The 115,343-nt window shown below is 74.9% G+C and carries 108 protein-coding genes and 2 tRNA genes (2 of these 110 only partly in view); 37 read left to right on the top strand and 73 right to left on the bottom strand.

The features are described 5' to 3' along the window. On the top strand, positions 1-1,059 hold the 3' portion of the coding sequence (locus MTO91_RS05445) for a multidrug effflux MFS transporter (RefSeq protein ID WP_476653947.1). Its footprint begins 162 nt before the window's first position; only the last 1,059 of its 1,221 coding nucleotides appear in the window; the start codon falls outside the window, past its left edge; the stop codon is at positions 1,057-1,059. 164 nt (positions 1,060-1,223) lie between these two features. Here MTO91_RS05445 and MTO91_RS05440 read toward each other — a convergent pair whose 3' ends face one another. The 5 genes from MTO91_RS05440 to MTO91_RS05420 form a co-directional block, all read right to left on the bottom strand. Further along, positions 1,224-1,982, bottom strand: a complete 759-nt coding sequence (locus MTO91_RS05440) for a hypothetical protein (protein ID WP_476653946.1) — start codon at positions 1,980-1,982, stop codon at positions 1,224-1,226. Continuing rightward, positions 1,979-3,085, bottom strand: a complete 1,107-nt coding sequence (prfB, locus tag MTO91_RS05435) for a peptide chain release factor 2 (RefSeq protein ID WP_073578362.1) — start codon at positions 3,083-3,085, stop codon at positions 1,979-1,981. Before prfB ends, MTO91_RS05440 begins: the two co-directional genes overlap by 4 nt. Before the next feature lie 32 nt (positions 3,086-3,117). Then, positions 3,118-3,627: a helix-turn-helix transcriptional regulator gene (locus MTO91_RS05430; RefSeq protein WP_020621783.1), complete on the bottom strand. Its 510-nt coding sequence runs from the start codon at positions 3,625-3,627 to the stop codon at positions 3,118-3,120. 101 nt (positions 3,628-3,728) lie between these two features. Continuing rightward, positions 3,729-4,757 (bottom strand): acyl-CoA dehydrogenase family protein, encoded by a 1,029-nt coding sequence (locus MTO91_RS05425; protein ID WP_251785604.1) that lies wholly within the window; start codon positions 4,755-4,757, stop codon positions 3,729-3,731. A 13-nt stretch (positions 4,758-4,770) separates the two neighbouring features. Next, the gene (locus tag MTO91_RS05420) at positions 4,771-5,943 is read right to left on the bottom strand and encodes an acyl-CoA dehydrogenase family protein (protein WP_346106837.1); all 1,173 of its coding nucleotides are present in this window, start codon (positions 5,941-5,943) and stop codon (positions 4,771-4,773) included. A 126-nt stretch (positions 5,944-6,069) separates the two neighbouring features. On the opposite strand from MTO91_RS05420, the gene MTO91_RS05415 reads away from it, so the two are divergent. Both MTO91_RS05415 and MTO91_RS05410 read left to right on the top strand, forming a co-directional pair. Further along, a complete protein-coding gene (locus MTO91_RS05415) occupies positions 6,070-6,312 on the top strand; it encodes a ribbon-helix-helix domain-containing protein (RefSeq protein ID WP_020621780.1) in 243 nt (80 codons plus the stop codon). Positions 6,313-6,319: 7 nt separating this feature from the next. Next, on the top strand, positions 6,320-6,712 hold the full coding sequence (locus tag MTO91_RS05410; RefSeq protein ID WP_062400607.1) for a hypothetical protein: 393 nt from the start codon (positions 6,320-6,322) through the stop codon (positions 6,710-6,712). Between the two features lie 6 nt (positions 6,713-6,718). On the opposite strand, the gene MTO91_RS05405 is transcribed toward MTO91_RS05410, so the two are convergent. Next, positions 6,719-7,483 (bottom strand): tyrosine-protein phosphatase, encoded by a 765-nt coding sequence (locus MTO91_RS05405; protein ID WP_251785605.1) that lies wholly within the window; start codon positions 7,481-7,483, stop codon positions 6,719-6,721. Positions 7,484-7,535: 52 nt separating this feature from the next. Continuing rightward, a complete protein-coding gene (soxR, locus tag MTO91_RS05400; RefSeq protein WP_062400605.1) occupies positions 7,536-8,006 on the bottom strand; it encodes a redox-sensitive transcriptional activator SoxR in 471 nt (156 codons plus the stop codon). 439 nt (positions 8,007-8,445) lie between these two features. Here soxR and MTO91_RS05395 point away from each other — a divergent pair, with 439 nt between their 5' ends. Continuing rightward, positions 8,446-9,282: a transglycosylase SLT domain-containing protein gene (locus tag MTO91_RS05395; RefSeq protein ID WP_224403434.1), complete on the top strand. Its 837-nt coding sequence runs from the start codon at positions 8,446-8,448 to the stop codon at positions 9,280-9,282. Between the two features lie 122 nt (positions 9,283-9,404). Next, on the top strand, positions 9,405-11,459 hold the full coding sequence (locus tag MTO91_RS05390; protein ID WP_476653945.1) for an acyltransferase family protein: 2,055 nt from the start codon (positions 9,405-9,407) through the stop codon (positions 11,457-11,459). A gap of 3 nt (positions 11,460-11,462) precedes the next feature. Here the strand turns inward: MTO91_RS05390 and MTO91_RS05385 are convergent, their stop codons facing one another. Continuing rightward, positions 11,463-11,687 carry an RNA-binding S4 domain-containing protein gene (locus MTO91_RS05385; protein ID WP_208819928.1) on the bottom strand — a complete coding sequence of 75 codons (225 nt, stop codon included), beginning with the start codon at positions 11,685-11,687 and terminating at the stop codon, positions 11,463-11,465. Positions 11,688-11,720: 33 nt separating this feature from the next. Here MTO91_RS05385 and MTO91_RS05380 point away from each other — a divergent pair, with 33 nt between their 5' ends. Then, the gene (locus MTO91_RS05380; RefSeq protein WP_476653944.1) at positions 11,721-12,323 is read left to right on the top strand and encodes a class I SAM-dependent methyltransferase; all 603 of its coding nucleotides are present in this window, start codon (positions 11,721-11,723) and stop codon (positions 12,321-12,323) included. On the opposite strand, the gene MTO91_RS05375 is transcribed toward MTO91_RS05380, so the two are convergent. Then, positions 12,290-12,892, bottom strand: a complete 603-nt coding sequence (locus tag MTO91_RS05375) for a TetR/AcrR family transcriptional regulator (RefSeq protein ID WP_476653943.1) — start codon at positions 12,890-12,892, stop codon at positions 12,290-12,292. The two genes, MTO91_RS05380 and MTO91_RS05375, sit on opposite strands and share 34 nt — an antisense overlap. Positions 12,893-12,979: 87 nt before the next feature. Between MTO91_RS05375 and MTO91_RS05370 the strand changes: the two genes are divergently transcribed. Next, complete coding sequence (locus MTO91_RS05370) at positions 12,980-13,558, top strand: dihydrofolate reductase family protein (RefSeq protein ID WP_476653942.1); 579 nt, start codon at positions 12,980-12,982, stop codon at positions 13,556-13,558. Positions 13,559-13,601: 43 nt separating this feature from the next. Here the strand turns inward: MTO91_RS05370 and MTO91_RS05365 are convergent. From MTO91_RS05365 to MTO91_RS05355, 3 genes are all read right to left on the bottom strand, one after another. Next, positions 13,602-13,678, bottom strand: a tRNA-Met gene (locus MTO91_RS05365). A gap of 150 nt (positions 13,679-13,828) precedes the next feature. Then, a tRNA-Met gene (locus MTO91_RS05360) sits at positions 13,829-13,905 on the bottom strand. A 94-nt stretch (positions 13,906-13,999) separates the two neighbouring features. Then, positions 14,000-16,921 (bottom strand): UPF0182 family protein, encoded by a 2,922-nt coding sequence (locus MTO91_RS05355; protein ID WP_405419047.1) that lies wholly within the window; start codon positions 16,919-16,921, stop codon positions 14,000-14,002. Positions 16,922-17,187: 266 nt separating this feature from the next. Between MTO91_RS05355 and MTO91_RS05350 the strand changes: the two genes are divergently transcribed. Continuing rightward, a complete protein-coding gene (locus MTO91_RS05350; RefSeq protein WP_251785611.1) occupies positions 17,188-18,192 on the top strand; it encodes a YlbL family protein in 1,005 nt (334 codons plus the stop codon). Between the two features lie 97 nt (positions 18,193-18,289). After that, positions 18,290-19,882, top strand: coding sequence for a zinc-dependent metalloprotease (locus MTO91_RS05345; protein ID WP_251785612.1), 1,593 nt, complete (start codon positions 18,290-18,292; stop codon positions 19,880-19,882). Positions 19,883-19,889: 7 nt separating this feature from the next. Here MTO91_RS05345 and MTO91_RS05340 read toward each other — a convergent pair whose 3' ends face one another. Then, on the bottom strand, positions 19,890-20,531 hold the full coding sequence (locus tag MTO91_RS05340; RefSeq protein WP_405419050.1) for a M48 family metallopeptidase: 642 nt from the start codon (positions 20,529-20,531) through the stop codon (positions 19,890-19,892). A gap of 91 nt (positions 20,532-20,622) precedes the next feature. Between MTO91_RS05340 and MTO91_RS05335 the strand changes: the two genes are divergently transcribed. The 3 genes from MTO91_RS05335 (at position 20,623) to MTO91_RS05325 (ending at position 23,909) form a co-directional block, all read left to right on the top strand. Beyond that, positions 20,623-21,573: a hypothetical protein gene (locus MTO91_RS05335; protein WP_476653941.1), complete on the top strand. Its 951-nt coding sequence runs from the start codon at positions 20,623-20,625 to the stop codon at positions 21,571-21,573. Continuing rightward, on the top strand, positions 21,570-22,901 hold the full coding sequence (locus MTO91_RS05330) for an ABC1 kinase family protein (protein ID WP_073578350.1): 1,332 nt from the start codon (positions 21,570-21,572) through the stop codon (positions 22,899-22,901). Before MTO91_RS05335 ends, MTO91_RS05330 begins: the two co-directional genes overlap by 4 nt. A gap of 591 nt (positions 22,902-23,492) precedes the next feature. After that, positions 23,493-23,909, top strand: coding sequence for a VOC family protein (locus MTO91_RS05325; RefSeq protein WP_476653940.1), 417 nt, complete (start codon positions 23,493-23,495; stop codon positions 23,907-23,909). Between the two features lie 146 nt (positions 23,910-24,055). Here the strand turns inward: MTO91_RS05325 and MTO91_RS05320 are convergent, their stop codons facing one another. The 4 genes from MTO91_RS05320 to MTO91_RS05305 form a co-directional block, all read right to left on the bottom strand. Continuing rightward, positions 24,056-24,304 carry a hypothetical protein gene (locus MTO91_RS05320; protein ID WP_073578347.1) on the bottom strand — a complete coding sequence of 83 codons (249 nt, stop codon included), beginning with the start codon at positions 24,302-24,304 and terminating at the stop codon, positions 24,056-24,058. Between the two features lie 68 nt (positions 24,305-24,372). Then, positions 24,373-24,711, bottom strand: coding sequence for a WhiB family transcriptional regulator (locus MTO91_RS05315; protein ID WP_083474559.1), 339 nt, complete (start codon positions 24,709-24,711; stop codon positions 24,373-24,375). Positions 24,712-24,900: 189 nt separating this feature from the next. Next, positions 24,901-25,194 carry a hypothetical protein gene (locus tag MTO91_RS05310; RefSeq protein WP_405419058.1) on the bottom strand — a complete coding sequence of 98 codons (294 nt, stop codon included), beginning with the start codon at positions 25,192-25,194 and terminating at the stop codon, positions 24,901-24,903. A gap of 152 nt (positions 25,195-25,346) precedes the next feature. Then, on the bottom strand, positions 25,347-27,443 hold the full coding sequence (locus tag MTO91_RS05305) for an ATP-dependent DNA helicase UvrD2 (protein ID WP_405421582.1): 2,097 nt from the start codon (positions 27,441-27,443) through the stop codon (positions 25,347-25,349). A 177-nt stretch (positions 27,444-27,620) separates the two neighbouring features. Here MTO91_RS05305 and MTO91_RS05300 point away from each other — a divergent pair, with 177 nt between their 5' ends. Further along, a complete protein-coding gene (locus tag MTO91_RS05300) occupies positions 27,621-27,845 on the top strand; it encodes a glutaredoxin domain-containing protein (protein ID WP_280118320.1) in 225 nt (74 codons plus the stop codon). Between the two features lie 84 nt (positions 27,846-27,929). Here the strand turns inward: MTO91_RS05300 and nudC are convergent, their stop codons facing one another. The 10 genes from nudC to MTO91_RS05250 all read right to left on the bottom strand — a co-directional run bounded on the left by nudC (position 27,930) and on the right by MTO91_RS05250 (position 38,671). Continuing rightward, positions 27,930-28,955 (bottom strand): NAD(+) diphosphatase, encoded by a 1,026-nt coding sequence (nudC, locus tag MTO91_RS05295; protein WP_476653939.1) that lies wholly within the window; start codon positions 28,953-28,955, stop codon positions 27,930-27,932. Further along, entirely contained in the window at positions 28,952-30,346 is a 1,395-nt protein-coding gene (locus MTO91_RS05290) for a M16 family metallopeptidase (protein WP_073578344.1), read from the bottom strand. The genes nudC and MTO91_RS05290 overlap by 4 nt, the downstream gene beginning before the upstream one ends. 49 nt (positions 30,347-30,395) lie before the next feature. Beyond that, the gene (locus MTO91_RS05285) at positions 30,396-31,736 is read right to left on the bottom strand and encodes a M16 family metallopeptidase (protein ID WP_476653938.1); all 1,341 of its coding nucleotides are present in this window, start codon (positions 31,734-31,736) and stop codon (positions 30,396-30,398) included. Positions 31,737-31,775: 39 nt separating this feature from the next. Next, on the bottom strand, positions 31,776-33,053 hold the full coding sequence (locus MTO91_RS05280) for an aldehyde dehydrogenase family protein (protein ID WP_476653937.1): 1,278 nt from the start codon (positions 33,051-33,053) through the stop codon (positions 31,776-31,778). Positions 33,054-33,111: 58 nt separating this feature from the next. Then, on the bottom strand, positions 33,112-34,143 hold the full coding sequence (locus MTO91_RS05275) for a class F sortase (RefSeq protein WP_476653936.1): 1,032 nt from the start codon (positions 34,141-34,143) through the stop codon (positions 33,112-33,114). Next, on the bottom strand, positions 34,140-35,015 hold the full coding sequence (locus MTO91_RS05270; protein ID WP_476653935.1) for a DUF4142 domain-containing protein: 876 nt from the start codon (positions 35,013-35,015) through the stop codon (positions 34,140-34,142). The genes MTO91_RS05275 and MTO91_RS05270 overlap by 4 nt, the downstream gene beginning before the upstream one ends. Positions 35,016-35,120: 105 nt before the next feature. Next, complete coding sequence (locus MTO91_RS05265; protein WP_476653934.1) at positions 35,121-35,984, bottom strand: exodeoxyribonuclease III; 864 nt, start codon at positions 35,982-35,984, stop codon at positions 35,121-35,123. 9 nt (positions 35,985-35,993) lie between these two features. Next, positions 35,994-36,935 (bottom strand): transketolase family protein, encoded by a 942-nt coding sequence (locus tag MTO91_RS05260; RefSeq protein WP_476653933.1) that lies wholly within the window; start codon positions 36,933-36,935, stop codon positions 35,994-35,996. Then, a complete protein-coding gene (locus MTO91_RS05255; RefSeq protein ID WP_476653932.1) occupies positions 36,932-37,624 on the bottom strand; it encodes a transketolase in 693 nt (230 codons plus the stop codon). The genes MTO91_RS05260 and MTO91_RS05255 overlap by 4 nt, the downstream gene beginning before the upstream one ends. Before the next feature lie 33 nt (positions 37,625-37,657). Further along, positions 37,658-38,671 carry a potassium channel family protein gene (locus MTO91_RS05250; protein ID WP_405421586.1) on the bottom strand — a complete coding sequence of 338 codons (1,014 nt, stop codon included), beginning with the start codon at positions 38,669-38,671 and terminating at the stop codon, positions 37,658-37,660. A 117-nt stretch (positions 38,672-38,788) separates the two neighbouring features. On the opposite strand from MTO91_RS05250, the gene MTO91_RS05245 reads away from it, so the two are divergent. From MTO91_RS05245 to MTO91_RS05220, 6 genes are all read left to right on the top strand, one after another. Next, positions 38,789-39,880 carry a sensor histidine kinase gene (locus MTO91_RS05245; protein WP_251785631.1) on the top strand — a complete coding sequence of 364 codons (1,092 nt, stop codon included), beginning with the start codon at positions 38,789-38,791 and terminating at the stop codon, positions 39,878-39,880. 1 nt (position 39,881) lies between these two features. Next, complete coding sequence (locus MTO91_RS05240) at positions 39,882-40,742, top strand: LytR/AlgR family response regulator transcription factor (protein WP_476653931.1); 861 nt, start codon at positions 39,882-39,884, stop codon at positions 40,740-40,742. After that, positions 40,739-41,077 (top strand): hypothetical protein, encoded by a 339-nt coding sequence (locus MTO91_RS05235; protein WP_405419073.1) that lies wholly within the window; start codon positions 40,739-40,741, stop codon positions 41,075-41,077. The genes MTO91_RS05240 and MTO91_RS05235 overlap by 4 nt, the downstream gene beginning before the upstream one ends. Then, entirely contained in the window at positions 41,074-42,741 is a 1,668-nt protein-coding gene (locus MTO91_RS05230) for a sodium/solute symporter (RefSeq protein ID WP_405421588.1), read from the top strand. The genes MTO91_RS05235 and MTO91_RS05230 overlap by 4 nt, the downstream gene beginning before the upstream one ends. 189 nt (positions 42,742-42,930) lie before the next feature. Then, positions 42,931-43,284: a DUF485 domain-containing protein gene (locus MTO91_RS05225; RefSeq protein ID WP_251785635.1), complete on the top strand. Its 354-nt coding sequence runs from the start codon at positions 42,931-42,933 to the stop codon at positions 43,282-43,284. Beyond that, complete coding sequence (locus MTO91_RS05220) at positions 43,281-44,903, top strand: solute symporter family protein (RefSeq protein WP_405419074.1); 1,623 nt, start codon at positions 43,281-43,283, stop codon at positions 44,901-44,903. Before MTO91_RS05225 ends, MTO91_RS05220 begins: the two co-directional genes overlap by 4 nt. Positions 44,904-44,973: 70 nt before the next feature. Here MTO91_RS05220 and MTO91_RS05215 read toward each other — a convergent pair whose 3' ends face one another. The 3 genes from MTO91_RS05215 to serS all read right to left on the bottom strand — a co-directional run bounded on the left by MTO91_RS05215 (position 44,974) and on the right by serS (position 51,391). Then, positions 44,974-48,354, bottom strand: a complete 3,381-nt coding sequence (locus tag MTO91_RS05215; protein ID WP_476653930.1) for an ATP-dependent helicase — start codon at positions 48,352-48,354, stop codon at positions 44,974-44,976. A 72-nt stretch (positions 48,355-48,426) separates the two neighbouring features. Next, positions 48,427-49,431 (bottom strand): glycoside hydrolase family 16 protein, encoded by a 1,005-nt coding sequence (locus MTO91_RS05210; protein ID WP_476653929.1) that lies wholly within the window; start codon positions 49,429-49,431, stop codon positions 48,427-48,429. A 709-nt stretch (positions 49,432-50,140) separates the two neighbouring features. After that, a complete protein-coding gene (gene serS / locus MTO91_RS05205; protein ID WP_476653928.1) occupies positions 50,141-51,391 on the bottom strand; it encodes a serine--tRNA ligase in 1,251 nt (416 codons plus the stop codon). A gap of 80 nt (positions 51,392-51,471) precedes the next feature. On the opposite strand from serS, the gene MTO91_RS05200 reads away from it, so the two are divergent. Together MTO91_RS05200 and MTO91_RS05195 are read left to right on the top strand one after the other, a co-directional pair. Then, on the top strand, positions 51,472-52,320 hold the full coding sequence (locus MTO91_RS05200; RefSeq protein ID WP_346108546.1) for an LLM class F420-dependent oxidoreductase: 849 nt from the start codon (positions 51,472-51,474) through the stop codon (positions 52,318-52,320). A gap of 10 nt (positions 52,321-52,330) precedes the next feature. Then, positions 52,331-53,005, top strand: a complete 675-nt coding sequence (locus MTO91_RS05195; protein WP_476653927.1) for a phosphatase PAP2 family protein — start codon at positions 52,331-52,333, stop codon at positions 53,003-53,005. 105 nt (positions 53,006-53,110) lie between these two features. Here the strand turns inward: MTO91_RS05195 and MTO91_RS05190 are convergent, their stop codons facing one another. Further along, the gene (locus tag MTO91_RS05190) at positions 53,111-56,602 is read right to left on the bottom strand and encodes an ATP-dependent helicase (RefSeq protein WP_476653926.1); all 3,492 of its coding nucleotides are present in this window, start codon (positions 56,600-56,602) and stop codon (positions 53,111-53,113) included. A gap of 44 nt (positions 56,603-56,646) precedes the next feature. On the opposite strand from MTO91_RS05190, the gene MTO91_RS05185 reads away from it, so the two are divergent. Beyond that, a complete protein-coding gene (locus tag MTO91_RS05185; protein WP_073578330.1) occupies positions 56,647-56,928 on the top strand; it encodes an MGMT family protein in 282 nt (93 codons plus the stop codon). Between the two features lie 6 nt (positions 56,929-56,934). On the opposite strand, the gene MTO91_RS05180 is transcribed toward MTO91_RS05185, so the two are convergent. After that, a complete protein-coding gene (locus MTO91_RS05180) occupies positions 56,935-57,564 on the bottom strand; it encodes a TetR/AcrR family transcriptional regulator C-terminal domain-containing protein (protein WP_476653925.1) in 630 nt (209 codons plus the stop codon). Positions 57,565-57,886: 322 nt separating this feature from the next. Beyond that, positions 57,887-58,039 carry a hypothetical protein gene (locus MTO91_RS05175; RefSeq protein WP_405419081.1) on the bottom strand — a complete coding sequence of 51 codons (153 nt, stop codon included), beginning with the start codon at positions 58,037-58,039 and terminating at the stop codon, positions 57,887-57,889. A 228-nt stretch (positions 58,040-58,267) separates the two neighbouring features. On the opposite strand from MTO91_RS05175, the gene MTO91_RS05170 reads away from it, so the two are divergent. Beyond that, on the top strand, positions 58,268-58,597 hold the full coding sequence (locus MTO91_RS05170; protein WP_476653924.1) for a hypothetical protein: 330 nt from the start codon (positions 58,268-58,270) through the stop codon (positions 58,595-58,597). A 159-nt stretch (positions 58,598-58,756) separates the two neighbouring features. Here MTO91_RS05170 and MTO91_RS05165 read toward each other — a convergent pair whose 3' ends face one another. The 12 genes from MTO91_RS05165 to MTO91_RS05110 form a co-directional block, all read right to left on the bottom strand. After that, positions 58,757-59,539, bottom strand: coding sequence for a putative protein N(5)-glutamine methyltransferase (locus MTO91_RS05165; protein ID WP_476653923.1), 783 nt, complete (start codon positions 59,537-59,539; stop codon positions 58,757-58,759). A gap of 2 nt (positions 59,540-59,541) precedes the next feature. Then, entirely contained in the window at positions 59,542-60,249 is a 708-nt protein-coding gene (locus tag MTO91_RS05160; protein WP_476653922.1) for a sirohydrochlorin chelatase, read from the bottom strand. After that, positions 60,246-61,436: a uroporphyrinogen-III synthase gene (locus MTO91_RS05155; protein WP_476653921.1), complete on the bottom strand. Its 1,191-nt coding sequence runs from the start codon at positions 61,434-61,436 to the stop codon at positions 60,246-60,248. Before MTO91_RS05155 ends, MTO91_RS05160 begins: the two co-directional genes overlap by 4 nt. Positions 61,437-61,542: 106 nt before the next feature. After that, entirely contained in the window at positions 61,543-61,941 is a 399-nt protein-coding gene (gene nirD, locus MTO91_RS05150; protein ID WP_476653920.1) for a nitrite reductase small subunit NirD, read from the bottom strand. Then, a complete protein-coding gene (gene nirB, locus MTO91_RS05145; RefSeq protein ID WP_476653919.1) occupies positions 61,938-64,481 on the bottom strand; it encodes a nitrite reductase large subunit NirB in 2,544 nt (847 codons plus the stop codon). Before nirB ends, nirD begins: the two co-directional genes overlap by 4 nt. Before the next feature lie 11 nt (positions 64,482-64,492). Then, a complete protein-coding gene (locus tag MTO91_RS05140) occupies positions 64,493-65,932 on the bottom strand; it encodes an FAD-dependent oxidoreductase (RefSeq protein WP_476653918.1) in 1,440 nt (479 codons plus the stop codon). Between the two features lie 270 nt (positions 65,933-66,202). Further along, positions 66,203-68,344, bottom strand: coding sequence for a molybdopterin oxidoreductase family protein (locus tag MTO91_RS05135; RefSeq protein ID WP_476653917.1), 2,142 nt, complete (start codon positions 68,342-68,344; stop codon positions 66,203-66,205). A gap of 3 nt (positions 68,345-68,347) precedes the next feature. Further along, positions 68,348-69,721 carry a nitrate/nitrite transporter gene (locus tag MTO91_RS05130; RefSeq protein ID WP_224403460.1) on the bottom strand — a complete coding sequence of 458 codons (1,374 nt, stop codon included), beginning with the start codon at positions 69,719-69,721 and terminating at the stop codon, positions 68,348-68,350. 269 nt (positions 69,722-69,990) lie between these two features. Then, on the bottom strand, positions 69,991-70,818 hold the full coding sequence (locus MTO91_RS05125) for a TIGR02569 family protein (protein WP_083474553.1): 828 nt from the start codon (positions 70,816-70,818) through the stop codon (positions 69,991-69,993). 238 nt (positions 70,819-71,056) lie between these two features. Further along, the gene (locus tag MTO91_RS05120) at positions 71,057-73,216 is read right to left on the bottom strand and encodes a hypothetical protein (RefSeq protein WP_476653916.1); all 2,160 of its coding nucleotides are present in this window, start codon (positions 73,214-73,216) and stop codon (positions 71,057-71,059) included. Positions 73,217-73,445: 229 nt separating this feature from the next. Beyond that, the gene (gene moeZ, locus MTO91_RS05115; protein ID WP_476653915.1) at positions 73,446-74,618 is read right to left on the bottom strand and encodes an adenylyltransferase/sulfurtransferase MoeZ; all 1,173 of its coding nucleotides are present in this window, start codon (positions 74,616-74,618) and stop codon (positions 73,446-73,448) included. Positions 74,619-74,679: 61 nt separating this feature from the next. Then, complete coding sequence (locus MTO91_RS05110; protein WP_405419094.1) at positions 74,680-75,684, bottom strand: alpha/beta fold hydrolase; 1,005 nt, start codon at positions 75,682-75,684, stop codon at positions 74,680-74,682. A gap of 143 nt (positions 75,685-75,827) precedes the next feature. Here MTO91_RS05110 and MTO91_RS05105 point away from each other — a divergent pair, with 143 nt between their 5' ends. The 3 genes from MTO91_RS05105 to MTO91_RS05095 all read left to right on the top strand — a co-directional run bounded on the left by MTO91_RS05105 (position 75,828) and on the right by MTO91_RS05095 (position 79,325). Then, on the top strand, positions 75,828-76,802 hold the full coding sequence (locus MTO91_RS05105; protein ID WP_476653914.1) for a hypothetical protein: 975 nt from the start codon (positions 75,828-75,830) through the stop codon (positions 76,800-76,802). Positions 76,803-76,808: 6 nt separating this feature from the next. Continuing rightward, complete coding sequence (locus MTO91_RS05100; protein ID WP_476653913.1) at positions 76,809-78,596, top strand: HAD family hydrolase; 1,788 nt, start codon at positions 76,809-76,811, stop codon at positions 78,594-78,596. 102 nt (positions 78,597-78,698) lie between these two features. Beyond that, positions 78,699-79,325: a TetR/AcrR family transcriptional regulator gene (locus MTO91_RS05095; protein ID WP_062400521.1), complete on the top strand. Its 627-nt coding sequence runs from the start codon at positions 78,699-78,701 to the stop codon at positions 79,323-79,325. A gap of 30 nt (positions 79,326-79,355) precedes the next feature. On the opposite strand, the gene MTO91_RS05090 is transcribed toward MTO91_RS05095, so the two are convergent. Together MTO91_RS05090 and MTO91_RS05085 are read right to left on the bottom strand one after the other, a co-directional pair. Beyond that, positions 79,356-80,267 (bottom strand): alpha/beta fold hydrolase, encoded by a 912-nt coding sequence (locus MTO91_RS05090; RefSeq protein ID WP_208819244.1) that lies wholly within the window; start codon positions 80,265-80,267, stop codon positions 79,356-79,358. 14 nt (positions 80,268-80,281) lie between these two features. After that, entirely contained in the window at positions 80,282-81,196 is a 915-nt protein-coding gene (locus tag MTO91_RS05085) for an AurF N-oxygenase family protein (protein ID WP_476653912.1), read from the bottom strand. 93 nt (positions 81,197-81,289) lie between these two features. Between MTO91_RS05085 and MTO91_RS05080 the strand changes: the two genes are divergently transcribed. Further along, a complete protein-coding gene (locus MTO91_RS05080) occupies positions 81,290-81,988 on the top strand; it encodes a TetR family transcriptional regulator (protein WP_308818189.1) in 699 nt (232 codons plus the stop codon). Continuing rightward, positions 81,985-82,308 carry a DUF4873 domain-containing protein gene (locus MTO91_RS05075; RefSeq protein WP_476653911.1) on the top strand — a complete coding sequence of 108 codons (324 nt, stop codon included), beginning with the start codon at positions 81,985-81,987 and terminating at the stop codon, positions 82,306-82,308. The genes MTO91_RS05080 and MTO91_RS05075 overlap by 4 nt, the downstream gene beginning before the upstream one ends. Before the next feature lie 78 nt (positions 82,309-82,386). Here MTO91_RS05075 and MTO91_RS05070 read toward each other — a convergent pair whose 3' ends face one another. After that, positions 82,387-82,617, bottom strand: a complete 231-nt coding sequence (locus MTO91_RS05070; protein WP_073578315.1) for a DUF3107 domain-containing protein — start codon at positions 82,615-82,617, stop codon at positions 82,387-82,389. A gap of 105 nt (positions 82,618-82,722) precedes the next feature. Next, complete coding sequence (locus MTO91_RS05065; RefSeq protein ID WP_020625914.1) at positions 82,723-83,379, bottom strand: ferritin-like fold-containing protein; 657 nt, start codon at positions 83,377-83,379, stop codon at positions 82,723-82,725. Between the two features lie 455 nt (positions 83,380-83,834). On the opposite strand from MTO91_RS05065, the gene MTO91_RS05060 reads away from it, so the two are divergent. Continuing rightward, complete coding sequence (locus MTO91_RS05060) at positions 83,835-85,499, top strand: DEAD/DEAH box helicase (protein WP_374228739.1); 1,665 nt, start codon at positions 83,835-83,837, stop codon at positions 85,497-85,499. An 8-nt stretch (positions 85,500-85,507) separates the two neighbouring features. Continuing rightward, the gene (locus MTO91_RS05055) at positions 85,508-86,761 is read left to right on the top strand and encodes an Rv3212 family protein (RefSeq protein ID WP_476653910.1); all 1,254 of its coding nucleotides are present in this window, start codon (positions 85,508-85,510) and stop codon (positions 86,759-86,761) included. 20 nt (positions 86,762-86,781) lie between these two features. Here MTO91_RS05055 and MTO91_RS05050 read toward each other — a convergent pair whose 3' ends face one another. The 6 genes from MTO91_RS05050 to MTO91_RS05025 form a co-directional block, all read right to left on the bottom strand. After that, positions 86,782-87,462 carry a hypothetical protein gene (locus MTO91_RS05050; protein ID WP_476653909.1) on the bottom strand — a complete coding sequence of 227 codons (681 nt, stop codon included), beginning with the start codon at positions 87,460-87,462 and terminating at the stop codon, positions 86,782-86,784. Then, a complete protein-coding gene (locus MTO91_RS05045) occupies positions 87,459-88,340 on the bottom strand; it encodes a RecB family exonuclease (RefSeq protein WP_208819254.1) in 882 nt (293 codons plus the stop codon). Before MTO91_RS05045 ends, MTO91_RS05050 begins: the two co-directional genes overlap by 4 nt. A gap of 58 nt (positions 88,341-88,398) precedes the next feature. Beyond that, positions 88,399-89,286 carry a PHP domain-containing protein gene (locus tag MTO91_RS05040; protein ID WP_405419106.1) on the bottom strand — a complete coding sequence of 296 codons (888 nt, stop codon included), beginning with the start codon at positions 89,284-89,286 and terminating at the stop codon, positions 88,399-88,401. 50 nt (positions 89,287-89,336) lie between these two features. After that, positions 89,337-89,681: a TetR family transcriptional regulator C-terminal domain-containing protein gene (locus MTO91_RS05035; protein ID WP_405421592.1), complete on the bottom strand. Its 345-nt coding sequence runs from the start codon at positions 89,679-89,681 to the stop codon at positions 89,337-89,339. Positions 89,682-89,851: 170 nt separating this feature from the next. Next, on the bottom strand, positions 89,852-90,409 hold the full coding sequence (locus MTO91_RS05030; RefSeq protein ID WP_062400505.1) for a PH domain-containing protein: 558 nt from the start codon (positions 90,407-90,409) through the stop codon (positions 89,852-89,854). A gap of 4 nt (positions 90,410-90,413) precedes the next feature. After that, complete coding sequence (locus MTO91_RS05025; protein WP_167379107.1) at positions 90,414-90,566, bottom strand: hypothetical protein; 153 nt, start codon at positions 90,564-90,566, stop codon at positions 90,414-90,416. 109 nt (positions 90,567-90,675) lie between these two features. Between MTO91_RS05025 and MTO91_RS05020 the strand changes: the two genes are divergently transcribed. Continuing rightward, positions 90,676-91,080, top strand: coding sequence for an NUDIX hydrolase (locus MTO91_RS05020; protein ID WP_405419108.1), 405 nt, complete (start codon positions 90,676-90,678; stop codon positions 91,078-91,080). Positions 91,081-91,189: 109 nt separating this feature from the next. Here MTO91_RS05020 and MTO91_RS05015 read toward each other — a convergent pair whose 3' ends face one another. Continuing rightward, complete coding sequence (locus tag MTO91_RS05015; RefSeq protein ID WP_405419109.1) at positions 91,190-91,693, bottom strand: MaoC family dehydratase; 504 nt, start codon at positions 91,691-91,693, stop codon at positions 91,190-91,192. 364 nt (positions 91,694-92,057) lie between these two features. Here MTO91_RS05015 and corA point away from each other — a divergent pair, with 364 nt between their 5' ends. Next, a complete protein-coding gene (corA, locus tag MTO91_RS05010; protein ID WP_062404203.1) occupies positions 92,058-93,164 on the top strand; it encodes a magnesium/cobalt transporter CorA in 1,107 nt (368 codons plus the stop codon). Between the two features lie 18 nt (positions 93,165-93,182). On the opposite strand, the gene MTO91_RS05005 is transcribed toward corA, so the two are convergent. The 7 genes from MTO91_RS05005 to MTO91_RS04975 form a co-directional block, all read right to left on the bottom strand. Beyond that, entirely contained in the window at positions 93,183-94,526 is a 1,344-nt protein-coding gene (locus tag MTO91_RS05005) for a class I SAM-dependent methyltransferase (protein WP_476653908.1), read from the bottom strand. Between the two features lie 154 nt (positions 94,527-94,680). After that, positions 94,681-94,890: a YbdD/YjiX family protein gene (locus MTO91_RS05000; protein WP_202968085.1), complete on the bottom strand. Its 210-nt coding sequence runs from the start codon at positions 94,888-94,890 to the stop codon at positions 94,681-94,683. A gap of 2 nt (positions 94,891-94,892) precedes the next feature. After that, positions 94,893-97,139 (bottom strand): carbon starvation CstA family protein, encoded by a 2,247-nt coding sequence (locus MTO91_RS04995; protein WP_476653907.1) that lies wholly within the window; start codon positions 97,137-97,139, stop codon positions 94,893-94,895. A gap of 145 nt (positions 97,140-97,284) precedes the next feature. Next, positions 97,285-97,806 (bottom strand): YflT domain-containing protein, encoded by a 522-nt coding sequence (locus MTO91_RS04990; protein WP_062400497.1) that lies wholly within the window; start codon positions 97,804-97,806, stop codon positions 97,285-97,287. Positions 97,807-97,972: 166 nt separating this feature from the next. Further along, positions 97,973-99,166: an acyl-CoA dehydrogenase family protein gene (locus MTO91_RS04985; protein ID WP_062400495.1), complete on the bottom strand. Its 1,194-nt coding sequence runs from the start codon at positions 99,164-99,166 to the stop codon at positions 97,973-97,975. A gap of 46 nt (positions 99,167-99,212) precedes the next feature. Further along, complete coding sequence (locus tag MTO91_RS04980; RefSeq protein ID WP_062400493.1) at positions 99,213-100,172, bottom strand: HpcH/HpaI aldolase/citrate lyase family protein; 960 nt, start codon at positions 100,170-100,172, stop codon at positions 99,213-99,215. A 165-nt stretch (positions 100,173-100,337) separates the two neighbouring features. Then, a complete protein-coding gene (locus MTO91_RS04975) occupies positions 100,338-101,264 on the bottom strand; it encodes a PhzF family phenazine biosynthesis protein (protein ID WP_062400491.1) in 927 nt (308 codons plus the stop codon). A gap of 66 nt (positions 101,265-101,330) precedes the next feature. Between MTO91_RS04975 and MTO91_RS04970 the strand changes: the two genes are divergently transcribed. Further along, complete coding sequence (locus MTO91_RS04970) at positions 101,331-102,647, top strand: magnesium transporter MgtE N-terminal domain-containing protein (RefSeq protein ID WP_405419117.1); 1,317 nt, start codon at positions 101,331-101,333, stop codon at positions 102,645-102,647. Beyond that, positions 102,640-103,179, top strand: a complete 540-nt coding sequence (locus tag MTO91_RS04965) for a DUF1003 domain-containing protein (RefSeq protein ID WP_224403477.1) — start codon at positions 102,640-102,642, stop codon at positions 103,177-103,179. The genes MTO91_RS04970 and MTO91_RS04965 overlap by 8 nt, the downstream gene beginning before the upstream one ends. 4 nt (positions 103,180-103,183) lie before the next feature. Here MTO91_RS04965 and MTO91_RS04960 read toward each other — a convergent pair whose 3' ends face one another. Further along, positions 103,184-103,675, bottom strand: a complete 492-nt coding sequence (locus MTO91_RS04960; protein ID WP_251785689.1) for a MarR family winged helix-turn-helix transcriptional regulator — start codon at positions 103,673-103,675, stop codon at positions 103,184-103,186. Positions 103,676-103,808: 133 nt separating this feature from the next. Between MTO91_RS04960 and MTO91_RS04955 the strand changes: the two genes are divergently transcribed. Further along, positions 103,809-104,957: an Mrp/NBP35 family ATP-binding protein gene (locus MTO91_RS04955; RefSeq protein WP_062400483.1), complete on the top strand. Its 1,149-nt coding sequence runs from the start codon at positions 103,809-103,811 to the stop codon at positions 104,955-104,957. A gap of 74 nt (positions 104,958-105,031) precedes the next feature. Here MTO91_RS04955 and MTO91_RS04950 read toward each other — a convergent pair whose 3' ends face one another. The 5 genes from MTO91_RS04950 to MTO91_RS04930 all read right to left on the bottom strand — a co-directional run bounded on the left by MTO91_RS04950 (position 105,032) and on the right by MTO91_RS04930 (position 109,634). Further along, positions 105,032-106,288 (bottom strand): aspartate aminotransferase family protein, encoded by a 1,257-nt coding sequence (locus tag MTO91_RS04950; protein ID WP_251785690.1) that lies wholly within the window; start codon positions 106,286-106,288, stop codon positions 105,032-105,034. A gap of 406 nt (positions 106,289-106,694) precedes the next feature. After that, complete coding sequence (locus MTO91_RS04945; protein WP_476653906.1) at positions 106,695-107,624, bottom strand: AEC family transporter; 930 nt, start codon at positions 107,622-107,624, stop codon at positions 106,695-106,697. 63 nt (positions 107,625-107,687) lie between these two features. Beyond that, a complete protein-coding gene (locus tag MTO91_RS04940) occupies positions 107,688-108,359 on the bottom strand; it encodes a GntR family transcriptional regulator (protein ID WP_202416334.1) in 672 nt (223 codons plus the stop codon). 9 nt (positions 108,360-108,368) lie between these two features. Beyond that, positions 108,369-109,097, bottom strand: coding sequence for a maleate cis-trans isomerase family protein (locus tag MTO91_RS04935; protein WP_476653905.1), 729 nt, complete (start codon positions 109,095-109,097; stop codon positions 108,369-108,371). A 39-nt stretch (positions 109,098-109,136) separates the two neighbouring features. Then, the gene (locus MTO91_RS04930) at positions 109,137-109,634 is read right to left on the bottom strand and encodes a DUF3830 family protein (protein WP_100879706.1); all 498 of its coding nucleotides are present in this window, start codon (positions 109,632-109,634) and stop codon (positions 109,137-109,139) included. Between the two features lie 96 nt (positions 109,635-109,730). Here MTO91_RS04930 and MTO91_RS04925 point away from each other — a divergent pair, with 96 nt between their 5' ends. Together MTO91_RS04925 and MTO91_RS04920 are read left to right on the top strand one after the other, a co-directional pair. Beyond that, positions 109,731-110,717: a D-2-hydroxyacid dehydrogenase gene (locus MTO91_RS04925; protein ID WP_476653904.1), complete on the top strand. Its 987-nt coding sequence runs from the start codon at positions 109,731-109,733 to the stop codon at positions 110,715-110,717. Positions 110,718-110,722: 5 nt separating this feature from the next. Next, complete coding sequence (locus MTO91_RS04920; protein WP_476653903.1) at positions 110,723-112,126, top strand: amidase; 1,404 nt, start codon at positions 110,723-110,725, stop codon at positions 112,124-112,126. 73 nt (positions 112,127-112,199) lie between these two features. Here MTO91_RS04920 and tatB read toward each other — a convergent pair whose 3' ends face one another. The 4 genes from tatB to sigE all read right to left on the bottom strand — a co-directional run. Further along, on the bottom strand, positions 112,200-112,646 hold the full coding sequence (tatB, locus tag MTO91_RS04915; protein WP_251785702.1) for a Sec-independent protein translocase protein TatB: 447 nt from the start codon (positions 112,644-112,646) through the stop codon (positions 112,200-112,202). 18 nt (positions 112,647-112,664) lie between these two features. After that, positions 112,665-114,242, bottom strand: a complete 1,578-nt coding sequence (locus MTO91_RS04910; RefSeq protein ID WP_405419131.1) for a S1C family serine protease — start codon at positions 114,240-114,242, stop codon at positions 112,665-112,667. 119 nt (positions 114,243-114,361) lie between these two features. Then, positions 114,362-115,012: an anti-sigma factor family protein gene (locus tag MTO91_RS04905; protein WP_251785706.1), complete on the bottom strand. Its 651-nt coding sequence runs from the start codon at positions 115,010-115,012 to the stop codon at positions 114,362-114,364. Further along, positions 115,009-115,343, bottom strand: partial view of an RNA polymerase sigma factor SigE gene (sigE, locus tag MTO91_RS04900; protein WP_062400471.1) — the 3' portion only. The gene runs 307 nt beyond the window's last position; the window shows 335 of its 642 coding nt (coding positions 308-642); its start codon lies off the right edge, out of view — the gene reads right to left on this strand; it ends in the stop codon at positions 115,009-115,011. Before sigE ends, MTO91_RS04905 begins: the two co-directional genes overlap by 4 nt.

Raw genomic sequence — 115,343 nt, 5'->3', positions numbered from 1 at the left:
TCGGCGTCGGCGGCGCAGCTGACCCTGACCGCGTTCCTGGTGGGGCTGGCGTTCGGGCAGCTGGTGATCGGCCCGCTCTCGGACAGCTGGGGGCGGCGACGCCTGGTCCTCGCCGGCACGGTCCTGCTGTTCGTCGCGTCCCTGGCGAGCGCGGTCGCGCCGTCGGTCGCGGTGCTCGTCGTCGCCCGGTTCCTGCAGGGCTTCGGCGGTGCGGCCGGTCTGGTGCTGAGCCGCGCGATGATCTCCGACCGCACCACCGGCGCGCGGACCGCGCAGCTGTTCTCGCTGATGATGGCGATCAACGGGATCGCCCCGGTGGTCGCGCCGGTGATCGGCAGCTCGCTCGGCGGGGTCGTCGGCTGGCGGGGCATCTTCGTCGTGCTCGCCGGGCTGGCGCTGCTCATGCTGGTGTCGTCGCTGCTCGCGGTGCACGAGACGCTGCCGGCCCCGGCCCGTACCTCCGGCGGTGTGCGACGGACCTTCTCCGACACCGGTGCGCTGCTGCGCCGCCGTCGTTACGTCGGCTACGTGCTCGCGTTCGCCACGTCGTTCTCGATGATGTTCGCCTACATCTCCGGGTCGCCGTTCGTGCTGCAGCAGACCCTCGGCCTCTCCACGACCCAGTACGCCCTCGCCTTCGGGACGAACGCGGCCGGGCTGGTGCTGGGCAACATCGTCAGCAGCCGGCTCGCCACTCGGGTCGCCCCGCGCCGCCAGCTCGTCGTCGCCGTCGGGGGGCTGGTCGTGCTGTGCGCGGCGCTGCTCGTCGTGGTGCTGCTCGGCGCCGCCCGCTGGCCCGTCCTCGTGCTGCTGTTCGCGACCCTGGCCACGCTCGGGTTCGTGATGGGCAACAGCGCGGCGCTGGCGACCGGCGAGGTCCGCGACCGCGCCGGGACGGGCTCGGCCCTGCTGGGGGCCACCCAGTTCGGCCTCGGCGCCCTGGTCTCGCCGCTGGTCGGGTCGAGCGCGACGGCGATGGCCGTGACCATGCTGACCGCGGCCACGCTCTCCGCCGTGTCGCTCGCCGCCCTGACCCGCGGCACGACCGCGCCGCGCTGAGCCCGCCCCGCCCGCCCCGCCCCGGACACTCGTCGGCCCGGCCGCCGTGACGCCGAGATGCGGCTCAGCGGGAATTGTCGATCTCCACGGCCCGCTGAGCTGCATCTCGGTGGACCGCGCCGACCCGGGTCGAGGCGCGCGGGCCACGGGACACGGGGCCGTCGTCAGGGGGCGGTGATCTCCACCGGCAGCCCGGGGTCGCTGAAGGAGACGGTCACCGCACCCGGGACCGCGGCGCCGGCGTTCTGCGTCCCGGCGGCCGGGGCCTGCGGCTGCAGGCGCAGCCGGAGCAGCCGTCCGCGGTCGGCGGGGGCGGCGTCGGGGGCACCGAGCCAGGCGGTGAACCGCGGGGTCGGTGAGACCAGCCCGGCGAGCTCGTCGAGCCGGGTCGCGACCGCCGGGGCCGGGGCGCCGGCCCGTGCGGCGGCGAGGTCCACCGACCCGGTGTACGTCGTCGCGGCGACGCCGCCGACGTCGGTGGCCCCCGGCGCGGCGGCGACGTCGCGCAGTCCGGGCGCGGCGTGCAGCATCCCGCCGACGGCACCGACCGGGAGGAGCCCCGTGGACAGCGGCTGCCAGCGGTCGCTGCCGCCGAACCGGACCCAGGCACGGTCGTCGAGCACCCTGACCCGGGCACCACGGGTGCCGAGGGCGACGGTGAGGTCCGCGGCGAACGGGGTGAAGCGGGCGGGGCCGGAGGCGCGCACCGGGCCGGTGACCGAGTCGAGCTCGACGTCGACCCGCGCCGACCCGGCGTCGGCGAGCGCGGTGCCGGCGGCGGCCACGGTGTCCTGCGCCGACGGCGCGGCGGAGGCGGGCGGAGCCCCGTCGGCGGCCGGCTCCGGGGATCCCGTCGTGCATCCGGCCAGGGCGAGGACGAGGAGGGCGCCGCAGACGGCGGACGCCCGGCGACCCCGGCTCACGAGGCCGATTCGGTCTGCTTGCGCCAGCGGATGCCGGCCTCGATGAACTCGTCGATCTGGCCGTCGAGCACCTGCGAGGGGTTGCCCTCCTCGTGCTCGGTGCGCAGGTCCTTCACCAGCTGGTACGGGTGCAGCACGTAGTTGCGCATCTGGTTGCCCCAGGAGGACCCGGCCTCCTTGAACGAGTCGCGCAGCTCGCGCTCCTCCTGCCGGCGGCGCTCCAGCAGCTTCGCCTGCAGCACGGCCATCGCCGACGCCTTGTTCTGCAGCTGGGAGCGCTCGTTCTGGCAGGCGACGACGATCCCGGACGGGATGTGGGTCAGCCGGACCGCCGAGTCGGTCGTGTTGACGCCCTGGCCGCCGGGCCCGGACGCGCGGAACACGTCGACCCGCAGGTCCTTCTCGTCGATCTCGATGTGGTCGGAGGTCTCGACGACCGGGGCCACCTCGACACCGGCGAACGACGTCTGGCGCCGCCCCTGGTTGTCGAACGGCGAGATCCGCACCAGGCGGTGGGTGCCGGCCTCGACCGACAGCGTCCCGAACGCGTACGGCGCGTGGACGGCGAAGGTGGCCGACTTGATGCCGGCCTCCTCGGCGTAGGACGTCTCGTAGACGTCGGTGCCGTAGCCGTGGCGTTCGGCCCAGCGCAGGTACATGCGCAGCAGCATCTCGGCGAAGTCGGCGGCGTCGATGCCCCCGGCCTCGGACCGGATGGTCACCAGGGCCTCGCGCTCGTCGTACTCGCCCGAGAGCAGGGTGCGGACCTCCAGCGAGGAGATCTCGCTGCGGAGCTTCGCGCGCTCGGCGTCGGCGTCCGCGACGGCGGACTCGTCCCCCTCGTCCTCGGCGAGCTCGTAGAGCACCGGCACGTCGTCGAGGCGACGGCGCAGGTCGTCGAGCCGGCGCAGGTCGCCCTGGGCGTAGGCCAGCCGGCTGGTGATCTGCTGGGCGGCGTCGACGTCGTCCCAGAGGTCCGGCCGGCCCGCCTGCTCGGACAGTTCCTCGATCTCCTGGCGCAGCCGGGGCACGTCGGCGACGGCCTCGATGCTGGACAGCGTCGTGTCGAGGTCCTTCAGGTCGGCCTGGACGTCGGAGTTCACAACCGTCGAGGGTACGCGGGGTGCGACCCGGTTCAGTCCTGGGGGATCGCGTCGATCAGCTTGATCATCGCCCGGGTGTGGGCGACGGCGAAGTCCGCGACCGGACGGCCGTAGGGGTCGTCGGTCGCACGGGCGGCGGCGCGGGCCACCGCGAGCCGCTCGGCGTAGGCCTCGCGGGCGGCCGCGACGAGCTCGGTGCGCTGCTTGACCGTCAGCGTCCCCGCGTGCAGCAGCCGCAGCACCAGCGGGCTGCGGACGGCGTCGGCGTCGCCGCCGGTGGCGAGCCAGTGCTTGAACGACCGCTTGCCGGCCGCGGTGATCACGTACTGCTGGCTGGCCCGCGGGCCCTGCTTGCCCAGGCGCAGCAGTGCCTCCTCGGTCAGCGCGGGCAGCTCGCGGTAGACCTGGCTGCGGGTGACGGAGAAGAACAGGCCGAACCGCTCACCGGCCGCCGCCACCAGCTGCCCGCCGGTCATCGGCCCGCCGTGGAGCAGACCGAGGAGGGCGGCGGCGGTGGCGTTGACCGGTGTGACGGGTGCCATCGTCCGACGGTCCCACGTCCGCGCCGGGCGCGCGAGTCCACAGCGCACATCCGCCCTGAGCAGACGGGGTGCACTGTGGCCTCACGCGGCCCACGGACGGGTCAGGCCCCGATGGTCAGGGAGGCGATCCGCTCGCGGGAGACGGCGACGTCGCCGTACTGGCCGGCGAGCCGCTTGGCGCGCTTGTAGAAGAAGTGCGCCTCGTGCTCCCAGGTGTAGCCGATGCCGCCGTGGAACTGGATCATCGCCGCGGTCGCCTGGAGCGCCACGTCGCTGCTCTTGGCCTTGGCGACGGCGACGGCGAGCTCGGCGCCGTCGAGCCCGGTGTCCACCGCGTGCGCGGCGTAGAGCGCCGCGTGCTCGGCCATCGTGACCCCGACGTGCAGGTCGGCCAGCGCGTGCTTGAGCGCCTGGAACGACCCGACGGGCACACCGAACTGGGTGCGCTCGCGGTCGTAGGCGACGGTGCGGGTCAACGCCTCGCGGGCGATGCCGACCAGGTCCGCGGCGACCAGCACGGTCGCCCGGTCGGTCAGCTGCTTCTGCAGCTCGACGGTGGTGCCGGGCAGCGCCTCGGCGGTCCCGCCGCCCAGCGACGCGAGCCGGGTGGTGCCGTCGAAGCTGCCGACCGGCGACGCCGTGGCGCCGGTGACCAGCGCCAGCCCGGGCAGGCCGTCCTCGGCCGGGGCGACGACGACGTCGGCGAGCGCGCCGTACTCCACGACCGGCAGACCGGTCGCGGCGCTGCCCCGGGTGGTGAACGCACCGACCGCCTCGCCCGCGGCGAGCTTCGGCAGCCAGGCCGCCTTCTGCTCGTCGGAGCCGGCGAGCCGGATCGCGTCGGCGGCCAGCACGGTGCCGCGCCACGGGCCGGGGGCGACACCCGCCCCGAGCGCCCGGGCGATCACCTGGGCCTCGACCAGGCCGAGACCGAGGCCGTCGTGCTCCTCGTCGACGGTGACCGCGGTCCACCCCTGCTCACCCGCGGCACGCCACAACGACGCCGGATTGCCGTCGTCGGACGGGTTCTCGACGACCGCCCGCACGGCGGCGAGGTCGAAGCGCTCGGCCAGGTAGTCGCGCACCGCGGCGCCGAACTCCTGCTGATCCTGGGTGAGTGCGAAGAACATGTGTCCGTTCCCCTTACCGCGGCAGGCCGAGCACGCGCTCGGCGGTGACGTTGCGCTGCACCTGTGACGAGCCGCCCCAGATGGTGACCGAGCGCGACCACATGGCCTGGGCGTGCAGCGGGCGCAGGTCGGTGCCGTCGGGCAGCGCGTCGAGCGTGGCGTCCTCGCCGAGGATCCGGTCGTAGACCTCCCACAGGTCCTGGAACGCCTCGGACCACTGCAGCTTGGTCATCGACGCCTCGAAGCCGAGATCGCGGCCCTGCTCGACCTGGGTGAGCACGTGCATCGAGTGCAGCCTCAGGCACTCCAGCTCGACCAGGACGCGGGCCAGGTCGTCGCGGATCACCGGGTCGGTGTCCCGGCCGAGCCTCCGGGCGACGGCGGCGATCTCGTCGTACTGACGACGGAACTCGGTGTACTGGGAGATGCCGGACGCGCCGCGCTCGAACGAGAGCAGCAGCATCGCGGTGCGCCAGCCGTCACCGATCTCGCCGAGACAGTCCGCGGCCGGGACGCGGGCGTCGTCGAAGAAGACCTCGCCGAACTCGCTGGCCCCGCTCATCTGGCGCAACGGGCGCGCGGTGACGCCGGGCTGGTCCATGTCGATGAGCAGCATCGAGATGCCGCGGTGCTTCTCCGACCCGGCCTCGGTGCGGACCAGGGTGAAGATCTTGTCGCCGTGCACGGCGTTGGTGGTCCAGACCTTCTGGCCGTTGACGACGAAGTCGTCACCGTCGCGGACGCCCTTGGTGGACAGCGCCGCGAGGTCGGAGCCGGCACCGGGCTCGGAGAAGCCCTGGCACCACACGACCTCGTTGCGCAGCAGCGGGCCGATGATCTCCTTCTTCTGCGCGTCGGTGCCGATCGCCATGACCGTCGGCGCGAGGAAGGTCAGCCCGAGCGGGTTGACCGTGCGCGGCGCCTGGGCGCGGACGGTCTCCTCGTCGTAGATGGCCTTCATGCCCGGCGTGCCGCCGCGGCCGCCGTACTCGACGGGCCACTGGATGCCGGCGAACCCGGCGTCGGCCTTGTCCCGCTCCCAGTCGCGCCGCAGCCGGAAGCTCTCGGAGTCCTCCAGGGACTCCCAGAACCCGGGGCGGGTCCACTCCTGCGGGATGTGGGCGCCGAGCCAGGAGCGCAGTTCCGCGCGGAACTCCTCCTCGGCCGGGGTGAAGGTCAGGTCCATGGATGAGCACCCGTTCGTCGTGTGAGGTCGGCACTGTCCCGACCCGGAGCCTTCCATACCCGCCGGTAACCTGCCTCCCGCGGCGTGTCCGTGGCCCGGGCGGTATGCAGGGAGTAGCATTTCGGTATGCGCAGCGAGCGGGTGACGGTCACGCTGCCGGCGGAGCTGGTGGCCGAGGCGAGGGACGCGGTGTCCCGCGGATCGGCGGCGAGCCTGTCCGCCTACGTGGCGGAGGCCGTGCAGGCACGGCAGGACCGGGACCGTTCCCTGGCCACCCTGGCCGACCTCTACGGCGGCCCCCCGCCGGCCGACGAGCTGGATGCCGCGCGCCGTTCGCTGCGCCCGGTCCCGCCCGTGGCCGTCGGCTGAGCCCGCGATGATCGGCGGACGCGTACTCGACTCCTCGGCTCTGGCGGCCTTCGCGACCGGTCGCCCCGTCTATATGCGTGCGCTGGTCTGGGCCGCGGTGGAGGAGAACATCGTGCTCGCGGTGCCCAGCGCCGCCCTCGGCCGCGCCTGGTCGATGGTCGACGCCGAGCACCACGCCGCACTGCAGGTCCTGCTGGGTCTGCCGAACACCGTGATCCACGAGCTGTCGCCCGAGAGCGCCCAGGAGGCCGGGCTGCTGCTGGCCTCCCAGGGACTCGACGACATCGTGACCGGCCAGGTCGTCACCGCCGCCCGGCGGCGGGGCTGGCCCGCGGTCACCGGGGACCCGGGGTCGCTGCGCAAGCTCGACCCGATGGTGCCGATCGAGGAGCTGCCCTGAGCGTGCTCAGGCGCTCCCGTCGCGCAGCCGGGTCCGGAGGCGCGTCAGCTCGTCCTCGGTGAGACCGTTCTCGCGCAGCCAGCCGACCGGGCCGCCGTGGCGCTCGTCGAGCAGCCGCAGGAACTCGGCCATGACCTCGGCCCGTGGGCGGTGCCGGTCCAGCTCGTCGGCACCGGGCATCGGCTCACCCGAGGCGGTCGTCCACTTCCGGAACAGGGCGTCGATCCGGGTCGCGGACAGCGCGTAGTCGGCGGTGATCTCCTCCCGCGGCACCCCGACCGCGGCGCACACCAGCGCGACGAGCACGCCGGTCCGGTCCTTGCCGGCGGCGCAGTGCACGACGGTCGTGCCGGACTCCAGCCCGGCGATCCGGCGGACCCCGTCCACGACGTACTCGCCGCGGCCGTCGAGGTAGGCCAGGTAGTGGCCGAGCATCGGGTCGAGCGCGGCGTGGGCGTCCTCGGTCTCGGGCAGGGCGATCCCGGTCTCGGGGATGAAGCTGAGCCGGTGCACCGGCACCCCGGCCGCGGCGAGCGCACCGAGGCCGTAGGTCGTGCGTTCGTGGTCGGTGCGCAGGTCCAGCACCTGCGCGACGCCCAGCTCGTCGGTGAGGTACGCGACGGCGGCCGGCCCCAGCCCCTCCAGGGACTCGGTGCGCAGCAGGACGCCGGTGCGGACGCGACCCCCGCCGTCGAGCGGGAGGCCGCCGACGTCACGGGCGTTGGCGAGGCCGTCGACGGTCAACCAGCGGTCCGGTACGAGATCGGTCACGACCCCAGGTTAGGCAGCCCGGGGCGCCACGGCAGCGGTCACCGGGCAGGGTTCACCGGCCGTGCACCGGCGGGCGGCGCAGCGCGGCGGGCAGCACCCGGGCACCGTCGCCGTACGCGGCGGCGGCGTCGTCGGGGTTGACCAGCCGGCAGGTCGTCATCGACAGGCAGCCGCAGCCGATGCAGCCGTCGAGGCCGTCGCGCAGGGCGGTCAGCGCGTCGATCTGCTCGTCGAGCCTGCCGCGCCAGGACCGCGACAGCCGGGCCCAGTCCGACCGGGTCGGCGTGCGGTCCGCGGGCAGCGCGTCGAGGGCGGAGCGGACCTCCTCCAGCCCGATCCCGATGGACCGGGCCGCCCGGACGAAGGCGAGCCTGCGCAGCACGCTGCGCCGGTAGCGGCGCTGGTTGCCCGAGGTCCGCGTCGCGGAGATCAGCCCTTCGCGCTCGTAGTAGCGCAACGCCGAGTGCGGGAACCCGCTGCGCTCGACGATCTCCCCGATGGTCAACAGGTCGCCCGTGTCCATGCCCGTCCCCCGTCCCACTACCCCGCCGCGGCCGTCCCACACGCCGTTCCGCGCATCGGGACGGCCCGTACAAACCTCGAGCCGACTCCAGTATTGCGCCGTTCATCGCAAGCCCGCCACCTGCGGGGACCGCCGTCCGTCGGCCGAGGGGCACCGTCCACCGGGTTGCTCCCCGCACTCTCTCAAGATCACGGAACCGGTGAACGGTGCCTGTCGCGCGGCGACCGACGACCCCGGGGCTGGACCCCCGCGACGGGGCCCTCTACGGTCATCCCCAGTCATCACGGCCCGATCACGAGCGGGCTGGAGCCGGACTCCCCGACCGGCTCACCCGGGACCCCCGACCCGGCCGTTCGTGCGCGGTGCCGTCCGTGATCTGAAAGGCGTTTCCTTGCCCGGACACCGCTCCCCCGGTGGCCACCACGGGTTCCCCCGACCCGTGGCGACCACACCCGCAGCGACGGCCGCTGCACCGTCCCTCCGTTCCTCGCGGCACGGCGGCCCCGCGCACGCCGCGCGTCGTGCCGGCACCCGCACGGCCGCCACCGGCGCCGCGTTCGGCGTGCTCGCCTCCGGTGCGTTCGCCGCGATCGTCCCGACCACTCTGGACGGGACCTCGACGCAGGCCGACGCCGAGGAGGGCGGCACCACCGCCGCCACGACGCTGGCCGCGTACTCCGCGAACATCCCCTCGGCCACGAAGGCCACGGACGGCTCGACCTCCGGCTTCTTCAGCCCGGTCTCCTTCGCCCAGCCGTCCGCCGCGTCGGGCGCGCTGCAGGCCGCCGCCCCCGCCCAGGACGCCGACCTCGCGTCCATGGGCAAGGCGCACGAGATCGCGACGAAGATCGCCGCCGAGCACGCCAAGGCCGCCGCGGCCGAGAAGGCGCGCCAGGCCGAGAAGGCGCGGATCGACGCGATCGTCGCCCAGGGCGGACTGGACGGCTGGATCGCCGAGGCCCTGGACCACATGGGGCTGTCCCAGTCCTACGCGAGCGGGCTCAAGCGCATCATCCTCAAGGAGTCCAACGGGAACCCGCACGCCATCAACAACTGGGACTCCAACGCCGCGGCCGGCAACCCGTCCGAGGGCCTCATGCAGGTCATCCCCTCGACGTTCGCGGCCTACGTGCACCCGGACTTCGCGGACCGGGCGATCACCGACCCGATCGCGAACATCACCGCGGGCGTGCGCTACATGATCGACCGCTACGGCATCGACACGCTCGACGCGGGTGGCCGGGTCGGCAGCCACGGCGGATACATCGGATACTGAGCGAGACCCTGACCCCACGACGGCGGTCACCGGGGGAACCCGGTGACCGCCGTCGTCGTTGTAGGGGTCGAATCGTAAACTTCCCTTTACCCGATCGTGCCCGCAACGAGGAGCTGCCACTCGTGTCGTCCCCCGGTGGAGCCCCCGCCAGCCGCACCACGACGACGGCCGGGGGCGTCGCGCGCTCCCGGTTCCGTCCGGAGCTGCAGGGTCTGCGCGCCCTGGCGGTGGTGCTGGTGGTCGTCTACCACGTCTGGGTCGGCCGGGTCTCCGGCGGCGTCGACGTGTTCTTCCTGATCACCGGCTTCCTCATCACCGGTGGTCTCCACCGGGCGGCGGCGCGGGGCGGGGTCGACGTACTCGCCACGTGGCGACGCCAGTTCTCCCGGCTGCTACCGGCGGTGACGGTCGTCCTCGTCGCGGGCGTGGTGGCCGGGTTCTGGCTGCTGCCGGAGAACCGGTGGATGCCGACCGTCCGGGAGACGGTCGCGTCGCTGCTGTTCCTGCAGAACTGGGAGCTGGCACACAACTCGGTCGACTACGCGGCCCGCGACAACGCGGCGAGCATCGTCCAGCACTTCTGGTCGCTGTCCATCCAGGGTCAGTTCTACCTGCTCGCGCCGCTGGTCGTGGCCGGTGTCGCGATCGCGACCCGGCGGGACGGTGCCGACCTGCACCGGCGGCTCACCGGCACGCTGCTCGCCGTCGGCGGGGCCTCGTTCGCGTACTCGGTGTACCTGACGCTGGTGAACCAGCCGCTCGCCTACTTCCACTCCGCGACGCGGATCTGGGAGTTCGCGCTCGGCGGGCTGCTCGCGCTGTGGATCTCCCGGATCGAGGACCGGCCGGAGCTGACCCCCGGCACCCGCGCGGTGCTCGGCTGGGGCGGCGTGGCCGCGCTGGTCTCCTGCGGGATCCTGCTCCAGGTCGACCGCGCGTTCCCCGGCTGGGCGGCGCTCTGGCCGACGCTGGCCGCGGCGATGGTGCTGGTCGCCGGGCGGTCCGGGCACCGGTTCGGCGTCGACCGACTGCTGTCGGGACGGGTGCTGCGCACGATCGGCGACATCTCGTTCCCGCTGTACCTGTGGCACTGGCCGATCCTGACGCTCACCCTGGTGCGCACCGGGCAGGACCGGCTGGACCTCGAGCAGGGCGCCGCCGTGATCGCGGTGTCGTTCGTGCTGGCCTGGCTGACCCACCGGTTCGTCGAGCAGCGGATCGCCGCGCTCGACGTGCGCCACGCGCTGCGGACCGGCGGGGTGCTCGCGCTGGCCGTGCTCGTCGCGGCGGGCTCCTGGTACGGGCTGGCCGCCGCGCGGGCGTCGACGCCGGTGCTGGCGGGCTCGCCGTCGCACCCGGGCGCGGCGGCGCTGTCCCCGCAGTTCGACCTCGCCTCGCTCGACCCGGCCGACGCCGAGCTGACCCCGTCGCTGGTGCAGGCGCCCGACGACTGGAGCTACCACGGCACCAGCTGGGACTGCGGGCCCTCCGAGCACGGCGCGGAGCTCGAGGTCTGCACCGTGCCCGCGCCGGCCCCGGAGACCTCGGAGCGGACGGTCGCCGTGGTCGGCGACTCGCACGCCCAGCAGTACGCCGCCTCGCTCGCGGTGATCGCCGAGCAGCGCAACTGGTCGATGGTGGGCATGTTCCGCGGGGCCTGCCCGATGTCGGTGCGCTCGGAGACCGTCGCCGACGACCAGGGGTGCACCGACTGGAACGCCGCGGTGCACGACCAGCTGGTCGCGATGCACCCCGACGCGGTCCTGACCCTGGCCAGCCGCGACGTGCGGCCCGGACTGCACGAGCAGACCCCCGAGGGGTTCGTGCAGGCCTGGCAGCGGCTCGACGCGGCCGGGATCCCGGTCGTCGCGGTCCGCGACAACCCCCGGTTCGACTTCAACGTGGTCGACTGCGTCGCCAGGCAGGGCCGGGGGGCGCCGGACTGCGAGGTCGACCGGCACACGCTGTACCAGCCGTACCCGCCGTGGTCGGCGGTCCCGGGCGTCCCGCCGAACGTGGTGTTCGCCGACGTGGCCGACGGCATCTGCGACCCGGCGGTCTGCCGCAGCGAGGTGGGCAACGTGCTCGTCTACATGGACGACAACCACCTGACCGCGACCTACGCCGAGACCCTCGCCCCGACGCTCGCGACGGCGTTCGACCACCTCGGCTGGTGAGCCTCAGGCCGGGCGGACGCTCCGCCCGGCCACGGAGACGACGTCGCCGCGCCGGATCCGGGCGCCCCGGCGGTGCTCCGGTGCCCCGTTGACCGTGACCTCGCCCGCCTCCAGGATCTCGCGGGCGTGCACGCCGTCCTCGGCGAGGCCGGCGAGCTTCAGGAACTGACCGATCCGGATCGGCTCCTCACGGATGGGCACGTCCTGCGGGGGCTGTGGCGTCCTCATGTCCCCAGTGTCCCCGCCGTAGCATCACCCGGCGTGGGTGACCACTACTTCAGCGCCACGCCGTCCGTCGCGAGCCACCGCGGGTCGGTCCGCCTGCACACGTCCGGCGTGGACCTGTCGCTGGTGACCGACACCGGGGTCTTCTCGCACAGCCGCCTCGACCGCGGGACGAAGGTGCTGCTCGACACCGCGCCGATGCCGCCGGTCCGCGGCCCGCTGCTCGACGTCGGCTGCGGCTACGGCCCGATCGCGCTCACCCTGGCCAGCCGGCGCCGCCGGCTTCCGGTGTGGGCGGTGGACCTGAACGAGCGCGCGCTGGGCCTCACCCGGGAGAACGCCGACGCGGCCGGGCTGGGCAACGTGACCGCCTGCCGGCCCGAGGAGGTCCCCGACGACGTCACCTTCGCCGGGATCTACTCCAACCCGCCGATCCGCTCCGGCAAGGCCGCGCTGCACGAGCTGCTGCTGCGCTGGCTCTCGCGGCTCCTCCCGGACGGGCGGGCGTACCTGGTGGTGGCCAAGAACCTGGGCTCGGACTCGCTGCAACGGTGGCTGAACGACGAGCAGGGCTTCCCGACGACCCGCCTGGCCTCCGAGCGCGGCTACCGGGTGCTGGAGGTCGCACCGGCGCCCTGAGGGGGCGGGAGCAGCCCGTCGACGAGTGCGTCGACGACGGTGTCGGTCGGGGTGTCCGGGTCGATGGACAGGGTCAGCCGGTCCAGGAGCAGGCCGTCGACCGCGTAGTGGAACAGCGCGATCTCCGCGGGCCCGCCGGGCAGTCCCGCGGCCCGGTTGTAGGCGACGTCGGCGGCGAACCCGGTGCGCAGCCACTCCCCCATGACCTCGGCGACCTCCGGGCGCCGGGCGGCCTCCAGACGGAGCTCGAACAGCGCCAGCGTCACGTCCCGCTCGGCACCGAGCCGGCGCACGATGTCGCGGACGTGGTCGGCGAACATCGCGGGCCCCGCCTCCCCCGCGCACAGGCCGGCGACGGTGTCCGGGTCCGGCGCCAGGCGCTGCCCGATCCGGTCGGCCAGCGCACGGACGAGCTCGGCGCGGGTCCGGAAGTAGTTCGACGCCGTGCCGGTCGGGACGCCGGCATCCCGGTCCAGCGCGCGGTGGGTCAGTCCCCGGGCGCCCTCGCGGGCCAGGACGGCCAGCCCCGCGTCGGCCAGCCGCTGCCTGCGGTCGTCGTTGCGTGCCATGCGGGCACCCTAGACGAACCACGACGCCTGTTGTACTTTCAGCGACCACGACATCCGTCGTGGTTCCCTCGACCCGGAGGTCCGCGCATGCGCGAGCTCGTCTACTACGTCGCGGTCTCGCTCGACGGCCGCATCGCGGCCCCCGACGACACCTTCGACGCCTTCCCGCAGACCGGCGACCACATCGACATGATCCTGCGGGAGTGGACCGACACGGTCCCGGCCGTCGGGCTGAACATGCTCGGGCTGACCGCGGACAACAGCCGGTTCGACACCGTGCTGATGGGCTGGAACACCTACGCCGCGGGCCTGGCGGCCACCACCGACCCGTACCCGCACCTGGAGCAGTACGTCCTGTCGCGCAGCCGTCCCGCCGACGCGGTGCCCGCCGGGATCACCCTGACCGGGCGCGACCCGGTGGACCTCGTCCGCGAGCTGAAGCACCGCACCGGCGCCGGCATCTGGCTCTGCGGTGGCGGGCGGCTCGCGGCCGCGCTGGCGGGCGAGATCGACCGGCTGGTGCTCAAGGTGAACCCGGTCGTGCTCGGGGCGGGCAAGCCCCTGTTCGACGACGGCGGCGGGTACCGGCCGCGGTCGTGGGACCTGGTGCGGTCGACGCCGTACCGCTCCGGGGTCGTCGTCGCCGAGTACGCGCGGGTCCCCTGACAGGACGAAGGCCCCCGGGGTGCTCCCCGGGGGCCTTCGTGAGTGGTAGCGGGGGCAGGATTCGAACCTGCGACCTCTGGGTTATGAGCCCAGCGAGCTACCGAGCTGCTCCACCCCGCGCCGTCCGGGACCGCGTGCGATCCCGTCTGTGTTGTGTCACCACCGTACACCGGCCGTTCACCGGACCTCCGAGGGGGGGTCGCTCCCGGCGACCGGGCCGGACCCCACGAAGAACGAAGGCCCCCAGGAGATCCTGGGGGCCTTCGTGGGTGGTAGCGGGGGCAGGATTCGAACCTGCGACCTCTGGGTTATGAGCCCAGCGAGCTACCGAGCTGCTCCACCCCGCGCCGGACGGAACCGCGTGCATTCCGTCTGTGTTGCAGGGGCAACCTTACACACCGGGCCGGACCCCACCCGCAGGGGGGGCCGGCCCGACGATGATCAGCCGCCCGCGCCCTGGAACGCCGCGACCGCACGGTCCAGCGCGGCCAGCGCCTCGCCCTGCCTGGCGAAGTCACCGGACTGCTGGGCCGCCTTGAGCTCGTTCAGCGCCGCACGGATCTGCTGCGCCGCGGTCGCCTGCGCCGCGTTGGGCGCCGCCGGGGTCTGGGCGCCCTGTCCGTTCGGCGTGGCCGGCGTCGTGGGCGTCGTCGGCTGGGCGGGCTGCCCGGTCGTCGGAGCGGCACCGCCCGCGGCGGCACCGGCTCCGGCGCCGAACACCTCGTCGAGGGCCCGGGACAGGCTCGCGTCGTAGCCGAGCCGGTCGCCGTAGAACACCAGGACGCGGGCCAGCTGCGGATAGGTCGAGTTGTCCTGACCGCCCGCCCGCTCGATGTACACCGGCTCGACGTAGAGCAGACCACCGGCCACCGGCAGCGTCAGCAGGTTGCCGTAGTCGATCGTGGTCTGGTTCTGCCGCAGCAGGTTCAGCTCGGAGGAGACCTCGGGCGAGCCGAGGAACCGGGCCTGGACCTGCTGCGGGCCGAGCGTCTGGGTCTCGTTCGGCAGCTGCAGCACGGTCAGCTTCCCGTAGGTGTCCGGGTCCGAGCTGGCCGAGACGTACGAGGCGAGGAACTGCCGCCGCAGGCTCACCAGCGCGCTGGTGAGCTGGAACGACGCGCCCTCCTGCCCCGGAAGACCCGCGTAGATGTAGTACGGCGGCTGCGCGTCCTGGCTGCCGCCGTTGCCGCCCTGCACGGTCGGGTCGGACGGGACGTCCCAGAACGACACGGTGGAGAAGAACTCGTTCGGGTCGTCGACGTGGTAGCGGGTCAGCAGCTCACGCTGGACCTTGAACTGGTCCTCCGGGTAGCGCAGGTGGGCCTGCAGGTCCGGGGTGATCGCCGAGCGCGGCTCGACCGTGCCCGGGAACGCCTTCTCCCAGGTCTGCAGCACCGGGTCGGACTCGTCGAAGGCGAAGAGCTTCACGGTGCCGTCGTAGGCGTCGACCGTGGCCTTCACCGAGTTGCGCAGGTAGCTGATCGTGTCGTTCGGCAGCTGCTGGCCATTGGGCCCGAGCCGGGAGTCCGACGTGGCGTCGCCCAGCTGCACGCGCTCGGCGTAGGGGAAGTTCTGCAGCGTGGTGTAGCCGTCGACGATCCACTGCACCCGCCCGTCGACGACGGCCGGGTACGGGTCGTTGTCCAGCGTCAGCCACGGGGCCACCGCCTGCACGCGGTCCCGCGGGTTCCGGACGTACATGATCTTCGAGTCGGCGTTGATCGAGTTGTTGAACAGGATGTTCCGCTCGCCGTAGGCCAGCGCGAACACCGAACGGTTGAACAGCCCGCCGATCGGGACGCCGCCGGCACCGGTGTAGGTGTACTGCGCCTCGTCGGAGTCGTACTCCCGCGGCGCGGTACCCGGCTCGGCACCGACGATCGAGTACTGGTTGTCGAGCAGCTCGCCGTAGTAGATGCGGGGCTGCTGGACGGGCACGAAGCCCTGCTGCTGGGTGTCGGAGACCTGGAAGTTCGGCAGGCCGCCGGAGCCGCCCGCATCCTCCAGGGCCTCGTTCACCTGGTTCGCCGGAGCGGCCACGATCCCGTTGCCGTGGGTGTAGACCAGGTGCCGGTTGATCCAGTCCTGCTGGTTGTTCACCAGGCCGTTGGCGTTCATCTCGCGCGCCGCGACGACGTAGTCACGGGTCTCGCCGTCGACGGTGTAGCGGTCGATGTCGAGGTTGGGCGAGAACCCGTAGAAGTTCCGTCGCTGTTGGAGCTGGGTGAACGTGCGATTGAGCTTGCCCGGGTCGAGCAGCCGGATGTTGGGGATGGTGTCGGTGTCGGCCCGGACCTGGGCCGGTGTCGCCTCCGACGTGCCCGCGTAGGGCGCGATGTCGACCTTGTCCGGCCCGATGCCGAAGGCGTCCCGGGTCGCCGCGATGTTGCGTTCGATCGACGGGGCCTCGTTGACGTTCGCGTTGGGCGCGACGACGAACTGCTGCAGCACCAGCGGGAACGCCGTGCCGACCAGGATCGAGGAGACGACCAGCATGACCACGGCGACCGCCGGGATCTGCAGGTTCTGGCGGAACGCGGCGACGAAGAACGCGAGCGCGCAGATCACCGCGATGACCAGCAGGATCAGCTTGGCCGGCAGGACCGCGTTGAGGTCGGTGTAGGTGGCGCCGTAGAACGTCTGCGCATTGCGGTTGGACCACAGCAGGTCGTAGCGGTCGAACCAGTACGCAACGGCCTTGAGCAGCACGAACACCCCGGCGAGCACGGCGAGCTGGGCACGCGCGGCGGTGGAGACGAAGCCGGAGCGGCCGGACAGCCGGATGCCCCCGAAGATGTAGTGGGTCACCAGCGCGAGCACGAAGCAGATCGCGACGGCGACGAACAGCCAGTTCAGGCTCATCCGCAGGAACGGCAGGGTGAAGGCGTAGAACCCGATGTCGTTGCCGAACTCGGGATCGGCGCGGCCGAACGGGGTGCCGTGCAGGAACATCTGCACGGTCTGCCACTGCGTCGGCGCCGCGAGCCCGGCGATCAGACCGATCACGACCGGAACGCCGACGGCGAACAGGCGCAGGCGCTGGATGATCGTGGTCCGGTAGCGCGCGACCGGGTCCTCGGGTCCGGACACCGGCACGAAGACCGGGCGGTAGCGGTAGGCCAGCCACAGCGTCAGCGCGACCAGGCCGCCCACCACCAGGGCCACGACCCCGAAGAGCACGATCTGGGTGAACAGCCGGGTGAGCTGGACGCTCCGGAAACCGACCTCGCCGAACCACAGGTAGTCGACATAGAAGTTCAGCAGCCGCGAGCCACCGAGCAGAAGCACTACGAGGACGCCCGCGGCGACCAGCAGGATCCGGGTTCGGCGGGTCAGCGACGGCGCTCCCACAGGGGGCCGCATGGACGACACGGGCACACTCCACAGTTCGGGTACGACTCGTGGAGAGCGCGGCCGGCTGGGGCGACGGCACGGTTCTCCGAGGGCAACTGTACGGAGGTTCGGTGAAGTCGCGGTCGGGTCCCGGTGTGTCGGGACGAAAACGACACATCGGGCGGCGGTCCCCCGGCTCTCCGACCGCATCGTCGCAGGACGGGCCGGGGTCGGGCGCGCCGTCGTCGTCGCACGATCGTAGGGTTCCGTCCGTGGGCGTTCGATCTTCGACGTGGGTGACCGCGGTCCTCGTGCTGCTGGCCCTCACCGCGGTCGGGACCGTGGTCCCCGCGCCGGTCGTCGCCCTCGGGCCGGGACCGACCTTCGACACCCTCGGTGAGGTCGAGGGCACGCCCGTCGTGTCCGCGGAGGGCCTGCCGACCTACCCGACGACCGGGCACCTGAACATGACCACCGTCGGCGTCACCGACGGGATCTCGACGCTGCGGGCGCTCGGCATGTGGGCCTCGGGCACCTACCGGCTCGCGCCGCGCTGGTCGCTGTACCCGCCCGGCGAGTCCACCGAACAGGTCACCCAGGCCAACCAGCAGGAGTTCGACGGCTCGATCGCGAACGCCGAGGCCGCGGCGCTGAACCACCTGCACCTGCCGACCCGGGTCACGGTCGGCGCGCTGACCGACGGCTCGCCGTCGGCGGGGGTGCTGGAACCCGGCGACGAGATCCGCGCCGTCGGCGCCACCCCGGTGACCTCGGTCCAGGGCCTGCTCGACGCCATGGGGGCCGCGCGCCCCGGTCAGCCGGTCACCCTCACCGTCCGCCGGGGGGACGCCGCGCCGCGCCAGGTCACCGTCACCCCGGCCGCCCACCCGGACGACCCGGCGCGGGCCTTCCTGGGCATCACCCCGGCCACCTCGCCCGCCGAGGGGCAGAAGCTGACCATCACGCTGGGCGACGTCGGCGGCCCCTCGGCCGGTCTGATGTTCAGCCTGGCGCTGGTCGACAAGCTGACCCCGGGTCCGCTGACCGGCGGCCGGTTCGTCGCCGGCACCGGCACCATCGACGCCGAGGGCCGGGTCGGGCCGATCAGCGGCATCCGCTTCAAGATGCTGAAGGCCCGCGAGGTCGGTGCGCAGACGTTCCTGGTGCCCGCTGCGAACTGCACCGAGGCCGCCGAGGACGCGCCCGACGGGCTCCAGCTCGTGCGCGTCGGGACCCTCGACGAGGCGGTCGGCGCGCTGACCACCCTCGACACCGGCGGTACGCCCGCCGGCTGCTCGTAGTTCCCCGGTCCGCTCCCGGCGAACACCGCCCCACCAGGCCCGATCCACCGGCTGTCGGGGCGGCGACCACCCCCCGGGCCCGCGTACGGTGGACGCCATGAGCGACGTCCCCTTCGGCTTCGGCCCCGCCGACCGTGACCGCGACCGCGAGCCCGGCGACCAGCCCGACTCGGGTTCCGGCGACGCCTCCGGCACGGACGGGGGCACGTCGGGCAAGGACGGGAAGGGCGAGCCCGAGGGCCCGAAGGACCCGTTCGGCTTCGGGTCGCACCCCCGGTCCGACGACCCGTCCGGCGCCTCCGGCGGCGCGGGCCAGAACCCGTTCGCGGCGTTCGGCATGGGCGGGATCCCCGGTATGCCGGGTATGCCCGGCGGGGGCCAGTTCGACATGAGCCAGCTCGGGCAGATGCTGTCCCAGCTCGGCCAGATGCTCTCCAGCAGCGGCTCCTCCGACGGCGGCCCCGTCGACTACGAGCTCGCCGCCCGGATCGCCACCCAGCAGCTCGCGCAGTCGACGTCGTCGCTCACCGACGCCCAGCGCACCGGGGTCGCCGAGGCCGTGAAGCTCGCGGAGCTGTGGCTCGACCCGGCGACGTCGTTCCCCTCCTCCGGCGGCGAGGTGAAGGCCTGGACGCCGTCGGACTGGGTGCGGGCCGGCATGCCGACCTGGAAGCGGCTCTGCGACCCGGTGGCGACGCGGCTGTCCTCGGCCTGGGTCGAGGGTCTGCCCGAGGAGGTCCGCGGCGCGGCGGGCCCGATGCTGGGGATGCTCGGCAAGATGGGCGGGATGGCGTTCGGCAGCCAGCTCGGCCAGGGCCTGGCGCAGCTCGGCAAGGAGGTGCTGACCTCCACCGAGCTCGGCATCCCGGTCGGCCCGGAGCGCACCTCCGCACTGCTGCCCGAGGCCGTCGCCCGGTTCACCGAGGGCCTGGACCGCCCGGCCGGTGAGGTCACGCTGTTCCTCGCCGCGCGCGAGGCCGCCCACCAGCGGCTGTTCACCCACGTGCACTGGCTGCGCGAGCGGCTGCTCGGCGCCGTCGAGGAGTACGCCCGCGGCATCACCGTGGACACCTCGCGGATCGAGGAGCTCGCCCGCGGGATCGACCCGTCGAACCCGGAGTCGATCCAGGAGGCCATGCAGTCCGGCATGTTCGAGCCGGAGGACACACCGCAGCAGAAGGCGGCGCTGGCCCGGCTGGAGACCCTGCTCGCCCTGATCGAGGGCTGGGTGGACACCGTCGTCGCCGAGGCGCTGACCGAGCGGCTGCCCGGGGCCGAGGCGATGCGCGAGACGATGCGCCGCCGCCGCGCCTCGGGCGGGCCCGCGGAGCAGGCGTTCGCGACGATCGTCGGGCTGGAGCTGCGGCCGCGGAAGCTGCGGGCCGCGGCGGACCTGTGGAAGCTGCTGGGCGCCGAGCGCGGCGTCGAGGGCCGCGACGCGGTCTGGGCGCACCCGGACCTGATCCCGTCGGCCGAGGACCTGGACGACCCGGCCGCCTTCGTGCGCGGCGGCGCGACCGGCGGGGCCGTCCCGGACGACCCGATCGCCGAGCTGGAGCGCCAGATGGCCGCCGACGCGGAGAAGAGGAAGGCCGAGTCGTCCGGGACCCCGGAGGAGCCCGGGACCTCGGAGAAGCCCTCCGCGGAGGACACCGACGGCGAGGACGGGACGGACCGGAAGGACTCCTGAGCCCGGCTCAGGTCCCGGTCGCGCGGACCGGCTCCCTCCCGGGGCCGGTCCCGCCGAACCCGCCGACCTCACCGTCGGCGTCGGCGACCCCGTCGGGCTCGTCGGCGGTGGCCGGGTCGCCGTCGACACCGGTGATGCCGAGCTCCGCGGCCGCGTTGAGGCCCTCCAGGTAGCCGATGGCCCGCTCGGTGCGCGGATAGCGGCGCACCCAGGACCAGAAGACGTCGTCGTGCGCGGCGGACAGCAGGTGGGCCAGCTCGTGCACCAGCACGTAGTCGACGACCCAGCCCGGCGCGTCCCGCAGACGCTCGCTGATCCGGATCGTGGCGTCGTCGGGGGTGCAGGACGCCCAGCGGGTGCGCATCGTCGGCACCCACCGGATCGACGACGGCCGCGCGCGCCCCTCCAGCCAGCGCTTCGACAGCTCCAGGCCGCGGCGCATCAGGGCCTCGTCGTTGTTGCGGCCCGGTGAGCGGCGGCGGGCCTCGCTCGCCTCGACGCGTCGCACCATCTCCGCGACCCAGTCGCGTTCCTGTTCGGCGGACATCCAGCCCGGGATGAACACGACGAGCCGTTCCCCCTCCCGCCGGGCACTGACCATGCGCTTCCGGCGGGCGCTGCGTCGGACCTCTACCGGGGGACTCGCCATGGCTCCAGGGTAGGCCGCCCCGGTTCGCGGATGCGAACGGCGCGGACGTGTTCCGGCCCCGTCGCCGCACGGAGCGGGCACCGTGGCACCGGTGACCGGACTGCCCGCACGGCTCGCGCTCGCCGCCCACCTCGCCGTCCTCCCGGCCGGGCCACGAGCCCGCCGGATCGGGTCCGGCCCACCCCGGGCCCGGCTGCTGGAGGAGCTGTCCCCCGCCGCCGTCGACGCACTGGACCGGCTCGCCGACGGCCCGTGCCCGACCGGTGCGCTCACCCGGGGCGACGACGAGGTCGCGGTGCTGCTCGCCGTCCTGTGGCGGGCGGGGCTGCTCGCCGACCCGGACGTCGTGGACCGGGTCCGGCGGCGCCGGGCGAGCACGCTGGTCGAGGTCCGCGGCAACGGCGCGCTCGCCGTGGCGGTCGTCGCCGGGCTGGCCCGGGCCGGGATCGGACAGCTGTACCCGCAGGTCGGCGGGGTGACGGGCGCCGACGACGTGCTGGCCGGGCTGCCGGTGGGGCCGGGCCGGGGCCGCGGGGAGGAGCTGCGCACGTTCCTGCGCGACGCCGGTGTCGACGCCGATCCGCCCCGGCGGGTGCCCGCGGACCTGGTGGTGCTCGCCGACGACGGGCCGATGCCGCCGGAGGCTCCGTCGGAGCAGCTGTTCGTGGCCCTGCGCGACGGCCGCGGCGTGGTGGGGCCGCTCGTCCTGCCGGGTCGGGGGCTGTGTCCCGGTTGTGCGGGGGCGCCCGGTGCGGCCGGCGGACCGTCGTCGGCGGCACCGCACGTGCTGGTCGCGACGGCGGCGGTGGCGGTCGGCCAGGTGCTCGCCGCCGTCGACGGGCCGGTGCGTGGCGGCCGGCCGCCCGCGTCGTGGGGAGCGGTGCTGGAGGTCGACGCGGACGCGGCGACGGTCGTCACCCGTCCGGGGTTCCGCCGACCCGGTTGTCCCTGCGGCACAGCGGCTGCGGGGCTACCGGACAGCGCACTGGGGCCCACCGCGGCGTGCGGGACTCCCCCGGCCGGGTGGACAATCACGGTGTGAGCGACATTCCCCGAAGAACCGCCTCGCGCACCGCCAAGCTCGCCGGCCTCCCGCTCGGCGTCGCCGGACGTGCCGCAGCAGGGTTCGGGCGCCGTCTCACGGGTGGTGACCGCGACGAGATCGCGGCCCAGCTCGCGACCAAGAGCGCCGAGCAGCTGTTCGAGGTGCTCGGCGAGCTCAAGGGCGGCGCGATGAAGTTCGGGCAGGCGCTCAGCGTGTTCGAGGCGGCCGTGCCCGACGAGTACGCGGAGCCCTACCGCGAGGCGCTCACCAAGCTGCAGTCCGCGGCGCCGCCGATGCCTATGGCCGACGTCGACTACATGCTCACCCAACAGTTCGGGCGGTCCTGGCGGTCCCGGTTCGCCGACTTCGACGAGACGCCCGCCGCCTCGGCCAGCATCGGCCAGGTGCACCGCGCGGTCTGGAAGCGCGACGGCCGCGAGGTCGCGGTCAAGGTGCAGTACCCCGGCGCCGAGGAGGCGCTGCGCTCGGACCTGCGTCAGCTCGGGCGGATGAGCCGCATCCTGCAGCCGCTGGTCCCCGGTATGGAGATCAAGCCGCTGGTCGCGGAGCTCAAGGACCGCATGGAGGAGGAGCTCGACTACCGCGACGAGGCCGCGTACCAGCGCGAGTTCGCCGCGTTCTACGAGGACGACCCGGACGTGAAGATCCCCCGCGTGGTCGGTTCGGCCCCCAAGGCCGTCATCACGGAGTGGGTACAGGGCCGCCCGCTGGCCTCGATCATCCGCGACGGCACCCGCGAGGAGCGCGACCACGCGGGCAACCAGCTGGCCCGCTTCCACTACTCGGCGCCGGACCGCGCGCACCTGCTGCACGCCGACCCGCACCCCGGTAACTTCGGGATCCTCGACGACGGCCGTCTGCTCGTCCTCGACTTCGGTGCGGTCGCCCGGATGCCCGACGGCATGCCCCCCGAGCTGGTCACGATGACCAAGTACGCGCTCGAGGGGCGCAGCGGCGACCTGATGGCCCTGATGCGCTCGGCCGGGTTCGTCCGCGACGGCGCCCGGATCGAGTCCGAGCAGATCCTCGGCTACCTCGCACCCTTCACCGAGCCGCTGGGGTCCGAGGAGTTCCACTTCAGCCGCCGGTGGATCCAGAAGCAGGCCGAGCGGGTCGGTGATCTCCGTAGCCCGGAGGCGGCGATCGGCCGGTCGCTGAACCTGCCCCCGCGGTTCCTGCTGGTGCACCGGGTGACGATGGGGACCGTCGGCATCCTGTGCCAGCTCGACTCCCACGTGCGGCTGCGGGAGATCGTCGCCGAGTGGCAGCCGGAGATGTTCGAGCCGGACGCCCCGACCGGCTGACCCCCCCTTCGGCACTCCGGTCCTGCGGGACGGGGGTGTCCTGTCGTCGCTGTGCTCTGCTCACCGGTACGCAGCAGCGCAGGTCGGCGCCACTGGCGGAGCCTTCGGGGGCGTCGTGGGGAGGTGCCGCCCCGACGACTCGGCGCAGGCTCGCGCCGGCGCGCCCGGCCCAGCACCGCGGGCCCGTCGACGAGCACGATCCGCGCCGCCGACGGCTCGGTGCGGCGTCGAGGAACAGCCGGCACCCGGTGACGAGCCGTCCCCACGGGTCGGGCACCGCCTCCGCCGTGTCGACCACCCCGGTCCGCCACACGGTCCGCCGACCGCGCCAGGACCGCGGCGAACAGCGCCGCTCGTCGTCGCACCGGTGGTGGAGCGTGCCCCTCGTCACCCCGGCCCGTCGACGACGGCCGGCAGCCCGACCGCGCCGCACCCGTTGCGGGAGAACAGGCGCGCCGCCTCGTCCAGCACCGCCCGCCGGATCCGCTCGCGCTGCTCGGACCAAAGTTCCCGTGCCCTCTCCCCGATTTGACGTTCTGATGGTACGTCGATAGATTTCACGTACCGAAGGTATGCGTATAGGAGGGTGCCGTGCTCCACAGCTGCTACCCGGCCCTCGCGACGGCCGACGTCCCGGCCGCCCGCGCGTTCTGGACCGGCCTGATGGGATTCGAGATCGTCTTCGACACCGACTGGTACGTCAGCCTCCGTCGCGGACGCTTCGAGCTCGCCGTCCTCGACCGGGACCATCCGACGATCCCGGCGGCGTACCGCGGCCGGTCCGCCGCCGGGACGCTGATGAATTTCGAGGTCGACGACGTCGACGCCGAGTGGGACCGTCTCGTCGTCCGCGGTGGGTTGGAGGCGCTGCTCCCGGTACGCGACGAGGACTTCGGGCAGCGGCACTTCGTCGTCGCCGGGCCGGACGGGGTACTGGTCGACGTGATCACCGAGATCGCCCCGTCGGCGGAGTTCGCCGACGCGTTCACGGGGTCGCCGGCGCCCTGACCTGGGGTGCTGCGTATCGGTGAGCAGAGCAAAGCGACGAGCAGGCACCCTCTCCCACCGGCGGACCGGCAGGTCCCGGACACGACGGTGCCCCGCCCGGACGTCGGGTCCGGACGGGGCACCGATCGCATCGGTCGGCGGCGGGATCAGCCGGCGCGCAGCCGCGCCCGCTCGGCGCGGGAGGCGGCCCAGGCCGCGATCCGGGACCAGCCGCGGCCCGCGGTGAGCCGGCGTGCGAGCCGGTGCTCGGCCGCCGCCCGTTGTGCCTCCTGCTGATGGGATCTCGCCAGCGCTTCCTGGATGAGCGTCATCACGTTCTCCTGGTTCACGAGGTGGGACGAACGGTCGGTGCGGGGAATCGGTCGCACGGCCGGTGCCGGCTTCAGGTCGTTCATGTCTCGGTCTCCTCGGGTCTGGTGGGTCGGCGGGCGCCGCGGTGCGCGTCGCGCCGGTACGGCTGTGGTCAGCGGCTCGCGGCCAGGGCCAGGGCCCGGTCGCGCTCCAGGTCGGCCTTGCGGGGACGCCCCCTCGGGCGCTTGCGTGGGATCACCCGACCGTGGTCGAAGATCTCGCCTCCCCACACACCCCACGGCTCGGCGCGCTCCAGCGCACCGTCCAGGCAGGCCTGCCGGAGCGGGCAGCCGCCGCAGCGGGACTTCGCCTCCTCCAGCTCGGCCGGGGCCTCGGCGAACCACAGGTCGGCGTCGCCGTTGCGGCAGGGCAGGGCTGAGCCCACGCTCGGCACGGACCGCAGCCGCACCTCGTCGGGTCCGGCGCCGCCGCCGGACTGCTCGGTGATCATTCCGCCGTCACTCGGAACGGATCGCACGTACACGATCGACCTCCTCGATCGAACTTCTCTGTAACTGGTCAGACCGGTCTGGTCGGGATCTGTCATCTCTCGGGACGGAATCGGGGACAAAAAAACGGGGCCGCGGAACCCGTGTGCGTGGGTTCCGCGGCCCCGATGGGACTCGCTGGGTGCTGAGGGTCAGGTACCCCCTCGGCGCCCGGGAACGAACGCAGCTGTGCACTTGTCATCGAAGATCGGGCCGGTGACCGCGACCGGCATGCCGCCCAGCGGGTACACCTCACCCGTGGCGCGGAGCGTCGACGGCGCGAGCAGCGCCACCCCCTGGGGGCGACGACGGACGCCGGACTCCCCGGTGACCGCGATGCCCGCGTGAGCGACGTCGTGCGCGACGACGGTCTGCTCCGGGACGCACACCGGGGCCGGGACGGACAGGGTGGTGCCGATCAGGTCGGTCGTGTCGATCGTGCCCATCTCGTCACCTCCTCCGGTTCCGTCCGCGGTCTCCCGCGCGACGCGTCTGTGTCGGGAGCATGGCGCTCCACCTGGTGCCGACGACAGTAGAAGTGCTGCGCACGGCACTGCAACCGATTATTCGAAGTCTCGCCGGAAGTTCACGCCGATCCCTACCGAAGAGAGGGTCGTGAGCCCTCCGCCGCGTGCTCGGCGAGCACCCGCAGCACGTCGTCGCCGTAGCGGTCCAGCTTGGCCGCGCCGATCCCCGGGATGCCCACCAGGGCCGACGGTCCGGCGGGCCGTTGCTCCGCGATCGCGGTGAGCGTGGCGTCGGTGAGCACGACGAAGCCGGGCACGTCCTGCGCCTTCGCCGCCGCCGACCGCCACTGCTTCAGCCGGTCCAGCAGCTCCAGGTCCACATCGGACGGGCAGTCGTCGCAGCGCAGGAGCTTGGTGGCGGTGGTCCCGAACAGCGGGGTCCCGCAGACGCGGCACTTGGGCCGGGCTCCCCCGGGCCGGCGCTCGCCGGCCACCCGGGACGCCGGGTGCGAGTCCGGGATCAGTCCGTACAGGAACCGCGAGCGGCGTCGCTTCGGCCCGCGCCCGGAGGCCCGGGACAGCGACCACGACATCGACAGCACCCGCCGGGCGCGGGTGACGCCGACGTAGAACAGCCGGCGTTCCTCCTCGACGGCGGCCTCGTCGTCGCCGGCATGGCCGATGGGGAGCGTGCCGTCGGCGAGTCCGACGAGGAACACCGCGTCCCACTCCAGACCCTTCGCGGCGTGCAGCGACGCCAGCGTGACGCCGTTGACCACGGGCGCCTGCGCGTGGTCGGCGCGGGTCTCCAGCTCCCCGCACAACCGGCGCAGGTCGGCCTGCGGCTCGACCGCGGCCAGCTCCTCGGCGACGCCGACCAGCGCCAGCAGCGACTCCCACTGCGCGCGCAGCGTCGCGCCCTTCGGCGGCTCGTCGGTCAGCCCGGCGCGGGCGGTGAGCACCGCGCGGGTGACGTCGACGAGGTCGGTGCCCGGCCGCTGGTCCGGCGCCGCGGTCCGCAGCGCGAGCATCGCCCGGCGGATCTCGGGCCGGTTGAAGAACCGCTCGCCGCCGCGGATCTGGTAGGGCACGCCGGCGTCGGACAGGGCCTGCTCGAACGCCTCGGACTGGGCGTTGATCCGGAACAGCACCGCGATCTCCGACGGCTCGGTGCCGTCGTTGATCAGGGTCAGGATCCTGCCCGCGACGGCGGCGGCCTCCCCGGCCTCGTCGTCGTGCTCGGAGAAGTCCGGGTCGGGGCCGGGCGGGAGCTGCCCGATGAGCTGCAGCCGGGACCCGGCGGGCCGGTTGCGGGCGGCGCCGATCAGCTGGTTCGCGCAGCCGACGATCTGCGGGGTGGAGCGGTAGTCGCGCTGCAGGCGCACGACCGCGGCGTCGGGGAAACGGCGCGGGAACTCCAGCAGGTACCGGGGAGAGGCGCCGGCGAAGGTGTAGATCGTCTGGTTGGCGTCGCCGACGACGGTGAGGTCGTCGCGGTCGCCGAGCCAGGCGTCGAGCAGGCGCTGCTGCAACGGGGTGACGTCCTGGTACTCGTCGACCACGAAGCACCGGTAACGGGACCGGAACTCCTCGGCGACGCCGCCGTGCTCCTCCAGCGCGATCGCGGTGTGCAGGAGCAGGTCGTCGAAGTCGAGCTGCTCGCTCGCGTTCTTCAGCTCCTCGTACGCGGCGTAGACGGCGGCCACCTGCTCGGCCGGGCCGGGGGTGTCGCGGCGACGGCGGGCGACCTCGGCCGCGTAGTCCGACGGGGCGACCAGGGTCGACTTCGCCCACTCGATCTCGGAGGCGAGGTCGCGCAGCGCGTCGGAGTCGGTGCCGGCCCGGGCGCGGGCAGCCGCCTGGCCGACGAGCCGCAGCTTGCCGTCGAGCAGCGGCCACGGGCTGCCGCCGACCATCTGTGGCCAGAAGTAGCGCAGCTGACGCAGCGCCGCGGCGTGGAAGGTGCGGGCCTGCACCCCGGAGGCGTCGAGGGCGCGCAGCCGGGTGCGCAGCTCCCCCGCGGCGCGGGCGGTGAAGGTGACGGCGAGGACCTGGGTGGCGGCGACGTGGCCCGAGGTCACCAGGTGGGCGATCCGCCGGGTGATCGTGCGGGTCTTACCGGTGCCCGCCCCCGCGAGGACGCAGACCGGGCCGCGCGGCGCGTGCACCGCGGCCCGCTGCTCGGGGTCCAGACCGTCCGCGCCGATCGGGGCCGCCGGGTCCGGCACGGCGCGGGTCGCACGGGCGGGGCGGGTGGTGGATCGGGACGGCACCCACCCATCCTGACACCCACCCCCGACGGTCACGGGTCGCCCGTCCCGCCCGTCCGGGTGCCGGGCAGGTCACAGCGGGGCGGGAAGAATCCCGCGAGCGAGCCCGTTGCACCCGGTATGGCGGACCTGACGATGTACACGACCAGCTGGTGCGGCTTCTGCCGTCGTCTCAAGCTGCAGCTCGACCAGGCCGGCATCGGCTACCGCGAGATCGACATCGAGCGTGAGCCGGACGCCGTGGCGTTCGTCGAGAAGGCCAACGGCGGCAACCGCACGGTGCCGACCGTCGTCTTCCCGGACGAGTCGGTCGCGACGAACCCCAGCTTCTCCGAGGTGAAGACCCGGCTCGGGGTCTGACACCTCCCCTGATCTCCCACCACGGAGCGCGGCGGCCCGCCACCGGTACCTCACCGGGGGCGGGCCGCCGCTTCGTCTGCGGGGTCAGCCCCCGGCGGCGGCCCAGGACTCCAGCATGGTGCGTGCGATCGAGACCTTCCCCGGCAGCATGACCACCGGTCCGTCGGTGGGGTCGGGCTCGTCCCGGGTGCCCCAGTCGCCGCGGGCCAGTGCCGCCCGCAGCGTGTCCCGGGTGATCCACAGGGCGTCGGCGATCTCGCCGTCCTGCGGCGTCAGCGGGACCTCCGGGTCCCCGATCGCGTGGAAGCCGACCATCAGCGACCGCGGGAACGGCCACGCCTGGCTGCCGAGGTACCGCACGTCGGACACGGCGATGCCGACCTCCTCGGAGATCTCGCGGTGCACGCACGCCTCCAGCGACTCGCCGGACTCGACGAACCCGGCGAGCACCGAGTAGCGCCCGGCCGGCCACACCGGCTGGCGGGCGAGCAGGACGCGGTCCGCACCGTCGTGCACCAGGCAGATGATCGCCGGGTCGGTGCGCGGGTACTCCTCGTGGCCGTTGTCGCAGACCCGGGCCCAGCCCGCGTTGTGCGGGCGGGTGCGGGTGCCGTCGATCGCGCAGAACCGGGCCCGGTCGTGCCAGTTCAGCGTGGCGACCGCGCCGGTGAGCAGCCCGGACCCGAGCGGGTCGAGGAACGCGCCCGCGGCGCGCAGGTCCGCCCACTCACCCTCGCCGGTGAAGATGTCGCTGTCGGCGGTGCGTTCGGTCCCGACGCGCACCGCCCAGTACGGGACGCCCTCGCGCTCGCCGAGCAGCACGGCCTCGGCCGGCGGCTCCGCGGCGACGTCGGTGCCCGCGCGGGTCCGGACGTGCCCGCCACGGCCCGCCGCGTCGTCCCAGGCGGCGGCGTCGACCTCGCGGAACTCGCGGCCCGGTTCGACCTCCCAGTCCACCGGGGTGCGTCCGGACTCGTCGACGACGACCACGCGCGCCGTCGCCCACGTGTCGCGCACGTAGGCCGGGTCCAGGCGGCGGTTCTCGTCGCGGGAGAGCGCGTTGCGCGACAGCACCGGCTCCTCGGTCAGGGAGAAGTCCCCGGGGCTCATCGCCCGCCTCCGCGGACCACGCCGCCGAGCGCGGCGAGCGGTGGCCCGACCACGTCGGCGTCACCGACGACCACCCCGGTGAACCGGGTCGGCGCGAACAGCGCGGTGGCGGCCGCGGCGACCTCGTCGACGGTGACCGCCTCCAGCCGGCGCGGCCGGTCCCGGAGCCAGTCGACGTCGAGCCCGGCGGCGTGCAGCGCGGACAGGGTGCCGGCCAGCGCGGACTGACTGTCCAGCGAGATCAGCAGCGAACCGATCGCGTAGCGACGGGCCGAGGTGACCTCCTGCTCGGTCGGCGGGACCGCCACCATGCGGCCGAGCTCGTAGCGGGTCTCGAGCAGGGCGGCGGCCGTGACGTCGGAGGCGACGTCGGCGTCGAGACCGAGCACCGCGCCACCGGGCACGAACTCCTGCCCGGAGTGCGCACCGTAGGTGTAGCCCTTGTCCTCGCGGATGTTCTCCATCCAGCGCGAGGAGAAGTAACCGCCGAACACGAGGTTCGCGAGCTGGAACGCGGTGTAGCGCTCGTCGGTGCGATCCAGGCCGGGCGCGGTGAGACGCAGCTGGGACTGCACGGAGCCGGGCCGGTGGACCAGCTCCAGGTCGCCCGCCTGCGGCACCGGCGGGGCGGACAGCCACCGGGCGGGGTGGTCTCCGGTCCACCCCCCGAGCCGGCGGGCGACCTCGGCGATCGCGGCCTCGGGGTCGATGTCCCCGACGAGGACCAGGCTCGCCCCGTCCGGGACGACGACGTCGGCGTGCAGCTCCCGCACGCGCTCGGGGGTGACCGCGGCGACGGCCTCGGCGGTCGGCATCTCCGAGACGATGGGGTGGTCGCCGAAGCGGCGGCGCATCAGCGCCTCGCGGGCGACGGTGCGCGGCTGCGCGCGGGCGACGGCGATCCGCTCGGCCAGCCGGGACCGCTCGCGGGCGACCTCGACGTCGGAGTGGGTGGCGGCGGTGAGGACGTCGGCGAGGACGTCGAGGACCGTCGGCAGACCGGTGGCCAGCGCGGAGCCGCCCGCCTGCAGGTACTCCGGGTCGACGGCGACGCCGAGTTCCCCGCCGACCGAGGCGAGCGCGTCGTCGATGCCGATCCGGTCGCGGCCCGCGGTGCCGGTCAGGATGGTCTCGGCGAGCACCTCGGTGCCCGCGGTGCGGGCGGCGTCGGCGACCGGCTCCGGCGAGGCGGCCGGGATACGCAGGACGGTCTCGACGAGCGGGACCCCGGGGCGGCGCGCGGCCAGGACGGTCAGCCCGTTCGGCAGGGTCTCGGTGAGCACGTCCGGAAGCGGCACCTCCTTGGTGCGGCCGAGCGCGGGCAACGGGCGGGGGCCGCGCTCGGTGCGGCCGATCTCCTCCGCGCTGCGGTGTGTGCGGGCGGCGCTCACGCGGAGCCCCCTTCGGTGTGGTTCACAGTGCCGGGACGGGTCGGGGCGCTCACGCGTCGCCGTCCCCGGACGGTTCGGCGGCCGGCTCGACCAGCAGGACGGCCCGCCCGGAGGAACGCAGCCGGGCGGCCGCGGCGGCGACGTCGGCACCGGTCAGGGCGGCCAGCCTGCCGGGGAGCTCCACGGCGAGCTCGGCGCGGCCGTAGAGCAGCTCGCGGGCGCCGAGCCCGAGCATCCGGTACATGACGCGGTCGTCCTCGCGGTGCAGGGCGGCGACCCAGCGGGCGGTCTGGCGCTCCAGCTCCTCGGTGCCGGGGCCCTCCTCGGCGAGGCGGTCCAGCTCCTCGTCGACCGCGGCGGTGACCCGGTCCGCGGACACCTCGGCCGGGTGCACCGCGGTGATCGTGAAGGTGTCGGGGTCGCGGGCGTCGAACGGGCCGCCCATCAGGCCGTTGGATGCCGAGACGTCGGTGACCAGGCCCGCTCCGTCGGCGCCGCCGTGGACCAGGCGGCGCTGCAGCCGCGAGGCCTCGCCGTCGGCCAGGACGGTGGCGAGCATGGCGTGGGCCAGGTAGGCGTCCGGCTCGGCGGCCGGGTCGGGGACGCGGTAGCCGAGCGCCAGGGCGGGCAGCGGGGCGTGGGCGTCGGCCACGGTCTGCCGCCGCTCCGCGCCGGGGGCGGGCTCGGCGAACGACGGCCGCTGCGGGACGGGCCGGGCGGGGATGTCCCCGAAGTGCCGCTCGACCAGGGCGAGGGTGCCGTCGACGCCGTGCTCGGACAGGTCACCGTGCACGGTGACCAGCGCGTTGCCCGGCGCGTAGAAGGTGTCGAAGAACGCGGCCGCGTCGTCCAGGCTCGCCTGCTCCAGCTCGGAGAAGTCGCCGTAGCCGTTGTGGGCGTTCGGGAAGGTGTCGTAGAGGACCGGCGGCAGCAGGATCCACGGGAACCCGCCGTAGGGGCGGTTGTGGACGTTGAGCCGGATCTCCTCCTTCACGACGTCCACCTGGTTGCGCAGGTTCTCGACGGTGAGCTTCGGGGCGCGCAGCCGGTCGGACTCCAGGAACAGCGCCCGCTCCAGCGCCGCACCGGGCAGCACCTGGAAGTAGTCGGTGTAGTCCTGGTGGGTCGAGCCGTTGAAGATCCCGCCCGCGGACTGGACCTGCCGGAAGTGCTCCAGCTTCTCCAGGCTCTCGCTGCCCTGGAACATCAGGTGCTCGAACAGGTGCGCGAAGCCGGTGCGGCCCTCCGGCTCGGAACGGAAGCCCACGTCGACGTGCACCGAGACCCCGACCACCGGGGTGGCCGGGTCCGGGACGACGAGCACGCGCAGCCCGTTGGCCAGCGTGGCCCGGTGCAGCTCGAGAGCGGATTTGTCGGCGATCACGGACACGGGAGCGAGGCTATCCCCCACCCCCGACAACCTGCCCGGTCAGGCGTGCTCGGGCGGCAGGATCACGAACTGGCGCAGCCCGAGGTCGCGGTAGGTGACCGGGCCGCGGGGGCCGGGGGTGTGGTCGACGTTGATGCCGGTCTCGGGCAGGCCCAGCAGCTTGTAGCCGTCGAGCAGCCGCGACGGCGCGTTCCAGAACACCCCGGTGCCGGTGTAGCGGTCGATGAAACGGTGGGCGACCTGCTCGTCGGCGGCGCAGATCGTCGCGGCCAGGCCGGAGGTCTCCCGGGCGGCGGTGTCGGCGGCGTCGTCGGGGCCGTCGACGACGGCGACCGTCACGTGCGCCTCGGCGCCGGAGTCCAGCGCCCACTCGTGACCGAGCGGGTGGTCGTGCGGGGGCAGCGACAGCGCGATGCCGCGGGCGTCGAGGGCGGCCTTCGCGACCGGCAGCAGGGTGTCGTAGACGGGCCGGTCGACGAGCAGCAGGTTGAGCCGGTTGCAGACGCCGAGCCGGTCGGTCGAGTCGGTGACCAGGCGCGTGACGTCGGCCTCGGTGGCGCTGGCGTCGAGGTAGAGGACGCCGCCGCCGTCGGCGTGGGCGAGCACCCGGGTGCCCGCGGTCGCGCCGAGCACGGACAGCTTGCGGGTGACGTCCCCGGACCCGCGGACGACGACCAGCGGCACCAGGTCGGGCAACCCGACGAGGGCCTCGGCGCCGGCGTGGCCGGGCAGCGGGACGAGCTGCACGGCGGCCTCGGGGAGCCCGGCGTCGGCCAGTGCGGGGCGCAGCACCTGCTCGACGAGCGCGGCGGCACTGCCGAGCGCGGCGGACCCGGTGCGCAGGACGGCGGCGCTGCGGGCCTTGAGGACCTGCGAGGCGACGTCGACGGTCACGTTCGGCCGGGCCTCGAACACCGCGCCGATGACGCCGACCGGGATGCGCCGCTCGAACACCCGCTCGCCGGTCTCCAGCGTGCGGACCGGCCACTCGGTGGGCGGCTCGGGGGTCGCGGCGAGCACCTCGAGCTGGGTGGCGATGCCGGCGAGCCGCTCGGGGTCCAACCGCAGCCGGTCGAGCAGGCCCGCCGCCATGCCGTTCCGCTCGGCGGCGGCGACGTCGGCGGCGTTGACCTCGAGCAGCTCGTGCGCCCGGTCCCGGATCAGCGAGGCGGCGGCGCGCAGGGCGTCGTCGATCCGGCCCTCTCCCGCCGCGCGGACGGCCGGGGCGGCGGCCCGGGCGCGCTGCGCGGCCTCACGGACGGCGGCGGACTCGGGCGCCTCGGTCGTCTCCTGCGGGGTGGTCACGGTGCTGCTCACGCAGGTCAGGGTAGGCGGTCGCCGTCGCGGGCCCGACCGGGTATCCGGGGAGGACGGCTCAGGGCGCAGCGGCCGGCACGGCGTAGACGACGATGTTCGACTCGTAGCTCCCCGCCGCCGGGTCGAACACCCCGCCGCAGGTGACGAGGACGAGCTGCGGGTCGCCGTCGCGGCGGAACACCTCGCGGGGCAGGTCGTGCTTGCCGTACTCGCGACGCGCGACGACCCGGTAGGCCGCGGTGCGGCCGTCGGCGCCACGGACGACGACCGGCTCGCCCGCGACGAGCTGCGGCAGCACCGACAGGAACCCGATGCCCTGGGTGCGCGAGTCGACGTGACCGGCGATCACGGCGCTCCCGGACGCGCCGCCCGGGAGGACACCGGGGGCCCACCAGCCGACCGTGCGCACCTGGTCGGGGACGACCATCCCGCCGTTCGGGGCGGTGCCGACCGCGTCGACGGGGGCGGACAGGCCGCGGGCGGGGAGCTCCAGGGCGGCGGGGACGACCGGCTGCGACACGGTGCCGGGCTCGGGTGCGGGGAGCGGGTAGACGGCGGAGACGGTCCACGGTTCCCGTGGCGCGATGGGCGCCGGGCCGGTGGAACGGGGCGGGGGGCCGGTGCGGTCGCCGGGACCGGGGAGCGGGCCCACCGGAAGCGCGTCGGGCGCCGGCGGCGCGGCTGCCGCGAGCGGGGCGAGCACGGGTGGAGCGGCAGGCGCCACCGGGAGCGCGGCAGGTGCGGGCGGCGCAGCAGGTGCGGGCTGCGCGGCGGGCGCGGGCAGGACGGCGGTCGCCGCAGCAGCCGCATCGGAGGGCCCCGGCTCCCCCGGCAGCGCCGCGGCGTCGGGCGCCCCGACCGGCGGAGCCGGGTCCGGCGGCGCCAGGACCGGCAGCGCCCGGGCCACCGGCACCGCACGCGTCGCGGCGGAGGCGGTTCCCGCGGGCACGGCGCCGAGGTCGCTCGCCTCGACGCGGGCGTCGTCACCGAGTGCGAGACCGGCGCCGGCGCCCAGCAGGGCGACGCCGAGGAGCAGCAGCGCGGCCGCTCCCCGTACGCCCCCGGCCGGGCGCCGGCGCCGCGGTGTCACGCGCGGGCGCGACGCAGCCGGACGGCACCGGCGAGGAGCAGCAGCAACCCGGCACCGCCGAGCGCCACGGGCAGCGCGGCGTCGGACGCCGACGCGGCCTGGCCACCGGTGCCGGCGTCGACGGCGGGCGCGCCGGAGCCGCCCCGGCCCGCGGCGTCACCGGAACCGGAGGCCGAGCCGTTGCCGGTGCCGTTGCCGGCGCCCGCACCGGGCGCGGTCCCGTCGCCGGACCCGGCGGCGTTCCCGTCGGTGCCGTTCCCGGGGTTGTCCGTGCCGGAGCCCGGGGTCGTGGCCCCGGCCTCGGCCGCGGCCTGGTCCAGCTTGGTCTTCAGCTCACCGAGGTTCGTGAGCTGCGCGCGGGCCTGGTCGAGCTGCTCCGGCGGCAGGCCGGGCACGTTCAGCAGCTGCTGGGCCTGGTCGCTGAGCTGTCCGACCTGCTCCTGCGCGGCCTGCAGCCAGCCCTGGTCGAACTGCTCACCGGTGCGGGCCTTGAGGTCGTCGACCTGGGACTGGATCTCCGGGGAGACCTGGTCGGGCAGCGAGACGCCGATCGACGACGCCAGCCCCCGCAGCTTGTCGTTGATCTGCTGGCCCTCGCCCTGCACCTGCGGCGCGAGCTCCTTGACCTTGTCCCCGACGCCCTGCTCCAGGCCGATGCCGCCGAGCGCGGCGAGGCCGAGCGCCTTCTGGTGCGCGTCGCCGAACGCCTGGCGCGGGTCGCCGACGCCCGGGACCTGCGGGAGGTTGTCGGGCAGGTTCGGCACCTGCGGCGTCTCGCCACCGCAGGCGGTCAGCCCCACGAGTGCGGCCGCGGCGACGGCGGCACCGACGGTGCGGCTGATCCGGCGCGGGTGGTTCGTGGTCGTCGTCATGCGAGTCATCCCCCGGAGGTAGCGGTGTACTCCTGATGGGCTATCGGCTTACTCCGGACGTTGCAACTCGAACCACACGACAGGTCCCATGCGGGCGGCGAGTGGTTATCGCCGACGGCTGAGCGGTGCCGGGGCCGACGGCGGCGGGACGACCGGGCCGACGTCGCCGTCGGGTGCCTCGTCGAGGTCCAGGACGACCGGGGCGTGGTCGCTGGGGAGCTTCCCCTTGCGCGCCTTGCGGTCCACCCACACCGCCGCGCGACGGTCGGCCGGGCCCGACCCGGCCAGCACCAGGTCGATCCGCATCCCCTGGTCCTGGTGGAACCGGCCGGCCCGGTAGTCCCAGTAGCTGAACACGCGTTCGTCGGGCCAGCGCTCGCGCAGGACGTCCCGCAGCCCGGTCCCGAGCAGCGCGGCGAGCGCGGCCCGCTCGTCGGGGGTGACGTGGGTGGCGCCGTCGAACAGGGAACGGTCCCAGACGTCGTCGTCGGTGGGGGCGATGTTCACGTCCCCGGCCACCACGGTCGACGCGGGGTCGCCCGTCGCGACCAGCTCGCGCAGCGCACCGAGCCAGCGCAGCTTGTAGGCGTAGTGCGGGTCCTCCGGGCTGCGGCCGTTGGGGACGTACACCGAGGTGACCCGCAGCCCGCCGCAGGTGGCGGTGACGGCACGCGCGTCCGGGACCTCCAGCCCGCCCTCGGTGAAGACGGGCTCGTCGGGCAGGCCACGCACGACGTCGTCCAGACCCACCCGCGACAGCAGGGCGACCCCGTTCCACCGGCCCTGGCCGTGGTGCGCGCTCGCGTAGCCGCGCTCGGCCAGTGCCCCGTCGAAGGCCGCGGCGAAGTCGTCGTCGGAGAGCTTGGTCTCCTGGAGGCAGACGACGTCGGGTTCCCGCTCGTCGAGCCACGGCAGCAGCCGCGGCAGCCGGGACTTCGCGGAGTTCACGTTCCAGGTGGCCAGACGCACGCCCCGACCCTACGAGAGGAAGCGCGTCACCGACCGGCGGATGCCCGCGACGTCCAGGCCGTGCGCGGCGTCGTGGTCCTCCGGGCTGCCGTAGCGACGCAGCTCGGCGGCGCCGACCCCGAGCCCGAGGACCCGGTGCCGCAGGTCGGCGAGCGCGTCGGAGACGTGCCGCACCGAGGTCCCGGCGAGGTAGGGCTCCACGAGCACGACGTCCGGCTCGGACAGCGTGGCGCGCAGGCCGGCCGCGTCGAACGGGCGGACGGTCCCGGCGTACAGGACGGTCACGTCCAGGTCGGCGACGGCGGCGAGCGTCCGGTCCGCCAGAGGCCCCACCGCGACGACCGTCCCCCGGCGCCCCCGCCGCAGCACCGTCATCGACGGGCCCGCCCCGTAGGGCCGCGCGTTGGACGCGCCCGAGAGCCGGACGTAGACCCGGTCGTCGCCGGGCAGGGCGGCCCACAGCTGCGCCTCCGCCTCCTCGGCGTGCCCGGGCACGTGGACGGTCCAACCGTCGAGGGTGTCGAGCAGCGGCACGTCGCGCGGGCCGAAGTGGGTCTCCCCCGCGCCCGCCATGTCGTAGGACCCGCCGGCCGACACCAGCAGCGCCCCGACGCCCTGGTGCCCGAGGTCGAGCTTGAGCTGCTCGTAGGGCCGTTCGACGAGGAACGGCGCGAAGGTGTGCACGACCGGGCGCATCCCGGTCAGCGCGAGCCCACCGGCGGCGGAGACGAGCAGCTGCTCGCGGATGCCGACGTTGATCACGCGGTCGGCGAGGTCGGGCGGGAAGTCGACGTAGCCGGCCCCGATGTCGGCCAGCAGCGCGACGGCCCGCGGGTCGGACGCGATCAGCTCCGGCATCAGCGCATGGAAGCGTTCCCGCAGGTCGGGCGGGGTCACGGGGTCGGAGGGAGTGGGCTGCTGCGTATCGGTGAGCAGAGCAAAGCCGGTCATCGGTGGCTCCCCTTCGGTTCGACGTGCGCGACGACGGCGAGCGGTCGGTCGGGGTGTGCGGTGCGGAAGGCGCGTTCCAGGTCGTCGTGGTCGCGGCCGTCGGCGTCGACGGCGACCCAGCCCTCCGCGGTGAAGCGGCCGGCGATCCCGCCGGGCCAGCCGTGCGAGGCCGAGCTGTTGTCGACGACGACGGCGCTCAGCCCGGACAGCCCGGCACGGCCCGCGTACTGGATCGCCTCGAAGTTGGAGCCCTCGTCGAGCTCGGCGTCGCCGACGAGGACGACGGTGCGCGCGTCGCGGCCCTGCAGCAGCAGCCCCGACGCGGTGCCGACGGCCAGTCCGAGCCCGTGGCCGAGCGAGCCGGAGGAGATCTCCACCCCGGGCACGAGCGTGCGGTCGGGGTGCTGCCCGAGGGGCGAGTCGTACCCGGCGAACCGGTCGAGCAGGTGGTCGTCGAGGAACCCGCGGGCGACGAGGACGGCGTAGAGCGCCATCGGGCCGTGTCCCTTGGAGACCAGGAAGCGGTCGCGGTCGGGGTCGTCGGGACGCCGCGGGTCGACGCGCAGGATGCGGTCGTAGAGGACCCACAGGACGTCGAGGGTGGAGGTCGCGGCGGGTTCGTGCTTCTCGTCGCCGGTCATCCGGGTCATCAGCCCGGCGAGGTCGGCGTAGCCGGTCGGTGATCGCATGCGACCACCCTGTGACCTGCAGCCGACTTCAGGTCAAGGGGCCGAGCTACTCCTCTCGTCCGGCGGGGTCGCCTTGCGGACGTAGAGCAGCTGGTCACCCCGCTCCAGCGCGTCGACGGCGGCCGAGTCGACCCGGTGGAGCTGCTCGCCGCGCACCACGCCGAGCACGATGTCGGGCAGGTGCCGCGGGGAGCCGCCGACCTCGGTCGGCTCGACCTGGCGCTGGGAGATCGCGAAGCCGGCGTCGGGGGTGAGCAGGTCCTCCACCACCTCGACGACGGCGGGCGAGCGGGTCGCGACGCCCAGCAGCCGCCCGGCCGTCTCGTCGGACACGATCACCGAGCTGGCGCCGGACTGGCGGAGCAGGTGCACGTTCTCCGCCTCGCGCACCGCGGCGACGATCGAGATCGACTTGGACAGCTCGCGGGCGGTCAGGGTGACCAGCACCGCGGTGTCGTCGCGGTCCAGGGCGACGACCAGCGTCGTCGCCAGCTGCACCCCGGCGATGCGCAGCACCGCGGAGCGGGTCGCGTTGCCGGACACGGTGACCAGGCCCAGCCCGGAGGCCACGTCCAGCCGCGCCCGGTCGGTGTCGACGACGACGATCTTCCCGGGGTCCACGTCGTCACCCAGCAGCGTCTCCACCGCCGCGCGCCCCTTGGTGCCGTAGCCGACGACGACGATGTGCTCGCGCACGCGCGACCTCCAGCGCTGGATCCGGAACGACTGCCGCGAGCGCTCGGTGAGCAGCTCGACGGTCGTACCGACGAGGACGATCAGGAACAGCACCCGCAACGGGGTAATCACCGCGATGTTGATGGAGCGGGCCATCGGGCTGACCGGCACGATGTCGCCGTAGCCGGTCGTCGACAGCGACACCGTCGCGTAGTAGAGGGCGTCGAGCAGCGAGATCTCGCCCGCGCCGTTGTTGTCGAGGTAGCCGTCGCGCCCGAAGAAGACGATCAGCGTCGTCGCGCCGAGCGCGAACACCGCGATCGCCAGGCGGGTCACCAGCGAGCGCACCGGGCCCGACCGCGGGTCCGGCATCCGCAGCGCACCCTCGACCTGGGGATCGAGTTCGCTGAGCCGGGTGGAGCCGATCACGTGCGAAGGCTAGCGCCCAGGTCGCGCCGCACCGACCGCGCGGGCCCTATCCTCACTCAGGTGTCGGCCGAGGGGGACCACGAACGTGTGACGCCTGCTGCGCGCACGTCGCTGCGGCCGCGGCTGAGCGCGCGCCGGTTCCGCGGCGGCGCCGCACCCGGACCGGACCCGACCGAGGTCCTCGAGACGGGCGTCGCCGTGGCCGCGGGCCTGCGCGAGCCCGCGGGGTCCGCCGCCGCGACCGAGGCGCTGCGCCGGCTCGCCGGGCTCTGCGGCGCCGAGGCGGCGGGCCTGGTCCGGCCCGGCCTGCCCGACTCGTGGTGGGGCCCCGGCCGCGCCGACGGCGTCGCGCTCGCCGGGCGGGCCCGCGGGCGACGGCTCACCGAGGCCGGCCGCACCGCGCTGCCCGTCGGCGACGGGCCGGTGCTCGTCCTGGCCGGTGGGGTCGGGTCGGCCGCCGCCCGCCGGACCGCCGCCTTCGTCGCCGACGCCCTCGAACGCGCCCGCCTGACCGACGGGGAGGCCGAGGCCGAGGCCGCCCGGCTGCGTGCGCTGCGGGCCCAGATCTCGCCGCACTTCGTCTACAACGCGCTCACCACGATCGCCTCGTTCGTCCGCTCGGACCCGGCGCGCGCCCGCGACCTGCTGGAGACCTTCGCCGAGTTCATCCGGCACTCGCTCGCCGCACGTGGCGACTACGTGCCGCTGGCCGGGGAGTTCCGCTCGGTCGAGGCCTACCTGACCCTCGCCCGCGCCGTGCTCGGCGAGCGGCTGCGGGTGCAGGTGCGGGTGGCGCCGGAGGTGCTGCCGGTGCCGGTCCCGGTGCTGGCGCTGCAGCCGCTGGTCGAGAACGCGGTGCAGCACGGCGTCGAGCGCTCCCCCGACGGCGGGCTGGTGCAGGTCAGCGGCGAGGCCGAGGGGGACGTCTGCGTGATCACCGTCGACGACGACGGGCCGGGCATGAGCCCCGAGCACGCCCGCGCCGTGCTGGCCGGCACCGCCGAGGGCGCCGGGCTGGCGCTGGTGAACGTCGACCGCAGGCTGCGTGCGGTCTACGGCCCCGATCACGGCCTGGTCATCGAGACCGCGCCCGGCGCGGGCACCCGGATCGTGCTGCGGATCCCGCGGTTCCAGCCCGGGGTGGTGATCTGAGGTGACACCCGCCGCCGAGCCGCTGCGCGTGCTGGCCGTCGACGACGTCGCCCCCGCCCTCGACGAGATCTGCGCGTTGCTGGCCGACGCGCCCGACGTCGGCGAGGTCGCCCGGGCCGGCGGCGCGGTCGAGGCGCTGCGCGCGATCCCCACCGGCCGGTTCGACGCCGTCTTCCTCGACATCACCATGCCCGGGATGGACGGCCTGGAGCTCGGCGGTGTGCTGGCCGCGATGGCCACGCCGCCGGAGATCGTCTTCGTGACGGCGTTCGAGGAGCACGCCGTCGCCGCGTACGGCCTCGGCGCCGTCGACTACCTGCTCAAACCGGTCGGCGCGGACCGTCTCGCCGACGCGCTCGGCCGGGTGCACCGGGCCCGGGCGGGCCGCTCGGCCGCCGGGCCGGGCGTCCCGGGGGCGGCCGCACCGGAACCGGCCGGGCCCGCGCTCCCCCGCGTCGACGAGCTCGCCGTGCTGCCGGTGGAGGCCGCCGGGCGCACCCGCTACGTCCGCCGCGAGGACGTCCGCTTCGTCGAGGCCCACGGCGACTACGTGCGGCTGCACCTGCCCGGGGGCTCGCACCTGGTGCGGATCCCGCTGTCCCGGCTGGAGGAGCACTGGGACCCGCACCGCTTCGTCCGCGTGCACCGCAGCTTCCTGCTGCACCTGCCCGCGGTCCGCGAGCTGCGCAGCGACGCCGGCGGCGGCCTGCTCGCCCACACCGACGCCGGTGACGTTCCGGTCAGTCGTCGCCACGCCCGGGACCTGCGCGACCAGCTGCTCGCCGCGGCCACCGCCGGGGCGCTCGACGGCCACCGCGCCCCCGACGGCGACGGCCCGGGAAGCGACCGGGGGCGGCCGTGACCGCCCGCCCGCGCCGGGTCGCGGTCAGCGCACCGCCCGAGCGGGGTACCGCCGTACCGCGCCCGCAGCCGGCCGCGGCGCTCGACCCGGAGCTGGCCGAGCGGGCCCGCGGGCTGCGCCGGGCCCAGCTACGGCGCGCCGTGGTCACCCTGGCCTGCGCCGCGGTGCTGCTGTTCGGGCTGCCGGTGCTGCTGCGGCTCGCGCCGGACCTGGCCCGGTGGCGGGTCGGGGGGCTCCCGCTGGGCTGGATCGCGGTCGCCTGGCTGCCGTACCCGCTGCTCGGCGTGCTGGCGTGGTGGCACCTGCGCCGGGCCGAACGCGCGGAACGCCCGTGACGGCCGCCGCGGTCGTCGCCCTGCTGCTGGTCACGGTGCTGATCGGGGCACGTGGCGTCGCGGCGATGCGCACCACCTCGGACTTCCTCGTCGCGTCCCGGCGGACCTCGCCGATGCTCAACGCGGCCGCGGTCTCCGGGGAGTACCTGTCGGCGGCGTCGTTCCTCGGCGTCGCCGGGCTGGTGATCAAGGAGGGCACCGGGGCGCTCTGGTACCCGGTCGGGTTCGCCGCGGGCTACCTGCTGATGCTCGCGCTGGTCGCCGCGCCGATGCGCCGCTCCGGGGCGCTGACCGTGCCCGGGTTCGCCGAGGCCCGCCTCGGGTCGCGGTCGCTGCGCCGGTTCTGCGCGGTGGTCGTCGTGGTGATCGCGGTGCTCTACCTGGTGCCGCAGATCGTCGCGGCCGGGCAGCTGCTCACGCTGGTGTCGGGCGTCGACTACTGGGTCGGGGTCGTGGTGTCCGGGCTCGCCGTCGGCCTGACCCTGGCGCTGGGCGGGATGCGCGCTGCCACCTACGTGCAGGCGTTCCAGTTCGCGCTCAAGCTCCTGCTGTTCGCCGGGCCCGCGATCTGGCTGCTGCTGCTCGCCGGGCCGCAGCTGCGCGCCGACATGGCCGCACCGCCGGAGTTCACCCGGTTCACCGCCGAGACCCCGGTCGACTTCCGGCTCGACACCGAGCTCGTGCTGACCGAGCCGACCGTCGTGGTCGTCGACGGGGTGCCGGTCCCTCTCGCCCCCGGCCCGCACCACGCCGCCGCCGACGCCGTCTGGGTCTTCCCCGACGGTGCCGCCGTGCCCGAGCTGGGCGGCGACCGGGCGTCCCTGCCGGTGCCCGGCGGTGCCGAGTGGGCGCTGCCGCTGCTCGGCACCGCCGACACCTCGCCGCTGCTGACGACCTGGTCGGTGCTGGTCGCGACGGCGCTGGGGACGATGGGGCTGCCGCACATCATCGTGCGGTTCCACACCAGTCCGGACGGGCGCGGTGCCCGGCGCACCGCGGCGATCACCGTCGCGATGCTCGGCGCGTTCTACCTGTTCCCGATCGTCTACGGGCTGCTCGGGACGGTGCTCACCCCCGAGCTGTACCTCTCGCAGGGCACCGACACCGCGATCGTCACGCTGCCCGGCCGGGTCACCGGCGGCGGCACCGCGTCGGCGCTGACCGCGATGCTCACCGCGGGGGCGTTCGCCGCGTTCCTGGCCACCTCGCTCGGGCTGCTGCTCGCGCTGTCCGGGGCGCTCGCCCACGACCTCATGCCCTCGGGTCTGCGGCGGCTGCGGCTGACCGCGCTGGCCGCGTCGGCGGCCGTCGTACCGGCGGCGCTGCTGATGGTGCGCGTCGACGTCAGCGCGGCGGTGACCTCGGCGTTCACCGTCGCGGCGTCGACGTTCTGCCCGCTGCTGGTGCTCGGCCTGTGGTGGAAGGGGCTGACCGCGCGCGGCGCGTACGCAGGAATGGTCACCGGGCTGCTCGCGACGGTCGGGTCGATGGCGCTGGGCGCCGCGCTCGGGCTCGGCGGGACGGCCGGCATGCTGCTCGCCCAGCCCGCGCTGTGGTCGGTGCCCTGCGCATTCCTCGTCATGATCGCCGTGTCACTGGGCGATCACGTTCCGTCGGACGCGGAAGTTACGATGCTGCGGCTCCATCTGGCCGATCGGGAGTGAGCGCTTTAGCGTAGCGGCGACATCGGAGTCAAGACCGCTCGTCGTTCGGTGCCGCGCTCGATCGTCCGTTCGTCGGCCGCTCGCATCTTGGGCCGCCCGGAGCGTGCGTGTGGGGTTCCGCACACGGCCCGAAGGCCCTTTCCTGGGTCCGGTCCCGTGGCCGTGCGTGGCTTGTGCAAGGAGGCATACGTGAGTACGACCGAGTCCGACGAGCAGCCCGGCGGTCCGACGCCGGGCACTCCCGACTGGGCCGCCGTGCAGGCGAGCCCCGACTTCCAGGAGCTGCGCAAGCGGCTGCGCGGGTTCGTGTTCCCGGTGACCGCCGGGTTCCTGGCCTGGTACCTGCTGTACGTGCTGCTCGCGACGTTCGCGACGGACTTCATGGCCACCCCGGTGCTCGGCAACATCAACCTGGGGCTGATCCTCGGGCTGCTGCAGTTCGTGTCGACCTTCGCGATCACCGTGGTCTACATCCGCTACGCCGACCGCGTGCTCGACCCGCTGTCGTCGAAGCTCCGCGGCGAGATCGAGGGGACCCGATGAGCCCGACAGTCCTGGCGGCGACGGCGGACAGCAACCCCGCGCTCAACATCTCGATCTTCCTGGCGTTCGTCATCGTGACGCTGGGGATCGTGTTCTACGTCAACAGCCGGCACGCCAAGAAGACCGCGGCCGACTTCTACACCGCCGGCGGCGGCTTCTCCGGCACCCAGAACGGGTTCGCGATCGCCGGTGACTACCTCTCGGCGGCGTCGTTCCTGGGGATCGCCGGTGCCATCGCGATCAACGGCTACGACGGCTTCCTCTACTCGATCGGGTTCCTGGTCGCGTGGCTGGTCGCGCTGCTGCTGGTCGCGGAGCTGCTGCGCAACACCGGCCGCTTCACCATGGGCGACGTCCTGGCGTTCCGGATGAAGCAGCGCCCGATCCGCGCCGCGGCGGCCACCTCGACGCTCGCGGTGTCGTTCTTCTACCTGCTCGCGCAGATGGCCGGTGCCGGTGCGCTGGTCTCGCTGCTGCTCGGCATCTCGGGCGGCTTCGCCCAGGGCGTCGTGATCGCGGTCGTCGGCGTCGTGATGATCACCTACGTCCTGATCGGCGGCATGCGCGGGACGACCTGGGTCCAGATGATCAAGGCGGTGCTGCTCATCGCGGGCGCGCTGGTCATGACGATCTGGGCGCTCGCCCTGTTCGGCTTCAACTTCTCGTCGATCATGCAGGCCGCCGCGGACGGCTCGCCGAAGGGCGAGGGCCTGTTCGCCCCCGGCCAGCAGTACGGCGCGTCGCTGACCTCGCAGATCGACTTCATCTCCCTCGGGATCGCGCTCGTCCTCGGCACCGCGGGCCTGCCGCACGTGCTGATGCGCTTCTACACGGTGCCGACGGCGAAGGAGGCCCGGAAGTCGGTCGAGGTCGCGATCTGGCTGATCGGCCTGTTCTACCTGTTCACCCTGGTCATCGGCTTCGCCGCCGGTGCGATCGTCGGGCCGGAGGCCATCCAGGCCGCGCCGGGCAAGGTGAACTCCGCCGCGCCGCTGCTCGCCGCCGCCCTCGGCGGACCGGTCCTGCTCGGCATCATCGCCGCGATCGCGTTCGCGACGATCCTGGCGGTCGTCGCCGGGCTCACGATCACCGCGTCGGCGTCGTTCGCGCACGACGTCTACATCAACGTGATCAAGCGGGGCGAGGTGGCGGACACCGAGGCCACCCAGGTCCGGGTCGCCCGGCGGACCGCGATCGTGATCGGCGTGGTCGCGATCGTCGGCGGCATCCTCGCGAAGGACCAGAACGTCGCGTTCCTCGTGGCGCTGGCCTTCGCGGTGGCGGCGTCGGCGAACCTGCCGACGATCCTGTACTCGCTGTTCTGGAAGCGGTTCAACACCACCGGCGGCCTGTTCTCGATCTACGGCGGTCTGATCAGCACCCTGGTGCTGATCGTCTTCTCGCCGGTGGTCTCCGGGAAGGAGACCTCGATCTTCCCGACCGTGGACTTCGCCTGGTTCCCGCTGGCCAACCCGGGCCTGGTGTCGATCCCGCTGTCGTTCCTGCTCGGCGTGATCGGTACCTACATCGGGCAGAAGCGCCACGACGGCAGCAAGTACGCCGAGATGGAGGTCCGGTCCCTGACCGGTGCCGGCATCGCCAAGGCCGAGGCGCACTGACCGCAGGCCACCCCAACGCGGAGAGCCCGCGTCCCCGTCACCGGGGGCGCGGGCTCTCCGCGTCCTGCGGCTACACCTCGGCGGCGGAGACGGTCGGCACCCCGGCGACGAGGTCGTGCAGCGCGCGGGCGTCGAGCAGGTCCGCCGGGCGCAGGGTGACGCCGTCGCGGACGTAGTGGAACGCCGCCCGCACCCGGTCCGGCTCGACGTCCTGCAGGGCCGCCCATGCCAGCCGGTAGGCGGCGAGCTGCACCCCGACCGCCTGCCTGCGGTCCTCGGCGGGCAGGCGACCGGTCTTCCAGTCCACGACCGTCCAGCCGCCGTCGGGGTCGGCGAACACCGCGTCCATCCGGCCGCGCACGGCGACCCCGGCCAGCACCGTCTCGAACGACACCTCGACGTCGACGGGCCGCCGGTCCGCCCACTCCGACGCCTCGAACGCGGCCTGCAGCTCGGCGAGCTCGGTCGCGTCGGCCTCCGAGGAGACCGACTCGTCGGCGGCGCCGGGCAGCTCGTCGATGTCCAGCAGGCGTTCCGCGCCGAAGCGCTGCTCCAGCCAGGCGTGGAACGCGGTGCCGCGGCGGGCGTGCTGGTCGGGCGGCATCGGCACCGGACGGCGCAGCCGCACGGCGAGCGCGTCCGGGTCGTCGGCGAGCTCGACGAGCCGGCTCACCGACAGCCGACCGGGCAGCGACACCGTGGGCCGCTGCGCGGCGGCGGCCCGCTCCGCGAGCAGGACGTCGACGTCGGCGGCCCAGCCCTCGGGGTCACCCTCGGCGTCGACCACGCCGGCCCCGGGCTCCGCGCCGGGAGCCGCGGGCAGCTCCAGTGCGAGCTGGTCGGCGGGCGCGGCGCGGCGCGGCCGCTTCGGGCGCCGGGCCCGCAGCGCGGTACGGACCAGGTCGGCCCCGGAGCGCACGTCGTCGGCGCGGTCGCCGAACGGGTCCGGCGGCCACTGCGCGGTCCGTTCGACGCCCAGCGCCGGGTTGCCGGTGTCCAGCTCGGGCGGCGGTGCCCACTGCTCCAGCACACCGACCTCGGAGCCGCCGGGGCCCTCCAGGATCTCGGCGAGCTCGGTCAGGAACACCGACGGTTCCTTCGGCTTCTCCCCCGTCGCGGGCCAGCGGTGCCCGGACACCAGCAGCACCCGTTCGGACCGGGTGAGCGCGACGTAGAACAGCCGGCGTTCCTCGGCGAGGCGGCGCTCGTCGAGGGCGTCGTCGTGGTCGTCGAGCGCGGTCTCGACCTGTTTGCGGTCGGCGCCGGGCGGGGGCAGGTGCAGGCCGGGCAGGTCGTCGGCGTCGCCGCGCAGCGGGACCGGCAGCGCGGCCGGGTCCTTCAGCCAGGAGCCGGACATCTTGCGGCCGGGGAAGACCTGCGCGACCAGGTGCGGGACGGCGACGACCTCCCACTCCAGCCCCTTCGCCGCGTGCACGGTGAGGATCTGCACCCGGTCCGGCGCGACCTCCACCTCGCCGGGGGTCAGCCCCTCCTCGGCCTGCTCGGCGGTCTCCAGGTAGTCGAGCAGACCCGGTAGCGACGGCACGTCCGCACCGGCGGCGAAGTCCGCGACGACGTCGGCGAACGCGTCGAGGTGCGCCCGGCCGGTGGGGCCGGGGCGGGCCATCGTCTCGACGTCGAGGAGCAGGGTCCGCTCGACGTCGGCCACCAGGTCGGTCAGCGGGGCCGCGGTGCGGGCGCGCAGCTGGGCGAGCTCACGGCCGATCCGCCGGATCCGGTCGAACCCGGCCGGGGAGTAGCGCTCCGGGCCACCCGGGTCGTCGAGGGCGTCGACGAGACCGGCCTGCTCGGCCTGCTCGCCGGGCAGTGCGCCGAGGGCCAGGTCGGCGGCCGACAGCGGCCCGGGGCGGGCCGGGCGGTGCGGGACGAGCTCGCGGGCGCGCTGCCACAGCGCGGCCAGGTCGGCGATCCCGAGCCGCCACCGCGGCCCGGTCAGCAGCCGGACGGCGGCCGGCCCGGCGAGCGGGTCGGACACCACCCGCAGCGCGGAGACGAGGTCGCGGACCTCGGGGGTGGACAGCAGCCCACCGAGCCCGACGACCTCCACCGGGACCCGCCGGTCGCGCAGCGCGGCGGCGAGTGCGTCCATGTCGGAGCGGCGCCGGACCAGCACGGCCGCGGTGGGCGGGGTGCCCTCGTCGTGGCCGGCGTGCCAGCGCTCGGCGATGCCGTCGGCGGTCCAGGCCACCTCGGCCGCGACGTCGGGCAGCAGTGCGGCCCGCACGGTGCCGGGGCCGGCGCCGTCGAGCGGGCGCAGCTCCCCCACCCGCACGGTGCCGGGCGCGGTCCGCAGCGGCTCGGAGACCCGGTTGGCCAGGACGAGCACCTCGGACGGGTTCCTGAAGCTGGTGAGCAGCCCGTGCACGGGCGCGGGGTCGCCGCCCGCAGCGGGGAAGTCGGTGCGGAAGCGCGCCAGGTTCCCGGCGCTCGCGCCCCGCCAGCCGTAGATCGACTGGCAGGGGTCGCCGACCGCGGTGACCGAGCGGTGGTCCGGGCCGTCGTCCGGCTCCGGGGCGAGCCCGGGCGGCACGCCGAACAGGGCGCGGAGCAGCACCCGCTGGGCGTGCCCGGTGTCCTGGTACTCGTCGAGCAGCACGGCCCGGTACTGGGAACGCTCGATCCGCCCGACCTCCGGGTCGGCCTCGGCGATCCGGGCCGCGAGGGCCATCTGGTCGGCGAAGTCCATGGCCTGCTCGGCCTGCTTGCGCCGGGCGAACTCCTCGACCAGCGGCAGCAGCTCGCAGCGCATCCGCTGCCCGGCGATCCGGGCCTTGTACCCGGCCGAGGGCTCGGCGCGCTGCCGCTTGCCGGGCGGGGCGTGCTCCAGCACCGGCAGCATCCGCTCGGCGAGGCGCCGCACCTGGTCCGGTTCGACGAGGTGCTCCCCCAGCTCCCCGGCCAGGGAGAGCAGGTAGCCGGTGACGGTCGCGGGGACCCGGTCGATCTCCAGGTCCGCGGCCCAGGTGGACACGACCCGGTGGGCCAGCTGCCAGGCCGCCGTCGGGCCGAGCAGCCGGGCGGTGGGCTCGGCGGGCAGCCGCAGCGCGTGCTCGCCGACCAGGCGACCGGCGTAGGCGTGGTAGGTCGCGACGGTGGGCTCGCCCGCCAGCAGCGCGGCGCGCCGGGCACCCGACGGGTCCAGGTCGTCGAGCAGCCGGGCCCCGGCGAGGCGGCGCAGCCGGGACCGGACGCGGGTGCCGAGCTGCTGGGCGGCCTTGCGGGTGAAGGTGAGTCCGAGGACCTGCTCGGGCAGCACCCGGCCGGTCGCGACCAGCCAGACGACGCGGGCCGCCATCGTCTCGGTCTTGCCGGCCCCCGCCCCGGCGACGACGAGCGCCGGCCCGGCGGGCGCGGCGATGACGGCGGCCTGCTCCTCGGTCGGCGGGTGCAGACCGAGCGCGTGCGCCAGCTCGGCGGGGGTGGGGTCCACACGGACCGTTCTACCCGGCGTCACCGACAGATCCGCCACCCGGCGCCGTCCCGGCCCGGGACCGGCGGCGGATCAGCGGCCGGCGTCGTCGACCGGTGCGAAGACGCGGGCCCAGTCGACCTGCAGGCGTACCTCGTCGGGGGTGGTCGCGTCCGGGCCGGGGATCCACCCCGACGCCGGGCCCTGGTCGAGCTGGACGGCCAGGTGCATCGGGGTGGTGGGGATCGCGCGGCGGTCGGTGACCTCCCACTTCTTCACCCCGTCGACGTACCAGGTGATCCGGTCCGGCAGCCACTCCAGGGCGAAGGTGTGCCACTGGGTGAAGTCGCCGGGGGTGTCGGTGGACAGGATGTGGTTCTGCGCGCCGTAGTGGACGAAGGCGGTGGCCGCGTGCCGGTCGCCGAACGGGATCTCCATCATGTCGAGCTCCCCGTCGTCGGGGAACCGCTCGGAGTCCGGCCAGAGCAGGATCGCGGGGCTGTAGCCGTTGCCGACGTCGGTGCGGGCGCGGAACTCCCAGCGGCCGTAGAGCCGGCCGTCGTGCATCGCGACACCGCCGGAGACCCCCCCGCCCGCGGCCCGGGGGCGCGCGGTCACGGTGAGCAGGCCGTCGCCGACGCCGACCGCGGACGGGCGGCGCAGGCCGTTGCCGAACCCGCCGGGCGAGTTGTAGACGCTCCAGGTGGAGCGATCGACGCGGGAGCCGTCGAACTCGTCGCCACCGACCTGGCGCCACTGCTGCGGCGGGGGCGGGGGCGGCAGCTGGTTGTCCAGTGCGGAGGTCGCCGGGTCGGCGGCGACGGCCGTGCCGTCCGGCGGGACGAGCACGGTCCAGGTCAGCCCGGCGGCGGCGACGAGCACCAGCGCCATCGCTCCGGTGCCGTGCGCGATCCGGCGGCGCAGGCCGGTGACGGCGCGGTCCGGGCGCTCACGACGTCCGGTCCGCCCGGCACGGTCCGCCCGTCCGGCACCGTCCGGGATCTCGGCCCGGACGACCGTGGCACGGGCTCCGCGGTCGGTGGGGCGGATACGGGAGGTCGTGGCGACCGGCTCCGGCGTCGTGGAGACACGCGCCACGGGGGTCCTCGCCACGGGGGGCCGGACCACGGGTGCCTGCGCTGCCGCCGGAGGCCGGGGCGCTCGGCGCGGGCCGGGGACGGGGTCCGGGGCGGGGCGCGACGGCGCGGGCACCTCGCGTACGGGGCGGCGGGACTCCGGGACAGGGTCGGCGGGGGCGCGGTCCGCGGCGGGGAGGGCGACGGTCGACGCCACGATGTCCTCGGGGCGGGCGACGGGTCCGCGGGCGGCGGACCGGGTGGGCTCGGAGCCGGCTGCCGACGACGTCCGGCGGGCCGGCGGCACCGGCCCGCGGCGACCGGCCGTCGGCCACGCCGCGTCCACCGGGCCCGTCGGCGCGGCCGCCGGGGCCGCCGTCCTCCGGGCGGCAGGCTGCGGCGCGGGCGGGACCGCGGGTGCCGTCGTCCGGGACGTGGACGACGCGGCCCGTCGCCCGGTCGGCCACGGTGCGGCGGCACGACGTCCGTCGACGGGCGGCTCGGGCGAGCGGTGCCGGCCGGAGTCCGCGGTGTCCGGCCGGTCCTCGGAACGGTGGGAGCCGGGACGGCGGGCGCCGGCCCCGGCGGGGGCGGCGTGGCGCGACGTATCCGGGCGCTCCCCGGCCCGCGACGCACCACTCCCCGTTCTCTCCACGCAAGCAGGACGCGCGGGCCCCCGTCCGGTTGCCCCGTCAGGAGGTCGCGCGCGTCACCCCGCCTGCGACCGGGGATCAGGCGGGCGGGGTACCGACGGTCGCGGGGGCACCGTAGGACCGCAGGACCTCCGGCACCGTGACCGTCCCGTTCACGTCCTGGAAGTTCTCCATGATCGCGAGCATGGCGCGGGCGGTGGCGCCGGTCCCGTTGAGCGTGTGCACGTTCTCGGTCGGTGCTCCGGCCTCGCGACGGAACCGGACGTTCAGGCGTCTTGCCTGGTAGTCGGTCGTGTTGGAGCACGAGGTGATCTCGCGGTAGCGCTCCTGGACCGGGAACCAGGCCTCGATGTCGTACTTCTTCGCGGCCGGGTTGCCGAGGTCGCCGACGGAGATGTTCTGCACCCGGTAGGGCAGCCCCAGCTCCTGCACGATCGACTCCTCGTGGGCGAGCAGCTCCTCGTGCACGTCCTGGGAGTTCTCCGGCAGGCAGTAGACGAACATCTCGACCTTGTCGAACTGGTGCACCCGGAACATGCCCTTGGTGTCCTTGCCGGCCGCACCCGCCTCGCGGCGGAAGTTCGTCGAGAACGCGACGTACTTCGCGGGCAGGGCGTCGAGGTCGACGATCTCGTCCATGTGGATGCCGGCGAGCGCGACCTCGGAGGTCCCGGTGAGGTAGAGGCCGTCCTTCTCCAGCTCGTAGAGGTTGGACGCCTCGGTCGGCAGGAAGCCGGTGCCGTACATCGCCCGCTCGTTGGCCAGGACCGGGCCGAGCACCGGGACGAAGCCCTCGCCGGCCAGCTTGTCCATGACGTAGCGGAACAGCGCCATCTCGAGCTGCGCGACGTCGCCGAAGCGGTAGGCGAACCGCGAGCCGGACAGGCGCGCGCCGCGCGCCATGTCGACCCGGCCGGTCGGCGACGCGAGGTCCAGGTGGTCGCGCGGGGTGAAGTCGAAGACCGGCGGCTCGCCCCAGGTGCGGACGGTGACCGCGTCCTCCTCGGCCATGCCGTCGGCGGCGGTCGGGTCGGGCAGGTTCGGGATGCGGGCGAGGAGCTCGGAACGCTCGACGTCGGCGGCGGCGAGGGCGTCCTCGGCGGCGCGCAGCTCCTCCTTCTCCTGCTTGAACTGCTCGACCTGCTCGGGGGTCGGCTTGCCCTTGGGCCGCTGCTTGGCCGCGGCGCGCAGGCTGCCGACGCGGTCGGTGGCCTCCCGCCAGCGGGCGTCGACCTCCAGCAGGGCGTCGAAGTCCGCGGACGCGCCGCGACGGGACAGCGCCGTGCGGAAGGTGTCCGGGTCCTGTCGAGCCGCCTTGAGGTCGATCACTGCTGTTCCAGCCTCTCGGGTAGTGGAGGGGTCATCGTAGAACCGGGAATGATCCGGCCCGCGCAGTGGTAGTCAAGGACATGACTGTCTCCCTCGGCCGGTACGGCGTCTGGCGGCACGAGACCGGGTTGTCCCCCGATCTCGCCGCCGGGATCGAGAAGCTCGGGTTCACCGCGGTGTGGATCGGCGGCTCCCCTCCCGGGGACCTCGCCCTGGCGGAGTCGCTGCTGGACGCGACGACGTCGCTCGCGGTCGCCACCGGCATCGTGAACATCTGGGCCACCCCCGCCGACGAGGTCGCGGAGTCCTTCCACCGCATCGAGAAGAAGCACCCGGGCCGCTTCCTGCTCGGGATCGGCGTCGGGCACCCGGAGGCCACCAGCGACTACACCCGCCCGTACGCGGCGCTCGTCGCCTACGTGGACCGGCTCGACGAGCTCGGTGTCCCGGTGCAGGGACGCGCACTCGCGGCACTCGGGCCGAAGATGCTGGACCTGGCCCGCGACCGGTCCGCCGGGACGCACCCGTACCTGACCACGCCCGAGCACACCCGCTCCACGCGCGAACGCTACGGCGCCGGGGCGCTGATCGCGCCGGAGCACAAGGTCGTGCTCGACGACGACCCGGAGGCCGCGCGGGCCCTGGGCCGTCCGGTCGTCGAGAAGCCCTACCTGGGGCTGGTCAACTACCGGAGCAACCTCAAGCGGCTCGGCTGGGCCGAGTCCGACCTCGACGACGGCGGCAGCGACGCCCTGATCGACGCGCTCGTCGCGCACGGCACGCCGGAGCAGGTCGCGGCCCGCCTGAACGAGCACCTCGACGCCGGCGCCGACCACGTCTGCGCCCAGGTGATCACCCCCGGGATGGCCGATCCGGAGGGCGACCTGCGCCGGCTGGCGAGCGCGCTCGGCCTCGGCACCGCCGGATAACCTGGGCCGGGTGCGCCCGACCCCCGACCACCCGTCCCTGCTGGGACCGCTGCGACGGCCGGCGCCACTGATCGTGGCGGCGGCCGTCGCCGTCTTCGCCGTGCTGGCGTGGGTGTACCGCGGCGACGCCGCCGCCGGGCGGATCGACCGGCGCGCCGGCAGCGCGGTGGACGCGCTGGGCCACCGCCCGGGCTCCCTGCTCGCCGATGCGGTGACCTTCGGGTCCCCGCCGACGGTCGTGCTGTGCGCGCTGCTGGTCGCCGGCCTGGCCCTGTACCTGCGACGACGGCGCCTGGCCGTGCTGGCCGTCGTCGGCCCCGGCCTGACCGGCGTCGCGACGACGGTGCTCAAGCCGCTGATCGGCCGGACCATCGGCACCGCCACCGCGGACGGCTACGCCTTCCCCTCCGGCCACACCGGAGGCGCGGTGTCGATCGGGCTCCTCGTCGCGCTGCTGCTGGTGGGGCTGCTGCCGGTGGCCCGCACCGGGCCCGCCGTCGCCACCCTGGCCGCGACGGCGCTGCTGGCCGGCGGCACCGTCGGCGCGGGCATGGTGCGGATCGGGGCGCACTACGCCACCGACACCGTCGGCGGGTTCTGCGCCGCGGTCGCACTCGGGCTGGGCTCGGCGCTGGTCATCGACCGGGTCGCCGACCGCCGGATCCCGCCCGTCCGCACGACCTGACCGGGGTCCGGCACCGCAGGTGTGGAGCCCGGGCCGGCGGCACGACCCGACCGCGGGCCGGCACGGCCGGGTGTGAGGCCCGTCCGGGTACGGGACCGGACCCGCTCACCCGTCCACCACCGTCCGGCCGGTCTCGACCGCGGGGCAGCTGGTGCGGACCGGGCACCGGTCGCAGTCCGGCCCGGCGCGGGCGACGAACACCGCACCCGCCGAGTCCTCGGCGCAGGTCATCAGCACGTCGCGCCAGTGCCCCATCTCCTCCGGGCGCAGCGCCGCCTGCTGCGGCTCCTTCGCCTCCCCGTTGGCCTTGCGGTCGGCCAGGAACAGCAGCCGCGCCCCGCCCGGCTCCACCCCGCCCCCGACGAGCTGGTCGAACGCGCCGAGCGAGGCCGCGAGCTGGTAGACGGCCAGCTGGTGGTGCTCGGCGGTGGCCCGGGCCGAGGTGGCCGTCTTCCCGGTCTTGACGTCGACGACGACGGGGCGCCCCTGGTCGTCGCGTTCGAGCCGGTCGACCCGGCCGCGGAGCCGGACCCGCCGGGCCGCCCGCGCGGCCCCGCCGCCGCGTCCGCCCGCGCCGTCGCCGTCGGTGTCGACCGGGAGGAGCGCGGCCCCCGCCGGGTCGTCGTCGCCCGCACCGATGCCGCCGGGGGCCAGGCCCGGGTCGTCGCCCTCGCTGTCGTCCTCGCCGTCCAGGTCCAGCTGCACCGGCTGCTCGACGGCCACCAGCTCCAGCCCCTCGGTACGGCTGCGGCGGACCCAGTCGTCGAAGGCGGCGAGCATCTCGCGCACCCGGACCAGCTCGCGGCGCCCGAACCACGGCGCCCCGGAGTCCAGCCGCCGCCACGCCGAGCGCAGCGCCTCCTCCAGCTCGACCGGGTCGGCCCCGGCGGCGCGGGCCTGCACCAGCGCGTGCACCAGGGACCCGGTGACCGCCGACAGCGCGCCGGTCTCGTCGCCGCCGTGCCGGGACAGCACCCAGCGCAGCGGGCAGCCGGCGATCGTCTCGACGTCGGAGGGCGAGATCGGGACGAGCTCGCCCTCGGCGCGCAGCGGGGCGCCGTCGGACAGGTCGGCGACGCCGTACCAGTCGTCGGGGTGGGCCCCGGGGACGCCGTCGGCGGCGAGCCGGGCCAGCTGGGTCGCCGCCCGGTGACGGCGTGCGGCGCGTCCCGGGTCGCCGTGGTCGGGTTCGGTGACGGCGCGCCGCAGCTCCCCGACCAGCTCGGCCATCACCAGGGAGCGCTCGGGCCGGTGCACCGGGCGGGCCTCGGCGGCGTCGGCGGGGCGGGGGTCGAGCTCGTCGAGGAACCGGGAGGGCTGCTCGTCCTCCCCCTGCACGGCGCTGACCAGCAGCGTCGTCCGGGCACGGGTGCAGGCGACGTAGAACAGCCGCCGCTCCTCGGCGAGCAGTGGCGCCGTGCGGGAGACCGCGTCGTCGGGGGCGGCGACCCCGCCGACGAGGTCGACGAGCCGTTCGTGGCCGAGCAGGCTGCCGCGCAGCCGTACGTCGGGCCACAGCCCCTCCTGCACCCCGGGCACCGCGACGACCGTCCACTCCCGGCCGCGGGCGCCGTGTGCGGTGAGCAGCTCCACCGCGCCGCCCCGGGGCGCCTGCGGGGCCAGGGTCTCCCCCGGCAGCTGCTGGTCGAGCAGGTACTCCAGGAACCCGCCGACGTCGGCGCCGGGCAGCCGGTCGGTGTAGCGGGCGGCGGCGTCGAACAGGGCCAGGACCGCGTCGAGGTCCCGGTCGGCGGCCGCTCCGCCGGGGCCGCCGCGGGCACTGGCCTCGCTCCAGCGCTTCGCCAGGCCTGTGCGCCGCCACACCTTCCACAACGTCTCCTCGACCTGCTCGCCCGCGCCGATCGAGCGGGCGGCGGTGTCGAGGAGGCGGCCCACGTCGCGCATCGGGGCGGCCTCGGCGGGCGAGAGCATCGGCAGCGGGTCGGGCCGGCCCGCGACGGCGTCGCGCAGCATCCCGACCAGCAACGGGTCGCTGCTCGCCGCGGCCGGGTCGACCTCACCCGCCTCGACGCGCTCGTCGTCGGCGAAGGTCCGCACGTCGTGCCCCGCGGCGGCGTGCATCCGCAGCAGGCCGCGGCGCAGCCGCCGCATCCGCATCGGGTCGCCGCCGCCCAGCGGTGAGGTGAGCAGGGAGGTCGCGAGGTCGGCGTCGACCGCGGACGGCCGCCATGCCGCGCGCAGCACCAGGAGCAGCGGCACGACGGCGGGCTGGCGCGGCAGCGGCACCTCGTCCGGTGGTGCGGCCAGCGGGACCCCGGCCGCGGCCAGCGCCCGGCGCAGCGCGGGCAGGGTGCGCCGCGCGGACCGGGACAGCACCGCCATGTCCGACCAGGGCACCCCGTCGACGAGGTGTGCGCGCCGCAGCCGGTCGGCGATCCACCCGGCCTCCGCGGACGGCGACCCGAACACCCGGACCTGTAGCGCCTCGCCCACCCCGGACCCATCCGGGGCCTCGGGGGCCGGGGCGTCGTGCTCCGGGCCGCGCCGGGTCCGGGTCACCCCGGAGCCGGGCAGCTTCTCCGCCACCCGCAGGCCCGCCGCCCGCACCCCGGGCCGCTGGCGGTGGTCGACGGTGAGGACCTCGGTGGGCGCGTCGAGCACGGTCAGGCCCTGCGGGTCCGCACCACGGAAGGTCAGGACCGCCTGGTCGGGGTCGCCCGCGAGCAGCGTGGACCCCGCGTGCTCGGCCAGCGCCGCGACCAGCTCCATCTGCTGCGGGTCGAGGTCCTGCGCGTCGTCGACCAGGAGGTGACGGACCCGGCGCCGCTCCTGCTCCCGCAGGTCCGGGTCCGCGGCCAGGGTGTCCAGCGCGGCGGCGACGAGCTCGGCGGAGTCCAGCGCCGGGGCCGTCGCCTGTGGTGCGCCCCGCCCCGCCGCCCCGCGGAGCAGCGTGACCTCCTCGTAGGTGCGGAAGAACCGGGCCGCGGCGACCCACTCCTCGCGCCCGTGCTCGCGTCCCAGCTCGGCCAGCTCGCGTGGCCCCAGCCCGCGCTCGGCCGCCCGCAGGAGCAGCTCCCGCAGCTCCGCGGCGAACCCGGGCAGCCCGAGGGCCGGGTCGAGCCGCTCCGGCCAGCCCGAGCCGGGGACGGTGCCGCCCCAGCCGTCGATCTCCCCGGCGAGCAGCTCGCGGACCACCACGTCCTGCTCGGCCGAGGCCAGCAGCCGCGGCGGCGGGTCCTCGTAGCGCGCGGCGTGCAGCCGCAGCACCCCGAACGCGTAGGAGTGCACCGTCCGCACCAGCAGCTCGCGGGTGGTGCGCACCCCGAAGTCCCCGGCGAGCTCACCCCCGCCCGCGGTCAGCAGCGACGTGAGGCGGCCACGCAGCTCCTCCGCGGCCCGGCGGCTGCCCACCAGCAGCAGCACCGACCCCGGCGGCTCACCGGCCCGGATGCGGCGGACCACCGCGTCGAGCAGCAGGCTCGTCTTGCCCGTGCCCGGGCCGCCCAGCACCCGCAGCGCGCCGCGCTCGTGCGCGAGCACCCGCGCGGCGGCGCCGGTCCACTCCCGAACGGGAGCGGGCCGGGGGTCCGCACGCACCAGGCGCGGCGACGCCTGCTCGGGGGCTGTTCGGCTCATGGGGCGATGAGACCACGGGGCACCGACAGCGTCAGACTGCAGGCGTGGACTCCGAGACCCTGGAACGGGTGCGCGAGGTCGTCCGGTCGATCCCGCCCGGGCAGACCCTCAGCTACGGCGAGGTGGCCGAGCTGGCCGGGATCCGCTCGGCGCGCCTGGTCGGCCGGATCCTCGCCGAGGACGGCCACGACCTGCCGTGGCACCGGGTGCTGCGCTCCGACGGGCGCTCGGCCCCGCACATCGCCGCCGAGCAGGCGGCCCGGCTGCGGGCCGAGGGGATCCTGATGGTCGACGGCCGGCTGCCCCGCGAGCACCGCAGGCGCTGAGCCGACTCAGGCCCGCCGGCGTGCCCCGATCCCGGCGACGATCGCCTCCACCCCCCAGGTGAAGGTCTCGACCGGCAGCGCGGCGACCTCGTCGCTCAGCGCGTGGGTCAGCGGCTGGGCGCCGGGGTCGAGCCGGGCCCGGCGCCGTTCGGCGGTGTAGGCCGCACCCCGGACCGGGTCGTGTCGCTGCTGCTCCTCGATGACGTGCCCGACGACGAACGCGTTCACCGTCGTCAGCGCCCGTTGCGCGTCGAGCGGGGTGAACCCCTGCGCGACGAGGGCGGCCAGCGGCACCTCCAGAGACCGCAGGGCCGCGTCGTCGAGCAGGTAGGTGCCGGCCACGAGCAGAGCGCCGTCCCGGTGACCGAGGAGCGTGTCCCGGCTCGTGGTCGCCGCCGACCGCAGCAGGTCCGCCCAGCCCAGTCCGGCGGCCTCGCCCACCCGTTCCAGCATCCGCCGCACGATGCGCGTCGCCATCTCGTCGCGCAGGGCCGCCATGTCCGGCAGGTGGTAGTAGAGCGCCCCGGCACGCACCCCGAGCCGGGTCGCGAGCGCGCGGGCGGTGATCGCGTCGAGGCCTCCCTCGGCGAGCAGGTCGAACGCGGCGTCGACGATCGCGTCGCGGTCCAGAGCCACGTCGCCCCCTTGACGTTGAACAGTGTTCAGAGAAGTGTAGGCGACCTCGGATTTGAACATCGTTCAACGGAGGTGTCCTCATGAGAGCAGCCGTCGTCTCGACCTTCGACGCGCCGCCGGTCTGCGCCGACTTCCCCTATCCCGTCGCCGGTGAGGGCACGGTCGAGGTCAGGATGCTCGCCGCCGGGGTGCACCAGCTCGTCCGGTCCGTGGCCGCGGGCACCCACTACTCCGCCGGGGACACGCTGCCGTTCGTCGCCGGGGTGGACGGGGTCGCCGAGCTCGACGGCCGCCGGATCTACACCGGCGGCTGCCCCACCCCCTACGGGACGATCGCCGAGCGCACCGTGGTCCCGGCGGGGTGGGCGGTGCCGGTGCCGGACGCGCTGCCGACCGAGCTGGCCGCGGCGGTGGTGAACCCGGCGATGTCGTCATGGATGCCGCTGGTCGACCGGGGCGTCCCGGCGGGTGGCACGGTCCTCGTCCTCGGCGCGACGGGTGCCTCCGGCGGGCTCGCCGTACGGATCGCCCTGCACCTCGGCGCGGACCGGGTGATCGCCGCGGGGCGCAACCCCGCCGCGCTGGAGCAGGTCGCCGACGACGACCGGGTCGTCCCCGTCCGGCTCTCCGACGACCCCGCCGCGACGACCGCCGCCCTCGCGGCCGTGCTCGACGGCGGCCCCGACGTCGTCCTCGACTACCTGTGGGGCCGGTCGCCGGGGCGACCTTCGAGGCACTGCGGTCGGGCAGCCTCCGGCACGGCGGCCGGCCGGTGCGGTACGTGCAGATCGGGGCGCTCGCGGGCCGGACCGTCGCCCTCGACGCGTCGATCCTGCGTGCCCGCCGGATCGAGGTGTCCGGCAGCGGCGGGGGCAGCATCGACCCCGCGCTGCTGTTCGCGGAGCTGCCGCGCCTGCTCGACGCCGTCGCGACCGAGGGGCTCCGGATCCCGCTGCGGGTGGCGGAGCTGGGAGACGTGGAGCGGGCCTGGACCGCGGACGAGCCCGGACGCCTCGTGGTCACCACAGGCTGAGCGCTCTGCTCACCATGACGCAGCAGTGGCCCGCCGCCCGATCGAGGCGCACGTTCTCGCCCTCGCCGGGGCGGAAACGTGCGTCTCGATGCGCCGGGCGACGCTCGACGGGACTGCGAGGGTGCTGCGTATCGGTGAGCAGAGCAAAGGGGCGGCCGATCAGGGCGCCGCGCGGCCCTGCACCCAGGTCGCGTCACGGTCCTGGTCGTGCCCGACGTGCGCGACGAGCCCGTGCCCGCCGAACACCTGTGCCAGCACCGGAGCCTGGGCCGTGCCCGTCTCGATCAGCAGCGCCCCGCCCGGCGCGAGCCACTCCCCCGCCCCCGCGGCCACCCGGCGGGCCGGGTCGAGGCCGTCGCGGCCGCCGTCGAGCGCGGTGCGGGGCTCGTGGTCGCGGGCCTCCGGGGGCATCGAGCCGATCGCGCCGCTGGGCACGTAGGGGGTGTTCGCGACGAGCACGTCGACGCGTCCCCGCAGTCCGGTCGGCAGCGCGGCGAACAGGTCACCGGTGTGCACCGTCCCCACCCCGGCCAGGTTCTGCGCGGCACAGGCGGTCGCGACCGGGTCCGCGTCGGCGGCGTGGAGGTCGACGGCGGCCCGGCGCGCGACGGCGAGCCCGAGCGCCCCGCAGCCGCAGCACAGGTCGACCACCAGCGGGCGCCCGGGATGCGCGGAGCCCGGCAGCGCGGCGACGGCCGCGTGCACCAGCGCCTCGCTGCGACGGCGCGGCACGAACACCCCCGGGGTGACCCGCACGGTCAGCCCGTCGAAGTCCACCCGGCCGAGGACGTGCTCGAGCGGCTCCCCGGCGATGCGGCGGCGGACCAGCACCTCCAGCTCCGGCCCGTCGGCCGCGGCGGCGAGCAGCGCGGCCTCGTCCTCGGCGAACACGCAGCCCGCCGCCCGCAGCCGGGCGACCAGGTCCGGGTCGGGCCGGGGCACCGTCAGGCCGCGAGCACCGCGGCGGCCCCGGCGGCGTAGCGCTTCAGGACGGCGGTCACCACGTCGTCGTGCACGCCCAGCGGGTCGGCGACGACGTCGGCCCCCGATCCGAGCAGCCGCGTCTGGAAGACCCCGGGAGCCAGGAGCCAGGACGCGACCGCGACCCGCCGCTCCCCGGCGTCGTGCAGCCGGGCGACCAGCTCGGTCACCGACGGGCTGCCGGTGGCGGCGAACCCGACCGGGACCGGACGGCCGACCCGGCGGGCGAGCATTCCGGCGCTCGCGTGCACCTGCGCGACGGCGGACGGGTCCGACGAGCCGGCCGCGGCGAGGACGACGGCGTCGCCGTCGCGGTAGCCGGCAGTGCGCAGCCGGTCCAGGGCCGCGGCGGCGAGCAGCGGGTCGGGCCCCATGGAGCGGGTGACCGGGAACCGGGCCGGGTCGGCACCGACCTCGGCGAGCTGGGCGGGCAGGTCGGTGCGCACGTGGTAGCCGGCGGCGAGGAACGCGGGGACGACGACGGCGCCGTCGTGGCCGCGGTCCCGCAGCCCGATCACGGCGTCGACGACCGTGGGACCGCGGACGTCGACGTAGCAGATCTCGACCTGCGGGCCATGTGCGGCGACGGCCGCGGCGAGCGACCGGATCACCGCGTCGGCGGCGTCGGAGCGCGACCCGTGCGCGACGAGGAGCAGCGGGAGCCCGGTCACCGGGTCACCTCCGGGTCCTCGGCGCAGTGCGCGCCGTGCTCGGGTTCGAGCGCGAGCCGGTAGCCGCGGCGCACCACGGTCTGCACCAGGCCGGGGACGCCGAGCGCCGCACGGAGCCGGCCGATCGCGTTCTCGACGGCGTGCTCGTCGCCCGCCCCACCGGGCTGCGCGGCGAGCAGCTCGGCGCGGGACACGACCCGGCCGGGGCGCTTGGCGAGCAGCCGCAGCAGTGCCATGGGCGTCGGCGGGAGCGGGCACAGCGTGCCGTCGACGAGCACCGCGTGTCCGCGCAGCTCCAGCTGGTGGCCGCCGACCGGGAGCCTGCGGGCGCGGGCCGGGGCGACGGACTCGCAGGTCCGCACCATCGCGCCGAGCCGGGAGCGCTGCGGCTGCACCGTCGGCACGTCGAGTGCCTCCAGCGGTGCCGCGGTGACCGGGCCGACACACAGCGCCAGCACGGGGCCGCGCAGCGCGGTGAGCAGGCCCTCGCGCAGACCGCGCTCCCCGGCGCGGGCGAGGATCCCGGCCGCGGCGGGGGCGCTGGTGAACGACAGGACGTCGATCCCGCCGGCCAGGGTGGTGTCGATCAGCCGGTCCAGCGGGCCGAGGTCCAGCGGCGGCGCCCACCGGTAGACCGGCACCGTGACGACCTCGGCGCCCGCCATCTCCAGGGCGTCGACGACGTCGGGCAGCGGCTCGCCGTGCAGCTGCACCGCGATCCGGCTGCCCTCGACGCCGCGGTCGAGCAGGTGCTCCAGCACCTCGGCGGTGGACTCCGACTCCGGGGACCAGGCGTCGACCAGGCCCGACGCGCGGATCGCGCCACGCGCCTTGGGGCCGCGGGCGAGCATCTCCGAGCGGCCGAGCGCGGCGAGCAGGTCCTCGCCCAGCCCCCAGCCGTCGGCGGCCTCGATCCAGCCGCGGTAGCCGATCCCGGTGGTCGCGACGGTGATGTCCGGTGGTGCCGCGACGAGCTCGCGGGTGCGGTTCTCGAGGTCGGCGTCGTCGGCGAGGGCCACGATGCGCAGCGCGGGCCCGTGCTGGACGGTCGCGCCGCGGCGCTCCAGCATCGTGGCGAGCTCCTCGGCGCGTCGGGCTGCGGTGACGCCGACGGTGAACCCGGCCAGCGGTGGCACCGGGGCCGCGTCGGGCGCGGCGGCGGTGTCTCGTGCGGCGGATCGGGTCACCGGTTCTCCGTTCCTCCGAAACCCCGGCCGGCCGGCGCGGAGGACGCGCGGAGGTCGCCGGGAGCGTCGCGGGTGGTGGTGGGCACGACGGTGCGGGAAGGCCCGTTCACCGTAGCCCGACCTGCAGCGCGTCGCCCATGACCCGCACCGCGAACGCGGGCAGGCTCACAGCGTCGCCGTCGTCGGCCCCGGCCAGGCAGCGGCCGTCGCGCAGGGCGAAGACCTGCTTGTGGAGCGGTGAGGCGACGGTCGGTTCGCCGCCGCGGTCGCCGACGATGCCGCGCGAGACGACCGCGGCCCCGGTGAACGGGTCGATGTTGCCCAGGGCGTACACCGAGCCGTCGGCGAGACGGAACAACGCGACCTGGGTGTCGCCGACGAGTGCGGCGGCCCCCCGGCCGGGCTGCAGCCGGTCCACCGGGCAGACGGTGAGCCAGCCGGTGGGCTCGGTCCCGGCCGGGGCGGGCGCGGTGGTCGTGGTGGTCGCGTCGAGCCGGGTGGTCATCGGGAGGACACCTCCGGGAGGCCGATCAGGACGGGCTCGTCGGGACGGCCGGGGGCCGGGACGTTCTGTCCCCGCTCCTCGACGAACCGGACGGTGGGGTCGGGGGTGTCGGGCGCGTTGACGAAGGAGACGAACCGCTCCAGCTTCTGCGGGTCGGCCAGGACGCCGGCCCACTCGTCGGCGTAGGAGTCGACGTGACGGGCCATCGCGGCGTCGAGCTCGCCGCAGATGCCGAGCGAGTCGTCGACGATCACGGCGCGCAGGTGGTCCAGCCCGCCCTCCATCGCCTCGATCCACGGCGCGGTGCGCTGCAGCCGCTCGGCGGTGCGGACGTAGAACATCAGGAACCGGTCGATCGTCCGGACCAGCGTCGCGGTGTCCACGTCGGACACGAGCAGCTCGGCGTGGCGCGGAGTGAAGCCGCCGTTGCCGCCGACGTAGAGGTTCCAGCCGTGCTCGGTGGCGATCACGCCGAAGTCCTTGGACCGGGCCTCGGCGCACTCGCGCGCGCAACCGGAGACGCCGGACTTGAGCTTGTGCGGGCTGCGCAGCCCGCGGTAGCGCAGCTCCAGCTCGACGGCGAGGCCGACCGAGTCCTGCACGCCGTAGCGGCACCAGGTCGTGCCGACGCACGACTTCACGGTGCGCAGCGACTTGCCGTAGGCGTGCCCGGACTCGAACCCGGCGTCGACCAGGCGGCGCCAGATCGCCGGCAGGTCCTCGACGCGGGCGCCGAACATGTCGATCCGCTGTCCACCGGTGATCTTGGTGTAGAGCCCGTAGTCGCGGGCGACCTCGCCGATGACGATCAGGCCCTCGGGGGTCACCTCGCCACCGGCGATCCGCGGCACCACCGAGTAGGTGCCGTTGCGCTGCATGTTCGCGAGGAAGTGGTCGTTGGTGTCCTGCAGGGTCGCGCGCTCGCCGTCGAGGACGTGCTCGTTGTAGAGCGTCGCGAGGATCGACCCGACGACCGGCTTGCAGATGTCGCAGCCCGACCCGCGGCCGTACCGGGAGATCAGCGCGGAGAACGAGGTGATGCCCGCCCCGGCGACGATCTCGAAGAGCTCGGCGCGGGAGTGGTCGAAGTGCTCGCACAGGGCCTTCGAGACCTCGACGCCCTGCTGGGCCAGGATCCGGGCGAGCGCCGGGACGCACGAGCCGCAGGTGGTACCGGCGCGGGTGCACGCCTTCAGCTCCGGCACTGTGTGCGCACCGTCGGCGATCGCCGCGCACAGCGTGCCCTTGGTGACGGCGTTGCACGAGCAGATCTGGGCCGAGTCCGGCAGTGCGGACGCGTCGGGCTCGGCGCCGCCCTTGGAGATGAGGGTGACCGGGTCGTCGGGCAGCCGGGACCCGACCAGCGGGCGCAGCGCGCCGTAGCGCGAGGCGTCGCCGACCAGGACACCGCCGAGCAGGGTGGACGCGTCGTCGGACACGACCAGCTTGGAGTAGGTCCCCTCGACCGGGTCGTTGACGACGATCTCCAGCGCGCCCTCGGTGACCGCGTGCGCGTCGCCGAAGCTGGCGACGTCGACGCCGAGCAGCTTGAGCTGGGTGGACATGTCCAGCTCCTCGGGCGTCATCCGGGCCTCGCCGCCGAGCAGCCGGTCCGCGACGACCTCGGCCATCGCGTAGCCGGGGGCGACCAGGCCGTAGGTGCGGCCCTCCAGCGCGGCGCACTCGCCGATCGCCCAGACGGCGTCGTCACGGGTCCGGCAGCGGTCGTCGACCCAGACGCCGCCGCGCTCGCCGACCGGCAGGCCGCAGTCGCGGGCGAGCTGGTCGGAGGCCCGGATGCCGGCGGAGAACACGACCAGGTCGGCGTCGAGCTCGACGCCGTCGGACAGCGTCCCGACCAGCCTGCCGCGGTCGGTGGACACCGCGGCCAGCGACACCCCGGTCCGCACGGCGATGCCCTGCGCGGTGACCAGCCGCTCGAGCAGCGCGCCGCCGCCCGCGTCGACCTGCACCGGCATCAGCCGCGGCGCGATCTCCACGACCTGCGGGGACAGCCCGAGCAGCCGCATCGCGCGCGCCGCCTCCAGGCCCAGCAGCCCGCCGCCGACGACGATCGCCGACGGCCGTCCCCTGCGGCCCGGGTCGTCGGCGGCGGCCGCGGCGGCCGCCTTGATCGCGTCGAGGTCGTCGAGGGTGCGGTAGACGAAGCACCCGGGCAGGTCCTTGCCGGGGACCGGCGGGACGAACGGGTAGGAGCCGGTGGCGAGCACCAGCGCGTCGTAGGTCAGGGTGCGGCCGGACGCGGTGGTGACGCGGCGGGCGTCGCGGTCGACCGTCGCGACGGCGTCACCGAGGTGGTAGGTCACCAGCGGGTCGCCGCGCAGCTCGTCGTCGTCGAGGCGCAGCTCCTCCTCGGAGCGTCCGTCCACGTAGGAGGACAGGGCGACCCGGTCGTAGGCGCGGCGGGTCTCCTCGCCGAGGACGGTGATCTCCCAGTCCCCGGCGGTGTCCCGGTCCCGCATCGCGGCGACGAGGCGGTGGCCCACCATGCCGTTCCCGACGACGACCAGACGACTCATGCTCTGCTCCTTCATGCCGCGCTCTCCTGCGGCGGGTCGATGTCGGCCAGCCAGTCCCGGATCCCGCAGACGACGTCGCGGCAGCTCCCGCAGCCGGTGGCGGCCCGGGTGCGCCGCGACAGCGCGTCGACGTCGTGGGCGCCCGCGCGCCACGCGGTGACCAGCGCGTTCTTGGTGACGCTGTTGCAGCGGCAGACCACGGCACTTCCCGGCATCCGGACCGGGTCGGTGGCGGGCGACGTCTCGCCGGGCAGGGCCCGGCCGAGCAGCAGCGCGAGCCGGTCGGAGGGAGCGGGGGCGCCGGAGTCGTAGAGCCCGGTGATCATGGCGGCGGCGTCTGGCAGTCCCATGAGGACGGCCCCGACGACGCGGTCGTCGCGCAGCGCGAGCACGCCGTAGCGGCCGCGGCGGGGGTCGGAGACACGCAGCTCCTCGTCGCCCGCGGTGGGGTCGCCGAGGGCGGCGAGGTCGATGCCGCGCGCCTTGAGCCGGGTGACCGGGCGGGTGCCGCGGTAGCGCGCGGCCGGGTCGGTGCCGGTCAGCAGGTCGGCGAGGACGGCGGCCTGCTCCCAGCCGGACTGCACGAGCCCGCCCGGGGCGCCGGCGTGCTGCGCGCAGTCGCCGAGGGCGTGCACCCGGCCGTCGGCGGTAGCGAGACGGTCGTCGACGAGGATCCCCCGGTCGACCGCGAGCCCGGCGTCGGCGGCGAGCCCGCTGTTCGCGCGCACCCCGGCGGCGACGACGACGTGGTCCGCGGCGATCCGGGAACCGTCGTCGCAGTCCAGGCCGGCCTCGGGGTCCCAGGCCTTGGCGCCGACACCGCAGCGGACGTCGACCCCGAGCCCGCGCAGCGCGGTCGCGAGCACCTCACCGGCGCCCGCGTCGAGCTGGCGCTCCATCAGGTGGGTGCGCGGGTGCACGAGGGTGACGGCGACACCGCGTCCGGCGAGCCCGCGGGCGGCCTCGACCCCGAGCAGCCCGCCCCCGACGACGGCGATCCGCGCGCCCGGCGCGGCCGCGTCGAGGATGCGCCCGCAGTCGTCGAGGTCGCGGAACAGGCTCACGCCGCGGGCCGGGACCTCCGGGGCCCCGGGGTCGGCGAGACCGTCGACCGGCGGCAGCCAGGCGCGGCAGCCGGTGGCGAGGACCAGCTCGTCGTAGGGGTGGACGGTGCCGTCGTCGGCGTGGACGACGCGCGCGGTCCGGTCGAGCGCCGTCGCCGCGACGCCGGTGTGCAGGGCGACGCCGTCGACGACGGGCAGCGCGACCATGGCGGGCCGCAGCCCGCCGGCGAGCACGGTGGACAGCAGCACCCGGTTGTACGCGGGGCGGGACTCCGCGCCGAGGACGGTGAGCGTCACCCGCTCGCCGTCCGGGTCGCGCCGGCGGACCTCCTCCACGAAACGGGCGCCGACCATGCCGTGCCCGATCACCACCACGCGCCTGCTCATGACACCGACGGTAGGAACGGGGGGTTACGGGCAGAACGCCGGCCATTGCACGGGCGTTACGAGGTCCTCATTCTCGGCGGGCGCCCTCCGTGAGCCGGGACCTCGCAGCGGTTCCTCCCCCCTCGCAGCCTCTGCAGCGTGTGCGAGGTGGGGTGGGACCGTCCGAGGTGCGCCTGCGCAACGGCCGCGGAGCCCACCGTCCGCGCGGTGATCCGCAGAGCGCGCGGTGATCCGCTGCTCGCGCGTGTCCCGACGCGCGCGAGCAGCGGATCAGCGCGCGGACCGACCCGCGCCGGTGGGGCTCAGCTCGGCGGCGGTGCCGGATCCGTCGGACGGGTCTCGGTCCGTCGAGGCGGGTTCCAGCCGCACCGCGGCCACCTTGAACTCCGGCATCCGGCTCACCGGATCCAGGGCAGGGTTGGTGACGTTGTTCGCCGCCCCCGCCCCACCGAAGTGGAAGGGCAGGAACACCGTGTCCGGGCGCAGCGTGGTGACGCAGCGGACGCGCGCCGTCGTCGTCCCGCGGCGGGACACGACGTCGGCCAGGTCGCCGTCGCCGAGACCGTGCCGGGCGGCGGTGTCCGGGTGCACCTCCACGAAGACCTCCGGCGACACCTCCGCCAGCTCGGCGACCCGGCGGGTCTGCGCACCGGACTGGTAGTGCACCAGCACCCGGCCGGTCGTCACGGTCAGGGGAAAGCCGGCGTCCGTGCCCTCGTCCGGCTCGACGTGGTCGACCGGCAGCATCCGGGCGCGTCCGTCGGGGTGGCCGAAGCGCTCGGTGAACAGCCGCGGGGTCCCGGGGTGGTCGTCGGCGGGGACCGGCCAGTGCAGGGCCTCGCCCGCGTCGAGCCGGTCGTAGGACACGCCCGCGTAGTCGGCGATCCCACCGGCCGAGGCGCGCCGCAGCTCGTCGAACACGGTCCGCGGATCGGCGGGGAACTCCCCCGGCGCGTCGAGGGCCGCGGCCAGTCCGGCGATCACCTCGAGGTCGGTGCGCACCCCGGGCGGCGGGGCGAGCGCGCGACGGCGGCGCAGGACCCGTCCCTCCAGGTTCGTCATGGTCCCCTCCTCCTCCGCCCACTGGGCGACGGGGAGCAGGACGTCGGCGCGCAGCGCGGTCTCACCGGGCAGCACGTCGGCGACGACGAGCAGGTCCAGCGCGTCGAGCCGCTCGGCGACGGCGCGGGCGTCGGGCGCGGAGACGAGCACGTTCGAGCCGAACACCAGCAGCGCCTTCGGCCCGCCGGGGCGGCCGAGGGAGTCGAGGAGCTCGACGGCGCTGCGGCCGGGCCCGGGGATCGAGGGCTCGGGCACCCCCCACACCCGTGCGACGTGCGCGCGGGCGGCCGGATCGGTGATGTGCCGGTAGCCGGGGAGCTGGTCGGACTTCTGTCCGTGCTCGCGCCCGCCCTGGCCGTTGCCCTGCCCGGTGATCGTCCCGAACCCGGATCCGGGGCGGCCGGGCAGGCCGAGCGCCAGCGACAGGTTGATCCACGCGGCGACGGTGTCGACGCCGTGCGCGTGCTGCTCGGCGCCGCGCGCGGTGAGCACGTAGCGCCGCATGGACTCCGCGAGCCAGCGCACGACGGTGCGCATGTCGATGGCGGCGACGCCGCAGACCCGCTCCGCGCGCTCGGGCCACCACTGCGAGGCGATCGCCCAGACGTCGTCGAAATCGGTCGTCCGGTCGTCCACGTAGGACAGGTCGAGGTGCCCGTCGACGACGGCGGCGTGCAGCATCCCCAGCGCCAGGACCAGGTCGGTGCCCGGGCGCGGCGCCAGGTGCAGCCCGCCGGAGGCGAGCGCGCGCTCCGCGGTCGGGGTGCGCCGCGGGTCGACGACGACCAGGCGCGCGCCGGTCAGGTGCGACATCAGGGGCGGCATGGTCTCGGCGACGTTCGCGCCGGCGAGGACGACCAGCTCGGCGTCGTCGAGGTCGGTGACGGGGAACGGCAGCCCGCGGTCGACGCCGAAGGCCCGGTTGCCCGCGGCGGCCGCCGAGGACATGCAGAACCGTCCGTTGTAGTCGATCTGGCTGGTGCCCAGCGCGACCCGGGCGAACTTCCCGAGCAGGTAGGCCTTCTCGTTGGTCAGCCCGCCCGCGCCGAACACCGCGACCGAGTCGGGCCCGTGCTCGGCACGCAGCGCGGCGAGCCGCGCGGCGACGCCGGTGAGCGCGTCGTCCCAGCCGGTCTCGGCGAAACCGGCCGTCCGCGAGGTCCTGACCAGCGGCGACGTCAGGCGTTGCGGATGGGTGAGCAGAGCGCCGGAGGTCCAGCCCTTCTGGCACATGCCCCCGGCGTTGGTCGGGAAGTCACGGGCGTCGACCTCGCCGGACGGGCCGACCCACTGCCCGCACTGCAGGGCGCAGTACGGGCAGTGGGTGGCGGTCCGGTCGTCCGGACCCACGGCTCAGACCCGGGCCATCGCGGCGGCCTCGGTGCTCCCGACCAGGGCGGCGCGCGGGCGCAGGTACACCGCCCAGGTGACGCCGATGCAGAGGACGTAGAACGCCAGGAAGCTCCAGAACGCGGGCGTGCCGGACTGCACTGTCATGAACGACTGGCGGAAGGCGAGGTTGATGAACAGCCCGCCCAGCGCCCCGACCGCGCCGGCGATGCCGATGACCGCGCCGGAGAGCCGTCGCGCGGTGTCGAACGAGGTCCCGCGGTCCGCGCCCCCGGCGATCGCGACGCGCGCCCGCCCGGTGAAGATCGCCGGGATCATCTTGTAGGTCGACCCGTTGCCGACGCCGGACAGCGTGAACAGGGCGATGAAGCCGATCGTGAACAGCGTCAGCGACTCGATCCCCGAGGCGAAGATGATCACCAGCGTGGCGACGGCCATACCGACGAAGTTCCACAGCGTGACGACCGCACCGCCGAACCGGTCGGCGAGCTTGCCGCCGTAGGGGCGGATCAGCGACCCGATGAGCGGGCCGATGAAGGTGACCGCGGCGGCCTGCAGCGGCGTCCGGTCGAACTGGTTCTGCAGGACCAGGCCGAAGGCGAACGAGTAGCCGATGAACGACCCGAACGTCCCGATGTAGAGGAACGACATGATCCAGGTCTGGCGGTCCCGGCAGGCCTCGGTGAAGGCGCCGGTGTCGTTGGACATCGCGGCGATGTTGTCCATCCGCTTCCACGCCAGGAACGCCGAGATCACGATGAACGGCAGGTAGACCGCCAGCAGCACCCGCGGGGAGCCTGCGCCGAGGGTGGCGATCACGAGCAGGCCGAGCAGCTGCGCGACCGGCACGCCGAGGTTGCCGCCGCCGGCGTTGAGCCCCAGCGCCCAGCCCTTCTCCTTCTCCGGGAAGAACGCGTTGATGTTCGCCATCGACGACGCGAAGTTGCCGCCGCCGACTCCGGCGACCGCGGCGACGACCAGCAGCGTCGTGTACGACACGCCCGGCTCCAGCACGACCATCGCCAGGATCGTGGGCACGATCAGCAACGACGCCGCGAAGATCGTCCAGTTGCGGCCGCCGAAGCGGGCGACGGCGAAGGTGTAGGGCAGCCGCAGGATCGACCCGACCAGCGTGGGTACGGCGACCAGGAAGAACTTCTGCGCCGCGGTGAACCCGTACTCGGGCCCCATGAACAGCACCAGGACCGACCAGATGGTCCAGATCGAGAAGCCGATGTGCTCGGAGAAGATCGACTGCCACAGGTTGCGACGGGCGATCGCCGAGCCGGTGCGCTGCCAGAACCCCTCGTCCTCGGGGTCCCAGTGGTCGATCCAGCGGCCGCCGATGCGGCGCCCCGGGGCAGAGGTGGTGGTCACGGATCGGTCTCCTGATCGCCGGCGGTCACGTCGTCGACGACGCTAGGGACCCCCAGTTTCCGACGGGTGGCCCCGTGTGACACCCCCGCAACGCTTGTCTCACACGGGTGTCGCGACGGCTGTGAGCCGCTTCGGCGCATCGGGACGCCGAGCGGGGCGTCGCAGAACGCGCCGCCCACCCGGTGGTGCACCGGTTCGGCCGGGGACGCAACGGCGTCCCCGTGTTCCCCGCGGCGCCGGTGAGCAGCGGCGTGCCGGGAGCGGCCCCGTCAGAGCCGGCGGCTGACCAGGCTCGCGACCCGCTCGATCCCGGTGAGCGACTCGGTCGTCGCGTCAGGGTGCTGGGCGTGCAGGGCCAGCCGGTAGAGCACCGCCCGCAGCAGCGACTGCGGCCACTCGGGCAGCTCCGACCAGCGCTCGATCAGCTCCTCGTCGGCACCGCCCCAGGCGACCGCGTCGACGACGACGACCGCCGCCGCCCACTCCGCGGGCCGCCAGAACGGCACGAGGTCGAGCACCGCGGGCCGCCCCGTCGGGTCGAACAGCATGGCGCCGAACAGCTCGCCGTGCACGACCTGCGGGGTGAGCCGGATCGTGCGGCGGTGCGCGGCGAGCTCGGCGAACAGCCGGCCGCCGGTCTCGGGGTGCAGGTCCAGGCGGCGCTCGCCGAACGCGGCGGCCGCGGACCGGGACAGCAGGTCGTCGCGGTCGTCGAGCAGGCGCGGGCGCAGCACGGTCGCGGTGGCGGCGTGCAGCCGCAGCGACGCGGCGACGACCTCGTCGTGCCGCGGCTCGGGGACGCCGGGCACGTGCCGGGACGCGGCCCAGCCGCCCACGACCCACCGGCCGTCCGAGCTGCGGACGGGGCGGGCGAGGCGGACGCCGTCGACCTCGAGGTTCTCCAGGACCGTCGCCGACCAGGCGGCGACGACGTGGTCGGACACCGGCCGCAGCAGCACGTCGCCGCACTGCCAGGCCCGCTGGCCCGCCCACACGACGGGACGGGGGGACGTCTCGCGCACGCCGAAGGCGGTGCGGACGTGCTCGGGCAGGACGCTCGCGGCCGGCGCGGTGGCGAGCGTGCGGGCAGCGGTCACAGCGTGGACGGTACCCGCGTCACCGGCCCGCGTTCGTCGCGCCACGCCCGAACCGCGCGACGCGCCACGACCGATCGGGTGAACGGTGGACCGATCGGGGCCGGTGGGGCGGGGCGGGCGGGGCCGTCGGCCGGGCGAGGCGGTCGATCCCGTGACACGGCCGGCACGGTGACACGGCCCGGTGACACGGCCGGCCCGGGTGACCGGCCGTGGGAGCCGGCCACCGCGGGCGACACCGTCAGTACCAGGAGCTGCCGCCGCCCGAGTCCGACCCCGAGTCCGACCCGGACGACCGTGAGCCGGAGTCCGAGGACGAGGAGCGGGAGTCGTCCGAGCCGCTGCTCCGCGACGACCCCGAGTCCGACGACCCCGAGTCCGAGGAGGACGAGGAGCCCGAGCCGGACGACCGCGACGACGACGAGCCCGAGTCCGACGACCGGGCGGACGAACCGGAGTCCGAGGACCGGGACGACCGCGACCCCGAGGATCCGGAGTCGGAGTCCGATCCGGAGGAGCGGGAGCCGGAGGACCGCGAGTCCGATCCCGAGCCGTCGGAGGAGCCGGACGAGCCGCCGGACCGGGCTCCGGAGGACCCGCTGCGCTCGGCCATCTGCTCCGCCGCCTGCCGGTCGGCCTCCGCCAGCACCGGCGCCGCCGCCTCCCGCCCCATGGCGGACTCGACGTAGGACCCGGCCACGGCGCTGACGATGCCGCCGGAGCCGCGGCTCCCGCCGGACCCCTGCGCTCCCGAGCCGGAGCGCTCCGTGCCGGGGCTCTCCGCCGGGGCGGTCGACGCGGGCGGGCTCGCAGGGGACGCGGCCGCGCGCGGCGCGGGCTCCTCCCGCGGCGCGGGGTCCTTCCGCGGCGCGGGGTCCTTCCGCGGCGCGGGGGCGGACCGGGCGGGGGCCTCGTCGGACGGACCGGAGGAGCCGGAGGACCCGGTGTCCGAGCCGCCGGAACCCGAGCCGGACTTCTTCCCGGTCAGCCCGCCCGCGACGTCGTCGACACCCCGGCCCAGCGATCCGGCGGTGTCCCCGACGCCCTGCGCGGCCTTGCCGACGCCGTTTCCGACCTTCTTGACCGAACCCTCGGACGACGCCGGTACGACCTCGGCCCGGTCGGCCTTCTTCCCCGCACCCGCACCCGCACCCGCGCCCGGACCCGCACCGGCCCCGGGGCCCGGCTCGCCGCCGGTCAGGCCGGCGACGCCGTCGGCGGCACCGGACACGGCACCACCCAGCTTCTCCCCCGGACCCGCGTCCCGGCCGGGTGTGCTGCCCGGCCCGCGGGCCGAGGCGCCCTCCGGCCCCTCGGCCCGCGGCCGGGTCTCGTCCAGCGGGCCCCGCGGGTCCGGCGGGCCACTGGTGCCGACGTCGTCGCGCTCGCGGTCCCCGGCGGTCTCCCGGCCCCCGGCCAGGACCTCGGGGTTGCGGCGCACCCCGGACGGCTCCGGTTTGGCGGGGTCCTCGCCGCGGGCGAGGGCCAGCACGTCGTCGGAGACCTTCTCGGTCTCGTCGCCGTCGCCGGGCAGCGGGGCGGTGCGGGCCCGGTCGATGCCGTCATCGATGGCGGCCAGCCGCTCCGCGCAGGCGTCGCGGTTGCGGGCGCGCAGGTCGCGCTGCTCCTCCAGCGACGCGGCCGCGGCCATCTGGTCGGGAGTCCGGCGGGTGGCCGGCGGCAGGTCGGCGACGATCCGGTCCATCTCGGCGAGCTGCTGCTGGGCGGCGGCCAGCGCGTCCACGGCGTCCTGCCGGGACGTGTAGACCTGCAGCTGCGACTGCAGGGCGGCGCGCTGCTGGAGCAGGGTGTCGCGCTGCTGCTGCAGCTTCGCGACCGCGGCCGGGGTGCGGTCCGACTCGTGCGCGGACGCCTGCCAGGTCCGTTCGCTCGCGTTGAGCGTCCCGAGCTTGTCGTCGAGCGCCGCCAGCGCGATGCGGGCCTGCCCGGCCCACTGGTCGGCGGTGCGGTCCTGCGGCGCCGGGACCCCGGTCACCGCCGGCGAGGTCGTCAGGGCGTACCCGCCGAGGAGCACGGCCGTCGCCCCGATCAGGGCCAGCGTGCGCCGGTGCCGCAGCGGGCTGCGCGGGGCACGCAGCGGTCCGGGGCGGTCCGGGCCCGCCGACGCGGCCGGCCGCGCCACGACGGGGCGGCGGGTCGCCGTCCCCCGCCGGGCGGGCTCCACGCGCTCGTCGGCCTCGGGCTCACGCAGCCACGGCAGCGTGTCGGCGAGCCGCTGGTCCCCCGCCGCCTGTGCCGCGGCCCGGCGGACCTGGCGGGCCGCCAGCCGGTGGGCGGCGGAGCAGTAGCGCCGCTGTGGACGGTCGCCGGACACGTCCCCCGTGGGCTCCAACGGTGCGTCGCACCCCTGCAGGGCGCATGTGCGCAGCGAGTCCTCCACCGAGCGTCCTCCCGACCTAGTGATCGCGTGCATCCCCATGTCGCGGCGATCGGTCGACATGTTTCGCCCAACGGACGAAATGCAGGGCTGAACGGACGATGTTCACTCGGACGGTCGTGTGCGATCGATGAGCGGTCACGCTGTGCCACACCAGGAACGGCGACGGCCGCCGTCCCGGGTGTACCGGTGACGGCGGCCGTCGGTGTAGGGCGGAGCGGGTCGGCCCCGGTCAGTAGGTGGGCTGCGACGGGTCGATCTGCTTGACCCAGGACAGCACCCCGCCGCCGACGTGGACGGCGTCGCGGAACCCGGCCTTGTGCAGCGCGGCGAGGGCCTCGGCGGACCGGCCGCCGGACTTGCAGTGCAGCACGACGGGCTTGTCCTGGGCGATCTCCGACAGCGCGGCACCGGACAGGATCCGGTCCTTCGGGATCAGGACCGAGCCCGGGATCCTCACGATCTCGTACTCGTGCGGCTCGCGGACGTCGATGAGCTGGAAGTCCTTGCCCGCGTCGATCATCTGCTTGAGCTCGCCGACGGTGATCGTGCTGCCGGCGGCCGCGTCCTGCGCCTCCTGCGTCACGGTGCCGCAGAACGCCTCGTAGTCGATCAGCTCGGTGATCTTCGGCGTCTCCGGGTCCTTGCGGATCTTCACCTGGCGCCAGGTGGTCTCCAGCGCGTCGTAGATCACCAGGCGGCCGAGCAGCGGCTCACCGATCCCGGTGAGCAGCTTGATCGCCTCGTTGACCATGATCGAGCCGATCGACGCGCAGAGCACGCCCAGCACGCCGCCCTCGGCGCAGGAGGGGACCATCCCGGGCGGCGGCGGCTCGGGGTAGAGGTCGCGGTAGTTGAGGCCCTGCCCGTTCGGGGCGTCCTCCCAGAAGACCGACACCTGGCCCTCGAACCGGAAGATCGAGCCCCAGACGTAGGGCTTGCCGAGCAGCACCGCCGCGTCGTTCACCAGGTAGCGGGTGGCGAAGTTGTCGGTGCCGTCCAGGATCAGGTCGTAGTCCCGGAAGACGTCCAGCACGTTCTCGCTGGTGAGGCGCTCGTTGTGCAGGCGGACGTCGACGAAGGGGTTGACCTCGCGGATCGAGTCGCGGGCCGACTCGGCCTTCGGGCGGCCCACGTCGGACTGCCCGTGGATGACCTGACGCTGCAGGTTCGACTCGTCGACGACGTCGAACTCGACGATGCCCAGGGTGCCGACGCCCGCGGCGGCCAGGTACAGCAGGGCGGGCGAGCCGAGGCCGCCCGCGCCGACGACCAGCACCTTCGCATTCTTCAGGCGCTTCTGCCCGTCCATCCCGACGTCGGGGATGATGAGGTGGCGGCTGTACCGCTCGACCTCGTCCTTGGTGAGCTCGGCTGCCGGCTCCACCAGTGGCGGTAGCGCCATCTCGTCCACTCCTCGCGGGTTGCGTGCGGGTCTCAGGGCGTCTCAACGCGCCACGTGCGCGTCATCTTCCCGCACCCGCTCCGACCGGCACCGTGTCCCACAGCGCGGCGACGGCGTCGGCCACCGCCGCGGGCCGCTCGATCTGCGCGACGTGCCCGGCCCGGGGCAGCACCAGCAGCCGCGCCCCGGGCAGTGTGGCCGCGGTCCGCGCGGCCAGTCGCGGGGACACGATGCGGTCCTGCTCGCCCCACACCACCAGCGACGGCACCCGCACCCGGGCCATCCGGCGCCAGATCTCGCGCCCGGCCCACAGCCCGAGCAGACCGCGGGTGGCGCCGTCGGTGGCCGCGCCGGCCCAGGGCAGCGTCGCGCGGTGCTCGTGTTCGGAGATCAGCTCCTCGAGCCGGCGGGCGGAGCCGCGCTGCGGGTCGGCGAAGCAGACCTTCACGATCCGCTCGGCGCGGGCCCGCAGCGGCTCCTCGGCCAGCGCCCGCCGCGCGCCGCGCCCGAGCAGCGGCACCATGGCCAGCGCCATCCGCGGGTCCGACAGGCGTCGCGGGTCGGGGCGCCGGTCCGGCACCGCGGGCGAGACCAGGGTGAGGCTGCGGACGAGCTCGGGACGGCGGGCCGCCACCGTCGTCGCGATCACGCCGCCGAGGGAGTTGCCGACCAGGTGCACCGGGCGGTCGCGCCCGGCCAGCCAGCACAGCAGCGCGTCCGCCATGCCGTCCGGGCCGAAGTCGGCGACGGCGGTCGGCTCGGACAGCCCGAACCCGGGCAGGTCGACGGACAGGCCGGCCGCCCGTGGTGCGAGGAGCCCGGCGAGGTCGGTCCAGTTCGTGGCCGACCCGGCGAGCCCGTGGACGTAGACGGCGTCGGCGTCGCCGGAGCCGGGGGTCTCGCGCACGTGCAGGGTGACCCCGCCGGAGGTGACCGCGCGGCCCGGCCACGGCGGGCGCTCCGCCGCGGCCCGTTCCGCGTCCGCCGGTCCCGCGGTGCCCGGGGACGTCGCGGCACCCGGCGCCGTCACCGGGGCGGGCACGGTGACGGGCGGGTGAACGGACATCGACGGGGCGGCGACCATCCGACCAGCATGACGTGTCGTGCGCGTCACCCGCCGCGCCGGGTGATCCCCGTCTCGCTGTGATCACCGTCCGCATCCGGCGCTCCACGGAGCGCAACGAGATCGCCCGCCGGACGTTGTACCCCGTGGACGACGCGACGGAGGAGGTGGGCATGGGGCGGATCGCGGGATCGGCCGCGGCCCGGCTTGCCGGTTTCGGCGCCGCGTCGGTGCTGGTGTTCACCGCGGCCTGGACGGCGGGCGGTGCGGTGGGCACCCTCTCGGCGACCCCGGCCGCCGACACGCGGGCCGGCGGCGACCCCGGCGACGAGCGCGGCGACGACGGCGTCCTCGCGGCCGGCCTGGCCACCGGCGACGCGACGACCGGCGCGGGCGGCGTGCTCACCACCGCGGCCGGCTACACCCTGACCCCGGTCGGGACCGTCCACCCCTGGCGCGAGCCCACCGAGGTCGCGTTCACCGTGACCGGTTCCGACGGCGCCCCGGTGACCCGGTTCGACGCCCCCTCCGACGGCTCCGGGGTCATGGACGTCGCCGTGCTGCGACGCGACGTCGCCGGCTACATGCGGCTGCGCGCCACCCAGGGCCCCGACGGCGTGTGGCGGGCACCGGTCCGGTTCCCCGGCCAGGGCGTGTGGCGGCTCTACGCCGGGTTCACCCCGACCGGCGGCCCGCACCTGGACCTCGGGGCCGACCTGCACGTCCCCGGTACCTACGGTGCCTTCACCTTCCCGTCCGAGAACCGGGCGGGGCTCTGCGGGGGCAGTGACCAGCAGGTCCGTCTCGACGGCGCCCTGGTCCCCGGCGGGGAGTCCCGGCTGTTCGCGACGGTGGGGCGCGACGGCACCCCGGTCACCGACCTCGAGCCCGTCGACGGCGGCGCGTTCGGCCGGATGACCGCGGTCCGCCAGGGCGACCTGGCCCGGTTCCCGGTCCGTCCCGAGATCACCGGCGCGGCCGCGACCGACCGGTCCGGCCCCGGGGTGGCGTTCGCGGTGTCGGTCCCCGCCCCGGGCAGCTACCGGCTGTTCCTCGACTACCGCTCCGGCGGTGTGCTGCGGTCGTGCGAGTTCACGCTCCCGACCGCCCCGGGGAGCTGACGGCGGTTGCCTCCGGTCCTGCGGGCCGTCGCCCCGCCGACGGCGGCCCTGCTCGCCCTGCTGCTGCCGCTCGCCGGCCCGGCACTCGCCGGCGCGGCGTGGGCCCCGCCCTGCGCGACGGCCGCCCTGCTGGTCGCCCTCGCCGTCGTCGCGACGACGGGGCGCCCCGGTCTGCGCGTCGCCGGGCGTGGCCTGCGGGAGGGCACGGTGACCGCCGAGACCGGCGTCGCGGCGGCCGTGCTCGCCGCGCTGGGGTGGTCGGCCGCGGTGCTGGCCGTCGCGGCGGTCTCGCCCGCGGGTCCGGGCGCGGTGCCGGCCGACCCGCTCGCCGGGCCCGTCCTGCTGCCCGGCGCCGCCGCGGTGCTGACCGTCGTCGCGGCCGCGGTGCAGCGCACCGGGCGCCCGGCCGGCGGGGACGCCGACGAGGTCCGCGCGGGCCTGCGCACCGTCGCGGACCGGTGGAGCGCCCTGCTCACCCCGCCCGCGGCGCTGGCCGCGGTCGCGGTGACCGCGTTCGCGGCGGGCACCGGCACCCCGTGGCCCGTCGCGGTCCCGGCCGGGATCGCGGTGCTGGTCGGGGCCTGCCCGGTGCCGCTGCTGGCCGCGTTGCCGGCGGCGCTGCGGGCCGCGGACCGGGCGGGCGGGGACACGGTGCGGCTGCCGTCGCCACTGCCCGGGCGTCGCGAGCCGGTGGGCTGGACCGGGCCCGCGGGCGGCCCGGGACTCGTGGGCCGGGTGGACACCGTCGCGCTGGCCGGGCCGGACGTGCTGACCGGCACCGGCCCCGGGACGGTCACCGTGCACGCGGGACGGGGCGAGGACCCCGCGCTGGTGCTGCGGCTGGCCGCGTCGGTCGCGGCGGGCGCGCGGCCCGGGTCGGACCTGCGCGTCGCGGCGCGGGCGCTGGCCGACGCCGTCGACGGCCCGGTGCCCGACGTCGCCGAGGCCGACGAGCAGCCCGGCCTCGGGGTGTCCGGCCTGGTGGCCGAGCTGCGGGAGCCCGGCCCGGGCGACGGCGGCACCACGGCGACCGTCGTCGCGCACGCGGTCCTGCTCGGCGGCCCGGACTGGCTGGCCGAGCACGGGATCCGGGTGCCCCCGCCGCTGTCGGCGGAGCGGGAGCGGGCGGTGGCCGAGGGCCGCGCCGTCCTCGTCGTCGCCTGGGACGGGTGCGCCCGCGCCGTGCTCGCGCTGCCCCGGGCGCCGCACCCCGCGGCCCGACCGGGGGTGGCGGAACTGGCCGCGGCCGGGGTCGCGCCGGTCCTGCTCACCCCCGACGACGACGGCGCCGCCCGTGCCCTCGCCGCGGCGTCCGGTCTCGACCCGGCCGACCCCGACGCCGTCCGCCCGGGGCTGGACGCGGCGGCGCGGGCCGCGGCCGTCGCCGGGCTGCGGGTACGCGGCCGCACGGTCGCGGTGGCGGCCGACCCGGCCACCGACGAGGCCGCCCTGGCCGCCGCCGACCTGGCCGTGGAGCTGGTGCCCTGGCCCACCGACGACGGGGCCGGCCCCGGGTCCGACGACGGCCCGGACGCGCGGCCGGACCCGGTCGTGGTGCCCGCACCCGGATCGGAGAGGATCTGCGCCCGTGGCGGCCCCGCCGAGGTGGCCGCCGCCCTGCTGATCGCCCGCCGCGCGCGGGCTCAGGTCCGCGCGTACGTCCGTGCGGCCGTGGTGCTCGCCGTCGCCGGCGTGGTCCTCGCCGTGCTCGGGACGCCCGCGGTCGTGGTGGCCGCCGTGCCGGTCCTCGGTGCGCTCGGGCTCGCCGCCCGGGGCCCGCGCCGCCGATCGTGAGAGGTTGTCACCCTTCTGCGGAGAAGCCCTTTCACGGATCGTTCGTCAACGCGGTTACCTGCTAGTAGGGTATTCCCACGACGGGTGAGAGGTAGGGGGCCCATGACCGGAACCGCCACGCCACGGGGCGCACGACTGTCCCGCGGTGCGCGGCGCGCCCAGCTGCTGCTGGCCGCCCGCGACGTGTTCGCCGACCAGGGCTACCACGCCGCCGCGATGGACGACATCGCCGAGCGGGCAGGCGTCTCCAAGCCCGTGCTGTACCAGCACTTCCCCGGGAAGCTGGAGCTGTACCAGGCGCTGCTCACGACCTACGCCGAGGAGCTCGTCGAGCGGGTCTCCAACGCCATCGAGCGGACCGAGCACAACAAGGAGCGCGTGCAGGCCGCCGTCGCGGCGTACTTCGACTTCGTCGCCGGCGAGGGCAAGGCCTACCGCCTGGTGTTCGAGTCCGACCTGCGGGGCGACCCGGAGGCCGCGGCGCTGGTGGAGAGCGCGCTGGACCGCTGCATCGACGCGGTCGCCGGCGCGGTCACCACCGACGCCGGGCTGGACCAGGACCGTGCGCGGCTGCTCGCCGTCGGTCTCGTCGGGCTGAGCCAGGTCGGCGCCCAGTTCTGGCTGGACTCCGACCAGCGGGTCCCGCGCGACGAGGCCGTGGCGCTGATGGCCTCGCTGGCCTGGCGGGGCATCGCCGGGTTCCCGAAGCAGGGCCTCGACCAGATCTGACGGCCCGGCCCCGGCGGCGGGGCGGGCGGCTCAGGCCGCCTGCTCCGCGCCGGCCCGGCGCACCAGCGCGGCGATCCGGCCGGTGACCCCGCCGACCCGCTCCACCGGGAGCATGTGCCCGGCGCCGGGGAACACGGTCAGCTCGGCGCGCGGCAGGCTGCGGTGGATCCGCCGGGCGAACCGCGGCGGTGTGAGCCGGTCCCGGGTCCCCACGAGGATCTCCACCGGCAGCGACGAGAACGCCGCCAGCGCCTCGTCGCGCTCGTGGGTGGTGAGGGTCGGGGTGAACCCGGAGATCGTCGTCGGGCGGCAGTCGGCGATCGCCTCGCAGGTCGCGCGGACGGCGAGCCGGTCCGGCCGGGTGCCGAGCAGCAACGGCTGCAGCGCGGCCCGCAGCAACGTGGGGTGGGTCGACAGCGACCGGCGCCCGGTCCACAGCGGGCTGACGGTCACCTTGTCCTTGCCGGCCAGGAACATCTTCGCGGGCCGCCCGGTCATCCCGAGCGTCGCCGCCGCCCCGAGGCCGCCACTGGCGGTCGCGACGAGCGCGACGCCGGTGACCCGGGACGCGACGAGGTCGGGGTGGCGCTGGGCCAGCGCCATCGCCGTCATCCCGCCCATCGAGTGCCCGGCGATCACCAGCGGCCCGGTCGGGGCGAGTCGGGTGATCACCTCGGCCATGTCGTCGGCGAGGACGTCGAGGGTCTTGAGCTCGTCGGGGGTGTCGTCGGAGCGGCCGTGCGCGCGGTGGTCGTAGCGGATCACCCGCGGCGCGGGGCCGCCGCCGGGCGCACCGACGGCGAGGGCGTCGGCGACCGGGGCCCAGCAGCGCTCGTCGAGGGTCCAGCCATGCGCCAGCAGCACCGTGACCGGCGCCGACTCCGGGCCCGAGACCCGGGCGAACAGGCCGGTCCCGTCGCGGGTGACGATCCGTGTGCTCATCGCGGGATGCCTCCTCAGATCAGGTGGGCGCGCTTCCACAGGGTCTCCGTCGGGCCGCCGACGATCCCCTGCTCGCGCAGGAACGGCACGAGCTTGCGCGAGGACCAGCGCAGCATCTCGTGGTGGTGCGGGTTGGCCAGCGCCGCCTTCCGCCCGACCGCCGGGTCGATCCCGACGCTGCGGTAGACCTCGGGGTGGACGAGGTTGCGGGCGACGACGAACGCGATCCGCGCGGTGAGGTAGCGGGCCCAGACGCGCTCGGCGCGGTTGGTCCTCGGCATGATCCGCTGCAGCTCCTCCCGGGCGTAGCGGACGTGCCGCGCCTCCTCGGTGACATGGATCTTGTTGATCATGCGGGACAGCGGCTGGACGCGCTCGTCGCGCATGCCCTCCCGCTGGAGCTGGTCGAGGATCTCCTCGACGTAGAGGGTGCCGGCGAACATCGCCGGGCCGGTGCCGATGGTCTTCATCAGCCGGCCCTGCTCGTGGGTGAGCCGGCGCGGGGCGTAGTCCGGCACGCCGTAGCGCTCGGTGGCCTTGGCGAACATCATCGAGTGCCGGCACTCGTCGGCGATCTCGACCAGCGCGTACTGGATGTGCGCGCGACGCGGGTCGCGGTCGTAGGCGTAGCGCAGCAGCATCTGCATGAGGATCATCTCGAACCACAGCCCGATCCGGGCGACGCTGCAGAACTCGTGCACCGACAGCGTGATCCGCTGCTCCTCGGTGAGGCCGTTCCACAGCGGCGTGCCGTAGAGCGACACGCGCTCGGGGACGATGCCGTACTTGCCCTCGACCAGCGGGGCGTCCCAGTCGATGTCGATCGACGGGTCGTAGGAGGTCGTGACCGAGCTCTTGAGCAGCCGTCGGGCGGTGTCCTCGCGGTCGGCGAGGTTCGTCTTGCTGCCGGTGCGGGCGGGAGCGCTCATCGGTCGCGCCTTCCTGCTGGGAGGGGCCTGCGGTGGCGGGTTCCACACCCGGAACCCTTGCTGTTACCGCCGGTAACGGTTACCACTGGTAACGTGCCCCAGGACGCGAGGGATGTCAAGCCGGACGCGCGCAGCCGCCGACGGGAGGAACGGCGGACCGAGATGGTCTCCGCCGCCGTCGAGGCGATCCGCGAGCACGGCCCGGGGGTCTCGGTCGCCCAGATCGCGGCCGCGGCCGGCATCACCAAGCCGGTGCTCTACCGGCACTTCGCCGATCGCGCCGACCTGCAGCGGGCCGTCAGCGAGCACGCCGCGGACATGCTGATGCAGCGGATCTACCCGGTGCTGGCGATCGAGGCCGAGCCGATCGAGCACGTCGCCGCCGTCATCGACGCCTACCTCGGGATGATCGAGGACGAGCCCCAGCTGTACCGGTTCGTCGTCGCGAACCCGGCCGAGCCGGTGCCGGGCGCCGAGATCGCGCAGGACGTCCGCGGCCAGATCGGCGCCCTGCTGACCACCCTGTTCGGGGAGCGGCTGCGCGCCGAGGGCCGCGACTCCGGCGGCGCCGAGGCGTGGGCGCACGGGATCATCGGGATGGTCCAGACCGCGGGCGAGTGGTGGCTGGAGCGCCGGACGATGAGCCGTGACGCGCTCACCAACTACCTGTCCGCGCTGATCTGGGGCGGGATCGCCGGCGTCGCCGGGATCGACTCCCCCACCGCGAACGCCGACATCCTGCGGCTGGTCCCCGAGCCGCAGGTGCACGACGCCTCGGGGCGCGACCGGTGAGCGGCGACCACGATCACAACGAGGGCTACCGCGGCCCCGCCACCCTGGTGCTCGACGGGGAGACCGTCGACGTCGAGGTGCTGCTCGACGCCCGGCACGAGCCCTTCGACGGCAGGCTCCACTGGTCCGGCCGGGTCGCCGCGCACCCCCGGCTCACCGCGCTGCTCGGCAGCCGCGGCGGCACCGCCGAGGTCCGGACGCCCGGGCACGCGGCCGTCGGCACGCTGTCCGAGCCGGACGTGTGGGACCGGTTCCGGATCACCGGCACCGGCAGGCCGCCGTTCGCGCTGGACGGGCCGCCCCCGCCGGAGACCGACTGACCCGCGCACACCGGGCCCGGACACGCGTCGGGCCCGGTCCCGCGGACGGGTACCGGGCCCGGACGACTCCGTGTGCGTTCAGCCGCTGAGGCCGAACCCGACCCGGCGCTCCTCGGTCGGGCCGATCTCCACGTACGAGATGCGCGCGACCGGGACGACGTAGCGACGGCCCTCGTCGTCGGTGAGGTCCAGCAGCCCGTCGTCGGACTTCATCGCCCCGCTCACGAGCTGGGCCACCTCGTCCGGCGTGCGGTCGCTGGACACCACGAGCTCCCGCGGGGTCTCCGCGATGCCGATCTTGACCTTCACCGGTGGTCCTCCCGATCCGTCACTTCTGATCACCTTGCCCTCGCCAGGCTAGTCCAGATCGGGCCGGAGCATCGGCGAGCCGGGAGCGGACGGCCGGGCCGGGGCTCAGGAGAGTCCGAGCCTGCCCATCCGGCGGCCGTGGGCGGTCTGCACCGTCCGGATGAGCCCGGCCACGCCGCCCTTCTCCCCCGAGCCGAGCACGATGAACTCGGCGAGCTCGTCGCGCTCGGCGACGACCCGCTGGGCGTGGGTGACGGCCTCGCCGAGCAGCCGCCTGCCCCACAGGGCCAGCCGGTCGCGCTGCGCCGGGTTGGCGGCGCAGGCGGCCTGCACCTCGCGCTCGGCGAAGGCGGAGTGCCCGGTGTCGGCGAGCACCCGCTGCACCAGGTCGCCGGTGCCGGGGTCCACCCAGCCCGCGACCTCCCGGTAGAAGTCGGCGCCGAGACCGTCTCCGAGGTAGGCCTTGACCAGCGACTCCAGCCAGCTCCGCGGGGCGGTCGAGGCGTGGTAGCTGTCGATCAGCGCGACGAACGGCGCCATCGCGTCGGCGACGGCGATCCCGCTGCGGCCCAGGTGGTCCTCGATGAGGCGGAAGTGGCCGATCTCGGCGGCCGCCATCGTCGACAGCTGCGCGCGGCCGGCCAGCGTCGGCGCGGCCCGGGCGTCCTCGGCGAGCCGGTCGAACGCCGACAGCTCGCCGTAGGCCAGCACGCCGAGCAGCTCCACGGTCGCGGCCGTCGGCGCGTCGCCTCCAGTGGTCATGACCACCACCCTAACCGGGCCGTACGGGCCCGCCGGGCGGCCCGCGACGGCCACCCGGGCCACGGGGCGAGAGAACTCACCACACCCGGCGACGCCCGCGCCGTCGTGTTCGCGCGCCGCGGCGGGTACCATGCGGGCAGCGCGTCACCGGATTTCGGGCTCATGGAACTCCATGCGGACGCGCCCACCGCGCGGGGACCGGGTAACGGGACGAGCGGCCGACACGGCCGAGCACGTCTCACCGGGACCCGCACCCGAACTGGTGCGCGCAGCGCCTCGGCGGCTCTCCCGCCCGGACCGTCCCCGACGGCCCGGGGCCGGTCGACGAGCCACGCCACGGCTCCTGTGCGCGGAGAGAGGCGATCACACTGTCCCGAGTCGACAGCACCGACACCCCCGAGGCCGACCCGGGCTTCCTGCCCACCGGCATCACCCCCAGCGAGACCCCGCTCGGCGTGACCAACCCCGGCGGCGAGAAGCTCCCCCCGACCTTCGCCGAGCTCGGCGTCCGGCCCGAGATCGTCTCCGCGCTCGCGGAGAACGACATCGTGCGCACGTTCGCGATCCAGGAGCTCACCCTCCCGCTGGCGCTCGCCGGCGAGGACGTCATCGGCCAGGCCCGCACCGGCACCGGCAAGACGCTGGGCTTCGGCGTCCCGCTGCTGCAGCGGATCACCCCGCCCGGTGAGCGTGCCGCGGCCACCGCCGAGGGCGAGGCCGCCGACCGCACCAAGGACGTCCCGCAGGCGCTCGTCGTCGTCCCGACCCGCGAGCTGTGCGTGCAGGTCGCCCGGGACATCGCCGCCGCGGGCAAGAACCTGGGCGTGCGCGTCGTCGCCATCTACGGCGGCCGTGCCTACGAGCCGCAGCTGGAGGCCCTGCGCAAGGGCGTCGACGTCATCGTCGGCACCCCGGGCCGGCTGCTCGACCTCGCCGAGCAGCGCCACCTGGTGCTCGGCCGGGTCAAGGCGCTCGTCCTCGACGAGGCCGACGAGATGCTGGACCTGGGCTTCCTGCCCGACGTCGAGCGGATCCTGCGCATGCTCCCCGAGGAGCGGCACACGATGCTGTTCTCGGCCACCATGCCGGGCCCGATCGTGCAGCTCTCGCGCGCCTTCCTGACCCGCCCGACGCACATCCGTGCGGAGGAGGCCGACCAGGGCTCCATCCACGAGCGGACCAAGCAGCTCGTCTACCGCGCGCACGCGATGGACAAGGTCGAGCTGGTCACCCGGGCCCTGCAGGCCAAGGACCGCGGCCTGACGATGATCTTCACCCGGACCAAGCGGACCGCCCAGCGGGTCGCCGACGACCTCGCCGAGCGCGGCTTCGCCGCCGCCGCGGTGCACGGTGACCTCGGCCAGGGCGCCCGTGAGCAGGCGCTGCGCGCGTTCCGCGCGGAGAAGGTCGACGTGCTGGTCGCGACCGACGTCGCGGCCCGCGGCATCGACGTCACCGGCGTCACGCACGTCATCAACTACCAGTGCCCCGAGGACGCCAAGACCTACGTGCACCGGATCGGCCGCACCGGCCGCGCCGGGCGCGAGGGCGTCGCGGTCACGCTGGTGGACTGGGACGAGACCCCGCGCTGGAAGATGATCTCCGACGACCTGTCGCTGGGCATCGACGAGCCGGTCGAGACCTACTCGACCTCGGACCACCTGTTCACCGACCTCGACATCCCGACGACGGCGTCCGGGCGGCTCCCGCTGTCCGCGCGTACCCGCGCCGGGCTCGACGCCGAGTACATCGACTCCGAGGGCGACCACCAGGGTGCCCGCAAGCCGCGCGGCAGCCGTCGTGACGGCGCCGGGCGCGACGGCGGCGGCCGCGAGGGCAGCCGCGACGGCGACGGCGACGAGGGCGGTCGCCGCCCGCGGCGCAACCGGTCCCGTTCCCGGACCCGCGGCGGGGTCGCGGTCGAGGCGGGTGCCTCGGCCCCCGCCGAGGGTGCCGCCTCCGCGGGTTCCGCCGAGGGCGCCCCGCAGAACGGGCCGGACGCCGGCGCGTCGGCCGAGGGCGGGGCGGCCAAGCCGCGCCGCCGTCGTCGCCGCGGCGGCTCGCGGCGCGGACCCGGCGGCGGCGAGTCCGCCGACGGGGCCGACGCGGCCGCCAGCTGACCCCACGCGTGCTGCGCGGCCGACCCCTGCGGGACCGGCTCCCGCTCCCGGGCGTCCCCGCCGAACGACGACACCGCGGCGACCGACTGGTCGCCGCGGTGCTCGTGCTGCTGCTGGCCGGGGTCGCGGTGCTCTACGCCGTGCAGAGCCCGGCCGCGCACACCGAGTCGGTGACGGCGGCGACCGCGCCCACCCCACCGCCGCCGGTCGGCCCGGTCCCGGCCGGGTTCACCGAGCTGTGGCGGGCGGCCAGCCCGGACACCCCGGTACCGCTGGCGGTCGGGGACGGCGTCGTCGTCGCCGCGGGGTCGCGGGTCTCCGGGCACGACGCCCGCACGGGCGCCGAGCGCTGGAGCTACTCCCGTGACCTGCCGCTGTGCACCACCGGGTTCGCCGACGGCCGCGTGCTCGCGCTCTACCGCAACGACGAGTACTGCTCGGAGCTGTCCACGCTCCAGCCCGGCTCCGGGGCCCGTGGACCGGCCCGGACCCTCGACGCCCGGCCCGGCACCCGGCTGATCGGCCAGGACCCGGTGCTCGCGACCGGCCAGGACTACGTCGAGACCTTCCGCTCCGACCTGGTCCGCACCGCCGAGTACGGCACGGTGCGCGCGCTGGAGGAGCCCGGCTCGCAGCCGCGGTCGGGGTGCACGTTCCGTTCGTTCGCCACCGCCGAGGACCGCGCCGCGATCCTGGAGCGCTGCCCCGGCGAGCCGTCCGAGCGGCTGACGGTGCTGCGCCCCAGTGGGACCGAGGGTGACCGGCCCGCGTTCGACTCGTCGTCGGTCACCGGTACCGACGGTGCCCAGGTGGTCGCCGCGTCGTCCGAGCGCGTCGCCGTCCTGCTGCCGGGCGCACCCCGCCTGGCCCTCTACGACCGGTCCGGGCGCAGCATCGGCGAGTTCCCGGTCGACGCGGGCGCGACGGTCGCCGCCCCCTCCGACGGCGTCGCCCGCACCACGGCCGACGACCGGCGCCGCTACTGGTGGACCGGCGGCGCGACGGTCGCGCTGGACACCCGCAGCCTCCAGCCGCGCTGGAGCCTGCCCGGCACGCTGGGCCCCGGGACCCGCTACGGCGACCGGCTGCTCGTGCCCGTCCCCGGCGGGATCGCCGACGTCGACCCGGCCACCGGTGTCGTCGCCCGGACCCTGCCGGTGGACCGCGGCCCGGTCACCGCGCCGGTCCTGCTCGCCGCCCAGGGCGCCCTGCTGGTCGAGCTGCGCGGCGACGAGCTCGTCGTGCTGGGGCCCGCCGGCTGAGCCGGCGTCGCTCCGCGCGGCTACAGGAACCAGCCGAACCCGAGCACCAGCGACGCCGTCACGACCACCCCGAGCGCGGCGAGCAGACCGGTGCGGTCCCGCCGCCGGTCCGCGACGACCTGGCCGACGACGGCGACGACCGCCGCCCCGACGTGCGCGACGATCGCGCCGGAGCCGGGGCCGGGGACCCCGCTGTTCCCGGCCGCCCACTCCACGACGACCAGCCCGAGCGCGAGCACGACCAGCCCGCCGGCGAGCACCCCGGCCAGGCCGCGCAGCAGCCGGGCGCCGGCGCCTTCGACGTCGGGTCCGGGGGTGCGGCGCCGTGCCCGCCGCTCGCCCTCCTCGGCGCGGCGGCGGTCGGCCCGACGGCCGGGCGCGCGGGCGGCGGGGTGCTCGTCGGCGCGCGGCGGCTCGTCCGCGCCGGAGGACAGCCCCCGGCGGGACCCGGCGTCGCCGCGGCGCTGCGCGCGGCGGGACTCGGGCAGGGCCTCGGTGGGGCGCGGACCGGCCGGGGGCCCGGCGCCGCCACGCCGGCCGGGCGGGCCGGACGGCGGGACCGGCGGGCGGGGGCCGTAGCCGTCGGGGCCGGGGTGCGGGCGTCCGTACGACGGCCCGGCGCGGTACGGGGCGGGCGGGCCCGGCGGGAGCGGGGGGCGGCCGCGGGGCGGCGGACCGGGGAACTGCGGGTCGGCGGTCACGGTGCGAGCAGGTCCCACGGTCGCGGCTCCGGGACGGCGGCGCGGCCCGGAGCGCAGTTCCGCCGGACCGCGCAGGTCCCGCAGTGCGCGCCGGTGCGGGCCGGGAAGAGCGTGTCGGCGTCGCCGCCGTCGGCCAGCGCGGTCGTCGCCCCGGCGGCGGCGTCGGCGGACTCCGCGGCCGCGGCGACGTGCCGGTCGAGGGAGGCCTGGTCGTGGGTGTGCGCGGCGACGGTCCCGGTCGGCACGTGGTGCAGCTCGACCGTGCGGCAGGGGCGGCGGAACACCGAGGCGGTGGCGACGGCGTAGAGCGCGAGCTGCCGGGAGTCCGCGGCGTCGGCCGCGGTCGGCACCCGGCGCCCGGTCTTGAAGTCGACGACGACGGCCTCGCCGTCGCGCGCGTCGATCCGGTCGACCCGGCCCTCGACCAGCAGCGGCCCGGCGGGGGCCCGCACCCACCGTTCGACGGCGAGCGGCTCGTCCCGCCCGGCCGGGCCGTCGACGGCGGCGGCCAGCCAGTCCCGGGCGCGCTCGCGGTACCGGGCGGCCTGGGCGTCGTCGGCGAACCCCTCGCCGGTCCAGTGCCGGTCCACCAGGGACGCGGCCTGCTCCGGGGTGCGCCGCTCGGCGGGCAGGGCCGCCAGCGATCGCAGCGCCAGGTGCACGACCGCGCCGATCGTGGTGTGGGCGAACCCGCCGCCGCGCGGCGGGGCCGGGCGGTCGACGTGCAGCATCCGGTAGCGGCGCGGGCAGGCGTCCCAGGTGTCGAGCCGGGCCGGTGTGACCCGGTGCAGCGCGGTCGCACCGAAGCCGGGGTCGAGCAGGTCCAGGCCGAGCTGACCGTCCGGGGTCCCGGTGGCGGGAGCGGTGGTCCGGGCCATGGGCGCCACGGTACTCCGGGACGGTCACCGACCGTCGATCACTCCCGGCGACGCACCGTCACGCGGTGCCGCCGGATCCGCCGTGCAGCACGGGGACGCCGGTGGCCCGTTCGGTCAGTGCCGCGTAGACCTCCGGGTCGGTCGTCTCCTCGGCGAGCGGGGTCGTCTTGTTCGTGCCGTGGTAGTCGCTGGAGCCGGTCGTGAGCAGGCCGTGCTCGGCGGTGATCCCGCGCAGCAGCTCGCGGTCGGCCGGGGCGTGGTTCGGGTGGTCGACCTCGATCCCGCCCAGCCCCCGGCCGACGAGGTCGACGAGCACCGACGGCTCCACGACCACACCGCGCCTGCGGGCGAGTGGGTGCGCGAACACCGCGACCCCGCCCGCCGCGACGATCATCTCGACGGCCGTCTCGACCCGGGTGTCGGCCCGTGGCACGTAGTAGGGGCTGTCGTTGTGCAGCAGCTCGGCGAAGGCCTCGTCGACCGACCCGACGACGCCGGCCGCGACGAGCGCCCGGGCCAGGTGCGGCCGGCCCGCGCTGCCGCCCTCGGGCAGGTGCGCGAACACGGTGTCGACGTCGACCGGGTACCCGTCGGCGGCCATCCGCCCGATCATCGTCTCCAGTCGCTGCACGCGCTCGGACCGCAGCCGCTCCTGCTCCGCGACGATCGCGGAGTGCTCCGGGTCGAACAGGTAGCCGAGCAGGTGCACCGAGCAGCGCGGCTCGCCCGTGCGGCCGGTCGGGCTCAGGCAGGAGAACTCGGCGCCGCGCACCAGTGCGAGACCGGCCGGCAGCGCGGCCCCCGCCTCGGCCCATCCGGCGGTGGTGTCGTGGTCGGTGATCGCGACGACGTCGAGCCCCGCGGCGCCGGCCGCCCGGACCAGCCCGGCCGGGGAGTCGGTGCCGTCGGACGCGGTGGAGTGGGCGTGCAGGTCGATGACGGACACGCGCCCGACCCTAGCCCCGCGCACCGCCGACGCACCCCGGGACGGGGCGCCTACTCCCCCGTCGGGTGGGACGACCCGGTCCAGTCGGCCAGCGCGGTCCGGACGTGCGCGACGGCCTGCTCCGACGACATCGGGGGCACCCCGCGCAGCCGTTGCAGGGCCAGCCCGTCGACCAGCGCGACGAGCCGGGCGGCGGTGCCGTCGGGGTCCGCGCAGCGCAGCGAGCCGTCGGCGACCCCGGCGAGGACCAGGTCCCGCAGGACGGCGTGCCAGCCGGTGTAGCGCTCGTGCTGGGACCGTTCGTCGTCCCACACGCCGTCCTGCCAGCACTCGAACCACAGCCGCCGGTGCGGCCGGGTCTCCTCGTCGAGCGAGGCGGCGAGCAGCAGGTCCAGGCCGTCGCGCGGGGCTCACCGGCTGCGGCGGCGCCCCCGCGACGGCCCGCGGCCACACCCGGACGCCGGGTGCGCACACGACGACGCGGGGCCGCGCACGGTGCGCGGCCCCGCGTCGGGACGGGCTGTGCCGGGGCGCCGGGACGGCGCTCCGGGGAGGTGGCGGCGGGTCAGCGCCGCCAGCGCGGTTTGGCGAGCATGCCGGTCGCGCGGGTCTTGCCCTTCTCCCCGAAGACCAGCTCGGAGAGCGCCTCGTAGATCTCCTCGGGGCGCGGCATGTAGTCGATGCGGTTCAGCGCCTGGATCTGGCCCGCGGACTCGACGACCATCGTCCCGTAGCCGAGCATGCGCCCGGACAGCGAACGCTGGAACGTCAGGTCGGTGACCTTGCCCAGGGGCATCATGCCGACGTTGTGCACGATGATCCCCTGGGCGATCATCACCCGCTTGTCGGTGATCACGATCCGCTCGATCCACCAGAGGATCGACAGCGCCGTGTAGCGCAGGACCGCGACGACGACCAGGTAGAACGCCAGGTTGTCGACCACGACGTCCAGCACCGGGTCGACCCCGGGCCGGTCGAGCAGCTGCTCGACACCGATCACCACGACGATGAACAGCGCCGTCTGCCAGATGTGTTTGACCATCACCGCCCAGTGCTGGCGCACACGGATGACGCGTCGCTCCGTGGGGAGCAGGTACTCGTCGATCTCCCGGGGCGCGAGCACGGGCTCAGATCAGGTTGGTGACGAAGGTCGAGACGGACTGCGCCGCGTCGTAGAGGATGTTGCCCACGTTCGAGACCGAACCGGCCGCACCATTGGGATTGGTGATCACCAGGAAGATCCCCAGCGCCACCGCTACCAGGATCAGGATCTTCTTCACGTTCCCTGCCCACCCGTTTCTCGGTGTGTCGGACACACAGACATGTCATTGGTACCGGAGGGCCGACTGGCCCCGGTACCGGCACCCGAGCAGCGTACCGTCGTTCCGGATGACCGACAGTAGCCGACACGTCGCCTGCGTGGGTGGAATCGTGTTCGACCCGGACGGACGATTGCTGCTCGTCCGCAGGGCGAACGAGCCTGGTCGGGGGCTCTGGTCGGTCCCCGGCGGCCGGGTCGAGGCGGGCGAGAGCGAGCACGAGGCCGTGGTCCGCGAGCTCGCCGAGGAGACCGGCCTGACGGTCGTCCCCGGGCGCCTGGCCGGGGTGGTCCTCCGCGGCCCGTACCGGATCGCCGACTACGTCTGCACCCTGGCGACCGGCGACGGCATCCCGCGGGCCGGCGACGACGCCACCGACGCCCGGTTCGTCGACCGGGCGGGCTACGCGGCGCTGGCCGTCGTCGAGGGCCTCACCGAGACCCTCGGCGGCTGGGACTGCCTGCCCCGGACCTGACCGCCACGGCGGGTGCCCGTCCGGCCCCGCGGTATGCGTGTGGGTGACACACGACGGCCCCCGCTCCGGGACGGAGTCGGGGGCCGGTGCCGGCGTGCTGTGGCGCGGGTCAGGCCTGCGGCGTGGGGCGGCCGGGCTGCTCCCCGCCGCGGCTGTCGCCGTAGGACCGCTTGGGCACCATGACCTTGCGGCGGAAGGTGCACACGACGGTGCCGTCCTGCTTGTAGCCGCGGGTCTCGACGTACACGACGCCGCGGTCGTCCTTCGACTTCGACGGGGTCTTGTCGAGGACCTCGGTCTCGCCGTAGATCGTGTCGCCGTGGAAGGTCGGCTTCGTGTGCTTGAGCGACTCGACCTCGAGGTTCGCGATCGCCTTGCCCGACACGTCCGGCACGGACATGCCCAGCAGCAGCGAGTAGATGTAGTTGCCGACCACGACGTTCTTGCCGAAGTCGGTCGTCTCCTCCGCGTAGTGCGCATCCATGTGCAGCGGGTGGTGGTTCATGGTGAGGAGGCAGAACAGGTGGTCGTCGTACTCGGTGACCGTCTTGCCGGGCCAGTGCTTGTAGACCGCACCGACCTCGAACTCCTCGTAGTAGCGCCCGAACTGCACCGTTCACGCTCCCATCACGCTGTCGATTCGTTGCGGGAGTAATCTATCTGGTGGCCCGCGCGAGGAAGGGCGGTCCGGCTCACACGTGCACGGTCGGGGATGTCACATCTCGGTGACGTCCGCCCGCGCACGGACGAGACACAGGACGTCCACCGGAACGGCAGGGAGGTGAGTGCGGTGTCCGCGTCCCAGACACCGGCGAGCAGTAGGTGCCGCCTCCCGCTGCACACGGCCCCGGAGTACGTCACGGGCTGATCCCGGCGGGAGGCGAGTTCCGGCCCGGCGACCGCCCAGCGCGGTCGCACCGTTCCCCGGTGCCGCTCGCCCCCGAGCCGCACCGGCACGCCCGGAGGTGGTCCTCGTGATGCCCTCGCTCTCCCAGCTCCGCCCCACCATCCGCCCGTCCCGCCGCGCCGAGCGCGCCGCGGCGCGGGCCGCCGCGAGCCCGCCCGTCCGGCTGCGCGTCCCGCTGTCCGCCTACGTCGTCGACTGCGCCGTCTACGTCGACGGCCGCCGTCTCCCCGGCCGCTGGACCCACGACGAGGCGATCGCCGAGGTCCGCGAGCGCGGCGAGGGCTTCGTCTGGATCGGGCTGCACGAGCCGGACTCCGAGCAGATCGCCGGCGTCGCCGAGACCTACGGCCTGCACGAGCTCGCCGTCGAGGACGCGGTGCACGCGCACAACCGCCCCAAGCTCGAGCGCTACGACGACACGCTGTTCATGGTGCTCAAGACCGTCCGCTACGTCGGGCACGCCGACCCGACGACGTCGAACGAGATCGTCGAGACCGGTGAGGTCATGGCCTTCCTCGGGCGCGACTTCGTCGTGACCGTTCGGCACGGCCGCCACACCGGTCTGCGGGAGGTCAGGCGACGGCTCGAGGACGACCCGGAGCAGCTGTCCCTCGGCCCGGCCGCGGTGCTGCACGCCATCGCCGACCACGTCGTCGACTCCTACATCGAGGTCTGCGGGCAGATCGAGGACGACATCGACGCCGTCGAGGCCGAGGTGTTCTCGCCGCGCTCGACGATGAACCCCGAGCAGATCTACGTCATGAAGCGCGAGATCCTCGACCTGCGTCGTGCGGTGATGCCGCTGGTCGGGCCGATGCGCAAGCTCGCCGAGGGCTACAGCGCGCTGGTCCCGCACGACGTGCGGTCCTACTTCCGCGACGTCGACGACCACCTCGGCGGCGTCGCCGAGCAGGTGGCCGGTTTCAACGAGCTGCTGACCACCCTGGTCGACGCGGTCCTCGCGAAGATCAGCATGCGGCAGAACAACGACATGCGGAAGATCACCGCCTACGCGGGCCTCATCTCGGTGCCGACGATGATCGCCGGCGTCTACGGCATGAACTTCGACTCGATGCCCGAGCTGCACTGGGACTTCGGCTACCCGATGGTCCTGATCGTCATCGCGACGCTGTGCGGGCTGCTGTACCGCAACTTCCGCCGCAACGGCTGGCTGTAGGCGCGGGACGCCCGCCGGTCAGACCCGGCGGGTGCCCGTCGGCGGGGTCGGCGGCTCGTCGTCCCCGGCGGGCGGGGGCGCGTCCCCGGGGCGCGGCCGCGGGGGGCCGGGGCGCCGGAGCCCGACCGGGCGGCGCGGACGGGGGCCGGGCGCCGGGCGCCGGGGGCCCGCGGCGGCGGGGCCGGCAGGTCCGGGCTCGGCAGCGCCGCGGTCGGGTCCGGCGGCACCGGGGTCGGACTCGGCGGCACCGGACCCGGGTTCCGCGGCGCCGGGGTCGGAGGGCTCGGGACGGGGGTCCGGCAGCCCGTACCGCAGCGCCCGGGCGACGGCGTGCCCGCGCGGGCGGGTGTCCGGGTCGTCGTCCTCGGTGGGGGCGGGGTCGTCCGCCGCACCGGACGGGGCCGGGTCCGCGGCGCCGTCGGCGTCACCCTCCCCCACCTCCACCCCGTCGTCCTCGAGCACCTGCTCCGGGAGTGTCTCGGCGTAGCCGGGGTCCTCGGGGCTGCCCTCGTCGACGGGTTCGGTCGTGTCCCCGGGAGCCGGGGCGGGCTCGTCCCGGAGGGGCCGCCACCCCGCGGCGGCGATGGCCGAGCGGCGGGCGCGGCGTTCCTGGCGCTCCCCCACGACGTCGGGCTCGTCGGGGCGCCGTCCCAGGAACGTGTGCACGAGGTGCTGCTGGACCCCGCCGACGGTCTGGACGCGGACGTCGTCGAACCCGGCCCGTTCCATCCGGTGCACCATCTGCTCGGGCCCACCGGCCGTCGCGATCCGCCTGGCCCGGTAGCGGGCGAGGTCCGCGGCCCCCCAGCGCAGCGAGGCCATCGGGAGCATCCAGGTCCAGTTCGCCGTCGTCCAGCGCATCCGGCTTCGGCCGCCGACGGCGTAGTCGTGCACCGCCAGCGGGGCGCCGGGCGCGAGCAGGCTCAGCAGCCGGCGCAGGCCGTGCTCGGCGTCGGGCAGGTTGGACACCAGGAAGGACGCGAGGATCCCGTCGAACGGGCCCTCGATGCCGGCCTCGGCGAGGGTCTCCAGCCGGGAGTGCACGAACGTCACCCGGGGCGACCAGTTCTTCTTCCGGGCGACGGCGAGCATCTCCGCGGACGCGTCCACCGCGACCACCTCGGCACCTCCGACGCTGGTCAGCAGCGCCTCGGTGGACACCCCGGTGCCGCAGCCGACGTCGAGCAGACGCAGACCGTGGCCGTCGCCCAGGCCCATCCGCGACGCCGACACCCGCAGGTGGGTGCGGTAGCCGGGCAGGGTCGCGACGAAGGCGTCGAAGCCCGCGGCACCCCGCCCGTAGGCACGGTGCACCGTGGCCGGGCGGATCTGGTCGCTCTCCTGCCACGCCTCGCCGCTCACGGGGCCTGATCCTGCCCGCAGCAGCCCGTGTCCGGAACCCGACGCGCCCTCCCCGGTGGGGTGTGACACCCACCCGGGAGGGCGCGCTGGGCCGAACGTGGAGCTCCGGCCACCCGTGCGGCGCAGCGGATCCGGCCGGAGACGGGGTGCCGCCTCAGCAGCAGCGGCCCTGCGGGTTGCTCTCCTGGTACGCGGTGCGGGCCCGCCAGTACTCCCGCTCGGTCATCGGCGGGTGGTCGTGCCCGCTGCGACGGTGGTGGTCGAGGTAGCGGTCGTACAGGTCCGCCCCGATCACCCCGCGCCACCAGCCGTGCAGCGCCCGCAGCCGGGCCAGCGTCGCGGCCGCCACGGTCGGTCCCGCCACGGTCAGTGCCCCGACCGGGCCGGGGTGCCGACCGTCTCGGCCCACTCCTTCTCCAGCTCCTTCTCCGCCGGGGTCGCGACCAGGCCGGCCGGGGCGTAGAGCCGCGAGGTAACCGGCTCCTCCTCGTGGTCCGGGCGGCCGCCCGTCGAGATCGACGTCCAGGCGGCCAGGACCGCGGCGACGATCACGACGAGCGCGAGCGTCACGAACAGGATCGACAGCGTGCCCTGGACGAAGGTGTTGCGGACGACGGCCGCCATCGCCTGCGGGGTTCCCGCGGTGCCGAAGCTCGTCTCCCCGGACGCGATGGCCTCCCGGAAGGCGAAGTGCTGCGCCCAGTACCCGATCTTCGGGTTCGAGGAGAAGATCTTGTACATCGACGCCGTGACCGTCACGACGGCGGCGAACGCCAGCGGTACGACGATGATCCACAGGTAGCGCACGTGCCCGCGCCGGGCCGCGATCGCCAGGCACACCGCGAGCGCGATCGCCGCCAGCAGCTGGTTCGCGATGCCGAACAGCGGGAAGAGCGTGTTGATCCCGCCCAGCGGGTCGGTCACGCCCATCAGCAGGATCGCGCCCCAGGCACCGACCATCAGCCCCGTGCAGATCCAGGCGGCCGGCCGCCACGAGGTGTCCTTGAACCTCGGGGCCACGGTGCCGATCGCGTCCTGCAGCATGAAGCGCGCCACCCGGGTGCCGGCGTCGACGGCGGTGAGGATGAACAGCGCCTCGAACATGATCGCGAAGTGGTACCAGAAGCTCATCATCCCGGGCCCGCCGATGAACTGCTGCATGATGTTCGCCAGGCCGACCGCCAGCGTCGGCGCACCGCCGGTGCGGGAGACGATCGACTCCTCGCCGACCAGTGCCGCGGTCGTCGCGAGCTGGTCGGGGGTGACGTTGACGTTCATCAGGCCGAGCGAGTTCACGAACGCGGCCGCGCCCTCGACGGTGCCCTCGGTCAGCGACGCGGGCACGTTCATCGCGAAGTAGAGCCCGCGGTCGATCGACAGCGCCGCGACCAGCGCCATGATCGCCACGAAGGACTCCATGAGCATGCCGCCGTAGCCGATGAAGCGGGTCTGGCGCTCCTTCTCGACCAGCTTGGGCGTGGTGCCCGAGGAGATCAGGGCGTGGAAGCCGGACAGCGCGCCGCAGGCGATCGTCACGAACAGGAACGGGAACAGCGACCCGGCGACGACGGGGCCGTCGTCCCGGCCGGCGAACTCGCTGAACGCGGGTGCCGCGAGCTCGGGGCGGACGACGATGATCGCCACCGCGAGCAGCACGATCGTGCCGATCTTCATGAACGTCGACAGGTAGTCGCGCGGGGCGAGCAGCAGCCAGACCGGGAGCACCGCGGCCACGAAGCCGTAGACGATCACGCCCCAGGCGATGGTGGTCCGGTCCAGGGTGAACAGCGCCTGGCCCCAGCCGGTCTCGGAGACCCAGCCGCCGGCGACGATCGCGCCGATCAGCAGCACGAAGCCGATCCAGGAGACCTCGGAGACCTTCCCGGGCCGCAGGTACCGCAGGTAGACGCCCATGAACAGGGCGATCGGGATGGTCAGCGCCACCGAGAAGACGCCCCACGGGCTCTCCCCGAGCGCGTTCACCACGACCAGCGTGAGCACCGCGATCAGGATGATCATGATGGCGAGGGTCGCGATGATCGCCGCGATCCCGCCGACCCGGCCGAGCTCCTCGCGGGCCATCTGGCCCAACGAGCGCCCGCCGCGGCGCATCGAGAAGAACAGCACCAGGTAGTCCTGGACCGCGCCGGCGACGATGACGCCGACGATGATCCAGATCGTGCCGGGCAGGTACCCCATCTGCGCGGCCAGGACCGGTCCGACCAGCGGACCGGCACCGGCGATCGCGGCGAAGTGGTGGCCGTAGAGGACCCGCCGGTCGGTCGGCAGGAAGTCCTGGCCGTTCTCCTTGTACTCGGCCGGGGTGGCGCGCCGGTCGTCCGGACGCAGCAGCTTGTTCTCGATGTAGCGGGAGTAGAACCGGTACGCGATCGCGTAGGTGCTCACCGCGGCGAACACGAACCAGATCGCGTTGACCGTCTCCCCGCGCACCAGCGCGAGCATCACCCACGCCAGACCGCCCAGCAGGGCGATCCCCGCCCACACCGCGATCTTCCACGGTGTCCACGCCCGCTGTTCGGCGAGGAGCACCTCCTCGTCCACCGCCGCCGGCGGGAGCTCACGCTCCGCCGGTCCGCCCGACACCTGTGTCATCGCGCCCCTCCGATATGTCCGACGCGCGAACTATAGGAGGCGGTGTGCCCTGTGGGAACCGATGTCCGCTTGCCGACGCACGACGGCCGCCGCCACCCGGTCGGGTGACACGGCCGCGGGGTCGTGCGGGCGGGGCGGGAGCCGGTCAGAAGCCTCCGCCGGGGCCGCCCATCGCCAGCTTGGCCAGCATCTCGCGGGCCCGCTCGGCGTTGCGCGGCTCGCACAGGACGTCGTAGCGGCCCGCCACCATCTGGCTGGCGGACTGGAAGTCCCGGCGGCCCTTGCTCGCGCTGTAGCTGACCGCGGCGAAGGCCATGAAGAACACCGCCCCGGACACCAGGCCGACGACGATGGGCAGGAAGTTGCCGTCCGGGGAGAACACGAACAGCAGGACACCGACGAACAGACCCAGCCAGGCGCCCTGCGCCGCGCCGGAGGCCAGCACGCGACCCCAGGTCAGGCGGGCGATGACCCGCTCGACGAGCATCAGGTCGACGCCGACGATCGTCACGTCGGCGACCGGGAAGTCGGAGTCGGCGAGGTGGTCGACGGCCCGCTGCGCCTCCTCGTAGGTGGCGTAGGACCCCACCGGCCACCCGGTCGGCGGAGTGGGCAGCTGCGGCAGGCCCGGAGCCGGACGAGTCTGGCCGCCGAAGGGGTTGGTCATGGCGTGCTCCTCGTGGAAGATGTCCTGTCTCGTCGTCGGTGCAACGTTCGACCCGACCGCGACGTGCCCCGAACACTAGTCGCGGAGCCGCAGGTCACACCCCACCGACCGGACGACACGGCCCCGCACCCCGGGACGGGGTACGGGGCCGTGGACGCGGGTGCGGTCAGCGCAGCTTGTAGTCGCGCAGCAGACCCCGGGAGATGATCGTCTTCTGGATCTCCGAGGTGCCCTCGCCGATGAGCAGGAACGGCGCCTCGCGCATGAGGCGCTCGATCTCGTACTCCTTGGAGTAGCCGTAGCCGCCGTGGATGCGGAACGCCTCCTCGGTGACCTCCTTGCAGTACTCCGAGGCGAGCATCTTGGCCATGCCGGCCTCGACGTCGTTGCGCTCGCCGCGGTCCTTCAGGCGCGCGGCGTTGACCATCATCAGGTGCGCGGCCTCGACCTTGGTCGCCATCTCGGCGATCTTGAACGCGATCGCCTGGTGCTGGACGATCGGCTTGCCGAAGGTCGAGCGCTGCTGGGCGTACTCGACACCCAGCTCGAACGCCCGGATCGCGATGCCGCAGGCACGGGCGGCGACGTTCACGCGGCCGACCTCGACGCCGTCCATCATGTGCGCGAAGCCCTTGCCACGCTCCCCGCCGAGGATCTGCTCGCCGGAGATCCGGTGGTCCTTGAACACCAGCTCGGTGGTGTCGACCCCCTTGTAGCCCATCTTGTCGATCTTGCCCGGGACGATCAGGCCGGGGGCGACCTCGCCGTAGCCGGTGGGCTTCTCCACCAGGAACGTGGTGAGGTTCTGGTGCGGACGCTCGGCGCCCTCGTCGGTCTTCACCAGCACGGCGGTCAGGTTCGACGTGCCACCGTTGGTCAGCCACATCTTGGCGCCGTCGATGACGTAGTCGTCGCCGTCCTGCTTCGCGCGGGTCTTGATCGCCGCGACGTCCGAGCCGAGGTCGGGCTCGGACATCGAGAACGAGCCACGGGTCTCGCCCGTGGCCATCCTCGGCAGGTACTTCTCCTTCTGCGCCTGCGTGCCGTGCTGGCGGAGCATGTACGCCACGATGAAGTGGGTGTTGATGACGCCGGAGACGCTCATCCAGCCGCGGGCGATCTCCTCGACCACCAGGGCGTAGGTGAGCAGCGACTCGCCGAGGCCGCCGTACTCCTCCGGGATCATGAGGCCGAACAGCCCCATCTCCTTCATCCCGTCGACGATGTCCTGCGGGTAGGTGTCCGCGTGCTCCAGCGCCGTCGCGTGCGGGATGATCTCCTTGTCCACGAACGAGCGGACGGTGGACAGGATCTCGGTCTGGATGTCGGTCAGACCGGCGGTCTGGGCGAGCCGGGCCATGCTGGTTACTCCTCGGTGAGCGTCGTCGGTGGCGGGCGGTCGGGGCTCAGGCCTCCGGCGGGGTCCACTTGTCGGTGCGGGTCATGCCCGCCGCGCGGCCCTTGCCCGAGATCACCAGCGCCATCTTGCGGCTGGCCTCGTCGATCATCTCGTCGCCGATCATCGCCGCGCCGCGCTTGCCGCCGGCCTCGGAGGTGAAGTACTCGTAGGCGTCGAGGATGTTCTCGGCGTGGTCGTAGTCGCTCTGCGCCGGGGAGAAGGTCTCGTTGGCGGCGTCGATCTGGCCGGGGTGCAGCACCCACTTGCCGTCGAAGCCCAGTGCCGCGGACCGGCCGGCGACCCGGCGGAACCCGTCGACGTCCTTGATCTGCAGGTACGGGCCGTCGATGGCCTGCTTGTCGTGCGCGCGGGCCGCCATCAGGATCGACATGAGGATGTGGTGGTAGGCGTCGCCCACGTCGTAGCCGGGGGGCTGCTCGCCGACGACCAGCGACTTCATGTTGATCGAGGCCATGAAGTCGGCCGGGCCGAAGATGATCGTCTCGACCCGCGGCGACGCGGTGGCGATGGCGTTGACGTTGGTCAGGCCCAGCGCGTTCTCGATCTGCGCCTCGATGCCGATCCTCCCGACCTCGAGACCGTTGGTCTTCTCGATCTGGGTCAGCAGCAGGTCGAGCGCGACGACCTGCTCGGGGGTCTGCACCTTCGGCAGCATGATCGCGTCGAGGTTGGCGCCGGCGCCCTCGACGACCTCGACGACGTCGCGGTAGGTCCACTCGGTGGTCCAGTCGTTGACCCGGACGACGCGGATCTTCTCGCCCCAGCCGCCCTCGTTGAGGGCCTCGACGATCGTCGTCCGCGCACCGGGCTTGGCCAGCGGGGCGCAGGCGTCCTCCAGGTCCAGGAAGACCTGGTCGGAGTTCAGCGTGCGAGCCTTGTCGATGAACTTCTGGCTCGATCCGGGCACGGCCAGGCAGGACCGGCGGGCGCGGAGGGTGGTGCTCACAGGCGGGCTCCTCGTCGAGATCGTCCTCGCCCGCGTCGCGGCGACGACGTCGTCACGACACGGGCGCTCGGGCTGAGGACTGATGCTGGCACGACGACGGCCGCGGCGCCCCGTCCAGGTGATTGGTTTCTCACCCGCCGGTGGTCAGGCGGGGTTACCCGTCGGTCACCCCTGTTCGGGAGGTGGGGTCAGGGAACCCCTGGCCACCGCGACGACGGTCCCGCCGACCCAGCTGCCGACGGCCCGGCCGCCCTCGGTGCGGACGCCGGCGTACAACGTGGACGGACGGCCCATCTCCACCCCCTGGGTCACGACGAAGGAGTGCTCGCCGTCGTCGGTGACCAGACCGCGGTCGGCGAGGAAGATCCCGAGCGCGACGGCGGCCGAGCCCGTCGCCGGGTCCTCGGGAACCCCGATCCCGATGCCGAACATGCGGGCGTGGACCCGCTCGGCGGTGGCGTCGACGGCGGCGACGAGCAGCCCGGTCGCGCCGCTGTCGGCGACCGCGGCGGCCAGCGCCGCGGGGTCGGGCACCGCGCGGGCGACCGCGCCGGCGACGACGAGCAGGATCGCGAAGTCGGTCCCGGCCCCGGCCACACCCGGCACGGCGGCGCCGTCGACGTCGTCGGGGCCGAGGCCGAGCGCGGCGGCGAGGCGGACGGCGTTCAGCTCGGCGCCGACCGACGGCGCGCCGCCCCACACCCGGGCGCCGGTGTCGTCGACCCGCACGGGCAGCAGACCGGCCCCGCACTCCTGCACGCGGTCGCCCTCGCCGATGGCGCCGTCGCGGGCCAGCACCCAGGCGGTGCCGACGCTGGGGTGCCCGGCGAAGGGCAGCTCGGCGAGCGGGGTGAAGATCCGCACCCGGTAGTCGGCGCCGCCCTCGCCGTCGCCGGTCGGGGCCAGCGGGAACGTCGTCTCCGACAGGTTGAACTCGCGCGCGATCGCCTGCATCCGGGCCGTGGACAGCGCCTCGGCGCCGTGCACGACGGCGAGCGGGTTACCGGCGTAGGGACGGTCGGTGAACACGTCGACGATGTCGTAGCGGAGGGGTTCGGGGCCCTGGCCGGGATCGTGCTGCGGCTCGTTCACGGCGGGGGAGCCTAGTCACACGGCCGGGGCGGTCGCGGTACCGCCGGGGGTTCTAGTCTCGGCCCCATGGCCTCGGTACGGGTGTTCGTCGCGCGGATGGCCGGCCTGGCCGTCTACGGCCCGGACGGTGAGCGGATCGGCAAGGTCCGCGACGTCGTGGTGTCGCTGCGCGTGGACAGTCATCCACCGCGGGTGCTGGGCCTGGTCGTGGACCTGTCCGCGCGCCGCAGCATCTTCGTGCCGATGCTGCGGGTCGCCGACATCGCGCCGACCGCGGTGACGCTGGCCAGCGGCTCGGTGAACCTGCGCTCGTTCGACCAGCGCCCGAACGAGACCCTCGTGCTCGGGCAGCTGCTGAACTCCCCCGCGACGGTGCGCGAGGGCGGGATCGAGGGCTCGGTCGTCGACGTCGCGGTCGAGCCGAGCCGGACCCGGGACTGGGTGATCACCAAGGTGGCGCTGCGGTTCCGGCGGACCCGGCTGGCGCGCAGGCCGCGGGTCGAGGTGTACGGCTGGGAGGCCGTGTCCGGGCTCGACGTCGCCGCCGCGCAGGGCGCGGACCGGCTGCTCGCGGTGTTCGACTCGATGCGCCCGGCCGACGTCGCCGCGGCGCTGTCGCGGCTGCCCGACGACCGGCAGCGCCACGTCGTCGACGCCCTGGACGACGAGCGGCTCGCCGACGTGTTCGAGGAGCTGTCCGAGTCCGACCAGCGCGAGCTGCTCGGCTACCTCGACGACGACCGTGCCGCCGACGTCCTGGAGGCGATGAGCCCGGACGACGCGGCGGACCTGCTCGGCGAGCTCGACGACGACGAGGCGGGCCGGCTGCTGGAGCTCATGGAGCCCGACGAGTCCGAGCCCGTGCGCCGCCTGCTGCGCTACGAGTGGGACACCGCGGGCGGCCTGATGACCCCGGAGCCGATCACGCTGGGGCCGGACGTGACCGTCGCCGAGGCGCTCGCCCGGGTGCGCAACCCGGAGGTGCCCCCGGCGCTGGCGTCGATGGTGTTCGTCGTCCGCCCGCCGACCGCGACCCCGACCGGGCGCTACCTGGGCTGTGTGCACGCCCAGCAGCTGCTGCGGGCGGCGCCGTTCGAGCTGGTCGCGGGCATGGTCGACGCCGACCTGCCGCAGCTGGGGCCCGAGGCCGGGCTCGGCGAGGTGACCCGCTACTTCGCCAGCTACAACCTGGTGGCGGGCCCGGTCGTCGACGCCGAGGACCACCTGCTGGGCGCGGTCACCGTCGACGACGTGCTGGACCACCTGCTGCCGCAGGGCTGGCGCGACCGCGACCTCGCCCCGGGCGAGGTGCACGGCGGCGCGGCGCGGGCCGCGAACGGCGCCGGCGACCGTACTTACGACGGGGAGGTGCACGGTGCCTGAGCCCGGGATCGGACGGCGGCTGGACCAGCCGCGCGTCGGGCGTCGGCGGTTCGAGGTGGACCCGGACGGCTTCGCCCGCTTCTCCGAGCGGATCGCCCGGTTCCTCGGGACGGGCCGCTTCCTCGCGATCCAGACGGTGATCGTCGTCGTGTGGATCGCGCTGAACCTGGTCGCCTGGTCGATCCAGTGGGACCCCTACCCGTTCATCCTGCTCAACCTGGCTTTCTCCACCCAGGCCGCGTACGCCGCACCGCTGATCCTGCTGGCCCAGAACCGGCAGGACGACCGGGACCGGATCGCGCTGGACGAGGACCGGCGGCGCGCCGAGCGGACGAAGGCCGACACCGAGTTCCTCGCCCGGGAGCTGGCGGCGCTGCGCCTGGCCGTCGGGGAGACCGCGAGCCGGGACTACCTGCGCGGCGAGCTGGAGAAGCTGGGCGACCGGCTCGACGACGCCGTGGCCCGCAGCCGCGGCGAGGAGCTCCCGGTCGAGCCGGGTGCCCGGAAGAAGATGCGCAAGAAGGAACGCTGAGCGCTCAGGAGCGCTCGGGGACCAGGCGGCCCATGATGCGCTCGAGCGCCGCGAGGTCGTCGGCGTCGAGCCGCTCGACGAAGTGCGCGCGGACCCCGCGCAGATGGGTGACCGCGGCGGTGCGCAGGCGGTCGTAGCCGGTGTCGGTGAGCCGGGCGGTGACCCCGCGGCCGTCGTCGGCGACCTTGGCCCGGGCGACGAGCCCGACCCGTTCCAGCCGGTCGACGAGCCGGGTGACCCCGGAGCGGGAGAGCAGCACGGCGTCGGCCAGCTCGGTCATCCGCAGCCGGTGGCCGGGCGCCTCGGACAGCTGGACCAGCACGTCGTAGGCGGCCAGGGACAGCTGCTGCTCGCCCTCCAGCTCGGTCTCGAGCTGTCTGGTGACGCCCGCGTGCGCGCGTAGGAAGCTGCGCCACGACGCGAGCTCGGCCGGGGTCGGGACCACGCGGCGGCGCGCCGGGTGCTCGCGCGTCGGGGTGCCACTCGTGTCGTCCATCGCAGGAATGCTAGAGACACCCGCACCACCTCGTCAGCGCGGACGTGCCGGGCGACACCGCCGGTGACCCGGAGACCGCGGAAGCACCCACGTAGCATGGGGTGACGCGAGAGGAAAGAGGTCGTAGGAGCCCATGTCCGTCACCGGCAGCACCAGCACCGTCGTCGAGGCCGTGCGCGCAGCCCTCGGCACCGTCGAGGACCCGGAGATCCACAAGCCGATCACCGAGCTGGGGATGGTCAAGAGCGTCGACGTCTCCGCCGACGGCCTCGCCCACGTCGGGGTCTACCTGACCGTCGCGGGCTGCCCGATGCGCGAGACGATCACCTCCCGCGTCACCGAGGCGGTCTCGAAGGTCCCCGGCGTCGAGCGGGTCGAGGTCGAGCTCGACGTGATGAGCGACGAGCAGCGCACCGAGCTGCGCCGTTCGCTGCGCGGCGACGCCGACGAGCCCGTCATCCCCTTCGCCCAGCCCGGCTCGCTGACCCGCGTGTTCTGCGTGGCGTCCGGCAAGGGCGGCGTCGGCAAGTCCTCGGTCACCGTCAACCTGGCCGCGGCCATGGCCCGGCGCGGGATGAAGGTCGGCGTGGTCGACGCCGACATCTACGGCCACTCGGTCCCGCGCATGATCGGTGCCGCGGACCGGCCCACCAAGATCGAGAACATGATCATGCCGCCGCAGTCGCACGGCGTGAAGGTCATCTCGATCGGCATGTTCACCGACGGCAACACCCCGGTCGTCTGGCGTGGCCCGATGCTGCACCGCGCGCTGCAGCAGTTCCTCGCCGACGTGTTCTGGGGCGACCTGGACGTGCTGCTGCTCGACCTGCCGCCGGGTACCGGCGACGTCGCCATCTCCACCGCCCAGCTCGTGCCGAACGCCGAGCTGCTGGTCGTGACCACCCCGCAGCAGGCCGCCGCCGAGGTCGCCGAGCGGGCCGGGTCGATCTCCACCCAGACCCGCCAGCGCCTGGCCGGGGTCGTGGAGAACATGTCCTGGATGGAGATGCCCGACGGCTCGCGCAACGAGATCTTCGGCTCCGGTGGCGGGCAGATCGTCGCGGACTCGCTGAGCCGCACGGTCGGCACCACGGTGCCGCTGCTGGGCCAGATCCCGCTCGACGTGGCGCTGCGCGAGGGCGGCGACGCCGGCACCCCGATCGTGCTCGGCAAGCCGGAGTCGGCCGCGGCGCAGGCCCTCGACGCCATCGCGGAGAAGCTGACCGTGAAGGCCCGCGGTCTGGCCGGGATGAGCCTGAACATCTCCCCCGTCGGGCGCTGACCCGCACCTCCGACGACGAGGCCCCGCACACCGGCAGGTGTGCGGGGCCTCGTCCGTTCCCCCGGGGGCGGATCTCAGGACAGCGCGTCGTTCAGTGCCTTGGTCCAGAGCGCCAGGGCCTCGTCGACCTGCTCGGCGGTCACGACGAGCGCCGGGATCATCCGGACGACGTTGCCGTACACGCCGCAGGTCAGCAGGAGCAGGCCCTGCGCGGCTGCCGCGGCGTGCACCTTCGCCGCGGTGGCGCCGTCGGGCTTGCCGTCGGCGTCGACGAACTCGATGCCGACCATCAGGCCCCGGCCGCGGACGTCGCCGATGGCGGCGATGCCCTGCGCGGCGTCCCGGACGCCGGCGAGGAGCTTCTCGCCCTGCACGCGGGCGTTCTCGACCAGGCCCTCGCCCTGCACGACCTCGAGCGTGGCGAGCGCGGCGGCACAGGCGACGGCGTTGCCGCCGTAGGTACCGCCCTGCGAGCCGGGCCACGCCTTCTCCATGAGGGCCTTCGGCGCGGCGATGGCCGAGAGCGGGAAGCCGGACGCGAGCCCCTTGGCGGTGACGATGATGTCCGGGGTGAGGCCCTCGGCGTGCTGGTGGCCCCAGAACTTCCCGGTGCGGCCGTAGCCGGTCTGGACCTCGTCGGCGATCAGCAGGATGCCGTGCCGGTCGGCGCGCTCGCGCAGCCCGTGCAGGAACGCGGGCGGGGTCGGGACGTAGCCGCCCTCGCCGAGCACCGGCTCGACGATGAACGCGGCGACGTCGGACGCCGGCGCGGTGCTCGCCAGCTGCCGGTCGAGCTCGGACAGGGCGAACGCGACGGCCTGCTCCTCGGACCAGCCGTAGCGGTAGGCGTAGGGGAAGGGCGCGAACGCGACCCCGCCCATCATCGGGGCGATCCCGGCCCGGATCTTCGCCCCGGAGGTGGTGAGCGCCGCGGCACCCATGGTGCGCCCGTGGAAGCCGCCGTCGAACGCGACGATCAGCTGCCGGCCGGTGGCCTGGCGGGCCAGCCGCACCGACGCCTCGACGGCCTCGGAGCCGGAGTTGGTGAAGAACACCGAGTCGATGCCCTCGGGCAGCACGTCGCCCATCCGCTCGACCAGCGTCAGCAGCGGCTGGTGCATCACGGTCGTGTACTGGCCGTGGATCAGCGTGGCCACCTGCTCCTGGGCGGCCGCGACGACCGTCGGGTGGCAGTGCCCGGTGGAGGTAACGCCGATGCCGGCGGTGAAGTCGAGGTGGCGGCGCCCATCGGTGTCGTACAGGTAGACGCCCTCACCGCGGGCGGCCTGGACCGGGGTGGCCTGCTTGAGCAGCGGGGACAGCTGTGCCATGGGTTCGCAGCTCCTGATGCGTCGAGGGTGGTGCGTCTCGGGTTGTCGAGTTGTCGACAATCCTAGGGAAACACGGGCGGGTGGGTCCGGGCAAGGGTCGGTCGGGCCCGCCTTTGCTCTGCTCACCGATACGCAGCACGCGCCCGGAACGCCCCGGCGCTGCGCCCCCGGGCGGGCCCGCGCTGCCGGGCGGACAGCCCTCGGCGGCGTCGAGATGCAGCTCAACGGGAGTTGTCGATCTCCACCGCCCGCTGGGATGCATCTCGGCGCACGCTCGACGCGGGTGGCCGGCCCGTCGTGCGGCCGCCCGACGCCGGCGCGGGGCCGGTGCTGCGTATCGGTGAGCAGAGCAAAGGGACGGGCGAAGGACCCCCACGTCCCGGACGTGGCGACGAGGAAGCCCTGGTCAGGCCAGTAGTGCGGCGATCACCAGCAGTACCGGGACGGCGACGACGGTCGAGGCCAGCGCCACGTCGCGGGCCAGCGGGACGGCGCGGTCGTAGCGCACGGCGTAGCCGAACACGTTCTGCGCGGTGGGCAGGGCGGCCAGCACCACCGCGGCGAGCAGCGCCGGGCCCGTCAGGCCGAGCACACCCGCGGCGAAGGCCCACGCGATCAGCGGGTGCAGCACGTTCTTGATCAGGACGGCGGTCCACACCGAGCCCGCGGTCTCCCCCGTCCCGGGGCGGCGGGCGCCGTGCAGGGAGATCCCGAACGCGAGCAGCATGGCGGGCACCGCGAGGTCGGCGAGCAGCTCGACCGGGGCGGTCACCGGCTCGGGCAGCACGACGCCCGTCGCGGAGACGGTCAGCCCGGCGGCGGTGGCGATCGCGATCGGGTTGCGCAGCGGGGCGAGGGCGACCCGGACCCACCCGGGGCGTTCGCCGCGGCCGTCGCCGGGCAGGACGTCCATCAGGGTGGTGAACAGCGGGGTCAGGATCGCGAGCTGGAACAGCAGCACCGGGGCGACGGCGGCGGAGTCGCCGAGCACGTAGGCCGCGATCGGGATGCCGAGGTTGCCCGCGTTGACGTAGCCGGACGCCATCGCCCCGACGACGACCTCACCTGCCGGGCGGCGGCGCAGCAGCGCGACCGGCACGAACAGCAGGCAGGCCAGGGTGCTGGTGAGCGCGGTGACGACCAGCCCCGAGGACAGGACGGCGCCGACGTCCGAACGGCTGAGCGTGGTGAACAGCAGCGCGGGCGTCGCGACGAAGAAGGCGGTGCGGGCGAGGACCTTCGAACCCTGGTCACCGAGCAGGCCTCCGCGGCCGAGGACGTACCCGACGACCACGACGACGCCGATGACCAGGAAACCTTCGAGGACACCCACCACGTGCCGACATGTTACGTATGCGAACTAGTCCCCGGGGTGTCCGGCGGTTCGGTTCACAGGCGCTCAGGCCGCCCCGGGCATCGCGGCGAGGATGCGGGTGACGGCGTCGTCCATGTGGGCGGCCAACCGGTCGAGCAGCAGCTCGGTGCGACCGTCGCGCAGGGCGTCGCGCAGCCGTTCGTGCTCGGCGAGCAGCGCCCGGGCGGGCGGGGCCGTCTGCTGGAACGCGGCGAGGCACATGCGGGTCTCGACGAGCAGACCCTCGGTCATCCGGCGCAGCCGCGGGCTCCCCGACGCGGCGACGAGCGCGGCGTGGAAGTCGTGGTCGGCGTCGGCGAGGGCCACGGCGTCGCCCGCCTCGGCCGCGGCGGCCATCACGCCGAGCGGGATCTCCAGCGCGACGACGGCCGCCGCCCGGTCACCCTCCAGCACCTTGAGCGCCGCGGCCCGCTCGACGGCGGTGCGGGCCAGGTAGACGTCACGGACGTCGTCGGGACCGAGCTCGCGCACGAACAGGCCGCGGTGGCGTTCGCTGCGCAGCAGACCCTCGGCGACGAGGCGCTGCATCGCCTCGCGCAGCGGGCCGCGGCTCACCCCCAGCCGGTTCGCGAGATCCACCTCGCCGAGCTGGGTGCCCGGCGCGAACGTGCCGCGCATGATCGCCGCACGGATCCGGTCGGCGACGATCTCCGCGGTGGAGCGCCGGCTCACCGGCTCGAGCTCCGAGACGTCCAGCCCCACGACTCACCCTCTCCGGAACAGTGTCCCCAGGCCGGGACGGTCGACGTCGGCCCCGGCGAGACGCAGTCCCTGCCAGATGCTCACCTGGTTCGCGGTCAGCACCGGCCTGCCCACGCGTGCGTCCAGCGCGTCGAGCACGTCCACGGTGTGCAGCGCGGTGTCGGGCAGCAGCACCGCGTCGGCGCCGGGCGCGTCCGAGGCCACCGCGGCGGCGAACTCCAGCACGGTCTCCGGCGGCAACGTCCCGACCTCGGCGGCGGTGATGATGTCGCGGGCGGACAGCGTGTGCACGGAGATGTCGTGGTGGGTCAGTAAGTGCACGAAGGCGCCGGCGACGTCCGGCGGATAGGTCGCCCCGACCGCCACCGAGTGGACCCCGAGCCGCCGGCAGGCGTCGACGAAGGCGAAGGACGTGCTCGACGTCGGCACCCCCGACACCCGTTCCAGCGCCGCGACCTGCCGGGCGGCGCCCTCGGGGCCGAAGATGAACGACCCCGAGGTGCAGGCCCAGACCACCGCGTCCAGCGGGCCCGCCTCCGCGGCGACCCGGCGCGCGCCGTCGGCGAGGACCTCGTCGCCGCCGATGGCCAGCAGCGCGTCCTCGCGGTGGGCGTCCTCGGGCATCGCGGTGTGGACGAGGGCGAGCCGGCTGCCGTCGGTCAGCAGCTTCTCGGCGCGCGGGTAGTCGTCCTCGGCGGAGAAGCCCGGGTAGAGGAATCCGACCGTGCTCATGTTGTCGACAATCCTACAGAGACCGCGTCACCGCAAGGGTCACGACGCCCGCGAGTAGACGAGCCGTTCCCCCACGCTCCCCGCGCGCCACACGTCGTGACAGGCGGTCGCCATCTCCTCGAGCCCGTCGACGATGGTGGCGAACACGTTGCCCGGCACCCAGCCGACATCGCCGTTGAGCAGCAGGTTGTTGCGCCCGTAGAAGATCGCGAGGTCGATCCCGCCCTCGGCGGCGTCGATGCCCTGGTCGTCCTTGAACGCACTGTCGAGCATCCCGCCGTGGAAGTCGAAGTAACAGACGTCGCCCGGGATGGGCGTGACCGTCGGGTTCTCCTGCCCGATCCGCGGGCCGAACCGCGGGACGATCGTGTAGACCTCGTTGCGGGCGTACTTGGCGTGCTGCGCGTCGCCACCCTGCGGGCCGTCGGCCAGCGCCTCCCAGACCGCCGCGGCGGTGCGCGGGGCCTCGGCCTCCAGCAGTCTCGCGGTGCACGCGACGCCACGCTTCGCGAGTTCGATCCTGATCAGCTTCGTCATCCGATCCCCCTGTCCGATACGCGGATTGTTGACAATCGTAGGTGCGCTTCCTAGCGTGTCAACGCCGCCCGACCTCCCTACCGACAGGATCTACCGTTGCCGGTTTCCGCTGGTCAGGACCCCATCACCGTCGCCGTGCTGCACAGTGGGGAGACCCCGCCCGGCCTCGAGCGGCACGCCGGTGACGCACGTCTCCGCTTCGCCGCCGACGCCGGCGAGCTCGCCGCCGTACTGCCCGGCAGCGACGTGCTGCTCACCTGGGACTTCACCTCCGACGCCGTCAAGGACGTCTGGGAGGCCACCGACACCTCCGCGCTGCGCTGGGTGCACACCGCCAGCGCCGGCGTCGACCGGGTCGCCTTCCCCGCGCTGCTCGCCTCGGGCGCGACGCTCACCAACTCGCGCGGGGTCTTCGACCGCCCGATCGCCGAGTTCGTGCTCGGCGCGGTGATCGCGTTCGCCAAGGACACCGCCCGCTCGCTCGCGCTGCAGCGGGAGCGGACCTGGCGCCACCGCGAGACCGAGACCGTCGCCGGGAAGGTCGCGACGGTCGTCGGGAGCGGGCCGATCGGACGCGCCGTCGCCGACCTGCTGGGCGCGGTCGGGATGCGGGTGCGACTGGTCGGCCGGCGCGCCGCGGACGGCGTACACGCCTTCGACGAGCTGCCCGGCCTGCTGCCCGACACCGACCACCTGGTGCTCGCCGCCCCGCTGACCGATGCCACCCGCGGGATGCTGCACGCCGGGACGATCGCCCTGCTGCCCGAGCGGGCGCGGGTCGTCAACGTCGGCCGGGGCGCGCTCGTCGTGCAGGACGACCTGACCGACGCGCTCGCGACCGGGCGGCTCGCCGGCGCCGCCCTGGACGTGTTCGAGGTCGAGCCGCTGCCCGCGACCTCGCCGCTGTGGGCGATGGAGCACGTGCTCCTCTCCCCGCACATGTCCGGTGACGTCGTCGGCTGGAAGGACATGCTCGTCGAGCTGTTCGCCGACAACCTCGCGCGCTTCCGGGACGGCCGGGAGCTGCGCAACGTGGTGGACCCCGAACGTGGGTACGTGAGCTCATCCGCAGGAAAGGTGTGACTGCCGTGACGACCGCAGACCTCAGCGCCACCGAGCTGCTGGCGGGCTACCGCAGCGGCGAGATCTCGCCGGTGCAGGCCACCCGCGACGCGCTGGACCGGATCGAGACCCACGACGGCGCGGTGAACGCGTTCTGCCTGGTCGACGCCGACTCGGCGCTGTCGCAGGCGAAGGACTCCGAGGCGCGCTGGCAGGCCGGGGAGCCGGTCGGGCCGCTCGACGGCGTCCCCACCTCGATCAAGGACATGCTCCTGACCATCGGCTGGCCCACCCGCCGCGGCTCGACGACGACGTCGCCGGACGGGCCGTTCGAGGTCGACGGCCCGCCGGTGGCCAGGGTCCGCGCCGCGGGTGCGGTGCTGATCGGGAAGAACACCACGCCCGAGCTGGCGTGGAAGGGCGTGACCGACTCACCGCTGACCGGCGTCACCACCAACCCGTGGGACCCGACGAGGACGGCCGGCGGCTCGTCCGGGGGCTCGGCGTCGGCCGTCGGGCTGGGGATGGGCCCGCTGTCGCTGGGCACCGACGCCGGCGGCTCGGTCCGCATCCCGGCCGCGTTCACCGGCACCGTCGCGCACAAGCCGACCTACGGCCGGATCGCCCACTACCCCGGTTCGGCGTTCGGGACGCTCGCCCACGTCGGCCCGATGACCCGCACCGTCGACGACGCCGCGCTGCTGCACGACGTCGTCGCCCAGCCCGACACCCGCGACCCGTGGGTGTTCGACGTGCCCCGCGAGTCCGCCGTCGAGCGGCTCGCCGGGGGCGCGCAGGGCCTGCGGATCGCGTTCTCCCCCACCCTCGGGTTCGTCGACGTCGACCCGGAGGTGGCGGCGCTGGTCGCCGAGGCGGTCGCGGTGTTCGCCCGTGAGCTCGGCGCGACCGTCGAGAACGCCGACCCCGGTTTCGCCGACCCGATCGAGCCGTTCCACACGCTCTGGTTCGCCGCGGCCGCGAAGTCCCTGGAGCCGATCGGCGCCGAGGCCAGGAAGGCCATGGACCCGGCGCTGGTGGAGATCGCCGAGCAGGGCGCCGGGGTCTCGGCGCTGGACTACCTGGGCGCGATGGCCGTGCGCAACGAGCTGGGGACGCTGATGGGCGCCTTCCACTCCGAGTACGACCTGCTGCTCACCCCGACGCTGCCGATCACCGCGTTCGAGGGCGGCCGGGAGGTCCCCGAGGGCTGGCACGACCCACGCTGGACGTCGTGGACACCGTTCACCTACCCGTTCAACATGACCCAGCAGCCCGCGACGTCGGTGCCGTGCGGCTTCACCTCCGCCGGGCTGCCGGTGGGGCTGCAGGTCGTCGGGCCGCGGCACGCCGACGCCACGGTGCTGGCCGCCGCGCACGCCTATCAGCAGGCGACGACGCACCACCTGCGCAGGCCCCCGCTGCTGGGCTGACCCCGTCCCGTACGACGCCGGCGCCGCACCCCGGGATCGGGTGCGGCGCCGGGGGCCGTCGGAGCGGGTGGGCTCAGGTGGCGTCCCAGTCGACCGGGGGCTTCTCGCCCGAGGCGAGCGGGGGCTGCGGCTCCCGGACGGGCGGCGGGGTGCTCGCCGCGGCCGCGCCCCCGGCCGCCGCCGCGCCACCGGCCGCCGCGGCGGTCCCGGCGCCGGGGGCGAAGCCGTTCGGCTTGACCGGGCCGGCGAACCCGTCGTCGGAGAACAGGCTGCGGGTGATCGCGGTGCGCGGGTTGAGCGAGCGCAGGCTGCGCAGGTCGTTGAGGGGCTGCTGGATCTGGTCGAACTCCGGGCCCAGCTCCTTCTTCAAGTGGTTCTGGGCGCCGCTCGCGAACTCCTTGACCTGGCGGACCGCGCGACCGACCCAGGCCGCGGCCTCGGGCAGCCGTTCCGGGCCCAGGATGAAGAGCCCCGCCACGACCAGGACGAGGATCTCCGGCATGCCGATGTTCTCGAACACAGCGCCAGCGTACGGGTACTAGCGCTGCCCGAGCGTGACGGTCACGGTGAGCGGTCGTCCCTGGCGGACGAGACCGACCGGGACCTGCTCGCCGGGGGCGTGTTCGCGGACGGCGACGACGAGCTCGTCGGCACTGGCGATGGGGCGTCCGGCGACGTCGACGACGACGTCGCCGTCGGCGATCCCGGCCGCGGCCGCCGGTCCCCCGGCGACGACGTTCTGCACCTGGGCGCCGTCGGTGGCGCCGTCGGTGACCGAGCGGGCGTTGACACCGAGGTCGGCGTGCGCCACGCGGCCGGTGCGGATGAGCTCCTCGGCGATGGCGCGGGCGTCGTCGATCGGGATGGCGAAGCCCAGGCCGATCGAGCCGCCCTGCGCCCCGGACTCGGCGCCGCCCGCGCTACGGATCGCGGTGTTGATGCCGACGACGGCGCCGGTCGCGTCCACCAGCGGGCCGCCGGAGTTGCCGGGGTTGATCGCGGCGTCGGTCTGCACGGCGTCGATCACCGCGTCGCCCGCACTGCCCTCGGGGTCGAGCCGCACCGGGCGGTCGACGGCCGACACGATCCCCGTCGTCACCGTGCCCGCCAGGCCGAACGGCGACCCGATCGCGATCACCGCGTCGCCGACGGCGAGCTCGCCGGAGCGGCCGATCGCGGCGACCGTCGGGTTCGCGACGGGCACCTTGACCACCGCGAGGTCGGTCATCGGGTCCGCGCCGACCACGGTGGCCGGGACGCGGGAGCCGTCGGAGAACAGGGCCTCGATGGTGCCCTGGCCCGGTCCGGTCGCCGGCGCGACGACGTGGTCGTTGGTGAGCACGTAGCCCGCGGGGTCGATCACGACGCCGGAGCCGTTGCCCGCCTGGTTGCCGACGGTCACCTCCAGCGAGACGACCGCGGGCAGCACCCGCGAGGCGACCTCCGACACCGAGCCGGGCGGCCGTTCCCGGGCGGGCTCGGTCGCGCTCAGCACGGCTCCGGGGCTGGTCAGTGCGCTCGCCGCGGTGGCCGTCCAGTGCCCGATCAGGCCGCCCGCCGCACCGACGACGAGGGCGAGTACGCCGAGCAGCGCCAGCGCGCGCGGCTGCACCCGCTTGCCGAACAGGACCTCGCGGACGCTCAGCCGGGGGCCGTCGGGCCGGGGCCCCTCACCGGGGCCGTCGCCGTCGCCGGGCGGTGGGGCGGCGACGACCGGCGTGCCCGGGTCGCGCCACGGGTCGCCGGTCGAGCCGCCGGGCCAGAACGGGTCCTGCTCGGCGCTCTGCTCACCACCGCGCAGCGCGTCGCCCGACGCACCGGGCGGACGCTGCAGACCACCGGCGGGGTCGCCGTCGGGTGTGCGGTCCGGGCGGCCGAACGCGCGGGCGACCGCGGCGGTCGGTGGGGGCACCGTCGGCAGCGATTCGTTCGACCCGAGGTGCGACGACGGCGGCGCGAACGAGCTGCCGACGCCGTCCGGGCGGCCGAAGGCGGCCTGCTCACCGGGGTCGGTCGCGGGACGGTCCAGCGGGCGGGGTCGCAGCCGCGGCGGAGCGGAGCCGTGGGCCTCCGGGTCGGCTGCGCCGTCCGGGCGGGTGCCGCGGTCGTCGCTCACCGGGTCACCCCGGAGCCCGGGGAGACTGCTCCCGACGATCGATCAGCCGGCACGGCCTCCACCCAGTACACCCGCACAGCCTGCCCGGCGGGCGGTGAAGTCGGTGTATCGGTGACGCGTCAGGGCGTCGGGGAGATGTCGGCGTCACCGGTCGGCGTGGCCGAGGTCGTCGGCGACAGCGGCGCACCGGTCGAGCCCACCGTGGTGGCGGCCGGGACGGCCGTCCGCCGCGACGAGGCGGGCACCGGGGTGGCCGCGAACCGGGCGACGGCCGCGGCACCCGGGCCGGGGACGACCGGCCCGGCCGGGGTGGCGGTCGTGGCGGCGGGCAGACCGAACGCGAGCGCGCCGAGCGCCAGCCCGGACACGGCGGCGCCGGTGCCCAGACGCACCCGACGCGACCGGCCCGCGCGACGGCCGTGGTCGCCCTCGACCGGCGCCGGGCGGAGCACCGACACGAGCTGACCGTCCGGGGTGAGCGACAGGCCCGCCGGCGGCGGGGGCAGCTCGGTGTCCTGCGGGATCGCGCGCAGCGTCGACATCAGCGACGGCGGCAGCGTGGGGGCGTCGGCACCGCGCAGCGCGGTACGGGCCCGCCGCTGCTCGGCGACCTCCACCGCGCAGTCGGGGCAACGCTCGAGGTGGCGGGTGGCGCGGTCGTGCGGACCGGCGGCCAGCTCGTCGTCCACGAAGGCGACGACCGCCTCGAGCGTCAGGTGGGTCGTCCCCCAGTCCGGGGGGACGACCTGGAAACGCCGTCGCTCGGTCACGGGACCAACTCTGCCACCGGACCGCGGTCGGATGCCACCGCCTGCTCCTCCGCCGCGGCCGCGCGGTGCCGCTCCAGCGACGCCCGCAGCGCGGTCCGGCCCCGGTGGATGCGGCTGCGGACGGTGCCGAGCTTCACCCCGAGGGTGGCGCCGATCTCCTCGTAGGACAGGCCCTCGACGTCGCACAGGACGACGGCGACCCGGAAGTCCGGGGGCAGCTCGTCCAGCGCGGCCTGCAGGTGCGGGTCGAGGTGGTTGATCGCGAACACGGTCTCGGGCTCGGGGCCACCGCCCGGGAGACGGTCGGTGTCCTCGGGCAGGCCCTCCATCC

The organism is Pseudonocardia sp. 2-7 (assembly GCF_056341085.1).
Note: the sequence above shows the minus strand (reverse complement) of the source record. Positions and strands in the feature narration are given on the sequence as shown.

Coding starts and splice junctions, on each gene's coding strand:
- MTO91_RS05140 (WP_476653918.1), bottom strand. CDS start 65,932: ATGAGCAGGCGCGTGGTGGTGATCGGGCACGGCATGGTCGGCGCCCGT.
- MTO91_RS05310 (WP_405419058.1), bottom strand. CDS start 25,194: ATGGGCACGATCGACACGACCGACCTGATCGGCACCACCCTGTCCGTC.
- MTO91_RS05250 (WP_405421586.1), bottom strand. CDS start 38,671: ATGCCGGACCCGCGGTCGGGCCCGGTGCGCTCGCTGGTGACCCGCCTG.
- MTO91_RS05255 (WP_476653932.1), bottom strand. CDS start 37,624: ATGCGATCACCGACCGGCTACGCCGACCTCGCCGGGCTGATGACCCGG.
- MTO91_RS05430 (WP_020621783.1), bottom strand. CDS start 3,627: ATGGCACCCGTCACACCGGTCAACGCCACCGCCGCCGCCCTCCTCGGT.
- MTO91_RS05415 (WP_020621780.1), top strand. CDS start 6,070: ATGCGCAGCGAGCGGGTGACGGTCACGCTGCCGGCGGAGCTGGTGGCC.
- MTO91_RS05410 (WP_062400607.1), top strand. CDS start 6,320: ATGATCGGCGGACGCGTACTCGACTCCTCGGCTCTGGCGGCCTTCGCG.
- MTO91_RS05085 (WP_476653912.1), bottom strand. CDS start 81,196: ATGAGCGCTCCCGCCCGCACCGGCAGCAAGACGAACCTCGCCGACCGC.
- MTO91_RS05385 (WP_208819928.1), bottom strand. CDS start 11,687: ATGAGGACGCCACAGCCCCCGCAGGACGTGCCCATCCGTGAGGAGCCG.
- MTO91_RS05300 (WP_280118320.1), top strand. CDS start 27,621: ATGTACACGACCAGCTGGTGCGGCTTCTGCCGTCGTCTCAAGCTGCAG.
- MTO91_RS04970 (WP_405419117.1), top strand. CDS start 101,331: ATGGCCTCGGTACGGGTGTTCGTCGCGCGGATGGCCGGCCTGGCCGTC.
- MTO91_RS04930 (WP_100879706.1), bottom strand. CDS start 109,634: ATGACGAAGCTGATCAGGATCGAACTCGCGAAGCGTGGCGTCGCGTGC.
- MTO91_RS05345 (WP_251785612.1), top strand. CDS start 18,290: ATGAGCGACGTCCCCTTCGGCTTCGGCCCCGCCGACCGTGACCGCGAC.
- MTO91_RS05270 (WP_476653935.1), bottom strand. CDS start 35,015: ATGACGACGACCACGAACCACCCGCGCCGGATCAGCCGCACCGTCGGT.
- soxR (WP_062400605.1), bottom strand. CDS start 8,006: ATGGACACGGGCGACCTGTTGACCATCGGGGAGATCGTCGAGCGCAGC.
- moeZ (WP_476653915.1), bottom strand. CDS start 74,618: ATGGCGCTACCGCCACTGGTGGAGCCGGCAGCCGAGCTCACCAAGGAC.
- MTO91_RS05220 (WP_405419074.1), top strand. CDS start 43,281: ATGAGCCCGACAGTCCTGGCGGCGACGGCGGACAGCAACCCCGCGCTC.
- MTO91_RS04955 (WP_062400483.1), top strand. CDS start 103,809: ATGTCCGTCACCGGCAGCACCAGCACCGTCGTCGAGGCCGTGCGCGCA.
- MTO91_RS05420 (WP_346106837.1), bottom strand. CDS start 5,943: ATGGACCTGACCTTCACCCCGGCCGAGGAGGAGTTCCGCGCGGAACTG.
- nudC (WP_476653939.1), bottom strand. CDS start 28,955: ATGAGCCCCGGGGACTTCTCCCTGACCGAGGAGCCGGTGCTGTCGCGC.
- MTO91_RS05190 (WP_476653926.1), bottom strand. CDS start 56,602: ATGAGCCGAACAGCCCCCGAGCAGGCGTCGCCGCGCCTGGTGCGTGCG.
- MTO91_RS05110 (WP_405419094.1), bottom strand. CDS start 75,684: ATGTCCGTTCACCCGCCCGTCACCGTGCCCGCCCCGGTGACGGCGCCG.
- MTO91_RS05200 (WP_346108546.1), top strand. CDS start 51,472: ATGACTGTCTCCCTCGGCCGGTACGGCGTCTGGCGGCACGAGACCGGG.
- MTO91_RS05020 (WP_405419108.1), top strand. CDS start 90,676: ATGACCGACAGTAGCCGACACGTCGCCTGCGTGGGTGGAATCGTGTTC.
- MTO91_RS05090 (WP_208819244.1), bottom strand. CDS start 80,267: ATGAGCACACGGATCGTCACCCGCGACGGGACCGGCCTGTTCGCCCGG.
- MTO91_RS04935 (WP_476653905.1), bottom strand. CDS start 109,097: ATGAGCACGGTCGGATTCCTCTACCCGGGCTTCTCCGCCGAGGACGAC.
- nirD (WP_476653920.1), bottom strand. CDS start 61,941: ATGACCACCCGGCTCGACGCGACCACCACGACCACCGCGCCCGCCCCG.
- MTO91_RS05375 (WP_476653943.1), bottom strand. CDS start 12,892: ATGGCACGCAACGACGACCGCAGGCAGCGGCTGGCCGACGCGGGGCTG.
- MTO91_RS05315 (WP_083474559.1), bottom strand. CDS start 24,711: ATGATCACCGAGCAGTCCGGCGGCGGCGCCGGACCCGACGAGGTGCGG.
- MTO91_RS04990 (WP_062400497.1), bottom strand. CDS start 97,806: ATGACCAACCCCTTCGGCGGCCAGACTCGTCCGGCTCCGGGCCTGCCG.
- MTO91_RS04995 (WP_476653907.1), bottom strand. CDS start 97,139: ATGACACAGGTGTCGGGCGGACCGGCGGAGCGTGAGCTCCCGCCGGCG.
- MTO91_RS05095 (WP_062400521.1), top strand. CDS start 78,699: ATGACCGGAACCGCCACGCCACGGGGCGCACGACTGTCCCGCGGTGCG.
- MTO91_RS05065 (WP_020625914.1), bottom strand. CDS start 83,379: ATGACCACTGGAGGCGACGCGCCGACGGCCGCGACCGTGGAGCTGCTC.
- MTO91_RS05340 (WP_405419050.1), bottom strand. CDS start 20,531: ATGGCGAGTCCCCCGGTAGAGGTCCGACGCAGCGCCCGCCGGAAGCGC.
- MTO91_RS04960 (WP_251785689.1), bottom strand. CDS start 103,675: ATGGACGACACGAGTGGCACCCCGACGCGCGAGCACCCGGCGCGCCGC.
- nirB (WP_476653919.1), bottom strand. CDS start 64,481: ATGAGTCGTCTGGTCGTCGTCGGGAACGGCATGGTGGGCCACCGCCTC.
- MTO91_RS05260 (WP_476653933.1), bottom strand. CDS start 36,935: ATGACCGGCTTTGCTCTGCTCACCGATACGCAGCAGCCCACTCCCTCC.
- MTO91_RS04985 (WP_062400495.1), bottom strand. CDS start 99,166: ATGGCCCGGCTCGCCCAGACCGCCGGTCTGACCGACATCCAGACCGAG.
- corA (WP_062404203.1), top strand. CDS start 92,058: ATGCCCTCGCTCTCCCAGCTCCGCCCCACCATCCGCCCGTCCCGCCGC.
- MTO91_RS05320 (WP_073578347.1), bottom strand. CDS start 24,304: ATGAACGACCTGAAGCCGGCACCGGCCGTGCGACCGATTCCCCGCACC.
- MTO91_RS05370 (WP_476653942.1), top strand. CDS start 12,980: ATGCGCGAGCTCGTCTACTACGTCGCGGTCTCGCTCGACGGCCGCATC.
- MTO91_RS05355 (WP_405419047.1), bottom strand. CDS start 16,921: ATGCGGCCCCCTGTGGGAGCGCCGTCGCTGACCCGCCGAACCCGGATC.
- MTO91_RS05425 (WP_251785604.1), bottom strand. CDS start 4,757: ATGTTCTTCGCACTCACCCAGGATCAGCAGGAGTTCGGCGCCGCGGTG.
- MTO91_RS05045 (WP_208819254.1), bottom strand. CDS start 88,340: ATGGCCCGGACCACCGCTCCCGCCACCGGGACCCCGGACGGTCAGCTC.
- MTO91_RS04950 (WP_251785690.1), bottom strand. CDS start 106,288: ATGGCACAGCTGTCCCCGCTGCTCAAGCAGGCCACCCCGGTCCAGGCC.